Annotated in this window: 105 protein-coding genes, 2 tRNA genes and 2 pseudogenes (2 of these 109 only partly in view); 41 read left to right on the forward strand and 68 right to left on the reverse strand. The window is 71.4% G+C overall.

All coding sequences use genetic code 11. The features are described 5' to 3' along the window. Positions 1–85 carry the end of a 5'/3'-nucleotidase SurE gene (surE, locus tag FB453_RS20030; RefSeq protein WP_145792314.1) on the forward strand. It extends 743 nt beyond the left edge of the window, so 85 of the gene's 828 nt are visible here — the last part of the coding sequence; its start codon lies beyond the left edge, outside the window; it ends in the stop codon at positions 83–85. 18 nt (positions 86–103) lie between these two features. Here the strand turns inward: surE and FB453_RS20035 are convergent, their stop codons facing one another. Continuing rightward, complete coding sequence (locus tag FB453_RS20035) at positions 104–466, reverse strand: STAS domain-containing protein (protein ID WP_030330302.1); 363 nt, start codon at positions 464–466, stop codon at positions 104–106. A 386-nt stretch (positions 467–852) separates the two neighbouring features. Between FB453_RS20035 and FB453_RS34280 the strand changes: the two genes are divergently transcribed. Together FB453_RS34280 and FB453_RS20040 are read left to right on the forward strand one after the other, a co-directional pair. Beyond that, the gene (locus FB453_RS34280) at positions 853–993 is read left to right on the forward strand and encodes a hypothetical protein (protein ID WP_167457621.1); all 141 of its coding nucleotides are present in this window, start codon (positions 853–855) and stop codon (positions 991–993) included. Positions 994–1162: 169 nt separating this feature from the next. Further along, complete coding sequence (locus tag FB453_RS20040; RefSeq protein ID WP_091409235.1) at positions 1163–1561, forward strand: hypothetical protein; 399 nt, start codon at positions 1163–1165, stop codon at positions 1559–1561. Positions 1562–1714: 153 nt separating this feature from the next. Here the strand turns inward: FB453_RS20040 and FB453_RS20045 are convergent, their stop codons facing one another. Continuing rightward, entirely contained in the window at positions 1715–4438 is a 2724-nt protein-coding gene (locus FB453_RS20045; protein ID WP_145792316.1) for a cellulose binding domain-containing protein, read from the reverse strand. A gap of 358 nt (positions 4439–4796) precedes the next feature. Between FB453_RS20045 and FB453_RS20050 the strand changes: the two genes are divergently transcribed. From FB453_RS20050 to FB453_RS20060, 3 genes are all read left to right on the forward strand, one after another. Further along, complete coding sequence (locus FB453_RS20050) at positions 4797–5477, forward strand: BON domain-containing protein (RefSeq protein WP_145792318.1); 681 nt, start codon at positions 4797–4799, stop codon at positions 5475–5477. 96 nt (positions 5478–5573) lie between these two features. Continuing rightward, on the forward strand, positions 5574–6071 hold the full coding sequence (locus FB453_RS20055; protein WP_145792320.1) for a redoxin domain-containing protein: 498 nt from the start codon (positions 5574–5576) through the stop codon (positions 6069–6071). After that, a complete protein-coding gene (locus tag FB453_RS20060; protein WP_091409221.1) occupies positions 6068–6616 on the forward strand; it encodes a DsbA family protein in 549 nt (182 codons plus the stop codon). Before FB453_RS20055 ends, FB453_RS20060 begins: the two co-directional genes overlap by 4 nt. A 5-nt stretch (positions 6617–6621) precedes the next feature. Here the strand turns inward: FB453_RS20060 and FB453_RS20065 are convergent. Further along, positions 6622–9536, reverse strand: a pseudogene (locus FB453_RS20065) (winged helix-turn-helix domain-containing protein). 76 nt (positions 9537–9612) lie between these two features. On the opposite strand from FB453_RS20065, the gene FB453_RS20070 reads away from it, so the two are divergent. The 5 genes from FB453_RS20070 (at position 9613) to serS (ending at position 14937) form a co-directional block, all read left to right on the forward strand. Beyond that, on the forward strand, positions 9613–10053 hold the full coding sequence (locus FB453_RS20070) for a hypothetical protein (protein ID WP_486480346.1): 441 nt from the start codon (positions 9613–9615) through the stop codon (positions 10051–10053). Beyond that, a complete protein-coding gene (locus tag FB453_RS20075) occupies positions 10050–11198 on the forward strand; it encodes an alcohol dehydrogenase catalytic domain-containing protein (RefSeq protein ID WP_145792328.1) in 1149 nt (382 codons plus the stop codon). The genes FB453_RS20070 and FB453_RS20075 overlap by 4 nt, the downstream gene beginning before the upstream one ends. A gap of 50 nt (positions 11199–11248) precedes the next feature. After that, positions 11249–12445, forward strand: coding sequence for a saccharopine dehydrogenase NADP-binding domain-containing protein (locus FB453_RS20080; RefSeq protein ID WP_145792330.1), 1197 nt, complete (start codon positions 11249–11251; stop codon positions 12443–12445). A gap of 25 nt (positions 12446–12470) precedes the next feature. Continuing rightward, complete coding sequence (locus FB453_RS20085; RefSeq protein ID WP_145792332.1) at positions 12471–13553, forward strand: DNA polymerase III subunit beta family protein; 1083 nt, start codon at positions 12471–12473, stop codon at positions 13551–13553. A gap of 97 nt (positions 13554–13650) precedes the next feature. Beyond that, positions 13651–14937, forward strand: coding sequence for a serine--tRNA ligase (gene serS / locus FB453_RS20090; protein WP_145792334.1), 1287 nt, complete (start codon positions 13651–13653; stop codon positions 14935–14937). Positions 14938–15087: 150 nt separating this feature from the next. Here serS and FB453_RS20095 read toward each other — a convergent pair whose 3' ends face one another. From FB453_RS20095 to FB453_RS20115, 5 genes are all read right to left on the reverse strand, one after another. Then, positions 15088–18234: a discoidin domain-containing protein gene (locus FB453_RS20095; protein WP_145792337.1), complete on the reverse strand. Its 3147-nt coding sequence runs from the start codon at positions 18232–18234 to the stop codon at positions 15088–15090. Positions 18235–18380: 146 nt separating this feature from the next. After that, entirely contained in the window at positions 18381–19277 is an 897-nt protein-coding gene (locus FB453_RS20100) for a cytochrome c biogenesis CcdA family protein (RefSeq protein WP_486480347.1), read from the reverse strand. Then, positions 19274–19894, reverse strand: a complete 621-nt coding sequence (locus FB453_RS20105; protein ID WP_145792340.1) for a thioredoxin-like domain-containing protein — start codon at positions 19892–19894, stop codon at positions 19274–19276. The genes FB453_RS20100 and FB453_RS20105 overlap by 4 nt, the downstream gene beginning before the upstream one ends. A 51-nt stretch (positions 19895–19945) precedes the next feature. After that, positions 19946–21409 carry an NADH-quinone oxidoreductase subunit NuoF family protein gene (locus FB453_RS20110; protein WP_186718396.1) on the reverse strand — a complete coding sequence of 488 codons (1464 nt, stop codon included), beginning with the start codon at positions 21407–21409 and terminating at the stop codon, positions 19946–19948. Next, positions 21409–23058: a ferric reductase-like transmembrane domain-containing protein gene (locus FB453_RS20115; RefSeq protein WP_486480348.1), complete on the reverse strand. Its 1650-nt coding sequence runs from the start codon at positions 23056–23058 to the stop codon at positions 21409–21411. Before FB453_RS20115 ends, FB453_RS20110 begins: the two co-directional genes overlap by 1 nt. A 273-nt stretch (positions 23059–23331) precedes the next feature. On the opposite strand from FB453_RS20115, the gene FB453_RS20120 reads away from it, so the two are divergent. Together FB453_RS20120 and FB453_RS20125 are read left to right on the forward strand one after the other, a co-directional pair. After that, positions 23332–24777: an alpha amylase C-terminal domain-containing protein gene (locus tag FB453_RS20120; RefSeq protein ID WP_145792345.1), complete on the forward strand. Its 1446-nt coding sequence runs from the start codon at positions 23332–23334 to the stop codon at positions 24775–24777. 75 nt (positions 24778–24852) lie between these two features. Then, positions 24853–25764, forward strand: coding sequence for a L,D-transpeptidase (locus FB453_RS20125; RefSeq protein ID WP_145792347.1), 912 nt, complete (start codon positions 24853–24855; stop codon positions 25762–25764). A 16-nt stretch (positions 25765–25780) separates the two neighbouring features. Here FB453_RS20125 and FB453_RS20130 read toward each other — a convergent pair whose 3' ends face one another. The 4 genes from FB453_RS20130 to FB453_RS20145 are packed head-to-tail and all read right to left on the reverse strand — an operon-like array spanning position 25781 to position 29269. Next, positions 25781–26413: a response regulator transcription factor gene (locus FB453_RS20130; protein ID WP_181518438.1), complete on the reverse strand. Its 633-nt coding sequence runs from the start codon at positions 26411–26413 to the stop codon at positions 25781–25783. Next, the gene (locus FB453_RS20135; RefSeq protein ID WP_145792349.1) at positions 26410–27540 is read right to left on the reverse strand and encodes a histidine kinase; all 1131 of its coding nucleotides are present in this window, start codon (positions 27538–27540) and stop codon (positions 26410–26412) included. Before FB453_RS20135 ends, FB453_RS20130 begins: the two co-directional genes overlap by 4 nt. Before the next feature lie 27 nt (positions 27541–27567). Continuing rightward, positions 27568–28368, reverse strand: a complete 801-nt coding sequence (locus FB453_RS20140; protein WP_145792352.1) for an ABC transporter permease — start codon at positions 28366–28368, stop codon at positions 27568–27570. Between the two features lies 1 nt (position 28369). Then, positions 28370–29269, reverse strand: coding sequence for an ABC transporter ATP-binding protein (locus tag FB453_RS20145; RefSeq protein WP_091409175.1), 900 nt, complete (start codon positions 29267–29269; stop codon positions 28370–28372). A 139-nt stretch (positions 29270–29408) separates the two neighbouring features. Between FB453_RS20145 and FB453_RS20150 the strand changes: the two genes are divergently transcribed. Beyond that, complete coding sequence (locus FB453_RS20150) at positions 29409–30263, forward strand: alpha/beta hydrolase (protein ID WP_112724930.1); 855 nt, start codon at positions 29409–29411, stop codon at positions 30261–30263. A 241-nt stretch (positions 30264–30504) separates the two neighbouring features. After that, positions 30505–31644 carry a site-2 protease family protein gene (locus tag FB453_RS20155; protein ID WP_145792354.1) on the forward strand — a complete coding sequence of 380 codons (1140 nt, stop codon included), beginning with the start codon at positions 30505–30507 and terminating at the stop codon, positions 31642–31644. Positions 31645–31718: 74 nt separating this feature from the next. Here FB453_RS20155 and bdeA read toward each other — a convergent pair whose 3' ends face one another. The 3 genes from bdeA to FB453_RS20170 form a co-directional block, all read right to left on the reverse strand. After that, positions 31719–32627 carry a bis(hydroxyethyl) terephthalate hydrolase gene (bdeA, locus tag FB453_RS20160; RefSeq protein ID WP_145792356.1) on the reverse strand — a complete coding sequence of 303 codons (909 nt, stop codon included), beginning with the start codon at positions 32625–32627 and terminating at the stop codon, positions 31719–31721. Positions 32628–32770: 143 nt separating this feature from the next. Beyond that, complete coding sequence (locus FB453_RS20165; protein WP_145792359.1) at positions 32771–34042, reverse strand: FAD-binding protein; 1272 nt, start codon at positions 34040–34042, stop codon at positions 32771–32773. After that, positions 34039–34791, reverse strand: coding sequence for a hypothetical protein (locus tag FB453_RS20170; protein ID WP_145792362.1), 753 nt, complete (start codon positions 34789–34791; stop codon positions 34039–34041). The genes FB453_RS20165 and FB453_RS20170 overlap by 4 nt, the downstream gene beginning before the upstream one ends. Before the next feature lie 120 nt (positions 34792–34911). Here FB453_RS20170 and FB453_RS20175 point away from each other — a divergent pair, with 120 nt between their 5' ends. Next, positions 34912–35334 (forward strand): hypothetical protein, encoded by a 423-nt coding sequence (locus tag FB453_RS20175; RefSeq protein WP_145792364.1) that lies wholly within the window; start codon positions 34912–34914, stop codon positions 35332–35334. Positions 35335–35367: 33 nt separating this feature from the next. Here the strand turns inward: FB453_RS20175 and FB453_RS20180 are convergent, their stop codons facing one another. Next, positions 35368–36297: an LLM class F420-dependent oxidoreductase gene (locus FB453_RS20180; protein ID WP_145792366.1), complete on the reverse strand. Its 930-nt coding sequence runs from the start codon at positions 36295–36297 to the stop codon at positions 35368–35370. 98 nt (positions 36298–36395) lie between these two features. On the opposite strand from FB453_RS20180, the gene FB453_RS20185 reads away from it, so the two are divergent. Both FB453_RS20185 and FB453_RS20190 read left to right on the forward strand, forming a co-directional pair. After that, complete coding sequence (locus tag FB453_RS20185; RefSeq protein ID WP_145792368.1) at positions 36396–36707, forward strand: metalloregulator ArsR/SmtB family transcription factor; 312 nt, start codon at positions 36396–36398, stop codon at positions 36705–36707. After that, entirely contained in the window at positions 36708–37238 is a 531-nt protein-coding gene (locus FB453_RS20190) for an SRPBCC family protein (protein WP_145792371.1), read from the forward strand. Positions 37239–37285: 47 nt separating this feature from the next. Here FB453_RS20190 and FB453_RS20195 read toward each other — a convergent pair whose 3' ends face one another. The 4 genes from FB453_RS20195 to FB453_RS20210 form a co-directional block, all read right to left on the reverse strand. Beyond that, positions 37286–38323, reverse strand: coding sequence for a hypothetical protein (locus FB453_RS20195; protein WP_145792373.1), 1038 nt, complete (start codon positions 38321–38323; stop codon positions 37286–37288). Beyond that, positions 38323–38592: a hypothetical protein gene (locus FB453_RS20200; protein WP_112582546.1), complete on the reverse strand. Its 270-nt coding sequence runs from the start codon at positions 38590–38592 to the stop codon at positions 38323–38325. The genes FB453_RS20195 and FB453_RS20200 overlap by 1 nt, the downstream gene beginning before the upstream one ends. A gap of 442 nt (positions 38593–39034) precedes the next feature. Continuing rightward, positions 39035–39829: a class I SAM-dependent methyltransferase gene (locus FB453_RS20205; protein ID WP_145792375.1), complete on the reverse strand. Its 795-nt coding sequence runs from the start codon at positions 39827–39829 to the stop codon at positions 39035–39037. 55 nt (positions 39830–39884) lie between these two features. Beyond that, positions 39885–40904: an aldo/keto reductase gene (locus FB453_RS20210; RefSeq protein ID WP_145792377.1), complete on the reverse strand. Its 1020-nt coding sequence runs from the start codon at positions 40902–40904 to the stop codon at positions 39885–39887. 253 nt (positions 40905–41157) lie between these two features. Between FB453_RS20210 and FB453_RS20220 the strand changes: the two genes are divergently transcribed. The 3 genes from FB453_RS20220 to FB453_RS20230 all read left to right on the forward strand — a co-directional run bounded on the left by FB453_RS20220 (position 41158) and on the right by FB453_RS20230 (position 43416). After that, complete coding sequence (locus FB453_RS20220) at positions 41158–41631, forward strand: GNAT family N-acetyltransferase (protein ID WP_145792380.1); 474 nt, start codon at positions 41158–41160, stop codon at positions 41629–41631. Between the two features lie 9 nt (positions 41632–41640). Next, positions 41641–42120, forward strand: coding sequence for a hypothetical protein (locus tag FB453_RS20225; RefSeq protein ID WP_145792383.1), 480 nt, complete (start codon positions 41641–41643; stop codon positions 42118–42120). Positions 42121–42195: 75 nt separating this feature from the next. Next, positions 42196–43416 (forward strand): MFS transporter, encoded by a 1221-nt coding sequence (locus FB453_RS20230; protein ID WP_145792385.1) that lies wholly within the window; start codon positions 42196–42198, stop codon positions 43414–43416. A gap of 6 nt (positions 43417–43422) precedes the next feature. Here FB453_RS20230 and FB453_RS20235 read toward each other — a convergent pair whose 3' ends face one another. Further along, complete coding sequence (locus tag FB453_RS20235) at positions 43423–43593, reverse strand: hypothetical protein (RefSeq protein WP_486480349.1); 171 nt, start codon at positions 43591–43593, stop codon at positions 43423–43425. A gap of 18 nt (positions 43594–43611) precedes the next feature. Between FB453_RS20235 and FB453_RS20240 the strand changes: the two genes are divergently transcribed. The 3 genes from FB453_RS20240 (at position 43612) to FB453_RS20250 (ending at position 46617) form a co-directional block, all read left to right on the forward strand. Then, on the forward strand, positions 43612–44370 hold the full coding sequence (locus tag FB453_RS20240) for a hypothetical protein (RefSeq protein WP_486480350.1): 759 nt from the start codon (positions 43612–43614) through the stop codon (positions 44368–44370). Between the two features lie 32 nt (positions 44371–44402). Continuing rightward, complete coding sequence (locus tag FB453_RS20245; protein WP_145792387.1) at positions 44403–45347, forward strand: RNA polymerase sigma-70 factor; 945 nt, start codon at positions 44403–44405, stop codon at positions 45345–45347. An 82-nt stretch (positions 45348–45429) separates the two neighbouring features. After that, positions 45430–46617, forward strand: coding sequence for an FAD-dependent oxidoreductase (locus tag FB453_RS20250; protein WP_145792389.1), 1188 nt, complete (start codon positions 45430–45432; stop codon positions 46615–46617). Positions 46618–46689: 72 nt separating this feature from the next. Here the strand turns inward: FB453_RS20250 and FB453_RS20255 are convergent, their stop codons facing one another. After that, complete coding sequence (locus FB453_RS20255; RefSeq protein ID WP_145792391.1) at positions 46690–47184, reverse strand: hypothetical protein; 495 nt, start codon at positions 47182–47184, stop codon at positions 46690–46692. A 70-nt stretch (positions 47185–47254) separates the two neighbouring features. Between FB453_RS20255 and FB453_RS20260 the strand changes: the two genes are divergently transcribed. Next, positions 47255–47839 (forward strand): hypothetical protein, encoded by a 585-nt coding sequence (locus tag FB453_RS20260; RefSeq protein WP_145792393.1) that lies wholly within the window; start codon positions 47255–47257, stop codon positions 47837–47839. A gap of 97 nt (positions 47840–47936) precedes the next feature. On the opposite strand, the gene FB453_RS20265 is transcribed toward FB453_RS20260, so the two are convergent. The 9 genes from FB453_RS20265 to FB453_RS20305 all read right to left on the reverse strand — a co-directional run bounded on the left by FB453_RS20265 (position 47937) and on the right by FB453_RS20305 (position 57216). Continuing rightward, positions 47937–48194 carry a Txe/YoeB family addiction module toxin gene (locus FB453_RS20265; protein ID WP_145792395.1) on the reverse strand — a complete coding sequence of 86 codons (258 nt, stop codon included), beginning with the start codon at positions 48192–48194 and terminating at the stop codon, positions 47937–47939. Continuing rightward, on the reverse strand, positions 48191–48472 hold the full coding sequence (locus FB453_RS20270) for a type II toxin-antitoxin system prevent-host-death family antitoxin (RefSeq protein WP_145792396.1): 282 nt from the start codon (positions 48470–48472) through the stop codon (positions 48191–48193). The genes FB453_RS20265 and FB453_RS20270 overlap by 4 nt, the downstream gene beginning before the upstream one ends. Before the next feature lie 465 nt (positions 48473–48937). Continuing rightward, entirely contained in the window at positions 48938–50155 is a 1218-nt protein-coding gene (locus FB453_RS34285; RefSeq protein WP_186718398.1) for an Imm21 family immunity protein, read from the reverse strand. Positions 50156–50247: 92 nt separating this feature from the next. Continuing rightward, positions 50248–51678, reverse strand: a complete 1431-nt coding sequence (locus tag FB453_RS20280) for a hypothetical protein (RefSeq protein WP_145792398.1) — start codon at positions 51676–51678, stop codon at positions 50248–50250. Then, complete coding sequence (locus FB453_RS20285; protein ID WP_112623793.1) at positions 51675–52205, reverse strand: SigE family RNA polymerase sigma factor; 531 nt, start codon at positions 52203–52205, stop codon at positions 51675–51677. Before FB453_RS20285 ends, FB453_RS20280 begins: the two co-directional genes overlap by 4 nt. A gap of 98 nt (positions 52206–52303) precedes the next feature. Next, positions 52304–52612 (reverse strand): hypothetical protein, encoded by a 309-nt coding sequence (locus FB453_RS20290; RefSeq protein WP_145792400.1) that lies wholly within the window; start codon positions 52610–52612, stop codon positions 52304–52306. Between the two features lie 105 nt (positions 52613–52717). Beyond that, positions 52718–53587 carry a hypothetical protein gene (locus FB453_RS34290; protein ID WP_186718400.1) on the reverse strand — a complete coding sequence of 290 codons (870 nt, stop codon included), beginning with the start codon at positions 53585–53587 and terminating at the stop codon, positions 52718–52720. A gap of 43 nt (positions 53588–53630) precedes the next feature. Continuing rightward, the gene (locus tag FB453_RS20300) at positions 53631–54350 is read right to left on the reverse strand and encodes a hypothetical protein (protein WP_145792403.1); all 720 of its coding nucleotides are present in this window, start codon (positions 54348–54350) and stop codon (positions 53631–53633) included. A gap of 94 nt (positions 54351–54444) precedes the next feature. Next, complete coding sequence (locus FB453_RS20305) at positions 54445–57216, reverse strand: AfsR/SARP family transcriptional regulator (RefSeq protein WP_486480351.1); 2772 nt, start codon at positions 57214–57216, stop codon at positions 54445–54447. 131 nt (positions 57217–57347) lie between these two features. Here FB453_RS20305 and FB453_RS20310 point away from each other — a divergent pair, with 131 nt between their 5' ends. Genes FB453_RS20310 through FB453_RS20320 form a run of 3 tightly spaced genes read left to right on the forward strand, consistent with a single transcriptional unit; the run spans position 57348 to position 59365 of the window. Then, positions 57348–58199: a hypothetical protein gene (locus tag FB453_RS20310; RefSeq protein WP_186718402.1), complete on the forward strand. Its 852-nt coding sequence runs from the start codon at positions 57348–57350 to the stop codon at positions 58197–58199. A 38-nt stretch (positions 58200–58237) separates the two neighbouring features. Beyond that, complete coding sequence (locus tag FB453_RS20315) at positions 58238–58864, forward strand: dihydrofolate reductase family protein (RefSeq protein WP_222431372.1); 627 nt, start codon at positions 58238–58240, stop codon at positions 58862–58864. Between the two features lie 48 nt (positions 58865–58912). Next, positions 58913–59365 (forward strand): hypothetical protein, encoded by a 453-nt coding sequence (locus FB453_RS20320; protein WP_145792407.1) that lies wholly within the window; start codon positions 58913–58915, stop codon positions 59363–59365. A gap of 20 nt (positions 59366–59385) precedes the next feature. Here FB453_RS20320 and FB453_RS20325 read toward each other — a convergent pair whose 3' ends face one another. Beyond that, entirely contained in the window at positions 59386–59814 is a 429-nt protein-coding gene (locus FB453_RS20325) for a hypothetical protein (RefSeq protein ID WP_145792409.1), read from the reverse strand. Between the two features lie 630 nt (positions 59815–60444). Here FB453_RS20325 and FB453_RS20335 point away from each other — a divergent pair. Beyond that, complete coding sequence (locus tag FB453_RS20335; protein WP_145792413.1) at positions 60445–60861, forward strand: hypothetical protein; 417 nt, start codon at positions 60445–60447, stop codon at positions 60859–60861. Positions 60862–60867: 6 nt separating this feature from the next. Here FB453_RS20335 and FB453_RS20340 read toward each other — a convergent pair whose 3' ends face one another. Further along, positions 60868–61572, reverse strand: a complete 705-nt coding sequence (locus FB453_RS20340) for a cytidylate kinase family protein (RefSeq protein WP_145792415.1) — start codon at positions 61570–61572, stop codon at positions 60868–60870. Between the two features lie 87 nt (positions 61573–61659). On the opposite strand from FB453_RS20340, the gene FB453_RS20345 reads away from it, so the two are divergent. Further along, positions 61660–62301: a hypothetical protein gene (locus FB453_RS20345; RefSeq protein ID WP_145792417.1), complete on the forward strand. Its 642-nt coding sequence runs from the start codon at positions 61660–61662 to the stop codon at positions 62299–62301. Between the two features lie 36 nt (positions 62302–62337). Here FB453_RS20345 and FB453_RS20350 read toward each other — a convergent pair whose 3' ends face one another. Then, complete coding sequence (locus tag FB453_RS20350) at positions 62338–62697, reverse strand: hypothetical protein (RefSeq protein WP_145792420.1); 360 nt, start codon at positions 62695–62697, stop codon at positions 62338–62340. A 326-nt stretch (positions 62698–63023) separates the two neighbouring features. Between FB453_RS20350 and FB453_RS20355 the strand changes: the two genes are divergently transcribed. The 3 genes from FB453_RS20355 to FB453_RS34625 all read left to right on the forward strand — a co-directional run bounded on the left by FB453_RS20355 (position 63024) and on the right by FB453_RS34625 (position 65582). Beyond that, a complete protein-coding gene (locus FB453_RS20355; protein WP_145792422.1) occupies positions 63024–63368 on the forward strand; it encodes a hypothetical protein in 345 nt (114 codons plus the stop codon). Positions 63369–64568: 1200 nt separating this feature from the next. After that, complete coding sequence (locus tag FB453_RS34620; protein WP_222431373.1) at positions 64569–64826, forward strand: tyrosine-type recombinase/integrase; 258 nt, start codon at positions 64569–64571, stop codon at positions 64824–64826. 9 nt (positions 64827–64835) lie between these two features. After that, on the forward strand, positions 64836–65582 hold the full coding sequence (locus tag FB453_RS34625) for a site-specific integrase (RefSeq protein ID WP_486480352.1): 747 nt from the start codon (positions 64836–64838) through the stop codon (positions 65580–65582). A 14-nt stretch (positions 65583–65596) separates the two neighbouring features. On the opposite strand, the gene FB453_RS20365 is transcribed toward FB453_RS34625, so the two are convergent. From FB453_RS20365 to FB453_RS20380, 4 genes are all read right to left on the reverse strand, one after another. Next, positions 65597–65673: transfer RNA gene (locus FB453_RS20365), tRNA-Ile, on the reverse strand. A gap of 121 nt (positions 65674–65794) precedes the next feature. Beyond that, positions 65795–67033, reverse strand: coding sequence for an FAD-dependent oxidoreductase (locus FB453_RS20370; RefSeq protein WP_145792424.1), 1239 nt, complete (start codon positions 67031–67033; stop codon positions 65795–65797). Next, a complete protein-coding gene (locus tag FB453_RS20375; RefSeq protein WP_145792426.1) occupies positions 67023–69140 on the reverse strand; it encodes an MMPL family transporter in 2118 nt (705 codons plus the stop codon). The genes FB453_RS20370 and FB453_RS20375 overlap by 11 nt, the downstream gene beginning before the upstream one ends. 157 nt (positions 69141–69297) lie before the next feature. Next, a tRNA-Asn gene (locus FB453_RS20380) sits at positions 69298–69370 on the reverse strand. 261 nt (positions 69371–69631) lie between these two features. Here FB453_RS20380 and FB453_RS20385 point away from each other — a divergent pair. Further along, positions 69632–70036: a hypothetical protein gene (locus FB453_RS20385; RefSeq protein WP_145792428.1), complete on the forward strand. Its 405-nt coding sequence runs from the start codon at positions 69632–69634 to the stop codon at positions 70034–70036. A 64-nt stretch (positions 70037–70100) separates the two neighbouring features. Here the strand turns inward: FB453_RS20385 and FB453_RS20390 are convergent, their stop codons facing one another. From FB453_RS20390 to FB453_RS20485, 20 genes are all read right to left on the reverse strand, one after another. Then, positions 70101–71108 carry a sugar phosphate isomerase/epimerase family protein gene (locus FB453_RS20390; protein ID WP_030488695.1) on the reverse strand — a complete coding sequence of 336 codons (1008 nt, stop codon included), beginning with the start codon at positions 71106–71108 and terminating at the stop codon, positions 70101–70103. A 212-nt stretch (positions 71109–71320) separates the two neighbouring features. Then, the gene (locus tag FB453_RS20395) at positions 71321–71824 is read right to left on the reverse strand and encodes a sensor histidine kinase (protein WP_091409033.1); all 504 of its coding nucleotides are present in this window, start codon (positions 71822–71824) and stop codon (positions 71321–71323) included. Between the two features lie 282 nt (positions 71825–72106). Beyond that, positions 72107–74215 (reverse strand): ThuA domain-containing protein, encoded by a 2109-nt coding sequence (locus FB453_RS20400; RefSeq protein WP_112671807.1) that lies wholly within the window; start codon positions 74213–74215, stop codon positions 72107–72109. 75 nt (positions 74216–74290) lie between these two features. Further along, on the reverse strand, positions 74291–77146 hold the full coding sequence (locus tag FB453_RS20405; RefSeq protein WP_186718404.1) for a PQQ-dependent sugar dehydrogenase: 2856 nt from the start codon (positions 77144–77146) through the stop codon (positions 74291–74293). A gap of 219 nt (positions 77147–77365) precedes the next feature. Further along, the gene (locus FB453_RS20410) at positions 77366–78433 is read right to left on the reverse strand and encodes a polyprenyl synthetase family protein (protein ID WP_112623877.1); all 1068 of its coding nucleotides are present in this window, start codon (positions 78431–78433) and stop codon (positions 77366–77368) included. Beyond that, complete coding sequence (locus FB453_RS20415) at positions 78430–79845, reverse strand: alkaline phosphatase family protein (RefSeq protein ID WP_091409025.1); 1416 nt, start codon at positions 79843–79845, stop codon at positions 78430–78432. Before FB453_RS20415 ends, FB453_RS20410 begins: the two co-directional genes overlap by 4 nt. Beyond that, positions 79842–81041, reverse strand: coding sequence for a metabolite traffic protein EboE (eboE, locus tag FB453_RS20420; RefSeq protein WP_145792430.1), 1200 nt, complete (start codon positions 81039–81041; stop codon positions 79842–79844). The genes FB453_RS20415 and eboE overlap by 4 nt, the downstream gene beginning before the upstream one ends. Then, positions 81041–81898, reverse strand: a complete 858-nt coding sequence (locus FB453_RS20425; RefSeq protein WP_091409019.1) for a TatD family hydrolase — start codon at positions 81896–81898, stop codon at positions 81041–81043. Before FB453_RS20425 ends, eboE begins: the two co-directional genes overlap by 1 nt. Further along, positions 81899–82507: an EboA domain-containing protein gene (locus tag FB453_RS20430; RefSeq protein WP_145792433.1), complete on the reverse strand. Its 609-nt coding sequence runs from the start codon at positions 82505–82507 to the stop codon at positions 81899–81901. A gap of 20 nt (positions 82508–82527) precedes the next feature. Beyond that, a complete protein-coding gene (locus tag FB453_RS20435; RefSeq protein WP_145792435.1) occupies positions 82528–83454 on the reverse strand; it encodes a sugar phosphate isomerase/epimerase family protein in 927 nt (308 codons plus the stop codon). Continuing rightward, complete coding sequence (locus tag FB453_RS20440; protein ID WP_145792437.1) at positions 83451–84410, reverse strand: SCO3242 family prenyltransferase; 960 nt, start codon at positions 84408–84410, stop codon at positions 83451–83453. Before FB453_RS20440 ends, FB453_RS20435 begins: the two co-directional genes overlap by 4 nt. Further along, positions 84394–85560, reverse strand: coding sequence for an inositol-3-phosphate synthase (locus FB453_RS20445; protein ID WP_145792439.1), 1167 nt, complete (start codon positions 85558–85560; stop codon positions 84394–84396). Before FB453_RS20445 ends, FB453_RS20440 begins: the two co-directional genes overlap by 17 nt. A gap of 643 nt (positions 85561–86203) precedes the next feature. Next, positions 86204–87379, reverse strand: coding sequence for a Gfo/Idh/MocA family protein (locus FB453_RS20450; protein ID WP_396711118.1), 1176 nt, complete (start codon positions 87377–87379; stop codon positions 86204–86206). A 54-nt stretch (positions 87380–87433) separates the two neighbouring features. Continuing rightward, positions 87434–88486, reverse strand: coding sequence for a substrate-binding domain-containing protein (locus FB453_RS20455; protein WP_112590389.1), 1053 nt, complete (start codon positions 88484–88486; stop codon positions 87434–87436). Between the two features lie 97 nt (positions 88487–88583). Then, positions 88584–89711, reverse strand: a complete 1128-nt coding sequence (locus FB453_RS20460) for an ABC transporter permease (protein WP_112590387.1) — start codon at positions 89709–89711, stop codon at positions 88584–88586. Continuing rightward, on the reverse strand, positions 89708–91216 hold the full coding sequence (locus FB453_RS20465) for a sugar ABC transporter ATP-binding protein (RefSeq protein WP_186718410.1): 1509 nt from the start codon (positions 91214–91216) through the stop codon (positions 89708–89710). Before FB453_RS20465 ends, FB453_RS20460 begins: the two co-directional genes overlap by 4 nt. 133 nt (positions 91217–91349) lie before the next feature. Further along, on the reverse strand, positions 91350–92528 hold the full coding sequence (locus tag FB453_RS20470) for an ROK family protein (RefSeq protein ID WP_091408992.1): 1179 nt from the start codon (positions 92526–92528) through the stop codon (positions 91350–91352). Positions 92529–92789: 261 nt separating this feature from the next. Beyond that, positions 92790–93815 (reverse strand): YihY/virulence factor BrkB family protein, encoded by a 1026-nt coding sequence (locus tag FB453_RS20475; RefSeq protein WP_145792444.1) that lies wholly within the window; start codon positions 93813–93815, stop codon positions 92790–92792. Between the two features lie 64 nt (positions 93816–93879). Further along, entirely contained in the window at positions 93880–94689 is an 810-nt protein-coding gene (locus tag FB453_RS20480; RefSeq protein WP_145792446.1) for an ABC transporter permease, read from the reverse strand. 33 nt (positions 94690–94722) lie between these two features. Then, complete coding sequence (locus FB453_RS20485; RefSeq protein ID WP_112624921.1) at positions 94723–95511, reverse strand: ABC transporter permease; 789 nt, start codon at positions 95509–95511, stop codon at positions 94723–94725. A 293-nt stretch (positions 95512–95804) separates the two neighbouring features. On the opposite strand from FB453_RS20485, the gene FB453_RS20490 reads away from it, so the two are divergent. After that, the gene (locus FB453_RS20490; protein ID WP_222431374.1) at positions 95805–96071 is read left to right on the forward strand and encodes a hypothetical protein; all 267 of its coding nucleotides are present in this window, start codon (positions 95805–95807) and stop codon (positions 96069–96071) included. 7 nt (positions 96072–96078) lie between these two features. On the opposite strand, the gene FB453_RS20495 is transcribed toward FB453_RS20490, so the two are convergent. Together FB453_RS20495 and FB453_RS20500 are read right to left on the reverse strand one after the other, a co-directional pair. Then, positions 96079–96270: a DUF397 domain-containing protein gene (locus FB453_RS20495; protein WP_145792448.1), complete on the reverse strand. Its 192-nt coding sequence runs from the start codon at positions 96268–96270 to the stop codon at positions 96079–96081. Then, on the reverse strand, positions 96261–97049 hold the full coding sequence (locus FB453_RS20500; protein ID WP_145792450.1) for a helix-turn-helix domain-containing protein: 789 nt from the start codon (positions 97047–97049) through the stop codon (positions 96261–96263). Before FB453_RS20500 ends, FB453_RS20495 begins: the two co-directional genes overlap by 10 nt. A gap of 266 nt (positions 97050–97315) precedes the next feature. Here FB453_RS20500 and FB453_RS20505 point away from each other — a divergent pair, with 266 nt between their 5' ends. Beyond that, a complete protein-coding gene (locus tag FB453_RS20505) occupies positions 97316–97552 on the forward strand; it encodes a flavin reductase (protein WP_112590369.1) in 237 nt (78 codons plus the stop codon). Between the two features lie 159 nt (positions 97553–97711). Here the strand turns inward: FB453_RS20505 and FB453_RS20510 are convergent, their stop codons facing one another. Continuing rightward, positions 97712–98251, reverse strand: a complete 540-nt coding sequence (locus FB453_RS20510; protein WP_145792452.1) for a hypothetical protein — start codon at positions 98249–98251, stop codon at positions 97712–97714. 314 nt (positions 98252–98565) lie between these two features. Beyond that, positions 98566–99498, reverse strand: coding sequence for an ABC transporter ATP-binding protein (locus tag FB453_RS20515; RefSeq protein ID WP_145792454.1), 933 nt, complete (start codon positions 99496–99498; stop codon positions 98566–98568). A gap of 144 nt (positions 99499–99642) precedes the next feature. Here FB453_RS20515 and FB453_RS20520 point away from each other — a divergent pair, with 144 nt between their 5' ends. Next, positions 99643–101949, forward strand: a complete 2307-nt coding sequence (locus FB453_RS20520) for a TRAP transporter fused permease subunit (RefSeq protein ID WP_145792456.1) — start codon at positions 99643–99645, stop codon at positions 101947–101949. Further along, positions 101946–102965, forward strand: coding sequence for a TAXI family TRAP transporter solute-binding subunit (locus tag FB453_RS20525; protein WP_145792458.1), 1020 nt, complete (start codon positions 101946–101948; stop codon positions 102963–102965). Before FB453_RS20520 ends, FB453_RS20525 begins: the two co-directional genes overlap by 4 nt. A gap of 9 nt (positions 102966–102974) precedes the next feature. Here FB453_RS20525 and FB453_RS20530 read toward each other — a convergent pair whose 3' ends face one another. Both FB453_RS20530 and dnaG read right to left on the reverse strand, forming a co-directional pair. Further along, complete coding sequence (locus FB453_RS20530) at positions 102975–103511, reverse strand: hypothetical protein (protein ID WP_145792460.1); 537 nt, start codon at positions 103509–103511, stop codon at positions 102975–102977. Beyond that, positions 103512–105414 (reverse strand): annotated as a pseudogene (dnaG, locus tag FB453_RS20535) (DNA primase). Positions 105415–105526: 112 nt separating this feature from the next. On the opposite strand from dnaG, the gene FB453_RS20540 reads away from it, so the two are divergent. Then, the gene (locus FB453_RS20540; RefSeq protein WP_145792464.1) at positions 105527–106732 is read left to right on the forward strand and encodes a low temperature requirement protein A; all 1206 of its coding nucleotides are present in this window, start codon (positions 105527–105529) and stop codon (positions 106730–106732) included. Positions 106733–106739: 7 nt separating this feature from the next. Here the strand turns inward: FB453_RS20540 and FB453_RS20545 are convergent, their stop codons facing one another. From FB453_RS20545 to FB453_RS20555, 3 genes are read right to left on the reverse strand one after another with little or no spacing between them, the layout of a single operon-like run. Beyond that, positions 106740–107588: a siderophore-interacting protein gene (locus tag FB453_RS20545; RefSeq protein ID WP_145792466.1), complete on the reverse strand. Its 849-nt coding sequence runs from the start codon at positions 107586–107588 to the stop codon at positions 106740–106742. 15 nt (positions 107589–107603) lie between these two features. Beyond that, entirely contained in the window at positions 107604–108875 is a 1272-nt protein-coding gene (locus FB453_RS20550; protein WP_145792468.1) for a deoxyguanosinetriphosphate triphosphohydrolase, read from the reverse strand. 42 nt (positions 108876–108917) lie between these two features. Next, positions 108918–109271, reverse strand: a complete 354-nt coding sequence (locus FB453_RS20555) for a VOC family protein (RefSeq protein ID WP_112590341.1) — start codon at positions 109269–109271, stop codon at positions 108918–108920. 253 nt (positions 109272–109524) lie between these two features. On the opposite strand from FB453_RS20555, the gene FB453_RS20560 reads away from it, so the two are divergent. Beyond that, complete coding sequence (locus tag FB453_RS20560; protein WP_145792470.1) at positions 109525–110025, forward strand: roadblock/LC7 domain-containing protein; 501 nt, start codon at positions 109525–109527, stop codon at positions 110023–110025. Positions 110026–110067: 42 nt separating this feature from the next. Here the strand turns inward: FB453_RS20560 and ppdK are convergent, their stop codons facing one another. Beyond that, positions 110068–112776, reverse strand: coding sequence for a pyruvate, phosphate dikinase (gene ppdK, locus FB453_RS20565; RefSeq protein ID WP_145792472.1), 2709 nt, complete (start codon positions 112774–112776; stop codon positions 110068–110070). A 356-nt stretch (positions 112777–113132) separates the two neighbouring features. Here ppdK and FB453_RS20570 point away from each other — a divergent pair, with 356 nt between their 5' ends. Beyond that, on the forward strand, positions 113133–113566 hold the 5' portion of the coding sequence (locus FB453_RS20570; protein WP_486480356.1) for a beta-N-acetylhexosaminidase. Its footprint extends 1222 nt past the window's final position; the window shows 434 of its 1656 coding nt (coding positions 1–434); the start codon lies at positions 113133–113135; the stop codon falls past the right edge of the window.

The raw sequence follows: 113566 nt of genomic DNA on the forward strand, positions 1-113566 counted from the left end.
CGCCGGGTACGCGTCGGTGACGGCCATCCGAGCGGTCACCGAGGCGACCGACATCGACCTGACCGGCCTGGACGAGCAGCCCTGACGGGGACGCCCGGCGCGCTCAGGCGCCGGGCAGCACCTCGGGGGTGGCGGCACCGGCGAAGTAGGGCTCCGGGGCGCCGAAGAGGCCGAGCAGGCCGGTCACCCAGAGCTGCCGGTGCACGAACCGGCTCGGCTCAGTGACCACCAGCTTGACGTCGCTGACCTCGGCTGTCTGGAAGCCGGCGACCATGGCGCTGATGCCGACCGAGTCGATGAAGGTGACCAACCTCATGTTGAGTTCGATGCGCAGGGGGCGGCCCTTGGCCAGCACCTCTGCGATCGCTTCGCGCACCTCGTACGCTGTGTCGACGTCGATCTCACCCCTTGGGGCGATTTCCACGACACCACCGGACAGAACCGACTTCACGATCGACAGGCTCACGCGAGCACCTCCACCCGCCCGTCCCCCGGGCGCCTCATCAGTACGCGGGCCGCGACCGAGAGTATTCCTCCGACGGCCTCGGTCGCCACCCCTCGGGATGAGCAATTCGCGGATCCGGGCCCACAAAGCCACCCATATCCGCACTTTTCAGTATCTGATTACTCAAGACTTTTCGTTATCTGACCATCGACGATCGGTCGTGACCGACGCGCCGCCGAACCAGGGTAGCGGTCCGGACCCGGCGCGCCCGACAACCGGCCCATGACGTACGCCTGCCCCGTGTGCCGTCGGCGTGTCGCCCATCGCCGGCCGTCGCGATCCGCGTCCCCGGTTGCCGATGCGCCCTAGCATCGGCCGGGACACCACCGCGACGGAGAGGATCTTCGATGATCAAGCGACTTGCCGGGCTGGCCGGCGTCGGTGTTCTGCTCGCCCTCGTCTTGGCCTGCGGTTTCGGTGGCGGGGGCGACGATGACGACGATGACGACGACTTCGCCCGCGGGGTCGCCGTGTCAGCGGTGCGCTGAGTCGGTGGCGCGCCGGGTTCCGGCGCGCCGAGCTACCGGTGCTCCGCGGAGGTCGGGGTTTGCGTCCGGCTGACGCGGGGCACTGCGGGGTAGGCGACACCGTGACGCGCTGGAAAGACGCCGAAGTCCGAAGTGGCCGGCGGCTTCGGCACCCGAGGAGGTAACCACGATGTTCGGAACCAACCTGCTGGACCGCCGCAGCAAGCCGGAGCGGATCGCGGACCAGGCCTGGGAGCACCTGCTCTCGGCCGTCAGCTATGCCGGAGACAGTGTGCGGGACACCGCCCGTTCGGCCCGCCAGAACAGCAGCGACCTCGCCGACGGGGCGGGTGACCTGGTGGGATCCGCGGCCGAGGAGGCGCGACGCCGAGCCTCGCTGGCCTTCGACGCGCTCGCCGGGCGCCAGCCGGCACTGCCCTGGACGCTCCTGATCGGCGCCGCGCTCGTCGGCGCGGCTGTCGGCTGGGCCGTCGGCTCCGCCGCGCGGGCCGCCGGCAGCCGGGACGACCGTGCCGTCGACGACGTGGAGTTCGTCGACGTCGACCGCCCCAACTCCCCCGCCATCTGAACGACAGCACCACCACGGGCCCCGATCGACTCAGGTCGAGCGGGGCCCGTGGTGGTGCTGGGGTGGACCCGGTCCGCCGGGTGCCGGACCCCTCAGGCGGCCCGGCGGACCGGTGTCTGGTGGTGATCCGGGGTCCCGACCCGGATCACCGGCTCATCGACTCGTGCAGGTGATGGCGGCCGGGGACGTGTTGCGACCGGTCCACGAGCCGAGGAAACCGGCTGTGGTGCTGGCCCCGGCGGCGAGCGTGCCGTTCCAGCCCGTGTCCCGGACCGACACGGCGGCTCCGGTCTGGGTGTGGGTACCGCCCCAGAGCTGGTCGATCCGCTGGCCGTCGGCGAAGGTCCAGCCCAGCGTCCAGCCGGCGATGGGGGCGCTTCCGGCGTTGCGAACCACCAGCTCGGCCTGGAAACCGCCGGACCAGGAGCCGGTCACCCGGTACGTCGCCGTGCAGCCGGCGGACGGCGGCGGCGTGGTGGGCGGTGGCGTCGTCGGCGGTGGCGTCGTCGGCGGTGGTGTGGTCGGCGGTGGCGTCGTCGGCGGTGGTGTGGTCGGCGGTGGTGTGGTCGGGGGCTCGCCGCCCGTGCGGTCGGCGACCAGGATGCCGCGACCGTTGGTGCCGAGGTAGACCCGACCGTAGACGCGCGGATCGCCGGTCAGCGCCTCGGTCGGATTGCCGTACTGGTGGCGGTCGTCGTTGACGCGTACCCATGTCGCGCCGGTGTCGTCGGAGCGGTGCACGCCCGGTTGACCGTTCACAGTGCCGTAGAGGAACACGGCGGGGTTGGTCCGCCCGGGTGCCGCCTTGCCGAAACCGACGTTGCCGGAGGCGCTGACGCCGTCCAGCCTGGTGAAGCTGGCGCCGGCGTCGGTGGAGCGCCACAGACCACCCGGCCCCGCCAGCCACAGTTCGCCGGCTCGGCCCGGCAGCGCCTTGAACCGCACGTCGGCGGTGGGCAGCCCGGTCGCCGCGGTCGGGGTGAAGCTGGCCCCGCCGTCGGTGCTCAGGTAGAAACGCCCGCCGCTGAAGCCGTAGAACCGGGTGGGGTCGACCCGGTCGGACTCGACAGTGGCGTTCGCCGGAATGCCGGTTGACGCTGCCCAGGAGTTGCCGAAACCGACCGAGTGGACGACGCGTTGGCCCGCGTCACCGGGCGCCCAGACGAAGCGGCTGCCGTCGGCGGCGGCGGCCACCGTGCCGCCGAGGTTGACCCCGGACGGTTCGGTGCCCTGGAACCAGGTGGCGCCGCCGTCGGTGGAGAAGGCGACGTGACTGTCATTGGGTCGGTCGGCGTCGGTGAAGTTGCCGGCGCGCACCAGCACCGCAGGCTTGCTCTCGGCGTGGTCGAGGCTGGTGGTGGACGTGAACACCGGCTGGGTGAACAGCATCGACGGAATCGCGTCCAGGTCGGTGTGTCGGAAGCCGCCGACGTCGCCGAGCGCGCTGATCAGGGGTGCACCGCTGGGCGGGCTGATCAGGTCGAGGACGGCGGTCTCCTCCAGCCCCCGGACCATGGGCCGGAGGGTGAACTGACCGCCGGTGTCCCACTTGGTCAGGTCGGTGGTGCCGTAGATGGTGGCGCCGGTGCCGTACATCATGCGGTTGGAGTCGTGCGGGTCGATCTCCACCGACTCGTTCATCCAGCCGAGCTTGGGCGCGTCCTCCGGAGGCGCCGGGTTGAGGCCGAAGGTCAACCAGGGCACCGAGCTGATGTCCATGGTGTAGCGGCGGGACCTCTCCGGGTAGTTGCTGAACTCCCAGATCCGCGTCCAGCTCGCCCCGCCGTCGGTGCTGCGGAAGAAGATGGCGTCCGGCCACCAGGAGACCTGGGTGGCCACCAGCAGGGTGTTCGGGCGAAGCCGATCGATGGTCAGCCCGCTGTAGCCGAAGTAGGCGTCGGCGCTGGTGGAGGGCACCGGGCTGATCCGCGTCCAGGCCCCGGTCGACCGGGTGAACTTCCAGACGTCGCCCTTGCCGCCGTCGTACGGGCCGCCGGTGTCGCTGGTGGCGACGTAGAGGTGACCACCGACCGGGTCGACGACCCCCTTGTGGGCCAGGTAGCCGGTGGGCTGACCGGGGATGCGCGCCCAGGTGACGCCGCCGTCGGTGCTGCGGTAGACCGGGTTCTCCTTGTCCGCCACGCCGACGTAGATGGTCTGCGTGGTGGAGCCGGCGGTGCCGGTGTTCTTGTCGAAACTGACCCAGGTCAGGCCCTGGTTCTGCCCGTTGTAGCCGTTCGGGTCGCTGGGGTCCGCCCGGTAGTTGCCGACGTTGGGGAAGGCGGCGACGCGGGCCCAGGTCACGCCGTGGTCGGTGCTGCGCCACAGCCCGTTGCCGCCCTCGGCGCCGTAGTACACGATGCTGTTCCGGTTGGGGTCGACGGCGAGCCGCTCCCCCATGCCCCGGCCCGGCATGTTGCCGCCGTTCTTGAACGGCAGCTCGGTGGCCTGCCAGGTGGCGCCCTTGTCGGCCGAGCGCAGGATCGCGCCGTTGTTGGGGTCCCAGCCGTTTGTGTACATGCCGACCGCGGCGTACACCCGGTTGGTCTGCACCGGGTCGGTGGCGATGCTGACCACGCCGTTGTAGCCCCACCGGTCGGCGCCGACCCAGTCGAGCAGCGGCGTCCAGGACTGGCTGGCCTGTTCCCAGCGGTACGCCCCGCCGATGTCGGTGCGCGCGTAGATGAGGTTCTTCTCGGTGGGGTTGAACACGATGCCGGGTACGAAGCCGCCACCGCCCACGGGGACGTTCCGCCAGGTGTACGCCTCCGCTGCGGCCGGGGTGGGGGCCGACCCAGCGGCGGTGAACGGGACCACCACGACGGCTGTGGCGGCGGCCAACACGGACACGACCGTGCCGGCGAGACTTCTCCGCATCTGCGGTTCCTCTCGGGATGGAGCCCCGGGGGACGGGGTCGATCGCCTGGGTGACGCCGTGGCCCGGGGGACGAGCACGACGACGGGGACGGGCAGAGCTGCCCTGGCTCCACCACCCGACGCGACGGCTCCCGCGATCGAGGAACGCGATTACCGTAACCGAAAGCGGCTCGCTTTGGAAGCGCTCCCATCATCGATGTTCGTCTCCACTTCCCACCCGTGCCGCCCAGGTCGGGCCGCGCCGTCACCCGATCCGGGCGAGGGCGGCTCACCCGGGGCGGCGGCAGGATCGCAGCACGGCGGACCTCCGGCCGCGGCCAGCACCCGGTCCGCCATCGCAACAGCGGAGGAGGGACAGATGGCCATCGTCAACCGCACCGACCAGGACATCCAGTCCGCCGTGCTCGACGAGCTGACCTGGGAGCCGCGGGTGCAGCCGCACGAGATCGGCGTGACCGTCGCCGAGGGCGTCGTCACCCTGACCGGCCGCGTGGACAGCTACGCCAAGAAGTGGGCCGCCGAACGTGCCGCCCACCGGGTCGCCTCGGTCCGGGCGGTCGCCAACGACGTGGCCGTGCAGCTCACCAGCGGCACCGAGCGCGCCGACAGCGACCTGGCCGCGGCGGCCAGCCACGGGCTGGAGTGGGACGCGTTCGTGCCCATCGAGAAGCTCCAGGTCACTGTCTCGGGCGGCTGGGTGACGCTGCACGGCGACGTCGAGTGGGAGTACCAGCGCCGAGCCGCCGAACGCGCGGTGGCCCGGCTGACCGGCGTACGCGGGGTGAGCAACGGCATCACCGTCCGACCGGCCACCGCGCCGGACGGCCGCAACCTGGCCGACCGGATCGTCGACGCCCTCGCCCGGGCCGGAGCGACAGAGGCCGAACGGATCAGCGTCCGGGTGCACGGCGACACCGCGATACTCGCCGGGTTGGTGCACTCGATGCCCGAACGGGCCGAGGTTGAGCAGGTGGCCTGGTCCGCGCCGGGCATCCGGGAGGTGCAGAACCACATCGCGGTCGCCCCGGTGCTGCGCTGAGCGGGCGCGGGCGCCCGCCCAGCGGGCGCTGAACGGGCGCGGAACCACCCGGGGTGGGTGAGCCGACCTCACCCACCCCGGGAGCAGGCTGGTGGCATGAGTGATCCGAACGGGCTGATCCAACCGGGGCACACCGCGCCCGGCTTCACCCTGCCGGCCACCCCGGACGGGGCTCTGGTGGGGCCCGAGCAGTTCCGTGGCCGACCGGTCGTGCTCGCCTTCTACCCAGCCGACTGGAGCCCGGTCTGCGGTGACCAGATGTCGCTCTACCAGTCGGCGGCTCCCGTCTTCGCCCAGTACCAGGCGGTGGTGCTCGGCGTGTCGGTGGACAGCATCTGGTCACACCGGGCGTTCGCGGAGAGCCGGGGCATCGAGTTCCCCCTGCTGGCCGACTTCGAGCCCAAGGGCGAGGTGGCCCGCAGCTACGGCGCGTACATGGCGAACGGTGAGGCGGCCCGCGCGTTGGTGGTGCTGGACCCGGCGGGGAAGGTGACCTGGAGCTATCTGTCGCCGCCCGACGTCAACCCCGGCGCGGACGGCATCTTCGACGCGTTGGACCAACTCGCCGCCGATCGGAAGGTGATGGCCGGATGAGCACGCCACTGCAGGTCACCGCCCGACTTCGAGACCCGGTGACCACCGACGACCACATCCGGGGGCCGGCCGACGCGGCGGTGACCATCGTCGAGTACGGCGACTTCCAGTGCCAGTTCTGCGGTGCCGCGTACCCGAACCTGCACGAGTTGCTGCGGCAGCGGGCCGACACCGTACGGCTGGTCTACCGCTACTTCCCGATCGCCAACGTGCACCCGTACGCCGAACGGGCCGCCGAGACGGCCGAGGCCGCCGGGGTTCGGGGCCGGTTCTGGGAGATGCACGACTGGCTCTACGAGCATCAGGACCAGCTCGACCCGGTGCACCTCTCGCTCGGCGTCGAGCAGGTCGGGTTGCCGCCGGACGAGTTGAACGCCGAGGTGGAGAACCGCGCGCACGCGGACCGGGTGCGCCGGGACTTCGTGGGGGGCATCCGCAGCGGGGTGAACGGCACCCCGACCCTGTTCGTCAACGGCATCAGGCACGACGGCGGTTACGACCTGCCCGACCTGCTGACGGCCGCGGACGCCGCCGCCAACGCTTGACCCGCTCAGATCAGCCGCAACTCGCGCGCCCGCCGGACCGCCTCACGCCGGCGGGTCGCGTCGAGTTTGCGGTAGATGTTGCGGACGTGGGTCTTCACGGTGTTGACCGAGAGGGACAACTCGCTGGCGATCTCCACGTTGGACAGGATGCTCTGCAGGTAGCGCAGGATGGTCAGCTCCCGCTCGGTGAGCGGCTCGTCGAGCGCGCCCCTCGGCTTGGCGGCCGGCCCGGCGGCACCCTGTTCCGCGCCTCGCACCAGGTCACTGACCAGCGTGAAGTGCGCGGTGCCCGCATCCAGGTGTGCGGCCAGCAGGTCCCGCACGGGTGGTTCGGCGCGGGTGAAGACCCTGCGGCAGCCCTGCGGGCCGGCCAGGTCCAGCGTCTGCTCCAGGATCCGACCCGCCCGACGCCCGTCCCCGGCGCGCTGGGCCAGCACCGCGTCGAGCAGACCGGCGTCCAGGCGTACCGGTAGCGGCCAGGCCGTGGCGGCCGGCGCCTGCCAGTCAGGGAGGGTTCGCTCGGCGGTGGCGGCGTCGCCGGCCAGCAGCTGCACCTTCGCCAATGTCACCGCGAGCACCGGGTCGGCCAACTCGTCGGCGGCGTCGGCCAGCAGGTCGCGGGCGGAGTCCAGGTCGCCCCGCGTGGCCCGCAGTTCCGCCTCGGCGGCCCGCAGCAGACCGCTCAGCTCGTCAGCGGACGGCCGGCCAGCCAGCGCCTCCCGGGCCCGGACGAGCAGCCGCTGGCCGGTCGCCGGGTCGCCGGAGTCGCGGTGCAGCTGCGCCCGGCACAGGGCGGCCACCGTCACCGCCACCGGTTCGTCGAAGGCGGCGGTCAGCCAGTCGTCTCCCACCTCGGGGTCGCCGGCCCAGCTCCCGGTCACGTCGAGCGCCGGGAGGGCGAGGGCGAGATTCGCGCTGGCCTCCTCGGGCTGGTCGCGCAGCAGCGCCACCACGGCGAGAGCCAGATACGCGTGGCCGCAGTCGAGCCGACAGGACCAGCCCCGACAGGGCGGCATGCCGAGCGCGTCCCTGGCCGCCTGCTCGGCTGCCCGCAGCTCGCCGCGCACCGCGAGCAGCAGCGCGGCGCGGCTCGCGGCGACCAGCTCGGTACGCGGCCGACCGGCTTCCCGAGCCGCCGCCCGGGCCCGGACGAACCGGGCGGTGGGCAGCGCCGCGTCGGCCAACTCGACCAGCCCCAACGCGGCGCCGGTGAACGCCCGCAGGTCCAGGTCGTCGGCGGCGCCACCACCACCGGCCGTCGGGGCGGAACCGGCCACGCCGGTCGGCAGCCGGGTCGGCGTGGCTTCCGCCGGGCGGGTGCGCAGTAGGCGAGCGGCGGCGGCCCGGACCTCGGTGCGGTCGTCGGCGAGCCGGGCCACTGTCAACTCCAGCGCGGTCACCAACCGCAGGAACCGGTCCCGGCGCGGCACCGGCAGGCCAGCGGCGTGCCCGGCGGCGGTCCGCAAGTGACCGCTGGCGGCCGGCAGGTCACCGGCGTACGCGCGCTCGGCGGCGCAGGCCAACGCCACCTCCGGGTCGGCGCGGATCACCTCCGCTGGCGGCGGCGTGGGTGCCGGTGCGTGCATCGGGTCCCGGTCGTAGCGGGTCAACTCCGGCCAGTGGGCGACGAACAGGTCACCGGCCAGGTCCCAGCGGCCGGCGGCCAGGGCGTGCCGCAGAGCGTCGGCGGGCCGGCCGTCGCCCGCGTACCAGTCGGCGGCGCGAACGTGCAGCTCGCGTAGCTCGTCGGAGGGCAACCGGGCGAGGTCGGCGCGGAGCAGGTCGGCGAGCAGGGACTCGTACCGGTACCAGGGCGGCCGGGTGTCCTGCCGGTGCAGCAGACCACCGGCCCCGGCCAGGTCGGCCAGCACCTGCCCGGCGTCGGCGCGGCCGGTCAGCGCCTCGGCCAGGTCGGCGCAGACGGTGTCGACGACGGCGGTACGTCGCAGCAGATCCTCCTCGGCCGGGTCGAGCGTCGCCAGCACCTCCTCGTGCAGGTAGCCGGCGATCTCCGGTTGGTCTCCGCCGAACTGCCCCACCCAGCGCTCCGGGTCGGGCTGTCCGCGTACCGCCAGGGCGGCGATGCGCAGCGCGGCCGGCCAGCCGCCGGTGCGCTCCCGCAGCCGGTGCACGGCGGTCGCCGGCAGCGCGGCGCCATGGGCGGTGAGCAGGTCGGCCACCTCGTCGTCGGTGAACGCCAGCTCGTCCGGGCCGATCTCGGTCAGCTCGCCGGCGAGGCGGAGCCGGTGCAGTGGCAGGTGCAGTCCGGCCCGCGCGCCGATCACCAGGCGGAGCCGCCGCCCGGCATGCCGCAGCAGGAACTCCAGGCCGGTCAACGCCCCCGGGTCGGCGACCCGGTGCAGGTCGTCCAGGATCAGCAGCACCGGCCGATCGGCGGCGGCGAGCGTGGCGGCCAGCGCCTCCAACTGGTCGGGCCGCGGCGGCCGGTCGGGCACCGGGCCGCCCTCCGTCGCCCCGGTCGCCGAGCGCAGCGCCGCGGCGAGGTACGCCCAGAGCCGGTCGGAGTCGTCGCCGGACTCCACCGACATCCACGCCGACACCGGGCCGTCAGCCGACGAGACCGACAGGTCGCCCGAGTCGGGCACGATCGCGCCCGGCTCCACGTCGGGTGGCGCGCCGCCCAGCCGCATCCAGGAGGCGAGCAGGGTGGTCTTGCCCCAGCCGGCGGGGGCGGCCACCAGGGTGACCGGTCCCGTGCTGCCCTCGTCCAACCGGCGCAGCAGGCGGGGCCGGGCGACCACCGGTTCCGGCGGCACGGCCGGCGTCAGCCGGGACGCCAACAGCGGTGGCCCCGGTGCCGATTCGACGCGTACGTGATCCTGTTCCGGCACCCAGCCCCACCCCCACCACGCGCTCCGCCCCCGGTCGGCGAGCGGTTACCCGACACGGGCCGGTTCACCCCTTCCGGGCGAGCGCGCTTCACCCGGGTGCGACCGACGATCGGGGGACGTGAACCGGGAGGACGGGTGGTACCCATGGGACGGCTGGCGCGGGCGGGACCCGCTCTGGGCGGCGCGGCGCTGGCCGGGGCGGCGCGGCTGCTGCGCGTACCCCATCGGGGTGCCCGGCCCGGCGCGGACGGCGACGCTGCCGCGCCGGCCCGCTGGGAGGTGGTGACCGTCGACCGGCCGCCGGAGCAGGTGCTTCCGGAGGGCCACTGGCCGGAGCCGCTGCGCCGCCTGGACGGGGCGGTGGAGGTGCGGGTGCGCCCGGCGCCCGGTGACCGGGGCACCGAGCTGGCCGCCCGGCCGCTGGCCGGCGTCACCCCGCCCACCGGGCTGGCCGCACATCTGGTCGGCGACGACCCGGCTCTGCTGGTCCGCCGGACCCTGCGCCAGATCAAGCAACGGGTGGAGGCCGGTGAGGTGCTCCGCGCGGACCGGTCCGCGCTGGACCGCCCCGAGGTCCACGGGTGAGAGCGCTGTGTTGGGTGGCCGCCGACGAGCTGGCCGTACGCGAGGTCCCCGACCCGGAGCTGCGCAACGAGCGTGACGTCATCGTCCGGGTGCGGCGTAGCGCCACCTGCGGGGGCGACCTGCCGCTGCTGGCCGGCCGGCACCCGCTGCTGCGGCCCGGCGACGTGCTCGGCGCGGAGTTCCTGGGCGAGGTGGTGGAGGTCGGCCCCGGGGTCCGCCGACATCGCGCCGGCGACCGGGTGGTCGTCGGCGCGAGCGTGGCCTGCGGCGGTTGCTGGTACTGCCGGAAGGGCCTGCACTCCTGCTGCGACAACGCCCATGCCGACCTGGCCACCGCCGACCCCGACTGGGTTCGCTCCGACGCCGGCTGTTTCGGCCGGCCCCGGGCGGCGGGCGGTTTCGCGGGTGGCCACGCGGAGTACGTGCGGGTGCCGTACGCCGACGTGAGCGCCTTCCGGGTGCCGGACGCCGTCGACGACGACCGGGCGGTGTTCGCCGCGGACGTGGCGCCGACCGGGTGGCTCGCCGCCGAGTTGGGTGCGGTGCGCCCCGGCGACGTGGTGGCGGTCTGGGGTGCCGGGGCGGTTGGTCAGTTGACCGCCCGGGCGGCGGTGCTGCGCGGCGCCGCCCGGGTGCTGGTAGTGGACCGGCACGAGGAGCGGTTGCGGATGGCCGAGCGGCATTCCGACGCCGAGCCGCTCGACTACCGCTGCACCGACGTCGCGGCCGAACTGCGCGACCGTAGCGGTGGGCGTGGACCGGACGTGTGCGTGGTGGCGGTCGGCACGCCGCCGGCCCGGTCGAGGGCCGACCGGTTCGGTGGCCAGCACGCCGACCGACCGGACGCGCTGCGGGAGGCCGTGCACGCGTGTCGCAAGAGCGGCGTGGTGGTGGCGCTCGGCGGCACGGGCGGGTTCGTCGACGCGTTCCCGCTGGGTGCGCTGACCGAGCGGCGGCTCACGCTGCGCGGCGCCGGTCGACCTGATCTGCGGGACGTGCCGATGCTGCTGGACCGGATGGCCCGTGACGAGCTGCGGACCGAGCACCTGGCCACCCACCGGCTGCCGTTGGCGCAGGGCCCCGAGGGGTACGCGCTGTTCCGGGACCGGGCCGACGGCTGCGTACGCGCCGTGTTCACGCCGTGACCGCCTCCTCGTGATCGCTGATCGGCGACCACGAATGGCAGACTCTGAGGATGACTGGCGAGCGAACGTACGACGTGGTGCTGTTCGGGGCGACCGGGTTCACCGGCGGCCTGACCGCTGAGTACCTGGCCCGACACGCACCGGCCGAGCTGCGCTGGGCGCTGGCCGGGCGCAACCCGCAGCGCCTCGCCGCCGTACGGGACCGGCTCGCTGCGATCGCCCCGAGCCTGGCCGACCTGCCGCTGCTCACCGCCGACGTGACCGACGCCGACTCCCTGCGGGCGGTGGCGGAGAGCGCCCGGGTGGTGGCCAGCACTGTCGGCCCGTACATCCACCACGGGGAACCGCTGGTCACGGCCTGCGCGCAGGCCGGCACCGACTACCTGGACATCACCGGCGAGCCGGAGTTCGTCGACCTCATGTACGTGCGCCACCACGCCGAGGCGACACGCACCGGCGCACGGCTGGTGCACGCCTGCGGCTTCGACTCCGTCCCGCACGACCTGGGCGTCTGGTTCACAGTCAAGCAGCTGCCCGCCGACGTCCCGATCACCGTGGACGGGTACGTGCGTGCCGGCGGCCGGTTCTCCGCCGGCACCTACCACTCGGCGCTCACCGCGTTCTCCCGCACCGGGCAGGCCAGCCAGGCCGCCCGGGCCCGCCGGGCGGTCGAGCCGCGCCCCACCGACCGACGGGTCCGGGCGGTGCCCGGCCGGCTGGCCCGCTCGGCGGAGCTGGGCATCTGGACCGTGCCACTGCCGACCATCGACCCGCAGGTGGTCCGCCGCTCGGCCGCGGCCCGCCCGGAGTACGGCCCGGACTTCCGCTACCGGCACTTCGCCGCCGTGAAGCGGCTGCCCACAGTGCTGGCCGGCGCGGCCGGTCTCGGCGCGCTGATCGGGCTGGTGAAGCTGCCGCCCAGCCGTCGCTGGCTGCTCGGCCGGCTCGCGTCCGGGCAGGGGCCCACCGCCCAGCAGCGAGCGTCGTCCTGGTTCCGGGTCCGGTTCGTCGGCACCGGCGGCGGGCAGCGGGTGGTCACCGAGGTCGCCGGCGGTGACCCCGGCTACGACGAGACGGCGAAGATGCTGGCCGAGTCGGCGCTGTGCCTGGCGCTCGACGACCTGCCGCCGACCGCCGGCCAGCTCACCCCGGTCGCCGCGATGGGTGACGCGCTGCTCGACCGGCTCGTCCGGGCCGACCTCATCTTCCGGGTGCTCAAGCAGGAGACGCGGGAGCCGGCGGCTTGACCCTCAACCGGGTCGAGGGGGCAGGATGCCCAGCGTGAGCGACCTGCACAGCATCGGCGAGCTGGCCCGGGCCAGCGGCCTGACCGTCAGCGCACTGCGCTTCTACGACTCGGCGGGGGTGCTGGAGCCGACCCTGGTCGACCCGGTGACCGGCTACCGCTGGTACACGGAGGGGCAGATCGCCCCGGCCCGGCTGGTGGCCGGGCTGCGCCGGATCGGCATGCCGGTGCCGGAGATCGCCGCTGCGGTACGCGCCGAGCCGGCCGTGGTGCACCAACTGCTCGACGCACACCTGCGCCGGCTGGCCGACGGGCTCAGCGACGCCCGCCGCGAGGCCGACCGGCTCCGGGCCCTGGTCGACCCCGCCCCGTCGACCGCCACCACCCTGCTGGTCTCCCCCGCCGCCCTGGCCGCCGCGCTCGACGCGGTGCGCTTCGCCGTCGGCGTCGACCCGGAGCTGCCGATGCTCGCCGGCGTGCTGTTCGACGTGGAGTCCGACGGCGTCCGGCTCGTCGCCACCGACCGGTACCGGCTCGCGCTGGCTCGGGCCGCGGCCGACGTCGACGGACCGCCGGTGCGGGTGTTCGTGCCGGTGGCTCTCGTCGACCAGCTCCGGCCACTGCTCGACACCGCCGACGCCTGGCCGGTACGGCTGACAGTGGCGGGCGCGGACCTGCGGGTGCGGGTGACCGACCGCACGCTGACCGGTGCCGCCCTGCCGTACGACTTCCCGGACTACCACCGGCTGCTGCGCAAGTCCGTCGGTGAGCGGCCGACCGCGCGCCGGATCCCGGTGGACGTGGCCGCGCTGCGCGCCGCGCTGGCCGACCCGGCGGCCCCCACTGTCGCCCTCGACCACGACGGCACGACCCGGGCGGTCACAGTGCTCGGCGTCGACGACCGGGGCGGGCTGCGGCTGCTTCCCGCCGCCGACCTGGGCAGCGACGCGCTGCGGGTCGGGGTGGACGGTGGTTACCTGCTGGACGCGCTGAACGCGGCCGGCGCGCCGCAACTGGTGTTGGAGCTGGACGGGCCGATCGCCCCGCTGGCCGTACGCCGACCGGACGACGCGGACACCTACTCGGTGCTCATGCCGATCCGGCTCTGAGTCGGCGGCCAGCACTCCCCGTCCGGGGAGGAAAAGCCCGCGACGGTAGCATCTGGTGGTTCACCTGTGAACCCCGGACGGAGGCGTACGGAGCAGCATGCTCGACATGGAGTTGATCCGGAAGGATCGCGAGGCGGTGGCGACCGCGCTGGCGAAGCGCCTGGATCCCGCCGAGGTCACCCGTGCCCTGGACGAGATCCAGCGGCTCGACCAGGAACGCCGCGCCCTGATCACGGAGATCGACGCCGAGCGGCAGCGCCGCAAGGCCGAGGCCCGGGCGTACGCGCAGGCGAAGCGGGCCGGCGAGGAGCCGCAGGCCGCCGCGCCGGAGGCGGAGCGTAAGCAGCTCGCCGAGCTGGAGTCCCAGCTGGACGAGGTGCAGGCCCGGCTGCGCGACGCGATGAGTGAGCTGCCCAACCTGCCCAGCGACGACGTCGTGGCCGGCGGCAAGGAAGCCAACCGGGTGGTGAAGACCTTCGGCGAGCCACCGGTGATCGAGAAGGTCCGCGACCACGTGGAGCTGAGCCGCGCGTTGGGCCTGGTCGACTACGAGCGCGGGGTCAAGCTCGGCGGGTCCGGTTTCTGGATGTACACCGGGGTCGGCGCCCGGCTGGAGTGGGCGCTGCTCAACTACTTCGTCGACCAGCACATCAAGGCCGGTTACGAGTTCCTGCTCCCGCCGCACCTGCTGCTGGATTCGGCCGGCTTCGCCGCCGGGCAGTTCCCCAAGTTCTACGATGACGTCTACCACCTGGACTCGGCGTCCGCCCCGCGTGGCCAGTTCCTGCTGCCCACGTCGGAGACGGCGATCCTCGGCGCGTACCAGGACGAGATCCTGGAGACCCCGAAGCTGCCGCTGAAGGCGTTCGCCTACACCCCGTGCTACCGGCGGGAGTCGGCCGGCTCGCACTCGGACGAGCGCGGCACGGTGCGGGGGCACCAGTTCAACAAGGTGGAGATCTTCCAGTTCACCCTTCCGGAGCAGGCCGACGCGGCGCTGGAGGAGATGCTCACCCACGCCGAGAGCCTTGTCGAGGGGCTGGGTCTGCACTACCAGCGCACGCTGCTCTCGGCCGGTGACGCCAGCGCCTCGATGAAGAAGACCCTCGACATCGAGGTGTGGATGCCGAGCACCGGCAAGTACAAGGAGGTGTCGTCGGTCTCCTGGGCCGGCGACTACCAGGCTCGTCGGGCGGCCATCCGTTACCGCGAGCCGGGCGGCAAGCAGACGCGCTTCGTGCACACCCTCAACGGGTCGGCGCTGGCCACCAGCCGGCTCTTCCCGGCCATCCTGGAGCAGTACCAGCAGGCCGACGGCAGCGTCCTGGTCCCCAAGGTCCTCCAGGACCGCCTGGGCACCGACCGTCTGACCCCGCTGCGCTAGCTGGAGGACAACGCTCCCCGCATCTGGTCGACGGCGGCGGGACTGATGCCTTGGCACCAGTCCCGCCGCCGTCCACTCGGCCGAGTGTGACACCGTGGTCGATCCCGACGCTGAGCTGTTCCGGCTCCGGCGCGGACGTGCGGTGCCGGTTCAGGCAGCGAACACCTCCGCGTGGGTCAGTCGGGCGTCACCGGGCTGCCAGTCGGGGACCGCGATCGCCACGTACCGCCCGGAGGACCTGGTCGAGATGGTGGTCTCGGGTCGCGGCTTCGGGACCGAGGCGACCGCTACATAGCCGAGCCCGTCGGCAGAGGTGGCTACGGTGATCGGCCGCCGCCGACCGGGAGTCCAGGTCAGGCGGACCGATGCCAGATCCTGGAGCGATCCGAGGTCGATCACCATTCGGCCGGTCGGGCCGGGTTGCCAGGCGGTACCGGGGTCGCCGTCGACGGCGGCCGACGGGTCGGTCATGCCAGCCGGGAGCGGTGACGTCGGGTAGGTCGTCCGAGACCGGGCCAGGTCGCTGGTTGGCGTCACCGTCCCGCCCGCGAACGCGACGTCCCGGCTGCGTCCAGCGGGTACCGTCACCCGCCGTCGGTCACCGCCGGCCGCGGACTCCAGCTGCACCATCACGATGTGCTCGGCGGGTGCGGTGATTCGCAGGTGGTGCGAGTCGGTGACGTCGAACCGGGTACCGGCGGGAATCGACTTCGCCGGTCGTACCGCGGTCGCGGTGAACCGCGGCGGCTCAACGCGTGCGGTGGCGGCGGCAAGGTCGACCTGGTAGCTGGTGGTCCCGGATCCGGTGACCTGGCTTCCGTGGTACAGCCGCAGCGTGGCGTGCTGCGACAGGGTGACGGCCGCCGTCGTGATGTCGTCGTCGGACAGGTTGAACAGGCTCAGGTATCCGTCCGCGTCACTCGCCCGCAACGCCTCCGGACCGCCATCGGGCAGGGTTCGAGACGCCACGGCGGCCAGGGCCGACCTGCTCGCGCCCGTGTACCCCTCGATGATCAGCCGAGTGCTGCCGGTGGCCGGTCCGCTGGACAGGGTGACGGTGGTGGCGGTCACTGTGATCGGATTCTGGCCGTTGTGGACTACCAGACCCGCTCGTCCGTCGACGTCCAGCCAGGAGCCGGCGATGGTCGGGCTGTCCGGCACGACCGCCGCGTCGCTCCAGTTGGTGCCGTCCAGAGAGGTCTGGATGACGTACCTGGTGCCGTACGCGGCCTCCCAGTCCAGGCGTACGCCGCTGATGTCGATGGACTCGCCCAGGTCGACAGCGAGCCAACTGTCCGCGCGGCCGCGTTCCTCCCGGGCGACCGCCCAGCGGGTGCCGGAGTTGCCGTCGGTCGCGTTCGGTGCGGGGTAGGCGGGGTCGGCGGACGAGGCCGTGGTGGGCCGGCCGGTGGCGAGGTCGATCCCGCCGGCGTCGAGCACGGCGAAGGCGAACAGCGAGTAGCCGTACTGGTTGACGGGTGATCGGCCGAGCATCCGCACGTACCTGGCTGGACGAGGCGCAAAGCTGATCTGGTCGGTTCCGCCGTCGCCGAGGCCCTGTTGTCCAGCCAGGGTGACGGACCCCTGTTCGCCGGTGAAGGTGCGGGTGCCGGTGAGCCCGGGTACACCGGGCATGTCCAGGTTGAACAGGGTGAGCGCGCCCTCATCGGCACCGATGCCGGTGGTGGCGTACACGACCGTACCGGTGGGCAGCGTGACGTATCCCGCGGTGCCGCCGCCGACGCGTAGAACGGTGGCGGTGGCGTCGAGACCGTCCCGGGCCATGGTGTACGCAGCGGAGGTGCGGTCGAGGACCGGCGCCGACTGCCTCGGCAGCAGCGAGGCGGCCCGGGTGTCGAACAACCAATTGTCGTGGGCGGGGGCCCACAGGAACGAGACGTACCCGGTCTTGCTGACCGCCGCGGCGAAGGCGGTCGGGGTTTGCTGGGCGGTCAGCCCGGCCTGCTCCCCGAAGTCCCGGGTGCCCGCCGCCGCCGCGAAGAACGTGGTGCTGGCGACCGGCTCGACCACGCCGCCGTTGGCTGCCCGCCAGGAATGGAAGAGATAACTGATGGCGAGTTCGGCCCGGGCCTCGGGCTCGTACTTCGGCTCGCCGCTGAACTTGGTGAGCCGATACTCGGGCGGGTAGTTCAGGTAGGGCATGAGCCGGTCGGCGAGGTCCGCCTCGGCCCGGGCGGCGTGCCGGTCGCCCTGGACCTGCGCGAGGAAGGCGAGTGGCAGGACATCACGGCCGTACAGGTGGTAGCGGTCCGCGACCATCGGCATGAAGGGTTCGCCAGCATCGCTGGCCAGCAGCCGCATGGTCCGCCACAGTTGGGCGGCGCTGGGCTGCCGGGTGAGTGCCTCGGGGAGCGGTTGGCCGGCGGTCAGGAAGTGCGCACTGGTACGACCCGCAGTGCGCCACAGTTCTTCCTGGTAGTGCGGGCCGAAGGAGCCGTGATTCTCGACGAGGAACGTGTCGTGGATGTTGTGCGCGGTGTTCCAGTCCGCGACCGCCCGCTCGTCGACGACGGCGGGGTTGGCGCGGTCGGCTGCGGGTAGTCCGGTGGCGTTGAGCGTCCACGTCAGGAACCGCTCGCGCCACGCCGCGGCTGCGGGGTCGTCAGTCGCCCAGGCCAGGCCGGGCGCGATCGCCTGGGCGTAAACCCCCATCTCCTCGAGCTTGGTGTCACCGATCCAGCCACCGGTGAGGCCGTTCGGCGTCCAACTGCCACTCAGCGGGTCGTTACCGGTGCCGAGGGAATGGGCGTACGCGGCCTGCCCGCGGGCGATGCGGTCAACGTTGTTGCGGGTCACCTCGTCCAGTTCGGACCACAGCAGTCGGGCGGCCAGGACGAAGTACAGCTCGAAGGTGCTGTCCCAGAAGAGCTGTCGGCCCCACTCGGTGCCGCCGGCGAGCCGGTTGGTGGCCGCAAATCGGCGGATGGTGGCGACGGTACGGGCCTGGAGCGTGTCCCGGTCGACGCCTGCGGCCGCCGGGTCGTACCCGGGCGATATGAGCAGGACCGCGTTACCGAGGACGACCGCGAACCTGAAGTCCGCGAGGCGGTATGCGTTGATCGCCGGATCCCATTGCTCCTCGGCCCATCGGGTGTGGGCGAGCAGCAGCGCATGGTAGGTGTTGGCAACCGGGCCGGTGGCCGCGGCGTATGACGTGGTGGCGGCTGGCGCGGCTTGGGCGGTGGCGGTGGGTCGGGCGACGGCGAGTCCAGCGCCGACGGCGCTGCCAAGGATGAGGAGCCGCCGCCTGCTCAACTCGAATTCGGATATACGCATGGTGGTCCTTCGGTGTGACAACGTTGTCAGACAGACTCTGACGATCGTTTCCGGATGTCAAGACCAACGTCGTTGCCTCAGGGCTTCGGCCGGCGGGAGTTCCGGTACCGCAAGAAACCCCCGCCTTCCGGCCGTCGATCATGAAGTTATTGCCCGTCGCCTCGGCGTGTCGTGGCAATAACTTCATGATCAACGAGGCTGAGTGGGGTGCGGAGGCGGTGGCTGCGGGCCCGGGTCAGGGCTGCCAGGATCAGCAGGGCCGCCAGGGTGGCCAGGAGCAGGGCCGGGCCGATGGCGTCCAGGGCGTTGGACAGGGTTCGTTGTAACTGGGACGCCGCCTGGATGACCGGGTCGTGCAGGGCATCGCGGCGGCCGGCGGCCAGCCGTAGCTCGTACCAGCCGTACCAGGCGACGTAGCCGCCGGCGACCAGCAGCATCAGGCCACTGAGGCGGGGCACCAGCGCGCCCGCGACGCGCAGCCGGGCCACCAGACCGTCGCGAAGCAGCGCCACCCCGAGCGCGGCGACAGCTACCACCAAACCCATCCCGAGGGCGTACGCACCGAACAGCGCCAACCCCTGACCGGTCGAGCCGGCCTGGAGGCTGGTCACCACGATGGCCAGGAACGGCGCGATGGCGCAGCCGAGTGACGCCAGCGCGTACGCCGCGCCGAACAGCGCCATCGACGGCCAGGACCGGGTCAGCCGGGGTGCCCGGGCGGACCAGCCCGGGGCGGGCAGCCGCCGACCGGCGAGCAACCAGCAGCCGGCCACCACCAGCAGCACACCGAGCGCCACGGTCAGCCACGGCAGCCGGGGCCGCAACCAGCCGGCCAGCGGCGCGAGCGCCAGGCCGAACGCGCCGAACACCAGCACGTACCCCACTGTCAGCCCGGCCGCCGCGGTGAGCGCGCGGCCGACCGCGCCGCGGGTGTCCGACCCGGCGACCAACAGCGAGAGGTACGCGGGCAGCAACGCGAAGCCGCACGGGTTGACAGCGCCGAGCATGCCGGCGGTCAGCGCGAGCAGCAGGGCGGCGGTCACGCCCCGGCCAGTGCGGCGACCTTGGCGGTGAGCGCCTCACCGTCGAGGAAGCCGTGATGGACGACAGTGCCGTTCCGGTCGATGATCACGAAGATGCTCTGCTCGGTCACCTTGAACCGCTTCCAGAGCGCGCCCTTGGTGTCCTCGATCTGCCGAGTCGCGCCGAGGTCGAACTCGGTGACGAACTCCTTCATGGCCTTCCGCTCGCCCAACCCGGCGACGCCGACGATCGGCACGGTGTCCCGGTACCTGGGTTCGATCTCGGCCACCGTCCAGGCCTGGCTGGCGCAGGTGGCGCACCACGGCGCCCAGAACCACAGCACCACCGGTTTGCCGGCGAGCTGTGCCGCGTCGAACGCGGCCCCACCGAGCGTGGTCCCGGTGAAGCGCAGCACGTCCGGGACCTGCGCCGCGGGTGGTCCGCCGGTCGGGGTGGGCGGGGCGTCGCCGGGCGTGGGCGGAGCCCCGGTCGAGGCCGGGGCCGATCCGGCGGCGGCGGGCCCACCCGGCGCGGTGCCGGTGCAGGCGGCAACACCGAACAGGGCCACCGCGAGCGCCCCGGCGGTGGCGGCACGGCGAAGCTGCCCGGCCTCTCTCCACGCCCTGCTGATCCGCATCCGCTTCTCCGTTCCGGTCCGGAAGGGACCCATGCTGGGCCTGACGCTTCGCTATTCGGCCTTGGCGAGTCGGAGAGCCAGCTCCGGGCAGACCTTGACCGCCTTCAACGCGCCCTCGCGCAGCCAGGTCGGCACGGGAGTGGCCGGGAAGGCGGGATATCCGTTCGCGTCGAGCCGGATGAAGTCCGGTACGACGTGCGCGCACAGGCCGTGCCCGTCGCAGCGGGACCAGTCCAGCGTGAGCTTCTGCGGATTCGCGTCCGGTGCGCCCGGCAGCCCCATCACGCCCTTGACCCGTCGGCCACAGCCGTCGCCGGTGCTGTGCAGCCGCAGATCCTCGGCGAAGACCTCGATCGCGGAGAGCGCGAAGCGGGCGGTGCCGTCCGGGTGGCTGCACGCGCCCCGGCCCCTCACCTCGCCCGCGGCGGCGCGCACCACGTCCGCCGGTTGGCTGCCGGCGACGGCCAGGTCCACGGCGCGGGCCAGGTCCGGCAGGCCCATCTTGCACGGCCCGCACTGGCCGGCGGACTCGCCGGCCAGGTAGCGCACCACCTGGGCGGCCTCACCGAGCGGGCAGGTGTCGACACCGAGCGGGACGATGATGCCCGCGCCGAGGGTGCCGCCGACAGCGGCCAGGCCCTTGCGGGAGACCTCGGCCTTCTCCGCCGCCTCCGGGGTGATCCACTTGCCGTGGTAGCCGCCCATCAGGATGCCCTGGACGTCCGGCACCTCGCACAGGTCGAGGACGTCGCGCAGCGGCATGCCGGCTGTGCACTCCACCACCGCCGGTCGGCCCGCCGCGCCGGTCACGGTGAGCAGCACGGTGCCCGGCTCGTCGTCGGTGCCGAGCGCCGCGTACTCGTACGGGCCCAGTCGGGCGCCGACGGCGAGCTGGGCGTACGTCTCGGCGTTGGACAGCAGGGTGGGCAGGCCGCTGACCCCGGAGTCGCTGGAGCGCTTCTTGGTGCCGGGCGGGATGTGCGGCAGCCCGTTGATCCCGTTGACCAGTGCGCCGCCCTCGCCGGAGATGAACCTGTGCGGCACTGTGACGATCGTCGTCTGCACCGGCATCCGGCGCTCTTCGAGGGCATCCATCAGCGAGTCCCGGCCGACCCCGTCGTCCGCCACGCCGATCACGATCTCGTCGGCGTCCAGCGCGTACGCGGCCAGCGCCGCCCCGTCCAGGATCAGGTGCGGGGCGCGGGTCAGTAGGACCTTGTCCTTCCAGCTGGCCGGCTCCCCCTCGGTGGCGTTGACCACCACCACGGCGGCGAGGTCCTGCCGCTCGCAGGACTCCAGCACCGCGCGCAGTTTGCGGGCGAACGGGAAACCCGCTCCGCCCTTGCCCTTGAGCTGCATCCCCTCGGCGAGCTGGAGCAGCTGCGCCGGCTCCATCGGGCCGATCGGTCCGTGCACCTCCTCGTGCGCGAGCAGGTCGAGCCGGCCGTACTCGGCGAAGCCGGCGGTGAGCCGCGGTTCACCCACACAGGCGACCGGCGGCACGGCGGTCCGCATCACTTCGCCTCACCCCGCAGCCCGGCCCAGTACGCCCCGTCCACCGCGTCAGCGCTGGCCTTGCGGCGCTTGGACTTGCCCTCGCCGGCTGCCCGTCGAGCACGGCGGGACGCCAGGTCGACAAGGGTCGGGGTGTCGTCGACCGGCGGTGCCACCTCGTCCGGCACGTACCGGGCCGGCGGACGCCAGTAGTCGGGCTCCTCGGGCAGGTCGTCCTCGGCGCTGTGCCGGCCGCTGCCGCTGCGCGGCGCCGACGAGATCGGGCTGCTGGAGATCGGGCCGGCCGAGATCGGCTCGACGGAGATCGGGCCGGCGGAGATGGGCTCGTCGGCCTGCCACCGGCGTGGACTGTCCCACGGCTCCTCGGCGTCGTCGAGGGTCGACCGCGGCGGCGCTGAGTAGCGGCTGCCGTCGTCCTCGCTGCGGGACCGGCGGCGGGACCGCTCAGAGGTGGGCTCGTCGGCGCGTCGCCGGTCGTTCGGCACTGCCTCGTCGCGGGTGCGGGAGCCGCGCCGCCGGGTCACCGGCTGCTCCAGCTCCTCCTCGTCGCGTCGGAACGTGCCGGTGTCCTCCACGCTGCGGCGGGCCGATCGGCTGGCAGTGGTCTCCTCGGCCCGCCGGCTGCGCGAGGACCGTTCGGTGTCGCGGCGGGCCGCCGGCTCCTCCTCCCGCCGACGCCGGCTGGGCCGGGTCGGCTCGACGAGGGAACCGGGCTCGGGCACCACCGGGACGGTGAACCGTTCCGGGTCACGTCGCGCGGCCGGCGCGGCCCAGGTGGCGGTGGTGGTCTCCGCCCAGGCGGGACGCTTGTCCGCGGCCTTGCTGCGCCGACCCAATCCGGCCAGCAGCGATCGGGCGGTCTTCGCCTCCTCGGCCCGGCCTGCCATCACCGCGTTGCGCACCGCGGCCTGGTGCTGCTCGCGGCTGCGCCGACCGATGGTGACCGAGAACCGGACCAGCAGGGCAAGCACCACCAGCAAAATGCAGCCGAGGTAGCTGAACGCCACCCAGGGCGCTGCGGCCCGACCGGCGTTGAGGCCGTGAAAGACAGCGAACGGCCAGGCCAGGTACGCGGTGGAGTGCAGCGTGCGCCACAGCCACTTCGGACCGACGCCCGCGAAGCGGGCCCTGATGATGCCGGTCCAGATCACGCTGACCATCAGCAGCGCGGCCACCGTGCCGAGCCCGACGTAGAGCCCCCGGCCGCCGACGAACGGCACCAGCGCGTCGGTCGCCGCCGCCCGCCCGGTGGCGACCTTGGTGAGGACGTGGAAGCCGAGCCCGGCCACGCCCAGCACGCCGGTGGCCCGGTGCGCGGACTGCATCAGCACCCGGTGCGAGATGCGCAGCACCAGCCGGTCGGTGGCGAGCAGGCCGAGCATCACGGTGAGGCTCAACGCCACCAGGGAGACCACCCCGGCGAAGAACTCGGTGAAGAAGAAGCCGTACGCGTACGCCGTCTGACCGACACCGGTCAGCATGATCGCCGCCCAGAGCGCGGCGAGCACCGACGCGATCAGCAGGGCGCTCGCCGACCGCGACGGGGTCCGCACCCCCCGACTGCTGGCGCTGGTCCGGACCGTCGCCGCCTTCTTGTCCTGCTGTGCCCGGGCCATCTGCTCCTCGATCGTCTCGCGGCGGCGTACCACCGGCCGACCCCTGCTCCCCCATCCAGTACGGACCGGCGGGGCGCGCGGATCACCCGCCGACAGAAATTTCTGGGCCGGAATCGAACCGAGGGGTGCGGCCGTGCGTTGTACCCGCCCCACCCAGCGGTCCGGACAGTGACGAATGTCCATGCATTGACAGTCGCTGCAACACGCTTGTAACCTTTCAGCAAATTTCAGCCAGGCTTGCAAGATTCCGGCAACCCGGCACTCCCCCACCCCGCACCACCACCCCCGCTCCCGTCAGGAGTCCCCATGCACCGACGTCGACGCGGCTCGGCGCTCCTCGCCCTCGGCCTGATCGCCAGCCTGCTCGTCCCCACCGCCGTGACGGCACCCCCGGCCGTCGCCGCCCCGTCCGGCGGCAAGAAGGTCATCGTCCAGCTCTTCGAATGGAACTGGCCCTCGGTGGCCAGCGAGTGCCAGAGCACCCTCGGCCCGAAGGGCTACGGCTACGTGCAGGTCTCGCCCCCGCAGGAGCACGTGCGGGGCAACCAGTGGTGGCTGGCGTACCAGCCGGTCAGCTATCGGATCGAGTCCCGCAAGGGCACCCGCGCCCAGTTCCAGTCGATGGTGAACACCTGCCACGCGGCCGGGGTCAAGGTGATCGTCGACGCGGTGATCAACCACATGTCCGGTCAGGACAACGGCGGCACCGGCTGGGCCGGCTCGTCCTACTCGCACTACGACTACCCGGGCATCTACCAGACCCAGGACTTCCACCACTGCGGGCGCAACGGCGGCGACGACATCGCCAACTACAACGACCGGTACGAGGTGCAGAACTGCGAGCTGGTCAACCTCTCGGACCTGTTGACCGAGTCGGACTACGTCCGCACGAAGATCGCCTCGTACCTCAATGACCTGCTCTCGCTCGGCGTCGACGGCTTCCGGATGGACGCCAGCAAGCACATGCCGGCCGCCGACATCGCCGCGATCAAGGGCAAGCTGTCCCGCTCCGCGTACATCGTGCAGGAGGTCATCCACGGCACCGGCGAGCCGGTCCAGCCGACCGAGTACACCGGCAACGGTGACGTGCACGAGTTCCGCTACGGCAAGGACCTGGCCCGGGTGTTCCGCTCCGAGCGGTTGGCGTACCTGCGCAACTTCGGCGAGGGCTGGGGGCACCTGCCCACCGGCCCGGCCTCGGTGTTCGTGGACAACCACGACACCCAGCGCGACTCCGGTGGGGTGCTGACCTACCGCGACCGGGGCATCTACGCGCTGGCGAACGCGTTCATGCTGGCCTGGCCGTACGGCTCCCCGACCGTCATGTCCAGCTACACCTTCAGCAACCGGGACGCCGGCCCGCCGTCGGACGGCGCCAACAAGACGCTCAACACCACCTGCTACTCCGGCTGGGAGTGCGAACACCGCTGGCCGGTGATCGCCAACATGGTCGGCTTCCGCAACGCCACCGAGGGCGCCGGCGTGGCCAACTGGTACGACAACGGCAACAACCACATCGCGTTCAGCCGCAGCGGCAAGGGCTTCATCACAGTCAATGACGAGGACGCCGCTGTGAACGGCCGCTCCTACTACACGGGGCTGCCCGCCGGTCGATACTGCGACGTCATCCACGGCACCTACGCGGGCGGCACGTGCAGCGGACCGGTGATCACGGTGGACGGTGGCGGCTGGTTCGCGGCGAACGTGCCGGCGCACGACGCCGTGGCCATCCACATCGGCGCACGAATCTGATTCGACCGGGGCCTCCGGACGGCGGGTCTCGCCGAACCGGGGGCCCCGAGGCATCCGCCACCATAGAGTGGTTTCGTGCCGTTTGACCGAAAGACTCCGTACCGTCGTCGCGGCGTCTGGGTGGCCGCCGCGATCGGCGTACCCGCGCTGCTGGTGACCGCGCTGCTGGTCGGCCAGGCCCTCACCCCGAGCTCGACGGCCCCCGACGACAGCAACGTGGTGGTAGCCGACCCCACTCCGAGCAGTGTGGAGCAGAGCCCGGAGGAGTCGATCCCCCCGGCCGCGCCCGCCCCGGACGGGTTGCCGGTGGTCGACTACGACCCCGCACCCGGAGGGTTCCCCGCCGACCCGAACACCATGGACGTCACACCGCTGAGCGACGGCGTGCACCCGACCAGACGGATCGCCGCGTACGACGCGCCCGGCGGTCGGCCGCGCGCCTTCCTCGAACCGACGATCAGCGGTGTCGAGCTGACCATGCCGATCGCCCAGCGGCGCGCAGGCTGGACGGCCGTCCTGCTGCCCTCGGCCAACCGACGGCTCGCCTGGCTGCCGCCCGGCGGGTTCGAGACGGTGCCGCTGCGCGACCAGATCGTGGTGGAACGCAAGGTCCACCGGCTCACCTGGTACCGGGCCGGCAAGGCGGTGCGCTCCTGGAAGGTCAGCCTCGGCCAGTCGGGCCAGGAGACCCCACTGGGGCGGACCTTCATCCTGGGCCGCACCCCACCGCCGGAGGAGGTCTACGGCGGGGTGGACATCTACGCCCTCGGTTCGGTGCCCGACGACCCGGAGTCGGTGCCGTCCGGGCTGCGCGGCGCGCACATCGGGGTGCACACCTGGTACCACGACGGCGAGCTGGGCGAGAAGACCACGAACGGCTGCATCCGGCTGACCCGCAGCGGTCAGCGGGAACTGCTCGCCGAGGTCCGTCCCGGCAGCAGCGTCGTCGTGGTCGACCAACTGGCCGCCCCACCGCCGACCGCCTGAGCACCGGCCGGCACTGTCAGTCGCCGAGCAGCCAGCCGTTCTGCTCGGCGACCCGGATCGCGTCGGCCCGGTTGCGGGCACCGGTCTTGCCGATCGCCGCGGAGAGGTGGTTGCGTACCGTCCCCTCGGAGAGGTGCAACGCCCTGGCCAGGTCGGCGGCGCTGCCACCGCCCCGGGCGGTCCGCAGCACCTCGGTCTCCCGCTCGGTCAGCGGGCTGACCCCGGCGGCCAGCGTCTCCGCGGCCAGCGTCGGGTCGACCACCCGCAGGCCGGCGTGCACCCGGCGAACCGCGTCGGCGAGCTGCCGGGCCGGGGTGTCCTTGACCACGAAACCGCTCGCACCGGCCTCCATCGCCCGGCGCAGGTAGCCCGGTCGGCCGAAGGTGGTCACCACCAGCACCCGGCAGGTCGGCAGCGCGGCCCGCAGAGCCGCGGTGGCGGCGATCCCGTCCAGGCCGGGCATCTCCACGTCCAGCAGGGCGACGTCCGGAAAGCTGCGTCGGGCCTCGGGCACCACCTCGTCGCCCCGGCCGACCTCGGCGACCACTGTCAGGTCCTCCTCCAGCGAGAGCAGGGCGGCCAGCGCGCCCCGGACCAGCGCCTGGTCGTCGGCGAGCAGCAACCGGATCGGCGTGGAACCGCCGCTCACCGGGACTCCCCCGGCGTGTGCACCCGCAGCAGAAAGCCGTCGCCCGCCGGCCGACGGCCGACGGTCACCACCGCGTCCAGCCGCCGCGCCCGCTCCCGCAGGCCGACCAGCCCGTGTCCGCTCGGGTCGGGTGTGGACGGGCCACGACCGTCGTCACTGATATCGACCCGATCCGGGTACACCCGGATCACGCAGCACCGCGCCCCGCTGTGCCGGACCACGTTGGTCACCCCTTCCCGTACCGCCCAGCCGAACAATCGGTCCCACTCCTCCGGCAGCTCCGGCACCTCGGCCGACACGTCCGCCGCGATACCCGCCGCGGCCAGCGCGGAGCGGGCGCCGGCCAGCTCGGCGACCAGGCTGACCTCGCGGTACGCCCCGACCGTCTGTCGTACGTCGGCCAGCGCGGCCCGGGCCAGCGCCTCCACCTCGGCGATCTCGGTGGCGGCCCGCTCCCGGTCGACCTCGATCAGACGCCCGGCCAACTCGGCCTTGATCGCCACCACGGTCAGCGAGTGCCCGAGGATGTCATGCAGGTCGCGGGCGGCGCGGGACCGTTCCTCGGCGACCGCGAGCCGACCGATCTCCTGTTGGGCGGCGCGGAGTTCGCTGTTGCGCTGGGCCAACTGGGACACCCCGAACATGGCGAACGAGGCGAGCAGCACCGCGAAGACGATGCCGCTCTCCGCCTCCCACCCCGGCACCAGCCAGGAAGCCAGCACGGGGGTAACCGCGCAGAGCACCACGGCGGCCAGTGCCTCCCACAGCGGCAGCAGAAACACCGCCGCCGCGGCCACGTAGACCAGGGTGGCCAGCCAGTCCCCTTCGGTGCCCGGAAGGCTGGCCAGGCCCACCGCGAGCAGCAGCGCCAGCCCGGCCCGCGCCCGGCCCACCGGGATCGGCAGCAGGGACTGGCGCAGCTTGCGGGCCCACTGGAACAGCAGCACGTAACCGATACCGAAGACGACCAGGGCCACCACGCCGAGGACCCGCCGCCACGGCTCCGGCTGGTGCAGCGCGGTGGCGAGCGGCACGTTGAGGAAGAACAGCCAGACGGCGGCCAGCAGCCAGCCGGTGACCCGCCAGTGGCGGCTCACCGGCCAGGGCTGCCCGGTCGAGAGGTCCATCGGGTTCACGCTAGCGGTCGCGGCCGGTCAGACCCGCGCGGTGTCCCGGCGGAACAGCCGGGCCGCGCCGACGCCGAAGAGCAGCGCCCAGACGACGAGGTTCGCCACCGCCGCCAGGCTCACCCCGTCGCCGGTCAGTGGGGCGCGGGCCAGCACGCCCATGCCGTACACCGGGGTGAACTTCGCGACCTGCTGGAGCACGTCCGGCAGCACCTCCACCGGAACGAACAGCCCGCCGAACATGGCCAGCACCGCCAGGACGGGGCCGATGATCTGCATGACGTTCTCGGCCGGCGCCAGGTAGCCGATGAAGAGACCGAACGCGGCGAAGACCAGCGAGCCGACCCAGGCGGCGATCCCGGACAGCAGCCAGACGTACGCCGGGACGCGGACGCCGGCCACGGCACCCACAAGGAACTCGATGACGACCGCGAGCAGGCCGAGGCTCATCGCGGTGATCAGCTTGGTCGCCACGTACGCCGCCGGGCGCAGCGGGGTGAGCCGCAGTTGCCGGCTCCAGCCCAACGCCCGCTCGGTGGCCACCGCGCCACCGACGCTGGTGGTCGCCACCATGGCCGCGTAGACGGCCAGGCTGATCATGATGTACGCCGTCACCGGCCGACCGTTGTCCAGTGACTGCCCGCCCTGCGGCAGCCCGAAGATGAGGAAGAAGACGCCCGGCATGATCAGCGTGAAGGCGAGGGTGCGACGGTTGCGCAGCACCCGGCGCAGCTCGATGCCCAGGGCGCCGGGAGCGAACCCGCCCAGCGCGGGCAGCCGACGGTCCGGCTCGGTGACAGCGGCGCGGGTGGGGGTGGAGGTGGTCATCTCAGGCTCCGGTCTGCGCTGTGGTCAGGGCGAGGAAGGCATCCTCAAGGTTGCGGGAGGTGATCTCGACGTCCCGGGCGGCGGTCCGGGTCAGCAGGTGCCGGGCGATGGCGTCCGAGTCGCCGGTCCGCACCAGCACGCTGTCGCCGCGCACCTCCACGGCGTCCACGCCGGGCAGCGCGGCGAGCGCCGCCTGGTCGGCGCCGGGCAGGGTGGCCCGCACGGTACGGCCGGCGGCCAGGTTCTTGATCTCCGCGGTGGTGCCGTCGGCGACGATGCGCCCCTGCCGGACCAGCACGATCCGGTCGGCGTACGCGTCCGCCTCGTCGAGGTAGTGGGTGGCGAAGATGACGGTTCGTCCGCGCCGGGCGTCTCGGCGCAGGGCCTGCCAGAAGTCCCGCCGACCCTCGACGTCCATGCCGGTGGTCGGCTCGTCGAGCACCATCAGGTCCGGGTCGGGCAGCAGGGCCAGCGCGAAGCGCAGTCGTTGCTGCTGACCGCCCGAGCAGCGCCCGACCACCCGATCGGCGATGTCGGTGATACCGGCCCGCTCCAGCACCTCCGCCGCCGGGCGGGTGTGCCGGTAGAAGTGGGCGGTCATCCGTACCGTCTCGCCGACGGTGAGGTCCTTGAGCAGCCCGCCGGTCTGGAGTACGGCGGCGACCCGACCTCGGGCCACCGCGTCGTCCGGGGTGCCGCCGAGGACGCGGACGGTGCCCCTGTCCGGGCGGGACAACCCGAGCAGCATGTCGATTGTGGTGGTCTTGCCCGCGCCGTTCGGGCCGAGGAACGCCACCACCTCGCCGGGCTGCACCCGTAGGCTCAACCCGTCGACAGCGGTGACCGCGCCGAAGCTCTTGGTGAGGCCGTCCAACTCGACAGCCGGATGCGTACTGGTCATGCCACTGATGCTCCGGCGGGGCGTACCCCTTTGCCCGGAGCGGTCGTCACGCTCCGACCGTGACATTTGTCAGGCAGCCGGATTCCGGACGGACACAGCGGGTAACCGCCGGGCCGAGCCGCGACACCGGGAGGACGCGATGGGTGCCACGCCGCAGGGTCAGGTCGACACGGTTGTGCTGATCCACGGGCTCTGGATGACGCCGCGCAGCTGGGAGGGGTGGGCCCAGCGGTACACCGAGCGCGGCATGCACGTCATCGCCCCCGCCTGGCCCGGCATGGACCGCTCCGTGGAGGAGCTGCGCGACGACCCCGGCCCGATCGCCGAGCAGAGCATCGCCACGATCGTGGCGCACTACGACCGGATCATCCGGGGGCTGCCCCGACCGCCGATCATCATGGGGCACTCGTTCGGCGGCCTGATCACCCAGGTCCTCGTCGACCGGGGCCTCGGCGCCGCGGCGGTCGGAGTGCACTCCGCGCAGGTGAAGGGCGTGCTCAAGGTGCCGCTGAGTCAGCTGCGCTCGGGCTTCCCGATCCTGCGCAGCCCCGCCAACCGCAGCAAGGCCGTCCCGTTCACCCCGGACGACTTCGCCTACACCTTCGGCAACGCGATGAGCCGCGAGGACTCCGACCGGGCCTGGCGGCGCTACGCCGTCCCCGGCGCCGGGCGGGTCTACTTCGAGGGCGCGTTCGCCAACCTCGACCCGCGCTCGCCGGCCCGGGTCGATTTCGGGCGCAACGACCGGGCGCCGCTGCTGCTGATGGCCGGCGAGGTCGACCACGTGGTGCCGGCGTCAGTGGTCCGCGCCAACGCGGGGCTCTACCAGAAGTCCCGGGCCCTCACCGCGTACGAGCAGTTCGCCGGCCGATCCCACTTCACCGTCGGCCAGGACGGCTGGGAGCAGATCGCCGACTATGCGCTGGACTGGGCGCTGCGTGCGGCGGCCCTGCCCCGGGAGGCGACCATCGCCAGCGAAGCCCCCCGCCGCTGACCTGGGCTCGGTTTGGAGGTCGGCCGGCCCGTGGCCGGGGCCACCCACCACCTCAGCCGGCCACCTCACGACCACCTCGACTCCCCGGGTGCGGGGCCGAGCGGCCAGGTCGATCGAAGGCGATATACCGCAGAGGTATTTTTATGACTCAGAGGTATACCGCTCACCGGGACATCCGACGGCACGGACCCAGCTTGGCTCAGGTGGGCATGCCCACCCTCTGGCGGGGTATCTCGGTGGGATGAGGGCCAGTTTCCGGCTTGGCCGGGTCGCGGGAGTGCCGGTCGGCGTCAACTGGAGCGTGCTGGTCATCTTCGCGTTGATCGCGTGGGGGTTGGCCGCGAACCAGTTCCCCCGTTCGTACCCCGACCGCTCGCCAGTGGCGTACCTGATCGCCGGGCTGGCCGCGGCGGTGGTTTTCTTCGTCGGCCTGCTCGCCCACGAGGTGTCGCACGCGGTGGTGGCCAAGCGCAACGGGCTGGAGGTCGACGGCATCACGCTGTGGCTGTTCGGCGGTGTGGCCGAGTTGCGGGGCGAGCCGCGTGACCCGGGCGCGGAGTTGCGGATCGCGGGCGTCGGCCCGCTGGTCAGCCTGCTGATCGGGGCCTTCTTCGGTGCCATCGCGGCGCTGCTCGCACTGACCGGCCAGGGTGGGCTGCTGTTCGGGGCGGTAGCCTGGCTGGCGGGAATCAACGTGCTGCTGGCCGTCTTCAACGTGCTGCCGGCCGCGCCCCTGGACGGTGGTCGGTTGCTTCGTGCCGCGGTCTGGAAGGCCACCGGTGACCGGACCCGAGCGTCAGTGGTCGCTGCCCGGGCCGGCTGGGTGCTGGGTGTGCTGCTGATCGGACTGGGGTTGTGGCAGTTCCTGTCCGGGGTCGGTTTCGGTGGGCTCTGGTTGGCGCTGATCGGCTGGTTCCTGATCGGGGCGGCCGGAATGGAGGAGCGGCAGGCCCGCACCGGCAACGCGCTGCGCGGGATTCGGGTGGGCGATGTGATGACCCCGCAGCCGCAGACCGCCTCGGCGCAGATGACGGTCGCGGACTTCGTCGACCACTACCTGTTCGCGTACCGGCATTCGGCGCTGCCGCTGACCGAGGACGGCCGACCGACCGGCCTGGTCACCGTCGACCGGGTGCGGGGCGTGCCGCCGGAGCGGCGGGCGTCGACCACGCTGGCCGAGGTGGCCTGTCGAGCCGACGAACTGGTGCTGGCCCAGCCCGGTGAACAGCTCAACGACCTGCTCCCCCGGCTCTCCGAGTGCGCCGACGGCCGCGCCCTGGTGGTGACCGAAGACGGCCGTCTAACCGGCATAGTCTCCCCCAGCGACATCAGCCGCGCCGTCCAACGCAGCACCCTCCGCACCCCCACCCCATCCCGTTGATCATGAAGTTATTGCGCCGACACGCCGCGCCGGGTGGCAATAACTTCATGATCAACCGAGGCGGGGGCGGGGGGTCAGGAGTGGGGGCAGGTGTTGCGGTACTCCTGGATGGTTGCTGAGGCTGGGGGTGCGGGGCAGAGGAACTGGTCGTAGCGGGTGTCGTCGTCCACGAAGCGCTTCAGCCAGGAGATGCTGTACTTGGCGACCGTCACGTTCGTCGAGGTGGGCGCGGAGTGGCTGGCGTTGTTGAGTTCCAGGTACGCCTTGTCCAGCGTGGACGGCAGGCTGGTGTAGAAGGGCTCCGAGTGCGACGAGACCGGCGCCACCGAGTCGTTCTCCGCGCCGACCACCAGCGTCGGCACCCGTACGCCGGACCAGTTCTTGACGGTGTGCCAGCCGGTCAGCGGGATCGCGGCCTGCAACTGCGGTCGTGAGTTCGCCGCCGAGAGGCTGCCACCGCCGCCCATCGAGTGCCCCATCACGGCGAGCCGGTTGCGGTCGATCCGGGTACGAACGCCGCTGGCGTTGGTGAGGTAGTCCAGGGCTGCGAGCAGTTGCGTGCCCCGGCTGGCCGGCTGGTCGTAGCGGGACAACGTGTCGATCGTGATCGTCACGAAGCCCTGCGAGGCGAGGCGCGGCCCCAGCCAGGCCACGCTGGACTGGGTGGCGGTGTAGCCGGGTGAGATCGCCACCGCCCCGAAGGTGCCCTCGGCGGTGCTGGTCGGGTAGTAGATCGTTCCGCCCCGGAAACCACTGACGCTGGAGGCGGCGACGGTGCTCTGGGCGATGGCGAACGCGCCCCGGCTGGCCTCGATGCTGGCCACCGTGGGGGCCGGGCCGCGCTCGTACGGGCTGGCGGCGGCGTGGGCGGCCGGCGCTGCGCCCAGTCCGGCGCCGAGCACGGCCAGGGCGAGCGCCCAGCGCAGACCGCGGCGGGGGCGAGGGGCGACTGGTTCGGGGGTGATGGCGGGTACGGGCTGCATGTCTCGCTCCGAGGGGTGGAGCCGACGGTCCCGGGACGGGGACCGGACGATGAGACTCATCGACAGACATCAGTGTCTGTCCGGTGTCTTCCACCCCACCAATCCCAGCCGCCCCATGCCACAGCGCTATGGCACGCGCTCGGTCACCGGGGGAAGTAGCGGTCCAGGGCGTCGGTGCGGAACGTGCCCTTCGGGTCCAGGTCGGCCAGGAGGGCGGCGAAGTCGGCGTACCTCGGGTAGCGGGCGGACAGCTCGGTCGGATCGGTGACGAAGACCTTGCCCCAGTGTGGGCGGGGCGCGAAGGGCGCCAGCCGCTCCTCCACGGCGGCCACCACGGGCAGCACCGCCGCGGTGTCGTCGACCCAGGTGAAGTGCAGCACGAAGCTGTCCCGCCGGTAGTTCGGGCTGAGCCACAGCTCGTCGGCCGCCACCGTCCGCAACTCGGACACCAGCAGCACCGGGGCGATCAGATCCGCCAGGTCGTCCAGCGCGGCGAGCGCGTCCGCCGCCGCCGTCCGCGCCACGTGGTACTCGGACTGCAGTTCGTCGCCGCTGCTCGGGGTGAAGCCGAGCTTGAAGTGCGGCAGCCGCTCGTGCCACGGGCCCGGCTCGCCGAGCTGCGGCGTGCAGTTCTCCGCCGGCATCCCGAGCACCGGGTGCCGGGGCTGGTCGGCGGCGGTGGTGCCCAGCCAGTCCGCCGGGGGTGGCGACTGGTCGGCCACCTGCTTGCGCCACACCTCGCGCAGCCGGGGCTCACGGAAGTCGGTGAAGACACTCACGCTGTACGCCGAGCCGAGCGCCTCGTCCAACGCCGTCCGGTCCAGGTCGAGGCGTACGTACTGGCGCAGCGCGAAGGTCGGCACGACGTCCACTGTGACGCGGGTGACCAGGCCGAGCGCGCCGAGCCCGACCACCATGCCGGCGAACGTGTCGGTGTCACGGTCGACCCGGAGCAGATCGCCGTCGGCGGTGACCAGCTCCAGGCCGGCGACCGCGCTGGCCAGGTTGCCGTGGGTCTGGCCGGAGCCGTGGGTGGCGGTGGCCACCGCGCCGGCCACCGAGATGTGCGGCAACGAGGCGAGGTTCGCCAGCGCGTACCCCTGGGTGTGCAGCTGTCGGGCGACGTCGCCGTAGCGGAGCGCGCCGCTCACTGTGACCTGCCCCCGCTCGTGGTCCACCTCGACGACAGGGGGCAGCCCGGCGAGGCTGACCAGGTCACCATCGGTGTCGCCGATACGGTTGAAGGAGTGGCCGCTGCCCACCGCGCGGATCCGGCTGCTGCCGGCAACGAGCCGGCGCAGTTCGTCGACGGAGGTGGGGCGGTGGAACGCCTTCGCGGCGTACCGCACGTTGCCGGCCCAGTTGCGGCGCGGAACGTCAGTGGTCGACGCGGCGTGCGATCCCTGCGCGGTCATGTGGCGGTCTCCCGATCGGTGCTCTGGTGGTCGGCCAACGCGGTGACGAGGGCGTCCAGAACCGTATCCGTCTGGAACGTGCTGTAACCACGTTGGGCGATCGGCAGACCGGCAGTGGTGGCGCGTTCGATCTCCCCCCGGGCCGCCTGCCGGGCCGACGCGTCTCCCGACATCAGCGCGTCCTGGCCGCGTCGGATCAACCGGTCGACCCGGTCCATCTGGTAGCCACGCAAACCGACCGGGAGCTCCGGGGCCTTGAAGGCGGCGCGACGCAGCGCGAGCAGGTCGACGAAACGGCTGCCGGCGCATTGGGTGAGCGCGGCGGACACCTGCTCGGGCTGCTCGCGGACCTGGTCGAGGACGAGCAACTCGACGGCCGGGCGACCGTCGAGCGGATGGCGGGCGGTCAGCGGCTCAATCGTCACACCCGACACGGGCACCAACAGCAGTCGCGGTGGCTCCGGATGGCCGTCGCGCCGGGGCGGCTCGTCGAGGACCAGCGTGTCCACCTCGGCCCACCCGATCTCCCGACGCAGGCCGGGTCGCCGGATGCTGAGCCCTTCCGCATGGATCCCGAATCGGAACGGCCGCATCGCGCTGACCAGCGCCACCGCGCCGAGCGCGATCGCCCCCACCGCGATGATCGTCCGTAGCAGGGCACCGTCGGTGGGATAGACCAACAGGAGCACTCCACCGAGTACGCAGACCAGGGCGAGCGCACGGGCCCCCCGATTCCGGCGCAGTTCCACGCTCGGACCCCCGTTTCATGACCGTGGCGTCGGTTCCGACATCTTCCGCCAGACCGGGCACCAGGGACACCGGTCGATCGGGCACGGTTGTTCTCGTCGTCGTCGGGGAACCCTACGCCCATGAGCAGCTACCGCGATCCGGCCGCACGAGGTGACGTCTTCCCCTCCGAGGAGGAGCTGGACCCCATTGGCACCGAGGTCGAGCAGGCCAGCGCGCCGCCGGCCGGCGGGTTTCCGAGCCACCCGTCGCCCACTCCCGGTCCTCGGCCCACACCGGCGCCCGCGCCCGCGCCGACGCCGGTGCCGGCGCCCGGCCCGCCGCCGCGCGCCAGTGGCGCCCAGTCGATCGTGACCCGTCACCTGGACGGCTCGGTGGAGGTGGTCACCGACCTCGATGGTGACGGCGTCGCCGACGTCGTCCAGATCGACGTGGACGGTGACGGGATCCCGGACATCACCTACGTGGACAGTGACCGCGACGGGCGGCTGGACACCGTGCTGGGCGACCCGAACGCTGTCGGGACGGGCGTCCACCGGGCCTGACCGGCGGCGTCGTCCCACGGCCACCCGGCCGACTCAGAGCTTCGCCATCACCTCGCTGGCGACCAGCTCCAGGTGCTCCAGGTCGCTGAGGTCCAGCACCTGGAGGTAGAGCCGCTCGCTGCCGATCTCGGCGTATCGGCCGATGGTGTCCAGCACCTCGGCGGGTGTCCCGGCCAGACCGTTGGCCCGCAGCTCGTCCGGTTCGCGGCCGATGGCGGCGGCCCGGCGGGCCACCTCGGCGTCGTCGTGCCCGCAGCAGAGCACCAGGGCGTTGGACCAGACCATCCCGGCCGGGTCCCGGCCGATCTCGGCGCAGGCCGCGCGGACCCGGTCGAACTGCGCCGCAGTGTCCGGCACCGAGGCGAACGGCAGGTTGAACTCGTCGGCGTAGCGGGCGGCCAGCCGAGGGGTGCGCTTCGGGCCCGTCCCACCGAGCAGGATCGGAGGACGCGGCTGCTGCACGGGCTTGGGCAGGGCGGGCGAGTCACGGACCGGGTAGTACCTGCCGTCGTGGTCGAACCGCTCCCCCGGCGGCGTGGCCCAGAGCCCGGTGATCACGGCGAGCTGCTCCTCCAGCCGGTCGAACCGCTCGGCCAGCGGCGGGAACGGGATGCCGTACGCGCTGTGCTCCTCGGCGTACCAGCCGGTGCCGATGCCCAGCTCCACCCGGCCGCCGCTCATCTGGTCGACCTGCGCCACGGTGATCGCCAGCGGGCCGGGCAGCCGGAAGGTGGCGGCGGTCATCAGCGTGCCGAGCCGGATGCGGCTGGTCTCCCGGGCCAGGCCGGCGAGCGTCGTCCACGCGTCGGTGGGGCCGGGCTCGCCGCTCACGTCACCCATCATCAGGTAGTGGTCGGACCGGAAGAACGCGCCGTAGCCGGCGTCCTCTGCGCAGCGGGCGACGGCGAGCAACTGGTCGTAGGTGGCACCCTGCTGGGGCTCGGTGAAGATCCGAAGTTCCATGATCCGAGCATAGGGAGCCGATCGGCGGTGGCGCGTCGGGACGCCGACCGTCGTCGTATGCTTTGACAGTCATATGACGGAGGAGGCATACTGGGGAGGTGTCCACCGACGCCTTCACCGTCCTCGCCGAGCCCACCCGGCGCCGGATCCTCGATCAGCTCCGCGACGCCGAACGCAGCGTCGGCGAGCTGGTCGCCGGGCTCGGGGTCAGCCAGCCAGCCGTCTCCAAACACCTGCGGGTGCTTCGCGACGCCGGCTTCGTCACCTGCCGGACGGCCGCCCGACAGCGGATCTACCGCCTCGACCCCGGCCCGCTGCGGGACGTCGACGGCTGGCTCGAGCCGTACCGGCGGCTCTGGGCCCGACACCTGGACGCCCTGGAACGGCACCTCGACAGTCAGGAGCAGTGAATGGACCGCGACGCGTTCCGCCCGAGCCCACCCGCCGACGTGCGCGCCGAGCCCACCGACGCCGGCACCACCCTCGTCTTCGTCCGCGACCTGCGGCATCCGCCAGCCGCCGTCTGGGCGGCACTGACCGACCCGGCCCAGCTCGCGCAGTGGGCGCCGTTCCTCGCCGACCGCGATCTCGGCACCGCCGGTGCCGCCGTGCTCACCCTGGTCGACGGCGAGACCACCCAGGAGGACCCGGCGACGGTACGCCGGGCCGAGCCGCCGCACCTGCTCGAATACACCTGGGGCGACGACCTGCTGCGCTGGGAGCTGAGCCCGCTGGGCAGCGGCACCCGGCTCACTCTGCGACACACCGTCGCCGACCGGGGCATGCTGCCGATGGTCGCGGCCGGCTGGCACCTCTGCCTCGACGTGGCCGACCGGTTGCTCGACGGCGACCCGGTCGGCCCCATCCGCGGCGCGGAGGCCAAGGACTTCGGCTGGCCCGAGCTGCGCGACGCGTACGCCGAACGGCTCGGTGAGGGCTGACCGGTGCGGTCCCGGCGGCCCCGGAGCCCGGAGCCGCCGGAGCCCGGTCAGACGTACGGCCGTTTGGCGTACGCCTCGCGGAGCGCGGCCAACCCGGTGGCCTTCGGCGTCAGGGTGCCCCACCCGGAGTTGAAGTAGTTGGTCCGCACGATCCGTGGCCCACCCTCGGCGTTGAGCTGGGCGATCGCCGCCGGCACTGTGGCAATCCAGGCCGCCTGGTTCGGGATCTCGGCCACCCGCACCCCCCACTCCGCGATGATCACGGGCCGGGACAGCGCCACCGGGCCGAGATCCGCCACCGCCCAGTCCTTGGTGCGCCGAAAGCGGGCCAGCGCGGTGTGGCTGGCGTTGGTGCCGTATGCGTTCCACTGGAGATAGTCGAGGCGGGACATCAGCGACTCGGGGTGGGTGCGCTGGAAGCAGGCCCGGTCGAAGCCGCCCAGCCCCACCGAGAAGGTCGTCCCGGTCGGCAGCGTCCGCGCCTTGAACCACGTCAGGATGTAGTTCATCGCCTGCACCGCCCGAGCGTCCGACTCGGCCCAGGTGTACGCCTTGCCGTCCTCGGTGGTGCCGAACTCGTGATCGGTGTCCAGTTCCGAGGCGAGCTGGATGTTCACCCCGAAACCGAGCGTCCGGTACTGCGACAGGGCGCGGGCGAACAACCCGTCACACTGCCCCTTGAGCACCTGGCCGTACCCGTACGCCTTCGGCCAGGTCGTGCCGGGGCGCTGCTGGATGGTCATCGACGGCGCCGGCACCGTGTAGTTGGTGACGTCCACGGTGAAGGTCTGCGGCCCCTGGTTCGGAGCGCCGTAGTGCTTCAGCTCCAGGACCATGTTCATCTGCACCCCGGCCTTGCCCAGGCTGACCAGCCAGGGTCGGTTGTACCCGGGGAAGATGTAGCCGTCGGCGAAGCTGCGGTACTGGGTGAGGGACCGGAAGTTGCCGCCGGCCATGTCGGCGGTCGGGTCGGCGCCGCCGGAGAGGTAGTAGCCGCCGAGCACGGGTTGGCCCAGGCTGTAGTCGGCGGTGGCCGTCGCGGTGTTCCCGGCGGCGTCGCGGACCTGGACGGTTACCCGGGCCATCACGCCACCGACCGATACACGGCCACGGAGCCGTTGTCGGATACCCGGGTCCAGGTACGTCCGGAGTTGTCGGTGACGGTCACGGTGAGCGGGTCGATGACCGCCGTGACCTTGACCGGCGCGCTGCTGTTGCCCTGCGCGTCGGTGACCACGATGGTGACGGTCAGCGGTTTGGTGTCGGCGTCTGAGTAGGTGACTGTCAGCAGCATCTGGGCACCCGGCGCGAAGACGGATGCGTTCAAGGCTGCGGTTGCGGTGGGAGCGGCCATGTCGGGCCCTTTCTGGCTCGGTCGCCAGGGCTCCGGCGCGCGGTTCAGCGACGTCGGACCCGGCGGGGTCCACAGTGCGAAAGGCCGGCGGGGCACGGGGACGGCAGGCACGGCCGGTTGGCGGCGTCGCCTGACTACCGACGGTGCTGACGTCCTTGTCCCGGTGGGCGGAGGCACCGCTGCGGGCGCCCGCAGGGGTGTCGGTGACAGCCACGGCCTGTCGTACGCGCGATCGGCACGGCGGCTGTGCCGTGACCGCCACGGCTTCGAGGCCGGGCTGGGTGAGGGCGGCACCGGTGCGGACGATGTTGTCCCCACCGGGCCGGAGGATTGGGATGTGGCCCGCCACCCGTCTACCTCCACCTGCCCCAAGGGTGCTCTACCAGGGGCTTTACCGTCTTGTCCGGTTTGCGACAACCCCCGGTGCGGCTCGGCGCGACGGTTACTCGGGCGGCGTGCCCCGTACGGCCCAGGCCCGCGCGGTGAGCCGGATCGACAGGTCCGGCTCGACCGGCAGCCGGGTGGCCAGCGACTCCCGCAGCGCGGCCCGGTCGGATTCGGCCAACGTCGCGACGTACCCCGGCGCCGACCCCTGACCGCCGAGGAACGGTGTCCAGTAGTCGGCGAAGTCGGTGAAGGTCGTCGGTACGTCGACCGGCCAGACCGACACGTCCCGCAACCCGGCCCGCTCCCACAGCGTGCGGAGCGCGTCGGGCTGGCACACAGTGGTGCGGTTCCCCTCGTTCAGCTTCGCCGAGGCCGGGTCGAGCTGTGCGGCGGCGGCCCAGAAGTGCCGCATCATCGCCATCCCCTCGGCGTAGTCCCAGACGTAGGCGGCCACCACCCCGGCCGGCCGGACCACCCGGGCGAACTCCGCCACCGCCCGCGCGGGCTCCGGCACGAAGTTGAGCGTCAATCCGCTGACCACCACGTCCGCGACACGGTCGGGCAGCGGCAGGGCCCGGGCGTCACCGACCTGGAAGGCCGCCCGGGGGTCGGTGACCCGGGTACGCGCGACAGCGACGAAACCCTCCGACGGGTCGATGCCGGTTATCTCGACGGGGTCGTTGTGGCTGAGGATCGTCGAGGTCAGCGCTCCGGTGCCGCAGCCCACGTCGAGCCAGTGCCGCCCCGGCGCAACGGCCAACCCGCGCAGGAATTCCACAGCGACCAGACGGCTCCACCGACCCACGTACGCCTCGTACGCGTCACCGTTCGCCCACACCGGCTGCACCATCCCGGAACGATACGACAGGCCAACTGGTGACAAGGCTGACACGGCACCCGAAGGCTCAGCGACGCCGCCGCGCCGGGTCGAGCAGGGCCGGCGGGGTGTCGAACTTCTCGGCTGCGGCGAGGTCGACCCCGGGTGCGACGATCGCGTCGATCGCGTCGAGCACGTCGGCCGGGAGCACGGTGTCCGCGGCAGCGAGTTGGGCGTGCAGGTGGTCGATGGTGCGGGGGCCGATGATCGCGCTCGTCACGGCCGGGTGCGCGGTGACGAACCCGAGTGCGAGCTGGATCAGGGTGAGCCCCGCCTCGTCGGCGACGGTGACCAGCTGCTCGACGGCGTGGAGCCGGGCCTGGTTGGCCGGGACGCTGAGGTCGAAGCGGGCGGGCAGGAGCGCCGAGCGGCTGGTGGTGATCTCCCGGCCGGCGCGGATCGCACCGGAGAGCCAGCCCGAGGCGAGTGGGCTCCAGGCGAGCACGCCGAGCCCGTACTGCTCGGTCACGGGCAGGACGTGGGCCTCGATCCCCCGTTGCAGGATCGAGTAGCTGGGCTGCTCCGTCACGTACCGGCCCAGGTGGTGCTCCCGCGCGGCCCACTCGGCCTGCACGATGCGGTACGCGGGGAAGGTCGAGGAGCCGAAGTAGCGGATCTTGCCCGCCCGTTGCAGGTCGGTCAGCGCCGACAGGGTCTCCTCGTCGCTGGTGGTCGGGTCCCACCGGTGGATCTGGTAGAGGTCGACGTGGTCGACGCCGAGGCGGCGCAGGCTGTTGTCCAACTCGGTGACCAGCCAGCGGCGCGAGCTGCCCCGCTGATTGCGCTCGTCGCCCATCGGCATGCCGGCCTTCGTGGCCAGCACGATGTCGTCGCGGCGGCTGGCGATGGCCTTGCCGACCAGCTGCTCCGACTCGCCCTGGCTGTACATGTCGGCGGTGTCGATCAGGTTGATCCCGGCCTCCAACGCGGCGTCGACGATCGCCGTCGCCTCGTCCTGGGTGGTGTGCCCCAGTTTGCCGAAGTTCATTGCGCCGAGCACGAGGGTGCTGACCTGGACGCCGGTGCGCCCCAGGGTGCGGTACTGCATGGCTGTTCCTCCACGGAAGGGTGAGGTGACACTGGCCCACCCGCTCTGGCATCCTGAGCAAGTGGAACCACGTTCCGCTAAGAACAATACGGAACACTGTTCCGTTTGCCAAGTGACGGGGGTAACGACGCGGCGGCCGACATCGACAGCGAATCGGCGAGGTCAACCCCGCGGAAGCGGGCCGACGCCCGGCGCAACGAGGCGACACTGCTGGACGCCGCAGCATCGGCCGGCCCGCGATAGCTTATTGATCATGGCGGACTGGGAGCTTCGGCCAGCCTCGGCGGCGGACGTCGAGGCGATGGCCGAGTTGCGGGCGGTGGTGCTGCGGGCCGATCTGGAGCGGCTCGGGCGGTACGACGAACAGCGGGTGCGGCAGCGCCTGCGGGACGGTTTCGCACCGGCGTACACCTGGGTCGTCGAGGTGGACGGCGCGTTCGCCGGCTGCGTGGCGCTGCGGCCCGACGCGGACGCCCACTGGCTGGAGCACTTCTACCTGGCCCCGCGGCTACAGGGCAGTGGCATCGGCACGGCCGTGCTGCGCGAACTGATGGGCCGGTGCGACCGCCTCGGCACGCCGGTGCGGCTGAACGTGCTGCGGGGCAGCCCGGCCCGGAGGCTGTACGAGCGGCACGGATTCACGGTCGATACCGAGGATCCGGTGGACGTGTTCATGGTCCGCACACCCGGGACGATCACCGCCGAGACTCGGACCGCGTCAATGTAACGTTGACAGATGACGTCGGAGCTGGCCCGGTTGGCGGAGGTCCGCGCTACCCGCGCCCGCCTGGACGAGCACGAGCTGGAGATCATCGACCGCGCGCGCCACGACGGTGCGACGTGGGCCCAGATTGCGACGGCACTCGGCCTCGGCAGCCGGCAGGCCGCCGAGCAGCGTCGACAACGGCTGGTGGCGGCGCGATGGTCACGGCGGCAGCAGCTCGACCTCCGGATGCCTCCGCAGATCGCGGCGCTGCGGGCGGCGGTGGCCGACCTCGGCCGGTGGATCGGCGCCGATCAGCGGTGGGACAGCCGATTTCGTCGAGCGGCGCTCGTGCGGAGCACTGTGGACGCCGCGTTGGACGCCGCCCCAGGCTCGCTGCACGCGTTGGCAGTGCTCCTCGCCACCGATCTCGCCGAAGCGGGTGAGGGACTGCCCGCGCCCGCTCGGACCGCCGTCACGAAGATCGAAGCCGCCCTGTCAATGGACCGTTGACAGTAGGCAGCGGCATTGCCTGTGCCTTGCTCAAGCTTGAGGATATGAGTCACCTCGACTCAACTCGGAGTGCTCATGCATCGCAACGCGGGCCTGTTCGTGGCGATCTCCCTGCTGTCCGGCTTCGGCAGCAGCGCCATGTCCCTGGTCGCCGGCATCTGGATCCTGGACCTCACCGGCTCCACCAGTCTCGCCGCCCTCGCCGGGCTCTGCGTCTACGCCCCGGTGCTCGCCGGCCCGTGGCTGGGCGGTCTGCTCGACCGGGCACCCCGGCGGCCGCTGGTAATCGCCGTCAACCTCATGCTGGCGGCCGCCCTGCTGGCGCTCCTCGCGGTACGCGGGCCGGGGCAGACCTGGCTCATCTTCGCCGTCTCCTGCGCCTACGGCGTCAGCTACGTGCTGATCGACGCCGGCGAGACGGCGCTGCTGCCGTCGGCACTCGCCCCGACCGAACTCGGCGACGTCAACGGATGGCGCTCCAGCGCCCAGGAGGGCATGAAGCTCGTCGCTCCCCTGGCCGGGGCCGGCCTCTACGCGTGGAGGGGCAGCCACGCGGTCGTCGTCCTCAGTGCGGCCATGCCGGTCCTGGTCGCCACCCTGTACGCGCTACTTCGCCTGAACCGGACGCCCACCGAGCGGCCCACCGAACGCGGCGACGGTCCGCGTACCGGATTGGTGGTCCTGTTCGGACAGCGAGCGACACGTCTGCCGGTCGTGCTCGCCGCGGTGTCGATCGCCATGTCCGGCTTCACGACGGCGGGAATCTACGCGATCGTCGTCACCGAGCTGCGCCTGCCGACGACGTTCCTGGGTGTGCTGGCCAGCGCGCAGGGCGCCGGTTCCATTCTCGGTGGCCTGATCGTCGGCAGGCTCATCGCGGCAAGAGGTCCCGTTGCCGTCGGTGTCGCCGGAACGGCGCTGTTCGCGATCGGGTGCCTGGCGCGCTGCCTGCCGTGGTGGCCGGCCACCGTCGTCGGGGCGGTGGTGGCCGGCGTCGGGCTGCCCTGGACCCTCGTCGCGGCGGTGACCGCCGTGCAGACACACACGCCGTCGGCACTGCTGGGACGGGTCTCCGCGACGGCCAACACCGCGATGTTCGGGCCGCTCGTCGTGGCGATCCCGCTCGGCTCCGCGGCCGTCCACCTCGGCGCCCGCCCGCCGCTCATGGCCGCCACGGCGATCTGCCTGACAGCCGTGGTGGTGGCCACGTTCCGCCGCCGGTCGACGCCGTACGACGAGACGCCGACCGCGCTCTCGCCGCGCCGAACGGCGGGAACGGGTCCGGCGAGCCGCTGACCCTGTTCACCCGCGTACCGGATGGGTCGCCTGGAAGGCGAGTCGACGGTCCGCGTCGGCGGCGATCTGGTCGAGGATGTCGTCCAGGTCCAGGAAGACCGACCAGCGCTCGCGGCCGGTGGCATCGGCCAGCCGGTCCATCCAGAGCTGGTTCGGTCCGGCTACGCTCCCCCGCACCAGGGAAGGGGTCCATCGGTGAGAGGTCGCCTACGGCAGGTCGCGATGGTGCTGCTCGGCGCGGCGCTGTTCGGCACCGCCGGCCTGAGCCTCGGCTCCTGGTACGCCGGCCGCGGCACCGCGCCGGTCAACTTCGACCGGGTACAGAGCATGGCGGCGGAGTTGCTTCCCGGCACCGAATCAGTCGGCTCGAGCGTCGGCCTCAACCACGTCTACGGTGCCCTGGGCCCCGACGACTTCGGCTCGGCGTACGCGGAATACCTCTACGTCGACGCCACCGACTGCGCGCACTCCGAATTGGTACGGCGCAACGCCGCCGCACTGGGTTGGCAGGGCAACCATCGGGTCACGGGCACGCCATGCGATGGCTGGCGGGCCGAACGGGACGGGCTGACCGCCACGCTCACCCAGGTGGACCGCATGGCGGTCCTGAGGTTCGTGCCAGCCGCGCCCGACGGCTACGTCACCGTCATCCTTATTGCCACCGTCCTGGGTGGCGCGGCCGGGGCGGCGCTGTTCTGGCTGGCGGGACGGCGACGTCCACCCGTACCCCGACTGGTTGGCACGCTGGTGACGATCGTTCTCCTCCCGGGCGTCGTCCTCACCTGGCAGGGCCTGCTGGCGAATGGATTGGCGGAACCGACGTGGCCGGTCTGGCCAGCCCTCGCTCCCGTGCTGGTGCCGCTGGCGCTCGTGCTGCTGCTGGCCGGGCTGATCTTCTACGTGGGTCGACGGGAGCCGAGCCAGGTCTCCGGCCCAGGCACGAGCCAACCCTGAAGGTCCGCCATCCGCCTGGATACTGTCTAGTCATGCCGCTCAGTCCGGACGAGGTCGAGGTGTTCGAGCACTCCAGGGCCCGCCTGGAGGCGATCGCCTATCGCCTGCTGGGCTCGGCCAGCGACGCGGAGGACGCCGTCCAGGACACCTTCCTCCGCTGGCAGGGCGCCGACCGGGAGCACGTCGAGACGCCCGAGGCGTGGCTGACGAAGGTCCTCACCAACGTGTGCCTCAACCAGCTGACCTCGGCGCGGGCCAGGCGGGAGACCTATGTGGGCACGTGGCTGCCCGAACCGGTCCTCGCCGGGGACCGGATGCTCGGCCCGCTCGACACCGCCGAGCAGCGCGAGTCGGTCTCGATGGCGGTGCTCACCCTGCTGGAGCGGTTGTCGCCCAACGAGCGCGCGGTGTACGTGCTGCGGGAGGCCTTCGGCTACTCGCACGGTGAGATCGCCGAGATCCTCGGCATCACCGAGTCGAACTGCCAGCAGACCTACCGGCGTGCCAAGCAGCACGTCACCACCGAACGGGCCCGCGCGGAGGTCGACCGGGCCACCGCCCGGAAGATCGTCGCGGAGTTCCTCACGGCGGCCAACAACGGTGAGATCCAGCGGCTGGTGGAGTTGCTGACCGACAACGCGACGAGCACCGCCGACGGCGGCGGCAAGATCCCGGCCCGGGCCGCGCCGATCGTCGGCGCACTGGCCGTGGCGAAGTTCCTGCGTGGCCTGTTCAAGCCCGCCGACGTCAAACGGGACCTGGTCGGTGGCAGCCCGGCCATGTACGTCACCACCGCCAACGGCGCTCCGGCGGTGGTGGTCGTGATCGACGACCGGGTCATCGGCGTGATGTCGGTGGAGGTGACGCCCGAGGGTGTCACTGCCATCCACAACCAGGTCAACCCCGACAAGCTCGTCCGCGCCACCCGGCAGTGGTCCGCCTCCGAGCATGGGGAGCCCACTCTCCACGTCTGGTGATCCAGCTCATAGCCAACTCCTGTCAGGAATCGCGTCGCTGTCCGGTTCAGGAAGCGACCACCACCGAGACAGGAGTGACACCATGAAGCACCGCATCGTCGTCCTCGGAGCGGGTTACGCCGGAGCCATGGCCGCCGGGCGCCTCGCCAAGCGGCTGCACCCTGACGACACCGAGATCACCGTCATCAACGCCGACGCGGATTTCGTCGAGCGGGTCCGCATGCACCAACTGGCCACCGGGCAGGACCTCAAACGACGCCCACTGAGCGAGGTCTACGCCGGCACCGGCGTCAAGCCCCGGCTGGCCCGGGTCACCGCCGTCGACGCCGATCGCAGGACCATCGCGCTCGCCGACGACAACGGCACCGACGAGATCACCTACGACACGCTCGTCTACGCCCTCGGCAGCGTTACCGCCGACCATGGCGCCCCCGGGGTCGCCGAGCACGCGTACGACATCGCCGGTAGGCCCTCGGCGCTGCGGTTGCGCGACCGCCTCGCCCACCTCGCGCCCGGTGGGACCGTGCTCGTCGTCGGCGGCGGCCTCACCGGCCTCGAAGCGGTCACTGAGATCGCCGAGACCCGGCCGGACCTCGATGTCGCGCTCGCCGCCCGCGGCGGTCTCGGCGACTGGCTCAACGGCAAGGCGCAGCAGCACCTGCGCGGCGTCTGCGACCGGCTCGGCATCACAGTGCACGAGCACACCGACATCGCGCGGGTCGAGGCGGCCGGTGCGGTCACCCGCGACGGTCGGGAGATCCCGGCCCAGGTGACGGTGTGGACGACCGGCTTCGCCGTGCACCCCATCGCCGCCGCCACGACCCTGGCGGTCGCGGAGACCGGGCAAATCATCGTTGACGCCAGCATGCGGTCGGTCTCACACCCCGAGGTGTACGCGGTGGGCGACGCCGCGATCGCCGAAGGACCGGGTGGCAAGCCGCTGCGGATGTCCTGCGCCTCGGGCATCCCGATGGCCTGGCAGGCCGCCGACGCCATCGCCGCACGCCTGACCGGTCGGGCGAAGTTCCCCAAGGCCCCACTGCGCTACTTCAACCAGTGCATCAGCCTCGGCCGCCGCGACGGCATCATCCAGTACGTGACCGCCGACGACCGGGCCAGGCCGGCCCTCCTCACCGGGAAGCTGGCGGCCCGCTACAAGGAGTTCGTCTGCACGGGCGCCGCCTGGAGCATCGCGCATCCGGTCCTGTACCCGGTCCGCCGCCACCGCGTCGTCCCGACCCGATCGGAGGTCCGCACGGCCGCCTCCTGACAGGGCTGAGGCACAGCGCCCGGCTCCGGTGCTCCGAGAGCGAGCCAAACCAGGCAGGCGGCGTCAGTGTCCTCACGGGCTGACCGTGGGCGCGTTCCTCTGGAGATACCGCATCAACGACCGCCTGCCCAACTTCAACGCCGCGCTGGTGACCGCCTGATCACGTTGATGGGAGAGCTCGGCGAACCGGGCTCGCACATCGGTTAGCGGTTGGTGTGGCGCCCAGATGGTCCGGAAAGCCCTGGCCTGGTCGGCCAGGGACTGGTTGGCCGCAGCGGAGGTGAACGCCACTTCGCTGCGGTGGGCGGCCCCGGAACTGCTGGCTACCGAGGCGAGGCCGGCGGCCACCAGGGCCGCCAGCGCGGCTGCCGTGCCCAGCTCGGCGGAGGCCAGCCCGGCCGCTCCCGACGCGCCTGCGAGGACCGCCGACGAGACGGTGGTCAAGGTGTTCCAGTGTTGCCAGAACGCGGCTTGCCTCCGCTGAAGTGAAGCCCAGGAGTCGTGCCGCTGTTCGAGCAACTCGGCTTCAGCGATGAAGACGGCGCGCTCCCGCTGCTCCACATCCACGCATCACATTGTGTCAGAGGTCCACTAAGCCGCCTCCTGACCGGACATGTGCCAGCCCTAGGCTGTCGCAATGGCGGCGGAGCATGTGGTGATCGACCTCGACGAACACGGTCATGAGCCGGCCGAACGGAGCGGCAGCACCCACGGGAACGTCGCGAACGGGCGGAGTGCGCTCCTTCCACTCGTCGCCGCCTTCGCGATCGGTGTGGTGCTCGGCGGCATCGGTGTCGGTGAGTTGCGAGACTCTCGGGCAGAGCGCGAGCGGTCGACTGTGGTCTCCCTTGTGGCCCTACCCGAGTCGGGCTTCTCGGGAGGCTTCAACAGCAGGGGAACCGTCCTGCTGAACGGGCAGCTGACACTGATCAACACCGGCCCCGCGCCGATCACGATCCGCGCGGCTCAGGCCGAAAGGCCGGGCGTCCAGGTACGGAGTATGGGCCAGGCCCGGCAGGTCCGCCCGGGTGGCACCGGCCAGATCCCCGTCGATCTGCAACTGGAGTGCGCGACGGCGTTCGAGCTGGAGCCGTTGTCGGTGCGGTTCTCCGTCGAGACCGAGGACAAGCGGCTCAGAGAGGCGCGCTACCCGGTCGCTCTCGTCGGAAGCGCCTGGGAGGAGGACGCCCTCCGCCTGTGCGAGCCCCGGCTCGACTCATAGCTGGGGCGACCCACCTCCCAGCGGCTCATCGAGGTGCGAGGACCCGCCGCCAACCGGTCGGCGCTCCGAACGTGCTAGCTGTACTGCCCAGGGACAGCTAGCTGTCGCCGTAGTGATACCGGCAGGCGATGATTTCGACGTCATCCTTGGTGATCCGGTACACCAGCCGGTGTTCACGGTCGATCCGTCGGGACCAGAAGCCGGACAGCTCTCCCCGAAGAGGCTCCGGCTTTCCGATGCCTTCGTACCCGTTGCGCATGACGTCCGAGATGAGGTCATTGATGCGTTTGACCAACTTACGGTCCGTGTGACTGAGGTACTGGCTCCACGCAGTCGCGGTGAAGACCAATCTCATGCGACGTCTCGCACAGTTGCCGGGTCGATCAGGTCGCGCTCGACCACATCATCACCCTCCAGCTCCGCCATCGATCGACGCAGGGCGGCCGCGTTGCTCGGGCTGCGCAGGAGGTATTCGGTTTCCTTCATCGACTCGTACTCAGCGAGCGGCACGATCACCACCGGCTCGTGGCCTGACCGGGTCACCACCACTTCCTCCGCGTCGTTGATGACACTGTCGAGTTCGGCGGCCAGGTTCTGCCGAAGCTGGGTGAAGTTCACGGTTCGCACGATCACCTCCAGGTGGGTACAGAAAACTGTACCTCGACTCGAGGATGCGAGGCGACAGAAGCCCGGCCGTGCGAGGGTGTCGGGCGGGCCGGAGTCCCGCTGGGCGCCGGCCCGCCCGCATTCTCCCGAAGCCGATTACCAACCGTGACCCCAGCCGGCTTGAGCCGGCCCGGCCATCCAGGTGGCCGCAACGATGGCCCCGACAGCCGCTGCGTAAACAACACGACGAATTCGCATGACGCCTCCCTCTCCTGCTGTTGTGCCGCCTTTGAAAAGACGACAGCGCTGACCGAACATTGAAGGCCCTCACATGTCGGCGACATTCATCACCCATGTCGTTCGCCGACGTCCTGAGTGATTGGACGTCAGCGTATTGCCGACAGTTAGGCGTCCGCTACGGTCGATGCCTATTCCGAACGGAGGCGCCCTGTCCGGGCTGCTCACGGGTCTGTTCGGAGCTGTTCGGTCCGCTCAGAACGGCTGCGTCTGCTCGACCAGGTGGACCAGCATCAGCGCCGTCCTCTTGTCGGGTTGCACGAAAGCGGTGCGGATCAGGTACATGCCAGGAGCCACGTCCACGGTGAGGTGGGTGGTGTGCTCCAGCCCGTCGCCGGTATAGCCGGAGTCGAACAACTCGGCTGGCCCGCTGGTCGTCCACGTGCCCGCGTCCTCCCAGTCGGCGATCTCGACCGCCCGGGGAACGAGGCGGACGACCTCTGCCTCGGAGACGGCGTAGAGCCACCGCACGAAGATCCGCCGGTCCGGGAGGTACGTGGTGGAAGCCGGTTCGTCGGCCAGAACGAGCGCCTGAGCCGCACCGACATCAAGCACCCCCACGTAACCGTCGACTTCGCAGGCCCGGTCGTAGTCACCCCAGGAGTCATCGTCGTCGTCCGACGCGCCCTTCCAGTCGCCGCGCGCCGTCGTCGGCACGACGATGAGCGGCCCGCCGCCCGAATCGACCCACGGCAGTTGGCTGACCGGCCTGCGCGTACGAGCGAGGACGCCGGCCAGGTCGGTCATGTCGGTCACGATCGCGTCGGCGCCGGCGGCGACGAGGCGTTCGGCCTTGCCGGGTTTGTTGGCGTACCCGATAAAGGCGACACCGGCTGCTCGGGCGGCGGCGATGTCGGTGATCGAGTCACCGACCAGAACAGCGGCATCGGGTGCGACCTTCAGCGCTCGCAGGGCCTGCTCAACCGGCACCGGGTTGGGCTTGAGCAGATCGGGATGCTCACCCCGGCCGATGACGGCGGCGAAGTAGCGGGCCCGGTCGCGGCGCCCGAGATAGGCGCCGATGGCGGCGGCGGAGTTGTTGCTGACGATGGCGAGGGGACGCCCGGTCGCCAGGCACGCCGCGACCAGGTCGAAGGCTCCGATCGTGGTCTCCGCGGACGCCGCCGCCTCGACCTCCGCCGCCGCCAGGGCCGCACCGACGACGCCGACCAGCCCGGGCGCGACCACAGCGGTCGCGCGGAACAGCTCCAGCGGGTCGTCCCCGTCGCGCAGCTCAGCGGGCAGGACGACGCCCTGGTCGACGATCAGCTGACGCAGGTCGGCGGCGATACGCGGCGCGGCCCTGCTGCCGAACAGGCGGCAGATCGGACCGTCGAAGTCGACGAGGACGGCTTCGGCCCGCTCGGCGATGTCGCCGAGCCGGTCGGGTGGCCGTTCTGCCTCGCTTGTCACCATGCGCTCCCGCAGGCCGTCTTCGCCATCAAGGCTGTCGATCCTAGAGACCGACGCGGGCCGAGCCGTCCTCGGACGGCTCGGCCGCTGCGTCAGGGTGTCACCCGGGTGGCCGGGCTGTCGCCCGGCAGACCTCCCGCGTCGCTGACCGTTTCCACCGGCGGCAGCGGGGTGGTCCCGAGGATGCCGCCGTCGGCGGAGTACGCGGTGAGAGTGGCCGGCTGGTCCGGCGGTACCCGGGTGGTGCCGGCGTTCGACGCGTCGAGGACGACAGTGGCCGGGGGTGCGCCTCCGACCGTCACCGTGACGCGGGCCGCGTCCGGCGGGGCGATCACCCGCACCTGGCCGGTGGGGGGCCGGGCGGCGTCCTCGGTCCGGACCCGCCAGCCGATCGGTCGGTGATCGGCGCCCTCGGCCGGCAACAGCAGCCGCAGGTCGATCCACCATCCGGTCCGATCGTCGCCGTGCATGGCGTACACGATCACTCCACCGCCGGCCGGCTGCACGGTGAGCAGCCCGGCGGCCTGGCCGTGCTCGCGGCCCGACCACCGCACCCGTACCGTCGTGTCGACGGCCGGGAGGTGGCTGTTCTGGAGTGCCGTATGGACGAAGTTGCGGAGGTTGGTGTCGTCGAGCGGCGTGCCTCGGACGGGTCGGCGAGCGCCGGTCAGCAGGGCGTCCATCTCCGGCCCGGTCGGGTCGAGCCCGGCGTACGGGCCGCCGCCCAGACCGCCCTGGAAGAACACCCGGTCGCCGCGGCTGACCCGGACGACGGGTTCGTGCGGCAGGGGTTGGGGAGGCAGCACGGCGAACCCGACCCCGCCGCCGTCCGCCCTGGCGATGTCCTGGTACTCCACCGTCCCCCTCGACGTGTATCGAGGCTCGCCACTGATCGTCACTGTGGATTCGGGCGGACCGACGGCGACCGCGAACCCGGCCCGGTCGGGGTATACCTGCATCAGCGTCATCACCGGGTCGTCGTCGCCCTCGCTGTGGCCGCCGTACCGCATCTGCTGGGCATCGGCCCCGGCCGGACCCATGTACCAGACCAGTGCCTCCCTGGTCAGCAGGCCGAACCGCAGCGGCACCGCGACCAGCGCGACCCGGTGGCCAGGCTGGTCACTGCCATAGATCAGCCGGATCCGGTCACGATCGCCGATCTTCCAGGCACCCACCGGGGCGTCGATTCGCACCGGCGGATCGGCGCTGATCCGCGTCCGGAGCGCGTCCAGCCAGGCCCGATCCCCGGCCAGCGCGCCCCGCGGTGGCGCGTCGAGCAGCGCCGTCGGAGTGGCGGCAACCGCGATCCCCGGTGCCCATCCGGGCAGCGGAACCACGTTGGTCTGGACCCCGACGAGCGCCACCCCGACCGCGGCGGCCAACGCCGTGCGGATCAGCCGCGTCCGCTGGTGCCGTCGCTCCCGGCGGGCGAACCCGGGCCAGGGGTCCTCGGGTACGTCGACGCCGTGCGCGGCCTGCCGCAGTGCGGGACTGAGCGTCGAATTGGCGAAGCTTCCGGTCATGCCAGTTCCTCCTCGAGCCGTACCGGGGACGCAGCGGCGGGCGGGGCGAAGTCGCTGCGCAGCCGGGCCAACCCGCGCGACGCCTGGCTCTTCACCGCCCCGACGGAGCAGCCGAGGACCTTGGCGGTGTCCGCCTCGCTGAGATCCTCGAAGTAGCGCAGCACCAGCACCGCCTGCGTCCGGGGCGGTAATCGCCGCAACGCGGCGAGGAGTAGTTGCCGCTGCTCCACCTGCACGTACGCGTCATGCGCCGGCTGGCTGTCGGAGGTCAGCAGCGGCACCTCCAACGGCCGCCGCCGACGCCGCCAGGAGATCGCCGTGTTCACCATCGCCCGGCGTACGTAGACCTCGGGCGCGTCCCGGCGCAGAACCCTCCCCCAGCGCCGATGGGTCTTCTCCAACGCCGACTGCGTCAGGTCCTCGGCTGTCCCCCGGTCGCCGGTCAGCAGGTAGGCCGTTCGAAGCAGCGACCCCCACTGTCGTTGGACGAACAGCCGAAACTCTTCGTCGTCCTCGTGCCGACTCACGCCACCTCCAGGTCGCGTCCACCTCGCGTCTAAGTGCGGACGCAGAGTGAGACGCCACCGACAGCCTTCGGGGTTGAGTGGAGGATGGTGCGCCGGGCTCAATCCTCTGGTTGGTGACCCACGGACGGCCCATCGGACCCGGCCCGGCGCTCGGCCTGCCAGATGGCGTGGCCCTTGAGCAGGTATCCGATCCAGTAGATCGCGAAAAGGATCAGAAAGCAGGCGAAGAACACTCCCGAGACGATGCTCGCGAGAACGAGCCCTTCCCCGCCGTCGGCCATTCCGCGCGCCGCGAAGCCAACGAGGCCAAGGACAAAGAAGATGACCATGTAGAGCGGCAGGGTTGAACTGTCTGCCGGGTGGGACGCGCGAGTCGACCACGGGACGCGAGGATCATTGCCGATCACTCGCCGAGTATGAACCGGCTCGCTCAAGCGCGGGATCCCGCTCCGCTCGACCGGTGAGGTCGATGCGGAGCGGGACCATTGACGGTCCACCCGTCAGAACCCCCATCAAAGGGCCGAGCACTTCCAGGTCTTCCCGCCATCCTTCGAGTCGCACCACACGAGGACCTTGCCGAGGACCGGAAAGGTGAAAGTGAAGAGGTGGCCTTTGTTCTTCGAGTACACGACGCCGGACTTCTCGGCGATGTCGGCCAGCGCCCACCCGGGGTCGGGCCCGTCCACTGTCGCCACCCGGCGCATCGACTCGATGTCCTTGCCGTCGAGGAGCATCTTGATCTCGTCCGCCGAGGGCTCACGATCGCCGATCAGCGTGTCGACCGTGTCCGGGCCGTCGAAGGCGACGCCCTTGGCCTTCTCGAAGGCAGCCTTCGTCCCGCCCACAGTGGTGGCGCCGGCGAGGTCGAGGGTGAGGACCAGGTCGCCCGTTCGCCGCGACAGCAGGCACTGCCAGATGGTCTTGCCCGACGCGACGCACATGGTCAGGCACCACTCCCGGCCGTCGGGGGTGGAGGAGGAGAAGAGCAGCGACGTCGCTGTCCCGCTGTCGCCGCTGCCGTCGTACGCGCCGTCGGCGAGGTCGGCCATGGTCGTGCCGAGGACGTCCCGGCTGCCCGGAATCGTGCCGACGACAGTGACACCCTCGACCTCCTTGCCGGCGGCGAGCGCTGCGAGTTGGTCGCCCGTGAGGGTCCGCCCGCCGGTGTCGACGGCCAGCACCTTGTCCAGGTCGCCGACGGGCCTGCCGGTCAGGTCCTCGAACTGTTGAAGCATCGTGCCCGGGGCACCGGGGTGGTCGGTGATCGTCGTCCGGGCCTCCCCCTCGGCGGCCTGCGACGGTGCGTACGAAGCGGTCAGCCCGACGATCAGGGCGGTCGTGACGATGGTGGCGCGCCTGGTGATGGCCCGCAGAGTTGTCATCCTGTCCTCATCTCGGTGATCGGTGTCGGCGGGGTGGGACGGGCTACCAGCGACACGTGACGATGTCGCCGAAGTCGTTGGGGGACCCCAGGTCGCAGTGGTCGTCGATCCACTCACCGATCTCACCGATCGTGTCCACGATCCAGGCGATCGCCGCCTTGATCGCGCCCCAGATGCTGAAGTAGACGACTGTCGTCTCGGGGGTGCCGCCGGCCTCGTCGATGACGTCCTTCGTCGACATGGCGGCGTTGGGCTTCTCGATGATGTCCAGCACCCGTACCCCGGTGGTGTCCTTGCCGGCCAGCAGCGCCTCGACCTGCTCCGGGGTCCGCTCCTTGCCGTCGTCGACCGCCACGATCGCGCGGTCGATCAGCGCCTCACGGCTGCCGCTGACGGCCTGGGCGATGCCGGCCATCTCGCCCACCGTGAGGTCGTTGCCGAGCGCGGGCCCGGTGAACCGCCGCACCGAGACGGCACCCGCCGGGTCGATCCGGATCTCGTCGGCCGTGATCATGTCGTCCGCTCCGAACGGCGCCCAGGCGAACGTCCACTGCCCGGCGACGCAGCGGAACTGGCCGTACTCCCGGCCCTCGGACGCGGTCTCGGTACGGACGACTTCGCCGCGCTCGTCGACGTGCTGGACCACGCAGTCGGCGCCCTTCTGCGGCGGCTTCTCGGTCTGGGCCACGGCGGCGGAGGACATGGCCAGCAACGTCCCGCTGACCACCCCGATCACCCCGAGGCGGTGTGCCAAACGACTCATCGAACGCTCCATTCCTGGTACGGAAGAAACTGGTGTCCGAAGAGTGGCGGGGCACGCTGAAGCGGTTCGGAAACGGCGCAGAAAGTGGGGTACGTCAGTGCAGCCGCGTGGCGTCGAGCTGGTCGAGGTCGGCGCGGATCGAGTCGGCGTCGGCATCACCCAGCTCGTCGAGGATGGTCAGGGCTCGACGCCACGCGGCGCGGGTGGCGCCGAGGTCGCCGAGGGCCCGGTGGCTGCCGCCGAGATTGACGTACGTGCTGGCTTCGGCGTACCGGTCGTTGACCTGCGTGAAGAGTTCGAGGGCGTGCTCGTAGCAGGCGATAGCGCGCCGGTAGTCCCCGAGCTGGTGGTGGGCGTGGCCGAGGCTGTCCCAGGTGTCGGCCTGCCCCTGGACGTCGTCCACCTCCTGCAACATCCGCAGCGCCTCGCCACATGATTCGAGGGCGTGGTGGTAGTTGCCGAGCAGCGCTTCCTGCCAACCGACCGCGTTGAGGGTGTACCCCTGCCCGGCCCGGTTTCCGGTCCCCCGGAACAGGGCCAGCGCCCGCCGGGAATGGCGCAGCGCCTGCTGGTGCTGCCCCTGCCGCTCGGCCAGTTGACCAAGGTTCAGGCAGGTGTGCGCCCGTCCGGCGTCGTCGCCGACGTCGGTGAACAGGTCGAGTGCGCGCCGCAGGTGGTCGTCGGCCTCGTCGTACCGTCGGAGCCGGGAGCAGGCGAGACCGAGGCTGCGGTGCGCGTGGCCCTGCCCCGCCTGATCCCCGATGCGGGACGCGGCGGCCAGAGCGATCTGTTGCGTGCCGAGCCAGTCCTGCCAGTGCCCCTGCCGGTGCAGGAAGCCGGCCATGGTCCAGGCGAGCCGCCAGGCGTGTCCCTCGAACCCGGACCGCGCCGCGAGCGGGACCGCGGCGAGCAGGACAGAGGCCTCGGTGGTGAACCACGCCGCGGCGGCCGACCGGCTCCTGGGACGCTCCGGCGTCACACCCGCGCGGGGTGGCGGGAGGCTGATCGCGCTGAAGTGCGGGTGCAGTGCCAGGTCGGCGGCGTGGGCGGTGTGCAGGCAGTGGTCGAGCAGCCGGTGCACGGCGGCCCGATGCTCGGCCGGCGGCTCAGTCTCGTCGGCGAGGCTGGCGGCGTACGCGCGCAGCAGATCGTGGAACGCGTAGCGCCCGTACGTGTGCTCGGTGAAGAGATTCGCCCGGGTCAACTCGGTGAGCAGGGGGCCGGTCGCCTGACCGTCGACGCCGGCCAGGCTGGCCACGGCCGGGGCCGAGACGTCCGGGCCGGGATGCAGGCTCAGCAGTCGGAACAGCCGGGCCGCGGGTGGGCTGAGCGTCCGGCACGACCAGGAGAAGACCGCCCGTACGTCGGTGGCCTCGTCGCCTGCGCGGAAGGCGTCCAGGTCGCCCAGCTCGCCGGCGACGGCGGCCAACGAGAAGTGCCGGTTGGTGGCGGCTCTGGCGGCCACGATGGCCAGGGCGATGGGCAGCCGCGCGCACCGGTCGGCGATGGTGTCGGCCGCGGCGGGTTCGGCGGCGACCTGGCGTTCCCCGAGCCGGCGGACCAGCATGTCGCGGGCTTCGCCGGGGCTCAGCAGGTCGAGGGGCACCGGTTGGGCGCTTTCGGTGACGACCAGCGGAATGAGCTGGTCGCGGCTGGTGACGATGGCGAGGCAGTCCGGTGAGCCGGGCAGCAGCGGTCGGACCTGTTCCGCGTCGCGGGCGTTGTCCAGCACCACCAGCAGTCGCTTGCCAGCCACCGTCGTGCGGTACAGGCTCACCATCGCGTCCGGGTCGCGGGGCATCCGGGCCACCGGAACGCCGAGCGCCTCCAGGAAGCCGTGCAGCGCTCGCGCCGGCTCGGTCGGGGCGGCCGCCGGGTCGAAGCCGCGCAGGTTGACGTAGAGCTGCCCGTCGGGGAAGCGCTCGGCCGCGCGGTGCGCCCAGTGCACGGCGAGCGCGGTCTTGCCGACGCCGGCGGTCCCGGACACCACGACGGCGCCGCCCCGGTCGACCAGCGCGTCGAGGGCCGCCAGCTCCGCGTCGCGTCCGGTGAACGTGGGCACGGGAGGAGGCAGCTGCGCCGCGACCCGTGTCGGTGCCGCCGCGGCCGGTGCGGCGATAGCGGTGTCCTGGCGCAGGATGGCGCACTCCAGGTCGCGTAGCCGCGGACCGGGGTCGAGGCCGAGGTTCTCCCGCAGGTTGTCGCGCAGCCGCCGGTACGTGGCGACCGCCTCGCCCTGTCGGCCGTCGCGGTACAGGGCGAGCATCAGCTGCGCGTGCAGGTGCTCGTCGAAGGGGTGCTGTCGGACGAGCCGTTCCAACCCGGGGACCAGGCCGGCGTGCTCACCGACGGACAGCCGGGCCTCGGCGAGCGATCGTTCGGCTTCCAACCGTAGGCGTGCCAGGTGTTCGGCCTGCTCCTCAAGCCAGGCCGACCCGGCCACGTCGGCCAGCGGCGGGCCCCGCCACAGTGCCACAGCGGCCGTCAGGTGCCTCACCTGCTCATTGCGGTCCGTCGAGCGCCGGGCCAGCTCGATGAGGCGCTCGGCGGCCTGGACATCAGTGGAGTCCGGCCCGGTGTCGAGCAGATATCCGGGCTGGCGCGCGACGATCGACAGGGGCTCGCCGAGCACCCCGCGTAGGTAGGAGACGTGGCGTTGCAACGTGTTCGCCGCGGTGGCCGGTAGCTGGTCGCCCCAGACCACGTCGATGAGCCGGTCGATGCTGACGACACGGCCCGCGTGCAGCGCCAACGTGGCCAGAACCGCCTTGCGGCGCACTCCATTTACCGCCTGCGGACTGCCGGCGACGACCACCTCCACCGGCCCGAGCAGCCTGACCCGCACGCCCGTACCAACCATCGACATCACCGAATCAAACTAACGTCCCCAGCCCAGCAAACTCGATCTATTCGTCGCGTAATGGACACGATCCACGGGGCACCAGGAACGGACTTCGGGAGCTACCGTCTAGCGCACTACGGCAGGGAGGTGCGCCGGTGGGCCATCGGCTGCGGCGCGTCGCGCTGGTGCTGCTCGGTGCGGTGTTGCTGGGCACTGTCGGCCTGAGTCTCGGCACCTGGTACGGCGGTCGCGGCGTCACACCGCCCAGCGACGACCAGGCGCAGAGTGTGGCAGCGCAACTGCTTCCTGGTGCGGTGCCGGGCGATTCGGGCCAGATCGTGCATGGCTACCGGTGGGGCGTCCACCTCGCTGCCGACGACCTGGGCTCGGCCCAAGCGTCCTTCCAGTACGACGATGGTGACGACTGTAGGCTCTCCGAGCAGTTCCGGCGCAGCGCCGCGACGCAGGGGTGGCAGGGCCTTCGCCGCGTTCCTGGCTACCTGTGCGACGGCTGGCGGGCCGAGCGCGACGGAATGACTGTCGCGCTCGAATACTCCGCGAGCGGGACGGAGCTGACCATCGCACCGGCCGCGCCCGGCACGTTCCTACCCAGCACTGTCGCTGGCACTCTCGTCGGCGCCGCAGCCGGCGCGGCGCTGTTCGGGTGGGTGGCACGGCGACGTCGACCCGTACCCCTGCTGGTCTGCACCCTGGTGACCGCCGGCCTCCTCCCGGGCGTCGCCCTCACCTGGATGGTCCTGGGCCCGGGCATCGTCGTCGAGCCGGTCTGGCCCGTCTGGCCCGCTCTCGCTCCTCTGCTGGTGCCCCTGTGGCTCGTTCTCCTCCTGGTGGGCGTGTACGCCTTCCCGAAACGCGAGACCGAGACCGACCCCAGCTCTCGGGTCACGGTGGTGGTGAGTGTCGCGTGCGCCCTGGCCCCCGTGGTGCTGGCCGCCGCGCTGCTGTTCATGTTCGTTGGGGCGCAGCCCGTTCAGGGGTGGCCGTAGGCTGGCCACTCGCCCACGAGTCGCCAATGGAGAGCGCTGTGACCACACGTAACGGCAAGGTGATCGTCGACCAGACCATCTCCGCCGACGGGTACTCGGCCGGGCTCAACCAGAGCGAGGAACGCCCGTTCGGCGACGACGGCGGTGACGGCTGGGGCCGTGGGCTGCACGCCTGGATGTTCGACGCGGCTGAGGAGAACCAGGCCGAGCTCGACCAGACCACACTGGCCTCGGCGATCATCATGGGGCGCAACATGTTCGGCCCGGTGCGCGGCGAGTGGGATCGGCAGTGGAACGGCTGGTGGGGTGACAACCCGCCCTTCCACAAGCCGGTGTTCGTGCTCACCCACCACGCTCGGGAGCCGCAGCCGATGGAGGGCGGCACCACCTTCCACTTCGTCACCGACGGGATCGAGTCGGCGCTCGCGCAGGCCCGCGCGGCGGCCGGGGGCGGCGACATCTTGATCCACGGCGGTGCGACCACCATCAACCAGTACCTCGCCGCCGGTCTGGTCGACGAACTGCGGCTGCACATCGTGCCGGTCACCCTCGGCGCCGGCGTCCGGCTGTTCGACGGCGTCCCGCCGCTGAACCTCGAACAGGTGACGGCGCGTGCAGCGAGCACGGTCCTGCACGTCACCTACCGTGTCACTCCCCCTCAGTAGCCTGCCGCCGACGAGCCGGAGCGGCGGAGTCGTCCGAGGGAGAGCGTGTTGTCTGCTATCGCGTCACTGACCCTGGTCCCCAGGGACAGCATCACCGAACTGGCCCGCCTGGCCCGCACATCGCCGTCGTCGTTCCACACGTACCTGGCGGAACACGGGGGCAAGGCGCGGCAGGAGTACGACTGGTCCGGGTACTGCATGCTCTACGTCCTGACCTATCTGGAGGAACGCGGCATCGACCTGGAGCAGCCGGAGCTCAATGCCGAGTCGGAGGCCATCAACAGCGCCTACGGCCTGACCACGCTCATCGCTCCCGCCCGGCGGTTGGTGGAGCAGCTCGATCCCAGCGCGCACCGCGAGGACGAGTTGGTCGCCCACTTCGAGGAGATGGGGGTGGCCTTCGAGGAGAGCGGCTCGGCCGGTCTGGACACGCTGCGGCTGTTGCGCGACACCATCTCCGAACTCCGCGACGACCAGATCCTGCTGATCAACATCGGCTGAGACCGACTGGGCTCATGCCATCAGTCGAGGCAGCGGACATGGACGACGATGGGCTGTGGCTGACCGCCCGTGTCGCGGTGCAGGACCTCAAGCTCGACCCGGTGTCGGTCCGTTGAGACGGGATCGTCCTTCTCGCCGGCCAGGCAGGTCGGGTACGTACCGTCGTGGTGCAGTGTCCCGCCCACGTCCTGCCAGCTCTCGGCGATCACCGAGTAGGTCGTGTCGCCGTCGAGAGGGCGGCGAGCGGTCTCGCCTTCCTCGAAGGCGATGGACCTGGTCTGCTCGTTGGACCTGGTCTGCTCGTTGGACCTGGTCTGCTCGTTCGACCAGGTGACCACCCCGACGAGCAACTCCGGCCGGGCGGTGTGCGGGTCGTCGGCAAGCCTGGCCGCCCCGAAGCCGCCGACCAGCCCTACGGCGACCAGCGCCAGGGAAAGTGCGACCGTCACGGGGCGACGACGTGGCACGAGATCGCCCGTGCGTCGTAGCACGTCAGCGGGTGCTACTGGCATGCCTGCAAGGTACGCGATCGGCGCCCACCGGGCTGACCCGAAAGGTCAATGGGTTGGCAGGTCGTGGCGATGATGTGGCAGGGTGCTCGTCATGACTCAGCCCCGAAAGGTCCATGGCGCGTAGGTCGCCGGGTGCGCTGCGCGCACTGTTGAGGTCAGCCAGGCGGAATGCGGACAGGCTCCGCCCCATCGATGGTCTGTCGAAGGGTGCCAACGCGGCGATCGTCAGGCTCGAAAGCACCCATCCAGGCTTCGTTCCGGTAGCGACCGCGCTGGACGGCTACCGTAGCGACATTCGACGCTCGGGACGATGGCTGGAGCTAAGTCCGGATCACTCTTCCTGTTCGGGTTGCGATGTGCTGTTCCAGCGAGACGTCCTGGACGATGCGATGCGCCGACTGCCAGCGGCCGCCCGCCGCGAGTTGCGACGCGTCGTCGAGCCGTTGGACGAGGAGTTTCGCCGGAAGACACTGCCTGACCCCCGAGCTGCCGAGCTGAGTGCGTGGCACGCGCAGGCGTGGTGGCGGCAACGGATAAGGGAACGGTAATGGCAGTAGGGTGCGCGCCGTGGGATACACGGTGATGCCCTCAGGCCGTCTGAACCTCCCGGAGTCGGAGGACGCCGCGGCGGTCACCGCTGTCCAGGCCGCCCTGGCCGAACGCGGTGGTTGGTACAGGCCGGGTGAGTTTCCGTCGGATGGCACGCTGGTCGACCTGGCGGATCCGGCCAGGGCCACAATCGTTCGCGACGGAGACTGGATCGAGTTCGGGTACGACGACGAGGGCGACCCCAAGTGGTCGAACCAGACGACGGCGTTCTACGTCGCGATCGCGCCGTTCGTTCGCTCCGGAACTGTCCAGATCGAGGGCGAGGACGGCGCCCGCTGGTCGTACACCTACGCGAACGGGCAGATCACCCAACAGGGTTGGAACGGTTGGGATGGGTCCATCGAGCCGTTTGGCGAGTATGTGGACCACCCGTAAGCGCGGTCACTCGCCAGCCGCCAGGACTTCGGAGTCTCCTCCCCGGGCGGTCTCCCAGACCGGCCGCTGGGGCTCGTCGTTGTGCACGACGACGTCGGCGTGCTGGGTCGGGCGGGCCGTAGCGAAGTAGAGCTGCTGCGAGGGGATGTAGCGCTCGCGCCAGCGTCGTTCGATGTCGACCCGAGTCGACACCCGGTGCTCTCGGACCACGGCACGATCGACTGTCTTCTCCAGCGCCGTCGACACGAAGACGCGCAGATCCCACCGATCAATCAGTTCCGGGCGCAGGAGGAAGACGCCGTCGAAGAGGAGCACGGCGCCGGCTGGGGCGGCCGTGACCGGCGGGGACAGCACGGCATCCGCGGTGCGGTCGTAGACAGCCGATTGGAAGAGCCGATCTCCGCCCGGGCCGAGCGGATCGAGCAGAACCCGGTTCAGCGCGTCGTAGTCGTGGGTGTCGTAGTAGCAGCCTTCGGCCGAGTACTCGCCGCGCGGATAGCGCTGCGCCCGGGGAAAGAGGAAATCGTCGATCGTGGCTCGGATGACGTGACGGCCCTGTTCACGCAGGACGACGGCCAACTCGTCGGCGAGGGTGGTCTTGCCTGCGGCGGGCGGTCCGTCGACGGCAACCCGCGTCGGGTGGGCGCCTGCGATGGCCCCGACTGCCTCAGCCAGGCGGTCGATCAGCTCGTCGCGCGTGCCTTGAACCATGTCCTGCATCTCCTCACATGGACCGCGCGGCCGTCGAGCCGGATTTGAACCCCCATCGAAGTCGGTCAGATCACGTAGGGTCTTCCGATGGTCGCACGGATCCTGGCGTACCTCCGCCCGCCGCTTGTCGTCTGCGGACACCTGGTTGCCCTGGTGTTGCTCGTCCTGGACGCGCGCCGTGAATGGAGTGCGTACGAGCTTGTCGTGCTCATCCTGTTGCTTGGTGCGCTTGCCGTGATACCAGCGGCGTTGGTCGACTCGCCAGGGTTCCGACTGGTCAGCCTGGTCGCACAGACCGTCGGAGCCGGCGTCGTCGCGTTGGCTCTCCATGACTCGGCCGACAAGCGGGCTCTTTGGGTGTACACGCTGTCCGCCCTGGTGGCGGTGATGTCACCGGCCAGCCGGCCAGGGCTTGGCCGGACGACAGTTATCGGCGTGGGGACGGCAGTGGTGCTCACCATCGGCATGTCGGCTCCAGCACTGACCTGGGGTGGTCGTCAACCCGAGGCGATGGTTTGTGTGCGGCAGGGGCAGTCCGCTGAGGAGCTGGTGCGCGAGAGCCACCGCGTCGACCCGAATCACGTGGTTGCGGGCTTCGGGTCAGAAGGGCCGCAAGCGCCCTGCCTGGAGGTGCTGTTCGATCCCGGTGCCACCGCTGGCGACGCCGACGACGTCGTCCGCCGCTACTCCGTAGACCCGAGGGTTTCGTCCGTCAGCCGGACACGCTGACACTCAGCGCACAGGTACCCGGACCTCTTGCCGGCGCTACCCCTCCGCCGGCAAGTCGTGAAACCACCGGCGGGACGAGGCGGGTACCAGCAACAGGCCGACGATTACTGCCGCACCAACGATCTGCAGCAGCCCTAACGCACCAGCCTCGGTGATCGTGATGACGCCGTACCCCACGCTGACGGTCGAGAAAACAGTTGTCCAAAACCGGGCCCGCCCGCTACCACGCCAAAGGCCGTAAGCCAACGCCAGGAGAAGAAGTACGCCTATCAACCCGGTGGCAACGGATGGACCACTCGCAAACATCATCGACGCCGGGATGGCGGCGCCCACAAGCAGAATCACGGCGGCGACGGCGACCGGCACAGGAACGCGTCGCTGACTCTGCTCGATCATCGGCTCATGGTAGGCGTCGTTCACCCTGTCCACTAGGCACTGGCTGCCGGCTTCAATCAGGCGATGGTCACGTGCCGACAGAAGACCCGACCCGCCTCGGATCTGCCCTCCGGAGACGGCGGCAAGGGTGAGGTGCTCAGGGGCTGCGACGGGTAGGAGCCGACGGCCGTCCTGCTCGGTCAATGCTGTCAGCAGGTGCAGGTAGCGTGTCGTTCCCGGCGTACGCCCTCTGGAACTCGTGCGGACTGGATGCGGACCGTGCCGTTTGCGCGGGGGCCCGAAGCGTCGACTTGAGAACTGTCGATGTCCAGCTGTAGGTTCTGCCAGTGCGACGGCTAGTGGACCGGCACCGTGATCTCGCCGGGTGGTTGGTGACGCCGCTGTTCACCCTGCTAGCCGCTCCAGTGTTGGCCTGCCTCGTCGGGGTGTTGGGAAGCCTCGGAGACCACAACGGTCCACCGGCGCTGTGCAAGGAGGCCATGGCGGAGAACATGTGCGAGGAGACCAGCCTTGGGGTGGTCGGCGTACATGTGGTCATCTCAGGCGCCATGTGGCTGCTGCTCTGGGTCATCCCGTGGTGGCGAGGTCTTCGCACGGTGCGCGTTCTGCTGGCCGTCGCTGCGACCGTCGTTCTCGTAATTCTGCCAGTGCGGATGTTCAACTGGTCCTGACGCACCTGACAATCGCGCGTCGCCGCATGGCTGATCATCCGCGTGCCGGCCTCCGGTTGCGTCTCATGCCCCCTCGTGCCCGCTGCGCGCCACGGTTACTGGCCCACGGAAGGCCCATGCTGGCCTCCCGGTGAGAAGAACATCAGGGGTGGCTGGTCCGGCTGCACGCCTGGTCAGCCTGTCCGTCGTTGTCGGGATCAATCGGCGTCTGCGGATGGCCTTGCCTGTACGGGCGGCTCTACGGCCGGGCGACCTGCTGGTCTGAAGAGACCCTAGGCTGACGCCCATGTTGCGGAGCATGCAGTGATCGACCTGGACGAGCACAATCACCAGTCGGCGAAGTCGGGTGCCCCCGCTCATGATCGCCTCGTGGTCAGACGCAAAATGGCCCTGCGGCTCGTTGCCGCCTTCGTGGTCGGCGTTGTGCTTGGCGGCTTCGGTGTCAGCCAACTGCAAGACTCGCGTGATCAGCGGGAGCGGAACGCCGTGGTCGCATTCGCGGCCTTCCCTCAATCGGCCGACTCTGGAAGCGCGGGCTCCGAGGGATCCGTCCGACTGTCCGGGTATTTGGCGTTGGCCAACGCCGGCCCCGGGCCGATCACCGTTCGTGGGGTTCATGCAGAGAGGCCGGGTGTCGTGATACACAGCATCGGATCGCCCCGGCTTTTACCCCCTGGCAGCACCGGTCAGCTCGCGGTCGAGCTGTGGTTCGAGTGCTCGGTCGCACGCGTCCAGCGAGAGCCGCTGCCGCTAGGGTTATCAGTCGAGACCGATGACAGGCGGGGCCGAGAGGTCAGCTACCCCGTCGCTCTCGTAGGAAGCGACTGGGAGCGCGATGCTCTGAGCGAGTGCTCACGCCTAGGCACGGTGGGCTGACGCGTAACAGACCAAGGCCAAGCGTTGAAGCGGATCTCCTCGTCGGGCAGTCGCAGACCGTCCGGCCTCCCCTGACGGGGACAAGGTGGAGCGCCCTACCGGACGAACGACCTTGGCCCCGTCAGGGGAGGCCGGTAGCCCTTGTGGTGCCCGGCGAGGTGATCTGCGGCGGCATCTCTGAGGAGGGTCGGGGTTCGGGGCGGAGCCCCGAGGTGTTCCAGGTCTGGCAATCCCCAAGCGCGGCCGGCCGGCCCGGCCGATGCCGGCCGGAGGTCGCCAGCAGGCCGGGGCCGGGCCGGCGCGGCCCGCTTGCGGGCCGCCTTGATGAAGACGGCGCTCGCTCGCGGGGAGTGGGTCGATCCGGCTCTGTCGCGGGTCACCGTTGGCGACTGGGCTGCGCGGTGGTTCGCCAATCAGCTGCAGCTCAAGCCGTCAACTCGCCATCGGTACGGCAGCCTGCTGCGGAGGCAGGTGCTCCCGGTGTGGGAACGCGTCCCGCTTTCGGCAGTCACGCACGCCGACGTTGGCGAGTGGGTGCGCCGCATGACGCAGGCCGGTCTTGCGCCGTCCACCGTCCGGTAAGCCCACCGCGTGTTCTCGCTGTTGCTGGCTCTGGCCGTTCGTGATGGCCGGCTCACCCGGAACGTCTCGGCAGGTGTCCGGTTGCCACGGGTCGGACACTCCGAGAAGGTGTTCCTGACCCATGTCCAGGTGGGCGAGCTGGCGGCGGCAGAGCCGTACGGGCTGATCATCCGGGTGCTGGCCTACACCGGGCTGCGCTGGGGCGAACTGGCCGCGCTCCGCGTGCGACGGGTGGACCTGGTGAAGCGACGGCTGCTGGTCGCGGAGTCGGTGACGGAGGTCAACGGTCGGGCCGTGTTCGGTACGCCGAAGACGCACCAACGCCGGTCGGTGCCGCTCCCCCGGTTCCTGGTCGAGCCGATGGCCGCGCAGATCGCCGGCCGTGCGAATGACGAGCTGGTGTTCACGTCCCCGGCCGGCGAGGTGCTGCGCAACAACAACTTCCGTCGCCGTGTCTTCGATCGGGCTGCGGAGTCGATCGGGCTCGCCGGCCTGACCCCGCACGAGCTGCGGCACACGGCGGCCAGCGTGGCGGTGGCCGAGGGCGCCAACGTAAAGGCGGTGCAGCGGATGCTCGGGCACGCCTCGGCGGCCATGACGCTGGATGTGTACGCGGACCTGTTCGAGGATGACCTGGACCAGGTGGCGGACCGCCTCGACCGGGCGGCGGGTCGTGCTGCTGCGGACTCAGTGCGGACTGAGAGCGTTGGTCCCGACCTCGATGCGGTTCGCCTGGGTCGTCGGCAGCATGGCTGACCAGGGAAAACGGCTGGTGGGGCGGGCGGGACTCGAACCCGCGACCGAGGGATTATGAGTCCCCTGCTCTAACCGGCTGAGCTACCGCCCCGAACACCGCGCCGGATCTTATCCCGCTCGGCGGTCAGCAGCCAGCATCAAGCCGGCCGGCGCCCACGCCTGCACCAGCACGATGGGCAACAGGAATATAACAGCGTGCTCGGGTACGACTGTCAGCCGGCGCGCAGCTCGTCCAGTACTGCGCCGGCGGCGCGCCAGCCGCTGGTGAGCGCGCCCTGGATCGATGGGCTGTCCCGGTGGTCACCGGCCACGAACAGGCCCTCCCCCAGCGCCACCGGTTTGCGCAGCCGTCCCTGCGGCGGCGGTGCGGCGGGTAGCGCCTCGGGGATGGCCATTGTGGTGAGGTGGGTCCAGTCGGCGGTGGAGCGGCCGTACAGCCGGGTCAGCTCGGCCCGGATGGTCGGCTCGGGTGGGGCCGTCGGGCCGACCACCGAGGTGGCGATGAGGTGCCGTCCGGCGGGCGCGTACGTCGCGGCGGCGTTGCTGAGCACCACAGTGTTGGCGACGAGTTCGCGTCGGTCGCCGTCGACGAGCAGGATCGGCTCGGTGAGCGGCGGCTCGGGCGCGCTGTGGTAGTAGGTGGTGTAGCTGTGCATGCGTACCGTCGTCAGGGCTGGCAGCAGCGCGGCCGCGGCGGGCGGGTCGACGGCGACGACGACGGCCCGGCAGCGGATGTCGCCGGCCTGGGTGCGGACCCGGCCGGGGGTGACCTCCGCGACCGGGCTGTCCAGGTCGAGCAGGTCGGCGGGCAGCGGTGCGGCGACAGCCCGGGGCAGCGCGGCCATCCCTTCGGCGGGCAGGCCGATCCGGCCGCGGGCGAAGGAGCGCAGCACCATCGCCAGCACGTGACTGGAGGTGGAGAGTTCCCGCTCGATGAACACACCGGACAGGAACGGTCGCAGCAACTCCTCGATGATGGCGTCAGAGAGACCGGCGCGGCGCAGCGCCGTCTCGGTTGTGGCTTCCGGCGCGGCGAGCAGTCGGGACGCGGGGAGGGTGGCGCAGCCGGTGGCGAGGGCGGCGAAGCGCAGCCGGTCGAGCAGGGAGCCGACCCCGGCGAGCGCGGTGCCGGGGCCGCCGGTCGGCTCGCGCAGCGGGTTGACCAGGCGCAGCAGCTTGTCGCCCTTGCGGACCAGCACACCGGAGGTGAAGTAGCCGAGGTTGAGCTGGTCGGTGTCGAGCAGCGTGCCGAGCCGGGGGTAGGCGGTGTTGAGCACCTGGAAGCCCCGGTCGATGAGGTGACCGTCGACCACGTCGGTGGCGACCCGGCCGCCGAGCCGACCCTCGGCCTCCACCAGCCGCCAGGGCACGCCGGCGCGGTGCAGCCGGCGGGCGGCGGCGAGACCGGCCAGGCCGCCGCCGACGATGACCACATCGGTTTCAGCCAGCACCGCGCGCCTCCCGCTCACCGTTCGCCCGGGACAACCGGCCCGGCCACCAGATCTTCGGCCCGATGTCGTACGCGAGTGCGGGCACCAGCAGCGACCGGACGATGATGGTGTCGATCAGTACCCCGATCGCGACCGCCGTACCCAACTCGACGAGCACCACCAGGGGCAGGACGGCGAGGGCGGAGAACGTCGCGGCGAGCACGATGCCGGCGGAGGTGATCACACCGCCGGTGACGGCGAGGCCGGCGAGCACTCCGGCGCGGGTGCCGCGCTTGACCGACTCCTCGCGGACGCGGCTCATCAGGAAGATGTTGTAGTCGATGCCGAGCGCGACCAGGAAGACGAACGCGAACAGCGGGAACGACGCGTCCACGCCGGGGAAGTCGAAGACGTGGCGGAACAGCAGCGCGCAGAGGCCGAGGGTCGCCGCGAAGCTGAGCAGCACGGTGGCGATCAGCAGCAGCGGGGCGAGCAGCGCACGCAGCAGCAGGGCCAGGATGACAGCGATGACCACCAGCACCACCGGGATGATGACGTTCTGGTCGCGCTTGGCGGCGTCCGAGGTGTCCACGTTGATCGCGGTGAAGCCGCCGACCACCGGGTCCGCGCCGGGCACCTGGTGTACGGCCACGCGCAGCTCGCGGATCGTCCGTTCGGCGCCGTCGCTGTCGGGTGGGTCGGCCAGGGTCGCCTCCAGTTGCACCCGCCCGTCGACGACCTTCGGGGCGGCGTTCGGGTCGGGTGGGCCGGTCTGTGGGCCGGCGGTGAGGGGGCGAACGTCGGCGACCCCGGGTACGTCCTTAGCGACCTGGGCGACCTGCCGGGCGGTCTGCTCGGTGGTGAAGATGGTGGCCGGGCTGCCGGTGCCGGCCGGGTAGTGCCGGGAGATCACCTCCTGGCCGTCGACCGAGTCGGTGCGCTGGGTGAACAGGTCGGACTGGCCGAGGGTGGTGGCGCCGAGCTGGGTGAGGCCGAGCGTCAGCAGGGCCAGCACGACGGCGGTGCTCAGCCAGATCGGGCGGGCGTGCCGGGCCACGAAGCCGGCTACGCGGCTCCAGATGCCGTGTTCGGCCCGCGGGTCGGCCTGGTCGGCGCGGGGCCGACGGGGCCAGAACGCCCACCGTCCGCCGAGCACCAGCAGCGCGGGTAGGAACGTGAGCATCACCAGCAGGGTGGCGGCGATGCCGATGGCGGCGACCGGGCCGAGTGCCCGGTTGGAGTTGAGGCTGGACAGCAGCAGGCAGAGCAGGCTGACGATGACAGTGCCGCCGGAGGCGATGATGGCCGGCGCGGCGCCCTTCCAGGCGGTCTTCATGGCGTCCCACGGCCGGTCGTGCCGGTGCAGTTCCTCCCGGTAGCGGGCGATCAGCAGCAGCGCGTAGTCGGTGCCGGCGCCGAAGACCAGCACGGTGAGGATGCCCTGGGCCTGCCCGTTGAGCTTCACCACGTCCGCGTCGGCGAGCAGGTAGACGAAGACCGAGGCGAGGGCGTACGACATCCCGGCGGCGAGCAACGGGAAGATCCAGAGGACCGGGCTGCGGTAGACGATCAGCAGGATGACCAGCACCACGACCAGGGTGACCAGCAGCAGTGGTCCGTCGATGGCGGAGAAGACCTCGATCAGGTCGGCGAGTAGACCGGCCGGGCCGGAGACGTCAACGGTGAGTCCGTCCCGGTCACCGCCGGTGATGTCGCGCAGTCGCTCGACGACAGTGCCAATCTCCTCGCCCTCGGCGTCGTCCACCGGCACGACGACCTGGAGTGCCTGGCCGTCGGCGCTCGGGATGGGCGGGGGCAGTGGGGTGACCACGCCGGGGATCTGGGCGAACCGGGCGGCGTCGGCGCTCACCCGTTGCCGGTCCGCGTCGGTGATCCCGGATGGCCGCTCGTAGACGACCAGAGCCGGGATGGTCTGCCGGTCGACGAACTCGCCGGCGAGGTCCTGGGCGCGGGTCGCCTCGGCGTCGGTGGGCAGGAAGGCGGCGTTGTCGTTGGTGGCGACCTCGCTGAGACGCCCCGCGTACGGGCCGGACACGCCGCCGATCACCAACCAGGCCAGCACGACCGCCACCGCGATCAGCATGGCCTTGCCGCCTCGTCCGGACATCCGCACTCACCCCAAGGATCGACGCATCAATCGACGCAGCGGTAGCCTCAGTCGACATCGACCATCCTGCCGGGCAAGCAGGTCGAGAGTGGGTGAAACCGGGTCACACACACGAAAACGCCCGTCGGCCGGTGGCTGACGGGCGTACGTGGAAAAGCTCCCCCGATTGGACTCGAACCAATAACCTGCCGGTTAACAGCCGGCTGCTCTGCCAATTGAGCTACAGGGGATCGTGCTCCGCCCGACTTCGGATCTCCCCGACGCCGTGCGACGGGACAAGAGTACAGGACATCCCCCGGTGGTGGTCCAGTGGGTTGCCTCCCCGCCGTCGCATTGACAATAGGGGTAAATCGCCATCCCGGCACAAGCATGCTTGAGCGGGGAGCAGGATGGGTAGTTAGCTGCGGACAGAGGACGCAGGCGCGAACAGGTCGCCTTCCGACGGGGCAACTCGCCGGGGTGACGGCGCGTCAGGTACGGAAGGAGCCGCCATGCGCGGAAAGATCATGTTTCTTGGCGGGCTGGCTGCGGGATTCGTCCTGGGCGCCCGTGCCGGCCGGGAAAAGTACGAGGAGCTCGTGGTCAAGGGCCGCAAGGTGCTCGACCACCCGACCGTCCAGGAGGCGGCCGGGGTCGCGCAGGCCCAAGCCAACAAGCTCTACAGCGAGGGCAAGGACAAGCTCGGCCAGACCAAACTGGGCGAGAAGCTGGGCACCACCAACGGCAGCACCGGCAAGCAGGAGCTGACCGCCGCCGACGACGCGTTCGCCGGCACGCCCGCCACAGTGGGCGCCAAGGCGGGCACCAGCACGGTCGGCACGACCTCCGAGTCGCCGTCGTCCACGAACCCCCGCACCAAGCCGTCCGGCTCGGGCACGAACGCCAGCACGCTCTGACCAACCGCACGTCGACGGGCCGGTCGCCGCAGGGCGACCGGCCCGTGGTCCGTCCGACGTGCGGTCAGTCCTTGCTGCTGAACGCCGCGTCGAAGGCGGCGCTCGGTGCGTCGAAGGCGAGCCGGCGGACGAACTGCAACGCCTCCGGGGCGCCGACCAGCCGGTCCATTCCCGCGTCTTCCCACTCGACCGAGATCGGGCCGGTGTAGCCGATCGCGTTCAACGCGCGGAAGCAGTCCTCCCAGGGCACGTCGCCGTGGCCGGTGGAGACGAAGTCCCAACCGCGCCGCAGGTCGGCCCAGGGCAGGTGCGAGGCGAGCCGGCCACGCCGGCCATCGCCGGTACGCACCTTCGCGTCCTTGCAGTCCACGTGGTAGATCCGGTCGGCGAAGTCGAAGATGAAGTTCACCGGGTCCAGCTCCTGCCAGACGAAGTGCGACGGGTCCCAGTTCAGGCCGAACGCGGGCCGGTTGCCGATCGCCTCCAGCGTCCGCTTCGTCGTCCAGTAGTCGTACGCGATCTCACTGGGGTGCACCTCGTGCGCGAACCGCACTCCCACCTCGTCGAACACGTCGAGGATGGGGTTCCACCGGTCGGCGAAGTCCTGGTAGCCGCGCTCAATCATCGACGGCGGCACCGGCGGGAACATCGCGAGAGTGTGCCAGATCGACGACCCGGTGAAGCCGACGACCGTCTTCACCCCGAGCTTCGCCGCCGCCCGCGCGGTGTCCTTGATCTCCTCGGCGGCCCGCTGACGAACCCCCTCGGGCTCCCCGTCGCCCCAGATACGGCCAGGCAGGATGTCCTGGTGCCGCTCGTCGATCGGGTGGTCGCAGACCGCCTGACCAACCAGGTGGTTGGAGATCGTGAAGACCTCAAGGTTGTGCTTCGCGAGGGTCTCCCGCTTGCGCTCGACGTACGAGTCGTCGGCGAGCGCCTTGTCGACCTCGAAGTGGTCGCCCCAGCAGGCGATCTCCAGACCGTCGTAGCCCCACTCGGAGGCGAGCCGGCAGACCTCCTCGAACGGAAGATCGGCCCACTGGCCGGTGAAGAGCGTGATGGGTCGCGCCATTGTCCTTCTCCCCTGTTGTGATGGGGATTCCTTGTGCGGACCGGGGCGAGGGTGACCGGACGTGCGCGGCACCCGAGCGGTCACCGGTGGGTGCGGAGCACACCTGAGCCCGGCGGGTTGCGCCTCCCACCGGGTCACCGGCCACCAGCACGGTCGCCGACCCCCACCTTATTTCCGCAGTACCCCATCGGGGAAGCCCCGCGGTCGGCCGATCATCCGATCATTTCCTCGGGCGCGGGCAGCACAGCCCGTACGGTGAAGCCGCCACCGGCGCGCGGGCCGGCCGAGAACGTGCCGCCGAGCCGCTCGGCGCGCCTGCGTACCCCGAGCAGACCCCGACCGGCGCCCTGGGTGCCGCCGCCGGAGGCAGCGGGACCGGCGCCCTCGTCGCGGACCTCGATGGTGATGCCCGCGGCGTCGTAGCGCAGGCGGACCCCGACCGGCGCGCCCGGCGCGTGCCGGCACGCGTTGGTCAGCGCTTCCTCGATGATCCGGTACGCCACCACGTCGACCGGGCCGGGCAGCGGCCGGGGTTGCCCGGCCATGGTCCAGCGCACCGGTTGACCGGCGGTGAAGCCCTCCACCAGCGCGTCGAGACGGTTCAGGCTGGGCGCCGGCTCGGACGGGTCGTCGGGCTCGTCGGCCCGGCCCAGCGCACCGAGCAGCTGATGGCCTCGCGCCAGCACCGTCCCACGCCACTGCGCGAACAACCCCATGCAGGTCAAGGTACGGCAGCCAGCTGTGCGCCAACCCCCGGCGTCCCCCGCAACGCGCCCACCCGGTCGGCGCTCTCGACGGCACCGCGTCGACGGGCCGCGTGCCACGGGCGAGATCTGCGTCGGGGCACACACCGGTGCGAGCGGGTGACACCTCCCCGAGCCCCGCCGCTCCGCAGAGCCGACGAACCCGGCCGGTCGGGGCACGCCCGGCCGGGCATGGTCGGTGCCGGAGCGGGAGGGGCCGACGTCGTACGCGTCGACCCCTCCAGCCCTAGTCGGTCAGGGCAGGGTCCACTTCTGGTTGGCCGCGTTGAGGCAGGTCCAGAGGTGCACGACGGTGCTGTCGGCGGAGTTGTTGCCGGAGACGTCCAGGCACTTGCCCGACGACGGGTTGCGCAGGGTGCCGTCGGACGCGGCCGCCCAGTTCTGCGCGCCGCTGCCGTTGCAGGTCCAGAGCTGGATCTTGGTGCCGTCGGCGGTGCCGCTGCCGGAGACGTCCAGGCACTTGCCGAGCGCCTTGATCGTCGAGTTCGGCGTCACGGTCCAGGTCTGCGCCGTGCTGCTGTTGCAGGTGTAGATCTGGATCTGGGTGCCGTCGGCGGTGCCGGCGTTGCGCACGTCCAGGCACTTGCCGGCGAGACCCTTGATCGGGCCGACACCGGTGCCGCCCCCGCCGCCCTTGACCAGGGTGAAGTCGTCCAGGTCGAAGAGCCCCGTGCCACTACCGGTGAAGGTGAGGTAGAGGTTCTGGGTGCTGGACGGGACGTTGGACAGTGCCGTGGAGACGTTGGCGAAGGTCGTCCAACTGCCGGTGTTGGGTACCGCGACAGTGCCGAGCACCGGGCCGGTGGCCGAACCGGTGCGCACCTGGATGGCACCACCCGCGCCGCCGGAGACGACCCGGGCCGTGAACGAGGTGACCCCGGCCAGGTTGACGCCGTTGTACGCGGCCCAGTCGCCCGGGTCGATGTAGCCGACCGTCTGCCCACCGTTGGCGCCTGCCTTGGTGAACGCGGAGACACCGTTGGCCGAGCTGAACGCCTCGGCCTGGATCGTGCCGGTGGGCGGCGGCGTGGTGCCCAGCTCCTTGATCCGGATGTTGCGGAAGGAGGCGTCGTCACCGGTGCCGTGGTTCTGGATGCCGATGTGACCGGCCAACGAGCGGACCGGGTTGGTGTTGGTGAAGTCGTTGATCTTCACCCCGTTGAGGAAGATCTGTAGCCGCTCGCCCTCGACCAGCAGCTCGTACGTGTTCCACTCCCCCGCCGCGTTCAACGCCGCGTCGCGGGCGGCGATGTCGGCGGACTTGTAGGTGTAGACCGCGCCGGTGGTGCGGTCAGCCGCGTCGGTGGCGTCGATCTGGATCTCGTACCCGTTGTCGACCGCCGACCACGGGTCACTCGACGGTGGGAACCCGATGAAGATGCCGGAGTTGTCGTCACCGGCCAGCTTCCAGTCCAGCTTCAGCGAGTAGTTGGTGAACTGCTTGGCGTTGTACCAGTACAGCCCCATGCCGCCGACCGAGGTCAGGGTGGCGTCGGTGTTGGTGAAGCTGCCCGGGCCGGCCTGTGACCAGCCGGCCGTCGAGCCGTTGAACAGCGGGGTGTAGCCGGTCTCGGGCCGGCAGTCGGCCTTGCTCCGGCCGGAGGCGTACCGGATGCCGCCGAGCAGGTGGTTGCGGAACCCCGACTCCGCGTACGACGCCTGGGTATGCCCCGCCCCGGTGTAGAAGGACCGGCCGCCGCTGTAGCTCTTGCACCAGCTCAGCGGGTGGTCGGCGCCCATGCCGCCGCCGGAGTACGACGACTCGTCCAGGGTGGCCAGCACGTGGGCGCTCGACCGGGCGTTGGTGCGGTAGTTGTACCACTCGTCGGTGCGGGTCCAGGTCTGCGGCAGGTGAGCGGTGGCCGCGTGGCCCCGGTCCTCCACCTTCATGTTGGCCTGCTGGATCGCGGGGTGCGAGGCGAACCACGCGCCCACGAGGTTGCCGTAGAACGGCCAGTCGTACTCGGTGTCGGCTGCGGCGTGCACACCCACGTACCCGCGGCCGGAGCCGATGTACGACTCGAAGGCGGTCTGCTGGCTGGCGTTGAGCACGTCGCCGGTGGTGTTGAGGAAGACGACCGCCTCGTACTGGTTGAGGTTGCTCGTGGTGAACGCGGCGGCGTCCTCGGTCGCGGTGACCGTGAAGTTGTTCGCCGCACCCAGGTCGCGGATGGTCTGGATGCCGACCGGGATCGCGTCGTGCCGGAAACCAGCGGTCTTGGAGAAAACCAGCACGTCGTACGGGGCGTCGGCGGCGCTGGCCGGGGTGGCCGGGGTGGTGCAGGCGATGACGGCGAGTGCGGCCATGGCCGCACCGAGGACGGGTCGCAGGCGTCTGCGCATATCGCTCTCCTAATTGCGGTTAGGAGGGGCCCCTCGCATCACACTAGGCGTTGTCGAAGGGCCCCTCCCGCCAGCTCAGGGCAGGGTCCACTTTTGGTTGGCGGCGGCGGTGCAGGTCCAGAGGTGGACCACCGTGCTGTCAGCGGAGCTGTTGCCGGAGACATCGAGGCACTTGCCCGACGACGTGTTGCGGAGGGTGCCGTCGGCCTGGGCGGCCCAGTTCTGCGCGGCGGTCCCGTTGCAGGTCCAGAGCTGGATCTTGGTGCCGTCGGCGGTGGCACCGCCCGACACGTCCAGGCACTTGCCCAACGACTTGATCGTGGAGTTGGGGGTGACCGCCCAGGTCTGCGCGGCACTGCCGTTGCAGGTGTAGATCTGGATCTGCGTGCCGTCGGCCGTGGCGGCGTTGCGCACGTCCAGGCACTTGCCGCCGAGGCCCTTGATCGCCCCGGCCCCACCGGCCGGGGGCGTCCCGGTGACGAAGGTGAAGGCGTCCAGGTCGTAGAGCGCCCCGGTGCCCGACCCGGCGAAGGTCAGGTAGAGCGTGGTCGTGCCGGTCGGCGGGTTGCTGATCGTCCCGTTGACAGTGGTGAAGGTTTCCCAGCCGCCGGTCACCGGGACCGTGGCCGAGCCGAGCACGGTGCCGGTGGCCGAGCCAGCCCGGACCTGGAGGGTGCCACCGGCACCCGCCGAGGAGACCCGGGCGTTGAACGAGGTCACGTTGCCCAGCCGGTACGGCTGGAACGCGATCCAGTCGCCGTTGTTGATGTCGCCGACGGTCTTGCCACCCTCGGCCGGGGTCTTGCTGAACACGTTGATCCCCGACGAGGTGCCGAAGAACTCGGCCTGGCGGTGCCGCGGCGGCAGCGTGTGCTGGGTGTGCGTGGTCAGCCCACCGGCGTCGGTGTATTCGGCGTCGAAGATCGCGAAGATGTTCGCCGCGTCGTCGTGCTCACCGTCGACCGGGATGGTGATCGAGCCCGAGCAACCGGTCTTCGAGGTGATCTGGTGCCCGTGCTGGTCGTGCCCGAGCACGTAGGTCATCTTGACCTTCGTGCAGTCGATGGTGCCGTCCTCCGGGTCGGACACCGTGATGCTGTACGCCACCGTGTCCCCGAAGCCGAACAGCTGACCGTTGCCCGGGTTGTTGATCGTGACCGTGGGCGCGGTGTTGCCGACGCTGATCTGCACGCTGCTGCTGCCGGTGGCGCCCTGCGGGTCGCGCACCGTCAGCGTGGCGGTGTAGGTGCCGTTGGCGCTGTAGGTCTTCGTCGGGTTGGCGGCGGTCGAGGTGGTCCCGTCACCGAACGCCCACGCGTAGGTCAACGCGCCGCCCTCGGGGTCGGCCGAGCCGGCCGAGGAGAACGTCACAGCGAGCGGGGCCGCGCCAGAGGTGCGGTTGGCGCTGGCCTTCGCGGTGGGCGCCCGGTTGCCGCCGCCGACGTAGTCGAAGCGGTAGAGCGCCGAGTTGGCGTCCCCGTTGAAGTAACCGGTGCCGTAGTCGAGCACGTAGTACGCGCCGTCCGGGCCGAACGCCGAGTCCATCACCTGCTTGCCGACCCACGGGAAGGTGTCGATGGCGCCCCGGGAGCCGTCGGAGTTGACGTGGATCGGCTTGATCCAGCCCCGGCCGAACTCGGTGGCGAAGAACTGCCCGTCGAACGACTGCGGGAACTTGGTGGTGGAGGTCGACGAGGCGTTGTACCGGTAGACCGGGCCGCCCATCGGCGACTCGGAGCCGCCGCCGAACTCGGTCGGGGTGCCGGCGTCACCGGCGTACCGGATCCAGGCCGGCTGGGCCGGCGGCAGGGTGGTCAGGCCGGTGTTGCGGAACGAGTTGTTTGTCGGCCCGCCGGTGCAGTTGTACTTCGCGCCGCTGGCGCTGGTCGCGAAGTCGAACTCGTTGTACGTCTCGGTGCTGGTGTTGGTGCCGGTGCAGTACGGCCAGCCGTAGTTGCCCGGTGCCGCGACCCGGTTGAACTCCACCTGGCCGGACGGCCCGCGGGTGGAACTGGTGGAGCCGGCGTCCGGCCCGTAGTCACCGACGTAGACCACCCCGGTGGCCTTGTCCACGCTGATCCGGAACGGGTTGCGGAACCCCATCGCGTAGATCTCCGGCCGGGTCTTGGCCGTGCCGGGGGCGAACAGGTTGCCCGACGGGATGGAATACGTGCCGTTGGCGTTCACCTTGATCCGCAGGATCTTGCCGCGCAGGTCGTTGGTGTTGCCGGCGCTGCGCTGCGCGTCGTACGCGGGGTTGCGGTTGGTCCGCTCGTCCAGTGGTGAGTAGCCGGACGACTCGAACGGGTTGGTGTCGTCGCCGGTGGACAGGTAGAGGTTGCCGGCGGCGTCGAAGTCGATGTCCCCACCGACGTGGCAGCACACACCCCGGCTGGCCGGAACGTCGAGCACGTCGACCTTGCTGGCCTGGTTGAGCGTGAAGTCCGAGTTGAGGGTGAACCGGGAGAGCCGGTTGACGCCGTTCCAGGCCGAGAAGTCGGTGCCGGTGGCCGGCGCGTCACCGCCGGGGGTGGAGAGCGGCGGGGCGTAGTAGAGGTAGATGTAGCGGTTGCTGGCGAAGCCCGGGTCGATCCCGACGCCCTGCAACCCCTCCTCGTCGTGCGTGTAGACCGACAGGGTGCCGATCACGGAGGTGGTGCCGTTGGCGTCGGTGCGGCGCAGGGTGCCGTTGCGGGCGGTGTGCAGGACCGAGCGGTCCGGCAGCACCGCCAGCGACATCGGCTCACCCATGTCGGTCACGCCACGGGCCAGCTCGACCTGCTGGAAGTCGCTGGCGACGATCGTGTGTGCCTGGGCGGGGGCCGAGCCGGCGGCGAAGGTGACAGTGCCGGCGGCGACCGCCAGCAGCAGCGCGGATCCGGCGGAGAACCATCGTCGGGACCGTTGTCTCGGAGCGTCCTTCATGGACATCTGTGCTGTCCCTTCCTGACGTGTGACTGCCAGGCCGGGCGCGCGCCGTCGCGCCGGATGCCGTAGCGGTGGTGGGGGGGTCGATGGGTTACCGCGCCGCCGGTTCACCTCGACGAAACATTGTCGTGTTGGTCACGACACTAAGTCGCACGTGTCGATGTGTCCATACCTTCCGGCGGTTCAGCATCAACTTTTGTCGATTTGATCGAAAGTCGCCGGTCAGGCGCGTCGGTCGATCGCCTGCCCGGCCAGCGCAACCAGGGCCACGCGGGCCTCATCGGCCACCATGGCGTTCTGCAGGGCGGAGAGCGCGGCCTCGGTCCGGACCCGGATCATCTGCTCGATCCGCTCCCGCGCGCCGGTCGCCTCGATGATGTCGCGCAGCTCCGCCGCGCCCTCGGCGTCCAACGCCGGGTTGCCGAACAGCTCCCGCAGCCGGATGGTCTGCGGCCGGTCGGCGGCGCTGCGGGCCAGCGCCATCATGACGGTGGGCTTGCCCTCACGCAGGTCGTCCAGGACCGACTTCCCGGTGACCGCCGGGTCACCGAACACGCCCAGGACATCGTCGCGGAGCTGGAACGCGTCACCCAGCGGGTCACCGAACTCGCCCAACGCGGCGATCAGCTCCGGGCCAGCGCCGGCCAGTGCCGCACCGATCTGCAACGGCCGGGTGACCGTGTACCGGGCAGCCTTCATCCGGATCACGGTGAGCGCGCTGGCCACCGAGCCGTCACCCACGCCCGAGACCAGGTCCAGGTACTCCCCCGCGATCACCTCGGTACGCATCAGCGCGAACACGCCGTACCCCCGGTGCACCTGCTCGGTGCTCAGCCCGCACTCGTGGAACATCTGATCCGACCAGGCCGCGCAGAGGTCCCCGCAGAGCAGCGCGGTGTTACGGCCGTACGCCTCGGGGTCGCCGCGCCACGACGAGCGGGCGTGCAGGTCGGCGAAGAGCCGGTGCACCGACGGCTCACCCCGGCGGCGGTCGCTGCCGTCCAGGATGTCGTCATGGATCAGCGCGAACGCGTGGAACAGCTCCAGGGCCGCCGCGGCCACCACGATCGGGGTGCCGTCGGCCGCCCCCGCGCCGCGCCAGCCCCAGTAGCAGAAGAGCGGCCGTAACCGCTTGCCGCCGGCCAGCACGAACCGTTGCAGCGCGGTGAACACGCCCCGCGGCGCCCCGTCCGGCCAGTCCGGGCCCTGCCGGCTGAGAAACCCGGCCAGCTCCGTGTCGAAGCGCGCCCGCAGCCCGCTGGCGTCGGTGGGCGCGACGGTGACCGTCATGAGCCCTCCCCCGACCCGCCCGCACCGCCGGGGCTCAGCCCGGCCAGCTCCAGCAGCAGCGCCTTGACCTCGGTCGCCGCGATCTTGTCCCGGGCCGCGGTCGGGTCGGAGCAGAGCAGCACCGGGCCGTCCGCCGGGTCGTCGGGCAGCCGCCCGTGCGAGCCGCGCACCGCCCGCGCACCGGCATCGAGGCCGACAGCGCTCATCAGGTACCGCATGCCGAGCTTCTTGCGGGCCAGGGCGACCCCGGCCCGGGCCTTCGCGGCACCGGGGTTGGCCGGGTCGAAGAACAGCTCCGCCGGGTCGTAGCCCGGCTTCCGGTGAATTTCGACCAGCCGGGCGAAGTCCGGTGCCTGGGCGTCGTCCAGCCAGTAGTAGTAGGTGAACCAGGCGTCCGGCTCGGCCACCAGCACCAGCTCACCGGCGCGCGGATGGTCCAGACCGTGTGCGGCCTTGCCCTCGGCGTCGAGCACCTCGGCCACCCCGGGCAGGCCGGCGCAGAGCTTCGCCACCGCCGCCACGTCGGCCGGATCCTTGACGTAGACGTGCGCGATCTGGTGGTCGGCGACAGCGAACGCCTTCGACGTCCACGGGTCGAGGTACTCCATGCCCGCCTGGGTGTGCACCCGCAACAGGCCCTCGGCGCGCAGCAGCCGGTTGACGTCCACCGGCCGGGACACGTCGGTGATGCCGTACTCCGACAGCACCACCACTGTGGCGTCGCGGGCCCGGGCGGCGTCCAGGAGCGGGCCGAGCACCGCGTCCAGCTCGGCTGCCGCCGCGGCGGCCTGGGCCGACGAGGGACCGAAGCGTTGCAGGTCGTAGTCCAGGTGCGGAACGTAGACCAGGGTCAGGTCGGGTGACACGTCGGCGAGGATCTGCTCGGCCGCCTGGCAGATCCACCGCGACGACGGCAACCCGGCCGTCGGCCCCCAGTAGGTGAAGAGCGGGAAGGTGCCCAGCCGCCCGGTGAGCGCGTCGTGCAGCTCCGGCGGGTCGGTGTAGCAGTCCGGCTCCTTGCGCCCGTCGGCGTAGTAGACCGGGCGGGGCGTCACCGTCCAGTTGACGTCGGCGCCCATCGCGTACCACCAGCAGACGTTGGCCACTGTGTAGCCGGGTTCGGCCCGACGGGCGGCCTGCCAGAGCTTGTCCCCGCCGACCAGCGCGTTGTGCTGCCGCCACAGCAACACCTCGCCCAACTCCCGGAAATACCACCCGTTGCCGACGATCCCGTGCCCGCTGGGCTGCTCGCCGGTGAGGAAGGTGGACTGCACCGAGCAGGTCACGGCGGGCAGCACGGTGCCCAGCTCGGCCCGGAAGCCGCCGTCGGCGACCCCCCGCAGTCGAGGCATGTGCGCCAGTAGTCGGGGCGTCAACCCCACCACGTCGAGGACCACCAGTCGCCGGCTCATCGCGTCACTCCCATGCTCACGGTTCGTTCTGTGGTCAGGCCGAGACCGACCAGTTCGTCCCGGGCGAAGGCCAGCTCCGCGGCGATGCCGGCGGCCAGCTCCGCGTCGGTGCCGGGCCGTCGGGCGGCCGGCAGCACCCCCCAGGTGTACGTCTCGACGTCGAGGTGGTCGCAGCCGGCGGTCGGGCCGTCGAAGAGCGCTCTCAGGGCCGCGCGGAGCACCGGCAGAGTAGAGCCGAGCGGTTCCTCGGGTGGGGCGTGCAGCGGCACGTGGTAGTGCACCCGCCACGGCCCGGGCAGCGCCCGGTCCAGCGCCTCGTCCAGGTCGTCGGCCGCGTACGTCGGGTCGGCCGGATCGGCCAGACCGGCGCAACCAGCGCCCCGGGTCTGGTGCAGGAAGCGCGGCTCCACCCAGCGGCGCAACGCCTCGGCTCCGCCCTCCGGGTCGGCGGCCTCGACGGCGGCCGAGACCTGCACCTTCACCACCGGCAGCCCGGCCGCCCGCAGTCGGTTCAGTGCCTCGGCCGGCTCCTCCCAGGCGCAGGCCAGGTGGGCCAGGTCGACGCAGACACCCAGCCGATCCGTGTCCATCCCGGACAGCAGCGCGGCCGCCTGACCGGTGCTCTCCACCACACAGCCGGGCTCCGGCTCGAAGGCGACGCGCACCTCGCGGCCGGTGTCCCGCTGCACGTCGGCCAGGCCGGCGGCGAGCTGGTCCAGTCGACCTCGGGCCGCGTCGGCCCGGCCGGTGTCCCACGGTTGACGCCAGGCCAGCGGCAGCGTGGAGATCGAACCTCGGGCGGCGTCGTCGGGCAGCAGGTCCGCGAGCACCCGGGCCAGGTTCACTGTGTAGGTCAGGCGCTGCTCGGTGGTCCAGTCCGGGTGGTACACGTCCTGCTTGACCACCGGGGCCTGGAAGGCCGCGTACGGGAAGCCGTTGAGGGTGACCACCTCCAGGCCGCGCGCGTCCAGCTCGGTGCGCAACCGGCGGCGTAGCGTCGGGTCGGCGGCCAGCTCGGCGGCGACCGGGGCGGCCAGCCACAGGCCGAGCCCGAGCAGGTCGCTGCCGAGCGCCTCGCGGACCGGCACCGCGTAGGTGTCCAGTTGACCGAGGATGCCGGCGAGGTCCTCGGCGGGGTGCACGTTGGTGCAGTAGCCCAGGTGGACGGTCTCGCCGCCGGCATGTCGCAGCCGCATCAGCTGCCGCCACGCAGGATCGAGTTGCCGGTCTGCGGGTCCACAGCGGCGGCGGCGTCCAGGTCGCTGAGGTCGAGCCGCCCCGACTGCCCGTAGAACTCCACCGGGTTTCGCCACAGCACCTTGTCGACGTCGTCGTCGCTGAAGCCGGCCGCGAGCATCGCCTCGCCGGTGGCCCGGGTCAGCAGCGGGTCGGAGCGCCCCCAGTCGGCTGCCGAGTTGACCAGCATCCGTTCCGTGCCGTACTCCCGCAGCAACTCCACCATCCGCTGCGGGGTCATCTTGGTGTCCGGGTAGATGGAGAAACCCAGCCAGCAGCCGCTGTCACGGACCAGCTTCACTGTCACCTCGTTGAGGTGGTCGACGACCACCCGACCCGCGTCGATGCCCGACTCGGCGACCACGGCGAGGGTCCGCTCGCAGCCGCGCGCCTTGTCCCGGTGCGGGGTGTGCACCAGGGCCGGCAGGTCGTACGCCACAGCGAGGGCGAGCTGCGCCGCGAACGCCTCGTCCTCCTCGGGCGTCATCGAGTCGTACCCGATCTCGCCGACCGCCACCACCGCGTCCTTGTCCAGGTAGCGGGGCAGCAGGTCGAGGACCGGCCGGCAGCGCGGGTCGTTGGCCTCCTTGGGGTTCAGCGCGATGGTGGCGAAGTGGCGCACCCCGAACTGCCCGGCCCGGAACGGCTCCCAGCCGATCAGGGAGTCGAAGTAGTCGGTGAACGAGGCGGCGCTGGTGCGCGGCTGCCCCAGCCAGAACGCCGGCTCCACCACGGCGCGCACTCCGGCGGCGGCCATCCGTTCGTAGTCGTCGGTGGTGCGTGAGGTCATGTGGATGTGGGGGTCGAAGATGCGCATTCACGCCTCCCGGGGCAGTGCGGCGGTGAGCCGGTGGAGCAGGTCGTTGGCGTCGGCGGGCAACTCCCGGCCGGCGGCGTGCCGTTCGGCGGCCAGCGCGGCCAGCATCGCGGTCAGCTCGCCGTCGGCCCGGGTGTCCAGGTCGGCCACGTTGGCCAGGGGGACGCCGCTGAACACGCACTTGAGCACCGCCTGCCGCCAGGCGGCCTGGTCGAGGTGCCGGGCGTACGGGCCGAGCGCGGCGGCGACCAGCCGGGTGTCGTTGGTCCGGATCGCGTCGTGCAGCAACGGGACCCCGTCGGCGCCGATCGGCAGCAGCGGCAGGGCGCGCAGCACGGCTCGTCGCTCGGCCGCGTCACCGTGCTGGTAGAGGCGCTCGGCGTACCCCGCGTGCTCGCCGGGCAGGCTGGTGAGCAGCAGCACCCGGGCCGCGTCGTCGGCGGTCCAGCCGGGGGCGTCGGGCAGCGCGGCCCGCCCGCAGCGTCGGCCGACGGCGGGAAAGAGCCGGGTGATCGCGGTGGGCTCGGTGGTGACCCGGCGCAGCGCCGTGTCCAGCCAATCGGGATCGGGTACGCCTCCCAGCGCGGCCCGTAGTGAATCCGGTGTCATCCCGTCTCCTCCCCTTGTTGCTATGCAGGCACCCCAGGAATGTCTGCGGGCGGTTCGTCCTTCGCGCGGCCGGCCAGTGCGGCGGCGCGCAGGAACTCGATCGACCGGGCGGCCACGGCGGGTGCGGCGTGCGAGTCGCGGGGCAACTCCACAGCGACCAGCCCCTGGTAGCCGGCCGCCGCCAGGGCGGCCAGCACCGGCGGGAAGTCGATCTCGCCGACGCCGAACTCCAGGTGCTCGTGCACGCCTCGGCGCATGTCGTCGATCTGCACGTTGACCAGGTGGTCGGCCACCTCGGCGACGCACTGCGGCACCGGCCAGGGCTCCAGGCACCGGCAGTGGCCGATGTCGAGGGTGATGCCGAAACGGGCCGGGCTGTCCAGTGCGGCGTGCAGCCGACGCCAGTCCTCGATGTCCTGCACGAGCATGCCCGGCTCTGGTTCGAAGCCGACTGTGACGCCGGCGGTGTCGGCCGCGTCGACCACTGTGGCGCAGCCGGCCACCAGCCGGTCCCAGGCGCACTGCGGTGACACCGCCTCGGGTCGGACACCGGCCCAGAACGAGACCGCCTCCGCGCCCAGGTCGGCGCCGATCCGCACGGCCCGGCGCAGGAACTCGATCCGCCGGGTCGGGTCGTCGTGCAGCAACGTCGGTGCGTGCTTGTGCCACGGGTCGAGCAGGTAGCGGGCGCCGGTCTCGATGACCACCGCCAGGCCCAGCGACTCCAACCGTCGACTGACCGCGGCGACCCGGCGGGTGAGCCCGGGCGCGAACGGGTCCAGGTGGTCGTGGTCCAGGGTGAGCGCCACCCCGTCGTAGCCGAGGTCGGCGATGACGGCGAGCGCGTCGTCGAGGCGGTGGTTCGCGAAGCCGTTCGTGCCGTACCCGAGGCGCAGCGTGGTGGCGTCGGCGGCCGGCGCACCGGGCCGGGGCTCGGGGACGCTCATGTCGGGGAGACCTTCCGGGCCAGCCGTCGACCCAGCGGCGCGGCCGCCGCGACGGCCACCCCGAGCAGACCCGCTCCACCCCGGGCGGTGAGGGCCCCCTGGAGGGCCGGCAACCCGGTGATCCCGGCGCCGACGGCCGCGCGGACCCGCCCGGCCGACGGGTCCCGGACCACCTCGGCCTGGGCCGCGCCGTACCGGGCGGCATACCAGCCGGCCAGCACTGCGGGCAGCACCGCCGCGATCGTGGCCGACCGACTGCGACCCGCGCGCACGCCGGTCCCGTCGGCGGTCTCGGCCCGGTCGGTGGCCCCGGTCTGGTTCGTCGTTCCCAGGGCTGCGCGTCGGGCGCCCGGCACGGCGACGGCGGCACTGGCGGCGACCAGCGCGGTGCCGGCGAGGGTGCGCATCGGCAGGGTGGCGTCGGCGCCGGTGACCTCCCGGCGGGACAGCGCGGTGACCGTCCAGGTGTGCGCGGCGACGGTGGCCGCCGCCGGCAACGCTCGGGTGATCCGGCCGCCGGACGCGCCGAGCAGCACGTCCAGCCCCCGGCAGGCGGCCATCACGGCCGGGCCGGCCGCGGTGTTCTTGGCCAGCAGGTCGTACCCCCAGATGGTGGCGGCCAGCGGCACGGCGAGCGCGGCGGCGCGGCGACCGCCCACGGCGGCGGCCAGGCCGACGCCGGCGGCCGTGAGGCCCGCCGCGAGACCGACCGCGGCGGCCGGGGTGACCCGCCCGCTCGGAATCGGCCGCTCGGGCCGTTCCTCGGCGTCCAGGCTCCGGTCGGCCCAGTCGTTGGCGGCCATGCCGGCCCAGTAGAGCAGCACCGAGGCGCCGGCCAGGGCGGGGGTACGCGGGCTCAACGCGCCGGCCGCCGCGGCCCCGGCGATCACGTCACCGGGCACCGAGAGCGCGGCCGGAGCCCGGACCAGCTCGGCGAGGTCAGCCAACGTTGTCATGGTCACCGTCCCCGCCGTCGTGCAGGTGCCGGGTGAAGGCGGTCAGCCGGGCCCACTGCTCACCCAGCGAGTGGGTGGGCGCGCCCAGCGGGTCCTTGAAGAAGAAGCCCAGGTCTGCCAGCGGCCCCACCTGCCCGGCGGCGTGCGCGGCGGCGGTGAGTCGGGCCAGGTCGAGCACCAGTGGCGCGGCCAGCGCGGAGTCGCAGCCGTGCCAGGTGAACTCCATCCGCATGCCGGTGCCGAGGAATCCGCTGAAGGTGATCAGATCCCAGGCGGTCTTGAAGTCGCCCAGCTCCTCGACGTACTCGATGCGGGTGCCGCCCTGCGGGACGTAGCCCAGCGTCTCGCCGAGCACCCGCTGCTTGCTCTGCACCTTCGCCGCGTTCGCGGCCGGGTCGGCGAGGGTGGCGCCGTCGCCACCGCCGAGCAGGTTGACCCCGGACCAGGAGCCCACGGCCAGGTTGCGCATCGCGAACATCGGCGCGAGCACCGACTTGACCAGGGTCTCCCCGGTCTTGCCGTCGTGCCCGGCGTACGGCAGTCGGGCCTCCTCGGCCAGCGCGGCCAGCGCCGGCAGCCGCAGCCCGGTGGACGGGGTGAAGTCGACGTACGGGCAGCCGGCGAGCACTGCGGCGTACGCGTAGAGGGAGCTGACCGGCAGCACTTCGTCCGGACCGTCGAGGGCGGCGCGCAGCGCGACCGGGTCGGCGTGCGCGGGGTGCGGTCGAGGGGCCGGCTCGGTGGCGGAGACGTTGACCACCACCACCCGGTCCAGCTCGTGCCGTTCGCGGAAGCTGGTCAGGTCGCGGACCACGGCCTCGGCGCGGTCGGCCTGGGTGTCGCCGACCGGCGCGGGGCGCAGTTCCTGATCGACCACGCCCAGTTCGTCGCGGAGCGCGGCGACCAGTCGCCAGGGGATGACACCGGCGTCGGCGAGGGCCTCGGCGCGCTTGCACAGCGGAGTGGTGGCCAGGTCGTGTCCGCCGAAGACCAGGTCGGCGAAGGCCGGCAGGGCCGGGCCGCGCAGCTCGGGAAGCTCGGTGACGCAGCCGGTGGGCCCGGCCAGGCCGGCTCGCAGCGCGAGCCCCCCGACGATGCTGGTGGTCGCGACGGAACCGCGCGCTCCTACCAGCCAGACACCTGTTCGCATGGTGCTCCTTCCCCATTCACGAGGAACCGTCGGTACCGCTAAATATAGGAATATCAGAATATGTTTCGGAAAGATACGGCCCGGTTTCGGAAAGTTTCGGGTCGGGTGGATGGGCCCCGTCCGCTCGCCCCGCACCGGAACAGCACCGGCTTCCGACGTCGGCGTCGGCGGCGACGACGCCGGACCGGATCCCGGCAGGTGCGAGCAGACGGGGCTGGTAGGCAGGGTCGGGTCGGCGTCTCGACCCTGCCTCCCCCGCATCCGGCCGGTCGGGGCATTGGCATGCCCCGGCCGGGCGTCTCAGGCCGCCGCGCCCACCGGAACACCGACCGAACCACGCCCCGCCGGGAATCGGCGAGCGGATGCGGTACGGGTGGGGGCGGCGGCGGGCGGTGTCATCAGGTCCTCCGGAGGTCACCGGTGGTGGCGGTCCTCCGGTGCGGCCGGGGAATCCCGGTCCGGTCGCACCGGACGACCGTCCTGCTCGTGCGCCACCGGGCCGTAGGGCCCGGCTGCACGCTCTCCGAAGCCGACCTCTGTCCCGGCCACGGGGCGCAATCCGTGGCTGGTCCCTCGCCGGTCGGCTTCGGAAAGCCGGTCGGGCGATGGCGGTGCGAACACCGCCGTCGCGGATGGTCAATGGTCAGACGGCCGCCGCGGTCAGCGTCGGTTCCACCTCGGCCCAGGAGGAGCCGAGCTCCGCCGAGCGGGCCACCGCGTCCAGCACCAGCTGGACCTGCAACGCGTCGGCGAAGGAGGGAGTCGGGTCGACACCGGTGGCGACCGCCTCGATGAAATCGCGCATCTCGTGCGTGAACGAGTGCTCGTAGCCGATGATGTGGCCCGGGGGCCACCACGCCGACATGTACGGGTGCTCGCCCTCGGTGACCAGGATGCGGCTGAAGCCCTGTTCCACGGCCGGGCGGGTCGCGTCGTAGAACTCCAGCTCGTTGAGGCGCTCCAGGTCGAAGACCACACTGCCCAGCGAGCCGTTGATCTCGACGCGCAGCGCATTCTTACGGCCGGTCGCGAAGCGGCTCGCCTCGTACGTGGCCAGGGCGCCACCGTCGAGCCGGGCCACGAAGACAGCGGCGTCGTCGACGGTGACCGTCCCGGTGGGCGCCGTGTGGCCGTCCACCGAGGCCGCCAGACCGCTCGACTCGGCCGGCAGCGGCCGCTCCTTGACGAAGGTCTCGGTGACCGCGCTGACGCCGCTGATCCGCTGACCCGTGACGAACTGGGTCAGGTCGATGATGTGCGCACCGATGTCACCGAGCGCGCCGGAGCCCGCCCTGTCCTTCTGCAACCGCCAGACCAGCGGGAACTGCGGGTCCACGATCCAGTCCTGCAGGTACGTCGCACGGACGTGTCGAATCACCCCGAGCCGTCCGTCGGCGACCAACTGGCGCATCATCGTGACCGCGGGGACCCGGCGGTAGTTGAACCCGCACATCGACCGCACTCCGGCGGCCCGGGCGACGTCCGCCGCAGCGGTCATCGCCCGTGCCTCCTCCACCGAGTTGGCCAATGGCTTCTCGCACAGTACGTGCTTGCCTGCGGCCAACGCGGCGAGAGCGATCTCGGCGTGGCTGTCGCCCGGGGTGCAGATGTCGACAACGTCGATGTCGTCCCGGTTGATCAGGTCACGCCAGTCGGTGGTGTACGCGTCCCAGCCGAGTGTGTCGGCGGCGTCAGCCACCTTCGCTGTGTCTCGGCCGCAGATCAACGCCATCCGGGCCCGCGCCGGCAGGTCGAAGACGCGATTCACGGTGCGCCACGCCTGTGAGTGCGCGGCGCCCATGAACGCGTAGCCGACCATGCCGACCCGCAGTTCTTTGTCTGTCGTGGACAAGGTGGGTCTCCCCCCGGTATGTCAGAACCCGAGCTTGTCGTAGCTGCTCGCGTTCTCCTTGGTGATCGTCTCCGAGGCCAGGGTCACTTCCTTGGGCACCTGCAGCTCCGTCAGGTCGCCCAGGCCCCGACCCTGCGCGATGAGCCGCGCGAGCGAGACCGCCGAGGAGGCCATCGACGGGTTGTAGGTGACAGTGGCCTTCAGCACGGTGTTGTCGGCCTTGATGGCGTCGATCGCGAGCTTGGAGCCCGCGCCGCCGACCATGAAGAACTCCGACCGGTTGGCCTGCTTGATGGCCGCGAGCACACCGATGCCCTGGTCGTCGTCGTGGTTCCAAATGGCGTCGATCTTCGGCAGCGCCTGGAGCAGCTGGGACGCCTCGCGCTGACCGCTGTCCGAGGTGAACTCGGCCGAACGGCGGTTCTTCACAGTGAACCCGTAGGTCGCCAGGGCGGCCTTGAAGCCCTCGCTGCGCTCGACGGTCAGCGGGATCTCCAGACCGGCGATCTCACCGATGACCGGGTTGGCGACGCCCTTGTCCTTGAGCATCTTGCCGATGTAGTGCCCGGCCGAGACGCCCATGCCGTAGTTGTCGCCCTTGATGACCAGCCGCGAGGCCAGCGCGTCGGGGAACGCCCGGTCGAGGTTCACGATCGGGATGCCCGCCTGCATCGCCTGGAGGGCAACGGCGTTGACCTCCTTGCCGTCGTGCGGCAGCACGACGATGATGTCCGGCTTCTGGGCGATCAGGGTGCCGAGCGTGGAGCGCTGGGCCTCGGAGTTCGACCCGCCGTCGACCTCCTTGAACTCCACGTCCGAGTAGGCAGCGGCCTGCGCCTTGGCGTTGGCGTGGATCGCGCCCATCCAGCCGTGGTCGGCGGCCGGAGCGGAGAAGCCGATGACGACCTTCTTGCCCGGGGCGTTGTTGCCTTCGCTGTTTCCGGCGGCCTTGGTCTGGGTGCTGGCGGCCGGGGTCTCGTTGCTGGTGCAGGCGGTGAGGAGGGTGGCAGCGCCCACTGCGGCTCCACCGAAGAGCAACCGGCGGCGCGACAGGTCGCGACTGTGCTGGGTCATGAATGACCTCCTGGGAGCGGGATTTGACTTATTGAGGGTGTGCGAGGCCCGGCCACCGTCGAATGTCTCGACGTCGCCAGGACAACGGTGCGGTGCGTCAGGTTGCGGTGGTGACCCTGTTCCGCGCGAGGAGCCGAGTGACTGACTTGAACTGGAACTGCTGGACCAGGACGGCGGCGACGATGATGCCGCCCTTGACCATGTTCTGCGCCTCGATGGAGAGGCCGTTGATGGCGAAGAGGTTCGTGATGGTGGCGAAGATGATGACGCCGAGCAGCGAGCCGACGATCGTGCCCCGGCCGCCGCTGAGCAGCGTCCCGCCGATGATCGCCGCGGCGATCGCGTCCAACTCGTACAGGTTGGCCATCGCCGCCTGCGCCGAGGTCGCCTGCGAGGTGAGCATGATGGCGGCGATACCGCAGCAGAGACCGGAGAGCGCGTAGAGCAGCATGGTGTGCCGCCGGACGTTGATGCCGGCCAGCCGGGCCGCCTCCGGGTTGCCGCCGACGGCGATCGTCCGCCGGCCGAAGGTCGTGCGGTTGAGCACTACCCAACCGGCCAGCACCACCGCGCCGAGGATGTAGACCAGGATCGGGATCCCGATCACCTTGCGCGCCGCGATGTCGTTGATGAACGTGCTGCTCGACACCTGGGTCTGCTTGTTGGAGATCGACGCAGCGAGCCCTCGCGCGGCCACCAGCATCGCGAGCGTCGCGATGAAGGGGACCAGCCGCCCGTACGAGATGAGCACACCGTTGACGAGGCCGACGCAGATGCCTACCGCGAGGGCGGCGAAGATCATGCCGCCGGCGCCGTAGCTCTGGGTGGCCACAGTGGTGCACCAGACCCCGGCCAGCGCGACGATCGCGCCGACCGACAGGTCGATGCCACCACCGATGATCACGAAGGTCATCCCGACAGTGACCACGCCGACGACCGAGGCCAACTGGAGAATGGCCAGGACGTTGTTCCAGACCCAGTTCGGGTCGCCGTACAGGTCGGGCTTGGTGATCGCGCCGACCACGATGAGCGCGGCCAGGACCCCGATCAGACCGAGGTTGCGCTTGGCGCCGTCGCCACCGTCACCCCGCCACCAGGAGAGCTTGCCCCCGGATCCTGCCTTGTTGCCGGCCACCGCCGTCTCCGCCGGGTCCACCGGCGGCGACTGCGCCGGAAGCTGCGGGCGCTCCGGTGTCGCGGTGGGAGTGGGAGTCGCGTCGCTCATGCCGGTGCGCCTTCCATCAAGGACCCCGCCATCACGAGGTCAAGCACAGTGTTCTCGTCGAGTTCGCCGGCCGCGGCTTCGCGGACGACCCGCCCTTCCCGCATCACCAGCACCCGGTCGGCCAGACCCAGCACCTCGGGCACCTCGCTGGAGACCAGCAGCACCCCCACGCCCTGAGCGGCCAATGCCCGGATGACCTGGTAGAGCTCAGCCCGGGCGCCCACGTCCACGCCCCGGGTCGGCTCGTCGAGAAGCAGCAACTTGGTGCCGCCGAGCAGCCAACGCCCGACCACCACCTTCTGCTGGTTGCCGCCGGACAGCGTGCGTACCGGCCGGTCGACGTCCCGGGGCCGCAGCTCCAGGGTCTCCGCGATCCGGTCCGCCTCGGCGCGTTCCTTGGCGGCGTTGGTGAAGCCGAGCCGCGCGTACCGGCCGAAGGTGGCCAGCGTGACGTTGCGGTAGATCGGCTCGCCGAGCAGCAGCGCCTGGCTCTTGCGTTCCTCCGGGGCCATTCCCATGCCGGCGCGAACCGCCGCGCCGACGCCGGGCCGTAGGACCTTTCCGTCCATCTGCACCGTGCCGGCCTCCGGGAGGCGCGCACCGTAGATCGTCTCCAGCAGCTCGGAACGACCGGAGCCGACCAGCCCTGCGATGCCCACGATCTCCCCGGCACGCACGTTCAGCGACACGTCGGCGAACTCGCCAGTGCGGGTCAACCCCTCCACCTGGAGCAGGTCCGCACCCGCGGAGTCGTCGGTCGGCCGGTCCGGGAAGACGTACTCGATGGTGCGGCCGGTCATCCGGCTCACCAGGTCGCGGGTCGGGGTGTCGCGCGCCGGCAGGTTCGCCGCCGTGGTCCGGCCGTCCTTGAGTACGGTGACCCGGTCGCCGATCTCGCGGATCTCCTCCAGGCGGTGGGAGATGTAGATGACGGCGATGCCCTGAGCGGTCAGCTCTCGGATGATCCGGAACAGGTTGCCGACCTCGTCGTGGGCCAGCACCGCGCTCGGCTCGTCCATGATGATCAGTCGGGCCTCGTGCGACAGCGCCCGCGCCATGCTGACGATCTGTTTGCCGGCCGCCGGCAGCGACCGGACCATCCGCCCCGGCGGGATCTCACCGTGGCCGAGCCGGCTGAGGATCTGCCGGGTGTGCCGGGCCATCCGGCCGCGCCGGACGAAACCGAAGTTGCGGTACTCGTGTCCGAGGAACGCGTTCTCCGCCACCGACAGATCCTCGACGAGGTCGAGCTCCTGGTAGATCGTGGCGATGCCCGCCTTCATGGCGGCCTGCGGGTTGGCGAACGTCGCGGGCTCACCGCGCCACTCCACCTGCCCGGAATCCGGTTGGTGCACCCCGGCGAGCACCTTGATGAGGGTGGACTTGCCGGCGCCGTTCTGCCCGAGCAGACAGTGCACCTCGCCGGCACGCACCTCCAGCTGCACGCCGTCGAGCGCGCGTACGCCGGGGAAGGTCTTCACCAGGTCGGTGAGGCGCAGGACCACCTCGCCCGCGACGGTGTCGGCGGGAGCCTCGACCAGCGGCGCCTCGGCGACGGCCTCGGCCGACGCGGTGGCGGGGTCATCCTCGGGCAGAGCCACAGTCTCCTCCTCGCTCACGACGGAATCTCGAACAGCTTCATGCGGCTTCCCCGAAGGCGACGTCGCTCGCGAGCACCGCCGCGCCGGCGACGCCGGCACGGCCGCCCAGCTCGGACAGGACGACGGGAAGGTTGCCGGTGGCCAGCGGCAGTGACCGGCGGTAGACCACACTGCGGATCTCGGCGAGCAGGATGTGGCCCAGCTGGGCCAGCCCGCCACCGATCACGATCATGGACGGGTTGGTGAAGCTGACCAGGCCGGCGAGCACTCCACCGACCCGCCGCCCGCCGTCGCGGATCAACTGGATGCAGGTCACGTCGCCCTCGACGGCGCCCTCGGCGACGTCCAGCGCGGTGACGACACCCCGCAGCGCCAGCCGCTCGGCCAGCGCCGGCGACGTGCCACTGCGGGCGGCGGCTGCGGCGTCCTTGGCCAGCGCGGCGCCGCTGAACAGCGCCTCCAGGCAGCCGACGTTGCCGCAGGAACACATCGGACCGTGCGAGTCGACCTGGATGTGCCCTATGTCGCCGGCACATCCGTCGGTGCCCCGGTAGACCTCGCCGGTGAGGTAGATGCCGCACCCGATGCCGGTGCCGATCTTCACGAAGAGGAAGTCGTCCACCGAGTGGGCGACCCCACCGTGCCGCTCGCCGATCGCCATGATGTTGACGTCGTTGTCGACCACCGCCGGGCAGCCGTGCTCACGGCTGAGCAGCTCACGCACCGGGAACCGGTCCCAACCCGGCATGATCGGTGGTGAGACCGGAACGCCGTCGCGGAAGCTGACTGGGCCGGGTACGCCGATGCCGACCGCGTCCAGTCGCTCGTACGCGCCGTCGACCCGGGCCTTGTGCAGCAGTTCGTTGACCCGTTGCAGGGTCACCTTCGGGCCGTTGCGGATGTCGGCTGCCTCGGCGTAGTGGGCCACCGGCTCGAGGCGGCCGTTGACCACCTCGACGTCCATCGAACTGGCACCGAGGTCGACGGCGGCGAAGCGCAGCTTCGGGTTCAGCTCGACAAGCGTCGAGCGACGCCCACCTCGGGAAGCGGCGAGCCCGGCCTCGGCCACATAACCCAGCGTCACCAGGCGATCCAGCTCGGCCAGCATGCGCGGACGTGGCATCTGGAGCCGGTCGCCCAGCTCGGCCCGGGACACGGCGCCCTCGTCGCGGAGCAGCCGCAACAGGCGCACGTGTAGGGGGTCGACGGTGCGCACCCGGGGGCCCCCTCTTCTTTGGCAGCGTTCACATCGAGGCAATGTCGATGTGTTGTGTCCGACACAGTAAGAGCGTTCCACGCCGCCTGTCCAGAGCTTCAGCCGTTCCGAGACCAACTTTTGTCCGAAAGAACAAAAGCTACTAGTCGATCAAGGAAAGGATCACGGAACGCCCGCGTCCCCTCGCCAGCAGTTCCATCGATGGACACGCAAACGCCCCGCCAACCGATCCTCGGTGGCGGGGCGATTGGCGCGGGGCCGTCAGCGACGGCCGGCAGAATTTCGCTTCTTGCGGAGCTTGCGGTCGTCGCGCAGCTCGACGTACGGCTCGTCGTCCACCGCGTGGCCGGCCGAGATCGCGCGACCGCGCTCCAACTCCGCGTCGAACTCCGCCCCCAGCAGGATCGCGATGTTGCTCAGCCAGAGCCACACCAGAAAGATGATCACCCCGGCGAGCGTCCCGTACGTCTTGTCGTACGAACCGAAGTTGCTCACGTAGAAGGCGAACAGGCCGGAGATCACCAGCCAGATCACCACGGCCAGCACCCCGCCCGGGCTGACCCAGCGGAAGCCGCCGTGCCGGGCGTTCGGTGAGGCCCAGTAGAGGATCGCGAACATCAGGCTGACCAGGATCAGCAGCACCGGCCACTTCGCGATGTCCCACACCGCGACCGCCGTCGAGCCGAGCCCGATCACATCACCGACCGCTTCGGCGAGGCGGCCGGTGAAGACCACGATCACCGCGCTGGCCAGCAGCAGCACCCCGATCACCGCGGTCACGCCGAGTCGGATCGGCAGGGTCTTCCAGATCGGCCGCCCCTCCGGCACGTCGTAGATGGTGTTGGAGGCGCGCATGAATGCGCCGACGTAGCCGGAGGCCGACCAGAACGCGGCCACCAGACCGATGATCGCGGCGATGCTGGCGAGGCCACCGTTGCGGCCTGCGGTCTCGATCGCTTCGGTGATGATCTGCCGGATGCTGCCCTCCGGCACCGCCTGGTTGACGGTGTCCTTGACGCCCTCGGTGGCGCTCTTGTCGAGCAGGCCGAGCAGGGAGATCAGCACCAGCACGCCGGGGAAGATGGACAGCACCCCGTAGTAGGTCAGTGCCGCGGCCCAGTCGGTCAGGCTGTCGTCCTGGAATTCGGTGATCGTCCGGCGCATCGCCGCCTTCCAGCCGCTGCCGGGCAGGTCGGTGGGGCTGTCCGGGCCCGCGTCGGGCCCGACCGGCGTGGTGGCGGGAGCGGGATCACGCTCACGCTGGGCGGAAGACTCGTCCGAGGCCATCGCCCCTCCTCCTGGTCGGCGGTGTCACCTCCGGACATGCCCCGTCGACGGGCGCGGATAACCCCTACTTGTAGAGCAACCTCGCCATTCGGCGAGAAGCCACCAGCAGGCCGACCGCCACCATCGCCAGCAGGTAGAGCACGTCGAGCAGCCAGAGCCAACCACCGCTGCCCAGCGCGACCCCCCGGATCAGGTGCACCGACCGGTACAGCGGGGTGATCTCGACGAGCCAGTGCAGCACTGTCGGGTAGGCCTGCGCCGGCACGAAGGTGCCGGAGAAGAGGAAGAGCGTGAACTGCGCGGAGCCCATCAGGTCGAAATCCTGCCAGCTACGCATGAAGGTGGAGATCGCCATGCCGAGCGCCCCGAACGCGAACCCGACCAGCACCGCGGCCGGAAGAGCGGTCAGCGCGCGGGTGACGCTTGTCAACTCCAGCGCGACCATCACCCCGAGGAACGCCGCCGAGTAGGCGCTGCCCCGCAGCATCGCCCAACCCAACTCGCCCACGGCGATCTCGAACGGCCGTACCGGGGTGGCGATCATCCCGTCGTACAGCTTCATGTACTTCATCTTGCCGAAGAAGTTGAAGGTGGTCTCCGCGAGCGCCCCGGTCATCGCCGAGGAGGCCAGCATCGCCGGGGCCACGAACTCGGCGTACGAGACCAGCCGCCCGTCGGGCAGCGGCAGGTCGCCGACCAGCGCGCCGACGCCCACCCCGATGGAGAGCAGGTAGAGCAGCGGCTCCACGAAGCCGGAGAGCAGCAGCAGCCAGTAGACCGACCTCAGCGCCGCGACGTTGCGCCCGACCACCGACGCCGACCGCCGGGACGCGGCGGAGACGTCGACCAGCCGGGGCAGGATCAGCGTGACCACGACACCCTCTCTGCTTGTTCTTCGGGTTGCTGTTCAGACGACGAGCTTGCGACGGAACGCGCGCACCGCCAGCAACCAGCCGGCGACCGCCCAGGCGGCCAGGTAGAGCAGGTGCCCGACGATCGACCACTGTGGGGCGACGCCGAGCGTGGCCGCGCGGCACAGGTCCACGGCGTGCCACAACGGTGTCGCGTACGCCAGCCAGCGCAGCGCCTCGGGCAACGACTCGACCGGAAAGAACACCCCGGCGAAGAGCGTCATCGGGATGACCGCGAACCGGAACAGCATCGCCAGCCAACTGTCGCTCGACACCGACGCGGCGTACGCGAAGGTCGGCGCGGCGACGGCCAGCCCGAGCAACGCCACCACCGGCAGGGTGGCCACCGCCCACGGCGACCGCAACGCCCCGAACAGCCCGGTGACCAGCAGGAACGCCACAATCGTGGTGAGCACCCGGAACAGCACGAAGGCCAGGTGCCCGGCCACGATGTCACCCACCCGCAGCGGCGACGCGCCCTGCGCGAAGTAGGTCTTGACCCACTGGAAGTTGCTGAACACCGGCCAGGTCGAGTCGCCGACGGTCACCTGGAGCGCGGTCGAGGCGATCAGCCCCGGGACCAGCCAGTCGAGATAGCGCACCCCGCCGACGCCCTGGTCGATGTAGGCGCCGACGCCCACCCCGAACCCGAGGACGGTCAGCACAGGGAGCAGGAACGAGGAGAACACCCCGGCCCGCCAGGTGCGCCGCAGACCCACCAGGTAGTGCTCGAACACCGCGTACGCCGGCACCCATGGGAACCGCGCCGATCCCGCCACACTCACCCGATCACCCCGCCCGCCGCGCCGGCCACCACGACCTGTCTACCCCCGGGGTACGACAGACCGCCGGTCACCCTACGACGACCCCGCCGACGTGTCGCCCGGGTTTCCCCACGTCGCCCGTGGGCGGGGTCGTGCTTGATCGACTCGGTTTTCAGGAAGTCGCGGTGTCAGAGCCGCCCTGATGCCCCGATTTCCGGAAAGCCGAGTGGATCTAGACCGCGTGGCCGCCGGTGCGGTGACCGGAGACGTGGACAGGATTGGCAACCCGCGCAGGAGTCGCCACGCTGTTCCTCGTGGGCCAACGTGATGACAGGAATTCTGAAGTCCAACGAATCCTCGAAGAGCTGTGCATCAAGCTGGGCTTCTGCCTGCCCCCTGAAGAGAACCCTCGGCTCCGCGAGTCCCCTCCCAGCGACGCGGACAGCTTTACCGATGCGGTCTTCGCAGCCGAGGGGATGGGCGATATGAGCGACACGGACCTCCGTCGCCGGGTACGAGAGGTCGTCGATCAGCACCTGACTCGATGGGTGGAAACGGCCGATCAAGCAGCCGGAGACTGAGCGCCAGCTACCGGCGGACGGCGTCGGACCCGACGAACGCGCGCCACGCGTCAGGCGGGAAGAGCAGCACGGGCCCGGTCGGGTCCTTGGAGTCGCGCACGGCCACCAGCCCAGGCAGATCGCCGGCAACCTCCACGCACGCGCCGCCGCTGCCATTGCTGCGAGTGCTCTTGCGCCATCGGGCGCCGGTCAGCTCCATGTCTCCGCCACTTCCGCGATCAGGTCGAGGGACTGCTGTTGCGATAGTGCCTCACCCCGGATCGACTCCCACACCTCGACCATCTGCCGGACGTACTCGGACCGGTCGATCACCTGCCCGTGGCGCTGCCCGTCCAGGTAGACGACGTCCTCACCGGTGGCGGCGGTAGCGATCACGAAGGGACCATCGAGCCCAGCGTACGCACCGGCCGACAGCGGCACGACCTGGATTCGGACCCGGGGCAGGGCCGAGCCGAGCTTCACCAGGTGACGCAACTGCTCGCGCATCACCTCCGGCCCGCCGATGTGGCGGCGCAGCACGTACTCGTCGACGACCACGCTGAGCAGCGGCGGCCGGTTCCGGGTGAGCACGCCCTGCCGGTCGAGCCGGGCGGTCACCTGCTGCTCCACCTCGTCCGCCGCGAAGAGCCCGGCACCGGCCAGGATGGCGCGGGCGTACCCCTCGGTCTGCACCAGGCCCGGCACGTAGAGCGGCTCGAACCACCGCAGCGCGGTGGTCTCCTGCTCGACGCCGGCCCAGTCGCGGAACCACGGCACCACGGCCTCCCGGCTGATCCGCCGCTGGATGCGTTCGAACCGACCGTCGGCTGAGAACACGGCGTCACACCGGCGGGCGAAGTCCAGACTCGGCCGGCGCTCGGATGTCTCCACCTTGGCGACCAGCGCCCCGGAATAGCTCAACGCCTCGGCCAGCGCCGTCTGCGACATGCCACTGGCGGCCCGGGCCAGCCGCAACTCCTCGGCGAAGTGCTCCAGCATGGACGAACTCTCCACGGACAACCCCCGTACATTCCCGTACCGAGCCGGGCCGATTGCCGTACGCGCTGGTCGTCGGCGTGCGGAACCTCCCACGGTAGTCGGGTCCTCACCAGACTGTCACGCAGCGGAACCGCTCACGGGATCAGACGGCGGGCGGAACCAGGCCGGGAGCGCCCCGTGACCCCCGATCCGGGGCGCTCCCACCCACCCGATGGAGGTTCCCTCGTGCGACTGACCTGGTCGGCCCATAACGGCGGCGGGCACTGATGCCGCGGTACCGCCCACACGTAGCGGCACGCCCGTCCTGGCGCTGCCGGGTCTGCGGCGCGGCGTGGCCCTGCTCGCCGGCCCGCCTGGCGCTGCTCGGCGAGTACCGCGAGGACCGGATCGGCCTGCTCATCTACCTCGCCACGTTGCTGTACGAGGCGGCCGGGGACCTCGCCGGCCAGGCCGGTCACGACCGGCTGACCGACCGATTCATCACCTGGGCCAGGGCGCGTTGATCGTGATCGTTGGCAGCTCAGCAGCTCGACACGCCGGAACGGCTGCTGCTGAGCCGCCAACGATCGAACGGTTGAACCGTCGATGATCGGACCGGGTGCCCGGTGGCCGGGTCGAGGTGTCGACGGGCGGGCGGCCCCGACCTCGGCGGGCTGCGCCGGTCAGGCCGGTCGGTACGCGCGGATCAGCGCCTGCACGGCGTAGGCGAGCAGCAGCACTCCCGCGCCGATGCCGACCACCAGACCGGCGGAGACCGCCGAGGCGAGGCCGGCGACGAGGCCCACCGCCGCCACCAGGCACAGCGCGGCACCGAGTGGGCGAAGCAACGGATCCCGCAGGAGCGGGGCGAGCGGGAAGAAGTGCAGACCGACCACCAGGCAGACCAGCACCGGCACGTACTCGGACCAGTTGGCCGCGACCAACACGGCGGCACCCAGCCCGGCGGCGGCGAACTCGGCCACGACGATGAGCAGGTACGGGCGGTCGGCGGCCCGGTCCCGGGGGCTGCCGGCACCCCGCAGTCGGGAGGACAGCACACCGCCCAGCACGGCGGTGAGCAGCGCGACGATGCTGCCCACCACGAGCAGGGCACGCAGCGGCTGCTCCGCCGCCGGCACACTGAACCAGACCATCGCGAAGATGCCCAGGTAGAGGGCGGTGAGCCCGGCCTGACGTCGGTTGGCGGTCACCAGATCAGACATGAAACTCCCCCGGGTTACGACAGACCGCCGGTCACCCTACGACGTTCCCGTCGACTTGTCGCCCGCGTTCGACCCGGTCGTCGGGGCCCCGTCCGAGGCCCGGCCTCCTGAATCCGCCGTTGATCGACTCGGGTTTCAGGAAATCGGGCCGTCCGCCCCGCCGTATCACCCCGACTTCCAGGAAGCCGAGTCGATCAAGCGGAGGTCCGGGGCGATACGCCGGAAATGTCGCGGGGCTGGGCCGTCAATGATCCTCTTTGGCCGCTCGCGCCCCAGGCCGCCAACGCCAAGGTCGACGAGCAGGCCAACGCCCGTCAGTCGACCAGGGTGCGGCCGGTGAGGTGCAGGAAGACGTCCTCCAGGCCGCTGCGCCGGACCAGCACGTTCGCCGGCTGGAGCCCCAACGCGCTGACCTCGGCGACCGCTGCGTCGCCGTCGGGCACGTAGAGCAGGACCCGGTCGGGCAGCACCTCGACCCGCTCCCCCAGCCCGTCAAGCTTGCCGGCGAACGGCTCCTGCGACTCGGCGGCGAAGCGCAGCTCGACCACCTCACGGGTCGAGTGCTGCTCGATCAACGCGCGGGGCGAGCCCTCCGCGACGATCCGGCCGCCGTCCATCACCACCAGGCGGTCGCAGAGCTGCTCGGCCTCGTCCATGTAGTGCGTGGTGAGCACCAACGTGACGCCCTGCTGCTTGAGCCGGAACAGCCGCTCCCACACCAGATGCCGGGCCTGCGGGTCCAGCCCGGTGGTCGGCTCGTCGAGCAGCACGATCTCCGGATCGTTCACCAACGCGCGGGCGATGGTCAACCGACGCTTCATGCCACCGGACAGCGGCTCGACCTTGCTGTCGGCCCGCTCGGTGAGCTGGACGAAGTCGAGCAGCTCGGCGGCGCGCTCCCGGGCCGCCCGGCGGGAGATGCCGAAGTAGCGGGCGTAGACGGTCAGGTTTTCCCGGACGGTCAGCTCCGGATCGAGATTGTCCAGCTGGGGGCACACTCCGAGACGCGCCCGGATCGCCGGCCCGTCAGCCACCGGATCCATGTCCAGGATGCGCAGCTCGCCCGCACTGGGTGGGGAGATGCAGCCGACCATCCGCATGGTGGACGACTTGCCCGCGCCGTTGGGCCCGAGGAAGCCGAAAGCCTCACCCGGGCGAACCTCGACGTCGATGCCGTCCACAGCGGTGAAATCACCGAACCGCTTCACCAGCCCGCGAGCCTGAATCAGTGGTCGCCCCGAAGTCACCGCCCGACCCTAACCGCCGGGTCCGACAGCCCTCCACGCAAATATCCGCCGACGACCGGGCGATCACCCCGGTGTCCGTACCACCGGAGGCGAAACACCGATCGATGCCCCACCCGTCAGCCAATCGACGTGTATCGTCCCTTCGTGTCGCCCATCAGCTCGCCCGATGGTTCGCCGTCACCTGCCCGACCAGCCAACTCTCCCGTTGATGGGTCCGCAGCGAGCCCCGGCGGCGGGCCACCCCGACCACGACCGGAAACCGAGCCGACGGAGCCCGGCCCGGGCGAGCCCGGCCCGGGCGAGCCCGACGCAAGCGAGCCCGACCCGAGCGTCGCCGAGCGGGCGACTCGGGACCTGGCCGCCCAGTTCGAGGACGAGAAGCCGGGACGGGTGCTCTCCGGGCCGGCGGGTCTGCTCCTCACCATGGCGGCGCTGGCGGTCGGCGCTCTGGCCCTGTGGCAGGTGTTCCGCCCTCTGTCGCAGGGCAGCAAGTACTACCTGATCATCTTCCTGGCCGGGGTACTCCCGCTGGTCTTCCTCGCCTACCCGGCCGACCTGCGGCTGCCGGCCCGCCTACGCGCCCGGCGACGACGCGCCAACCGCGCCGAGGCCACCGAGAGCGACAGCGACAGGCGCACCCCGGCACTCGCGTCGTCGGGGCCCACAGTGGCCGACTGGGTTCTGGTCGCCCTGGCCGTCGCGGCCTGTCTGTATCCCGTCCTGCCGATCCGGATCGGCAGCGGTGGCGGCGGCTACAACGCGTTCCTCGACCGGCAGGGCCTGCTGGCGCCGACGGATCTGGTGCTGGGCACCGTCCTGCTGCTCCTGCTGCTCGAAGCGTGTCGACGCACCACCGGTTGGATCCTGCCGGCGGTCTGCCTGCTGTTCCTCGGCTACGGCTACTACGGCGGGTTGTTGCCGCAGTCCTGGCCGGTCGCGCACGCCGGGCTCGACTTCAGTCAACTGGTCGACGCGTTCTACAACTCCGACAGCGGCTTCTACGGCACGCCACTCGACGTGGCCGCCTCGTACATCGTGCTGTTCACCATCTACGGCGCGGTGCTGGAACTCTCCGGGGCCGGGCGGTTCTTCGTCGAATTGTCGGCGGCGGCGTTCCGCCGTTCCCGTACCGCCGCCGGCCGGACGGCGGTGGCCTCGGGTTTCCTGCTCGGCACGGTCTCTGGCTCCGGCGCGGCGACGACGGTGAGCATCGGCGCGGTCACCTGGCCGCTGCTGCGCCGCGCCGGCTACCCGCCGGAGCGGGCCGGCGGCATGCTGGCCGCGGCCGGGGTGGGCGCCATCCTCTCCCCGCCCACACTGGGTGCGGCGGCGTTCATCATCGCCGAGTACCTTGGCGTCTCGTACCTCCAGGTGCTGGGCTGGGCAACGGTACCGACGGTGCTCTACTACCTCGGCATCCTGCTCGCCGTGGAGATCGACGCTCGCCGGTCCGGCGTACGCACCGTGGTGATCGACGTCGGCTCGCCGTGGCGGCTGCTGGCTCGGTTCGGCTACCACTTCGCCTCGCTGATCGCCATCATCGTGTTCCTCGCGGTCGGTGTGTCCGCGACCAGGGCTGTCGTCTTCGCCATAGTGCTCACCGTCGCGTTGTCGTTCCTGGCCCCCAGGAACGAGGACCGCGCGCACCGACTCACCCCGAGCCGGCTGGTGACCGCGCTCGTCACCGGCGTACGCGGCGTCCTCGCCGTCACCGCGGTCTGCGCCGCCGCCGGCATCATCACAGCGACCACCACGAAGACCGGCCTCGGGCCGCAGGCGGCGGCGCTGCTGATCGGCGGGGCGCAGGCGGCCACCTCGGACCCGACGCTGGTGCTGGTGCTCACCGCGCTGCTCGCCGCCGTCGCGCTCACCCTGCTGGGCCTGGCCGTGCCGGTCACCGCGTCGTTCGTGATCGGTTGGGTGATCGTCGGTCCGGCCCTGCTCGACCTGGGTGTCACCGCGCCGGCGGCGGCGATGTTCGTCTTCTACTTCGCGGTGCTGTCCGAGGTGTCCCCACCGACGGCGCTCGCCGCGGTGGCCGCCGCCGCGGTCACCGGCGGCCGGCTGGTGCCGACCATGTGGCAGACCCTGCGGTACGCGCTGCCGGCGTACCTCATCCCGATCGCGTTCGTCATCACGCCGGCCGGGCTCGGTCTGCTCGGCATCGGCGGCGTCCAGCGGATCGCCTTCGCCGCCGGAGTCACCGCGCTCAGCGTGGCGGTGCTGGCCGTCGCCGCCGGTGGCTGGCTGCCCGGCGTGGGTCCTGCCGGCGCCCCGGAACGGGTGCTGGGCGCCCTCGCCGGCGTCACCCTGCTCTGGCTCGAACCCGTGCCGGTCACTGTCGGCGTGGCGCTGGCCGTCGTCGCAGCGGCAGGCGTGTTCGTCCGACGCGGCTCCGCCGACCGGTCATCGTCCGGATCACCAGCCAATCCTGTGGAGGAACAACTGTGAGACGAATCGACGTACGGCTCGCGGCGGGCCTGAGCGTGCTCGCCCTCGTCACGGTCGGTGCCGCGGGTTGTGGAGGTCAGCAGGGCGGCGCGGCCACTGACGACACGGCCAGCGAGGTCACCTGCGAGGTGACCAAGGAAACCCGCGTCGGCATCGCCACCGGCAACGCGACGGGCGTCTACTACGTGGTCGGCAACGCCCTGGCCGGGCAGTTGTCCGGGTCGACCGGCGGCAAGCTCACCGGCACCGCCGCCGAGACCGGCGCCTCGGTGCAGAACATCGAGCAACTGGTCGGTGGCCAGTACGACGTGGCGTTCTCCCTGTTCGACACGGCGGTCAACGCGGTCGAGGGCAAGGGCAGTTTCACCGCGCCGCAGCCGGTGGAGGCGCTGGCCCGCATCTACGACAACTACACGCAGGTGGTGGTCCGCGACGACTCGGGGATCACCTCGGTGGCCGACATGCGCGGCAAGCGGATCTCCACCGGTTCACCGAAGTCCGGTACGGAGGTGATCGCCAACCGCTTGCTGGAGGCGGCCGGCCTCGACCCGGCGAAGGACATCCGGGCGCAGCGACTGGACCTGACCAAGACGGTCGAGGGGGTCAAGGACGGCAGCGTCGACGGCTTCTTCTGGTCCGGCGGTCTGCCCACCGGGGGTCTCACCGACCTGTTCACCACGGCCGGCGACTCGGTGAAGTTCGTCGACATCTCGCCGTTGCTGCCGAAGATGGCCGCGCTGAGCCCCGGCTACCAGGCAGGCACGATCGGCCGGGACGCGTACAAGACGGCGGCCGACACCCCGACGATCGTCGTACCCAACGTGTTGTTGGTCCGTAAGGACCTGGACGCCAACGTGGCCTGCGCGATCACCCGGACGGTGTTCGACAAGCGCGACGCGCTGGCCCAGGCGAACCCGGCGGCCAAAGGGATCTCGCTGGAAAAGGCCCGCAGGACCCTGCCGGTGCCGCTGCACCGCGGAGCCGAGAAGGCGTTGAAGGACTTGGGCGCGAACTGACCCTGCCGGTCAGGTGTCGGCCGGCGCGGTGGCGGCGCGGGCCACACCGACCAGCCGGTCGGTCTCGGCGAGCAGGGCTTCGTCGTCCGCGGGGGTGCCGGGGTCGAGTCGGACCGTCCAGGTCAGACCGTCGGCCCCGGCCACGCGGCGGGCCGCGACCCGCGCCGCGCCGCCGGGCACCGGCTGGTGCTCGGTGTACGCGACCGAGCGGGTCACCCGGGCCCGTACCTGGTGCGGCAGCTCGCGCGGGTCGAGGAGGAAGTACGTCTCGGCCGGGCCGTCGGCGACCACCGTGTAGCCGTCGCGTTCGACGACGGTCTCGGCGGGGGTGACGGTCAGCTCCCGGCCGGACCAGACCGCCTTGAGGATGACGTGCCAACCGAGTCGGTGCCCTCGACCGGGCAGCCACAGCCCGAGGTTGGTGGCGACCACCACCCCGTCGCCCTCCCCGTTGCCGGCGGCCGCCCAGGCCAGCACCCGCTCGTCGGCGGTCAGCGGCGGCCGGTCGGCCGGCGGCAGCTTCGGCTTGCGGCTGAACAGTCCCATCTAGAGGCCTCCCGCAGCCTGCTCGCGCAACGCCCGGGCGTGCTGCTCCAGGGACAGCAGCTCACCGAAGGCGGCGAAGTACTCGTCCTTGTTGTTGACCGGGTTGATCCGCTGGATGCGGGACTTGAGGTCCCGGACCCGGGCGGTCACCGACCCGAACTGCACCCGCGCCATAGTGATCGACACGTAGCGCGGGTCCGGTTCGCCGTCGATCCGCAGTGGTTCGACGGCCAACTCACCGACCAGCGCCGCGGCAGCCAGGTCGTCGCAGGCGTCGCGGACCGACTCGATCCAGACCGCGCCGCCGGTCGCCGACGCGGCACCACCGGCCGCCGCGATGGCCGTACGCACCGCGACGTGCACCGGGTGGCGGTATTCGGTGGCCTCGACCGCGTCGAACATCGGCCCGGCCAGGACCGGTTGCTGGAGGGCGAGTTTGAGCGCCTCCCGCTCGACCATCGACTGCGGGCTGTCCACCGCCGGCTCCGGGCGGGCCGAGGTCGGCCGGGCGGCAGGGGCGGCCTCGCGGGTGCCGGACGGCGCGGTGTTGCCGGCGGCGAGCACCGCCCGCTGCACCGGCTCGATCTCCATGCCGAGGTCCATGGCGAGCTTGCGGACGTACTCCGGACGCTTCTCCCGGTCCTTCAGGCGCGCGACCAGCGGCGCGGCGTGCCGCATCGCCTCGACCCGGCCGTCGACGGTGTCCAGGTCGAAGCGGCTGATCACGTGCCGCAGCGCGAAGTCGACGAGCGGCTCGCGGCGGGCGACCAGATCACGCACCGCCAGGTCGCCCTTGGCCAGCCGCAGGTCGCACGGGTCCATGTTGTCGGGGCTGACCGCGATGAACGTGCGGCCGACGAAACGCTGGTCGTCTTCGAAGGCGCGCAGCGCGGCCTTCTGCCCGGCGGCGTCACCGTCGAAGGTGAAGATGATCTCGCCGGCCACTTCGTCGCTGTCGAACAGGAGCCGACGCAGGACGGAGATGTGGTCCGCGGCGAAGGCGGTGCCGCAGGTCGCCACCGCCGTGGTCACCCCGGCCAGGTGACAGGCCATCACGTCGGTGTAACCCTCGACGATCACCGCCCGACCCTGCTTGGCGATCTCCCGCTTGGCCTGGTCGATGCCGTAGAGCACGTGCGACTTCTTGTAGATCGGCGTCTCGGGGGTGTTGAGGTACTTCGGGCCGTCGTCGTCGTCGAAGAGCTTGCGCGCGCCGAAGCCGATCACGTCGCCGGCGAGGTCGCGGATCGGCCAGAGCAGCCGGCGGCGGAACCGGTCGATCAGGCTGCCGGAGCGGGCCTCCCGGGACAGCCCGGCGGTGACCAGCTCCTGGTGGGTGAAGCCCTGCTGGCGCAGGTGCTTGGTGAGCAGGTCCCAACCGTCCGGCGCGAAGCCACAGCCGTAACGCTCGGCGGCGGCCCGGTCGAACCCTCGCTGGGCCAGGAACTCACGCGCCGGCCGGGCGCCCGCGGTGCTGAGCTGCGCCCGGTAGAACTCGACGGCGGCGGCGTGCGCGGCGACCAGGCGCTGGCGCTGGCCCTGCTGCGGGCGGGGGCGCGGGGCGCTCCTGTCGTCCTCGATGTAGCGCAGTTGGATGCCGGCGCGGCCGGCCAGCCGCTCGACGGACTCCACGAAGCTGAGGTGGTCGGCGTCCATCAGGAACTTGATCGCGTCCCCGCCGGCCCCGCAGCCGAAGCAGTACCAGACGTTGCGGGCCGGGGACACGTTGAACGACGGGCTCTTCTCGTCGTGGAACGGGCACAGGCCCTTGAGGTTGCCGCCGCCGGCGGACTTCAGGGTGACCGTCTCGGAGATCACATCCCCGATCGAGGTGCGTTCCCGGACCAGTGCGATGTCCTCGTCCCGGATCCGCCCAGCCATGCGCCACCCCCTCGGCGTACATCCTGCCCTGCCGGACTGACGCCACGCCGGCCGGGGGACGCCGGTGTGGCGGCGGCCGCTGCCGGCTGGGCGGTTCCGGCCCGCCGCCGGGTCCGCACGGGGACCATGACCAGATGCGCCGGGTACGGACCAAAGCCCCCCGCCTGCCGAGATGGCTGGTCGATCGGATGGGGCTACCGGGGCAGACCCCGCAGACGGACGAGGCCGGCCACCGGCACGCCACCTGGCTGGAGCTCTTCCTCGACCTCATCTTCGTATACGCGCTGGCCGCGGTGGTGGCCCGGCTGGGCAACGAACCGTCCCCGTCGCCGAAGGCCGTGCTGGCCGTGATCGGGCTCTTCGTCGTGATCCAGTGGGCCTGGATGGGGCAGGTGTACTACGACACCCGGTTCGATCCGGACGACGCGTTGCACCGACTGCTGGTGCTTGTCGCGTTGGTCGGCGCGGGAGCGATGACTCTCGGGGTCGACGAGGTCCCGGAGAGCGTGCTCCTGCCGGTCGGGTACCTGATCGTGCGGGGTGTGCTGCTCCTGCTGTACCTGCGTGCCTGGCCGACCAGCCCGAGCGCCCGGATGGTGACGACTGTCTATCTGATCGGCTTCGGGTCGGGCTGGTTGATCTGGCTGGTGTCGCTGACCGTGCCCACCGAGCTGCGCCCGGTCCTGTGGATCGTCGCGATGGTCATCGAACTGGCCACGCCCTGGGTCGGGGTGCGCTGGCTCAACCGTTGGCCGGTGGACAACCGGCACCTGCCGGAACGGATCGGCCAGTTCACCATCATCGTGCTGGGTAGCGCGCTGGCCAGCCTGCTCTTCGCCGTGCCGGACCACCCCCCGCCGCACATGATCCTCACCGCCGCGATGGCCTTCCTGATCCCGGCGGCGGTCTGGTGGGTCTACACCACCTTCGTCACCACCCGGTTGACCCAGAGCCGGCTACGCGGCGGGCAGGCGTACAGCTACCTGCACATACCGCTCGGCGGTGCGCTGCTGCTGCTCGGCTGGGCGCTCGGGCAGGTGGTCCGGTTGGTCGACGACAACGCGAGCCACCTGCCGCTGGAGCTGCGGCTGCTGCTGGGCGCGTCGATGGTGGTGTGGACGGCCTGCGGGCTCGCCCTGTACTGGCTGTGGACCCGGCCGAGCGCCGCCCGGTTGGCGATCGCCGCCTACGGGGTGGTCTCGGTCAGCCTGATCACCGCGACCGTGCACCAGCCGAGGCTGATGCTGTCGCTGCTCTCCCTGGCCGTCGTCGGGTACGCCGTACTGCTCAGCCGGCGCCTCGTCCGGGCCGGCAGGGAGATGAACACCCCTGAGGGGTGAGCGGCGCTCAGGCCGCCGCGGCCGGCTCCGGAACGGTTGTCTCCTCGGCCGCCACCTGCTGGTTCCAGTCGGCCTTGGTGGAGCGCCAGCCCTCGTCGTCCATGCCGCGCCGCCAGTAGCCGGAGATGGAGAGCCGGTCGAGGGGTACGCCCCGCTCGCCGCGCAGCAGCCGGCGCAACTCCCGGACGAAGGCGGCCTCGCCGTGCACGAACGCGTGCACCTGGCCGGCCGGGAACTCCAACGCCCGCACCGCCGCGACCAGCGCCTCGCCCACCGGGCGTTCGCCGCGATGCAGCCAGGTCAGCTCGACCGCGCCGGGGCTGAGCAGCTTCTGCTCCTCCGCCGGGTCGGCGATCTCCACGAAGACGTGGGCCGGGGCACCCAGCGGGAGGCGCTCCAAGGCGGCGGCGATCGCCGGCAGGGCGCTCTCGTCACCGACCAGCAGATGCCAGTCCGCGTCCGGGTTCGGGGCGTACGCGCCACCGGGGCCGACGAAGTGCACCGGGTCGCCGGGACGCAGCGCGGCGGCCCACGGGCCGGCCAACCCCTCGTCGCCGTGGTGCACCACGTCGACGGCCAACTCCCCGGACAGCGGATCCCAGCGCCGCACCGTGTACGCGCGCAGCCGGGGCCACTGCTCCCGGGGCAGGTCCCGCCGGATCGCGGCGAGGTCCAACGGCTGCGGGTACGCGACCCCCGCCTGCGGGAACACCACCTTGATGTAGTGGTCGGTGAACTCGCCCACCGGCAGGCCGACCAGTTCGTCCCCACCGAGGACGAGCCGGATCAGGTGCGGGGTGGGCCGCTCGGTGCGCAGCACCCGGGCCGAGGTGACGTTCCTGGGGCGTTCCGTCATGTCAGTTAGGTTAGCCTAAGTTGACTCGTGGTCAATCGGGGGTGTCCCGTTGCCGACCAGACTGGTGTGCCAGGTCACCGCCGCCGGGTCGGTGAGCGAGGCGACCTGGTCGATCACCACCCGCAGTCTGGCCCGGTCGTCCGGGGCGGCCCGCCACAGCGGGGCGAAGATCGGATCGAGCCCATCCGGGGCACGCCGGACCAGCGCGGCAACCAACTCCGCCAGCATCGTCCGCTGCCGCTCGTAGCGGCCCCGGAAGCCACTGCGACGCATCACGTACCGCAACGCGATGCCCTTGAGCAGCGCACACTGCGCCCGCACCAGGCGGGGCACCACCAGGTCGGCGGCGTAGCGGCGGTGCGGGCCCGGACCGAAGCGCTCCTCCGTCGCCGCCACCGCCGCGGACACGAACAGCCCGGTCACTCCGCTGGTGGTGGCCTTCAACGCGACCTGCGCGCGATGGCTGCCGTCGTACCCGGTGAACGGGGCGAGCAGCGGACCGGCCAGCAGATCGACGAGCACCTCGGCCAGGTCCGCCGCCGACTCCCCGGAGTAGGCGGCGGCCACGTCGGCGCAGAGCGCGGCCCGCTCGTCGGCATCGGTGAGCAGCGGATGCAACGTGACATAGCCACCGTGGATGCCGTCCTCCACGTCGTGCACCGAGTACGCGACGTCGTCGGCCCAGTCCATCACCTGGGCCTCCAGGCAGCGCCGGTCGCCGGGCGCCCCGGCGCGGATCCAGTCGAAGACGGCCGCGTCGTCGGCGTACACCCCGAACTTGCGCTCCCCCGGCCGGCGTGGCCAGGGGTACTTGCCGATCGCGTCCAGCGACGCCCGGGTCAGGTTCAGCCCGGCGGACGAGCCGTCCGGGGCGAGCACCTTCGCCTCCAGGCGGGTCAACACCCGCAGGGTCTGCGCGTTGCCCTCGAAGCCGCCGCACGGCGTGGCGAGCAGGTCCAGCGCAGCCTCGCCGTTGTGCCCGAACGGCGGGTGCCCGAGATCGTGCGCGAGCCCCGCGACGTCCACCACGTCCGGGTCGCAGCCCAGCCGCGCACCCATCTCCCGGGCGATCTGGGCCACCTCCAACGAGTGGGTCAGCCGCGTACGCAGGAAGTCGTCAGTGCCGGCGGTGTGCACCTGGGTCTTGGTGGCCAGCCGGCGGAACGCCGCCGAGTGCAGCACCCGGGCCCGGTCGCGCTCGTACGGCGACCGGCGATGCCCGGTGTCCTTGGGCGGCTCCTCGACCAAACGCGCCTCCGCCGCCCCCGGCTCAGTCCTCGCGCTCACAAGGCTTCTGTTGTTCGCGACTGCGGGGCTCGCAAGACCGGCTCACTCCTCGCGCTCACGCAGCACGCAGAACTCGTTGCCCTCGGGGTCGGACAGCACCGTCCACTCGACGTCGCCCTGACCGATGTCGACGTGCCGGGCGCCCATGTCGACCAGGCGCTCGACCTCAGCCTCCTGGTTGGCGGGGCGCAGGTCGAGGTGCAGCCGGTTCTTGCGCTCCTTGCCCTCGGCCACCGGGCCGAAGAACAGGGCGGGCAACTGGTCCGGGGACTGGCGGATCTCCACGCCACTCGGAGTCTCGGTGACGACCTGATAGCCGAGCGCCTCGGCCCACCAACGGGCCAGTCGGGCCGGATCGCGGGCGTCGACAGTCAGGCTCTCCCAGACACTGGTCATGCAGTCACCTCTTCCCGTTCGACGCGGCGCCCAATCGGCCGTGTGCGAGCGAGCCAAGATTACGCCCGCCACCACTGCCCGACCCGCTCACGACGCATCGACGAAGGGCACACAACCACCGATTGGCCCGCAGTTGCCGACCGATCGCCGAGGGTTACGGGCTCGCGGCCGGAAGTCGCCACCGGTAGCGTTCCCAGCGCGGAACGTAACCAGCCGACTGACACGCAGAGCCGACCGGTGAGGGGTAACGCTCGTGGACGCAGACACGGTGATGGGAACGGAGCTACGCGGCCTGCGCCAGCGACGACCCGACATCGCCGGCACGGTGCTCGCGGGCACCGACGGCCTGCTCATCTCCAGCGACCTACCCAGCACCGACGCCACCCATCTCGCCGCACTCGCCGCCGCGAGTTTCGGGCTCGGGCACCGGGTGGCCGACACCGTCCGCCACGGTGAGTTCCGGGAGTCGGTCGTGTGCACCACCGCCGGCTGCGTGGTCACCTACCCGGCCGGGCGCAGCGCCCTGCTGACCCTCGTCACCGCGTCCGCGGCGGGGGACCTGGAGGCGCTGCACGAAGAGGCCCGGGCGGTCGCCCGTCGGGCGGGGTCGTTCCTGGACGTTCGCGGCGGAGGCATCGGCGCGACCCCCGTACCGGACGCGCACGCCCCGCTGGCCACGCGTACCCCGATGGCGACCCTGCCGGCGCAGTTACGCCGCTCGTCCCGACCCACCTGGCGTCGCCCGCCGATCTGAGCGCCGGCGGCGGCCGGGTGACCAGGCCGCCGCCGACGTGCGTCAGCGGCTGTCCGACCCGCCGCTCTCCACGACCGCCCGACCGGCCTCCAACCGGGCCACCGGCACCCGGAACGGCGAGCAGGACACGTAGTCCAGGCCGACCTCATGGAAGAAGTGCACCGAGTCCGGGTCGCCACCGTGCTCACCGCAGATGCCGAGCTTCAGTCCGGGCCGGGCGGCCCGACCCTCCTCGGCGGCGATCCGCACCAGCCGACCGACCCCGTCGCGGTCGATCGACTCGAACGGCGAGATGCCGAAGATGCCCAACTCCAGGTAGCGCCAGAAGAACGCGCCCTCGACGTCGTCGCGGGAGAAGCCCCAGCCCATCTGGGTCAGGTCGTTGGTGCCGAAGGAGAAGAACTCGGCCGCCTCGGCGATCTGCCCGGCGGTCAGCGCCGCCCGGGGCACCTCGATCATGGTGCCGATCAGCACCTCGACGCCGCTGTCCCCGACCACCTCGGCGATGATCTTCTCGGCCTCGGCTCGAACCGTCTCCAACTCCTGCACGGCCCCGACCAGCGGCACCATGATCTCCGGTTTCGCCACCCCGCCGCCGCGGGCACAGCCGACGGCCGCCTCGGCGATGGCCCGGACCTGCATCGCGAACAGGCCGGGGATGACCAGGCCGAGGCGTACGCCCCGCAGCCCGAGCATCGGGTTCTCCTCGTGCATCCGCCGGACGGCGGCGAGCAGCGCCTCCTCCTTGGCCACGTCCTCGCCGCGTTCCTGGGCAACCGCCACGTTGACGGCGAGCTGCTCCAGCGGCGGCAGAAACTCGTGCAACGGCGGGTCGATGAGCCGGACGGTGACCGGCAGGCCGTCCATCTCGCGGAAGATCTCCTCGAAGTCGGCCCGCTGCAACGGCAGCAGCGCCGCCAGCGCCGCCTCCCGCTCGCCCGGGGCCCGGGCCAGGATCAGCCGCTCGACCAGCTCCCGCCGGTCACCGAGGAACATGTGCTCGGTGCGGCACAGCCCGATGCCCTCGGCGCCGAAGCGCCGGGCCCGGGCAGCGTCCGCGCCGGTGTCGGCGTTCGTGCGGACCGCCAGCCGCCGCTTCCCGTCGGCGTGCGTCATGATCCGGTGTACGGCCCGGACCAGCGCATTGTCGATGTGCTCGGGGTCGAGGCTGCCCTCGAAGTACTGCACGACCTCGGAGGGCATGACCGGCACCTCGCCGAGGTAGACCTTGCCGGTGGTGCCGTCGATGGAGACGACGTCGCCCTCGTTGACGGTCTGCCCGGCCACGGTGAACCGCTTGGCCGGCACGTTCACCTCGATCTCGTCGGCACCGGAGACGCAGGTCTTGCCCATGCCCCGGGCCACCACCGCGGCGTGGCTGGTCTTGCCGCCGCGCGAGGTGAGGATGCCCTTCGCGGCGATCATGCCGTTCAGGTCGTCCGGGTTGGTCTCCCGGCGCACCAGGATCACCGACTCACCCTCGGCGGCCAGCTCGACGGCCCGGGCGGAGGTGAAGACCACTGTGCCGGACGCCGCGCCGGGCGACGCGCCGATGCCCTTGGCGACCGGCTGGAACTCGTGGTCGAGCTGGAAGCGCGGGAACATCAGCTGGGCCAGTTGCGCGCCGTTGACCCGGTGCAGCGCCTCGTCCAGGTCGATCAGGCCCTCGTCGACGAGTTGCCCGGCGATGACGAACGCGGCGGCGGCGGTGCGCTTGCCGACCCGGGTCTGCAACATCCACAGCTTGCCGCGCTCGATGGTGAACTCGATGTCGCAGAGGTCCTTGTAGTGCTCCTCCAGCCGGGCCATGATGCCGAGCAGCTCGTCGTAGGAGGCCTTGTCGAGCTGCTCCAACTCCTGCAACGGCACTGTGTTGCGGATGCCGGCGACCACGTCCTCACCCTGGGCGTTGGCCAGGTAGTCGCCGTAGATGCCCTGCGCGCCGCTGGCCGGGTCACGGGTGAACGCAACCCCGGTGCCGGAATCCGGGCCGAGGTTGCCGAAGACCATTGTCACCACGTTGACCGCGGTGCCCAGGTCGGCCGGGATGCGCTCCTGGCGGCGGTAGAGCACCGCGCGCTCGGCGTTCCACGACTCGAAGACCGCCCGGATGGCCAGGTCGAGCTGTTCGCGTGGCTGCTGCGGGAACTCCCGACCGGTGTGCTTCAGGAAGATCTTCTTGTACGCGTCGACCAGCCCCCGCAGGTCGTCGGCGTCCAGATCCAGGTCGTTGTGGGTGCCCTTGGCGTGCTTGGCCTCGTCGAGCGCGTGCTCGAACTCCTCGCCCGGCACCTCGCAGACGGTCTTGCCGAACATCTGGATGAGTCGCCGGTAGGAGTCCCAGGCGAACCTGTCGTTGCCCCCCGCCTGCGCGGAGAGCCCGACCACGCTCTGGTCGTTGAGACCGACGTTGAGGACGGTCTCCATCATGCCGGGCATGGAGAACTTGGCACCGGAGCGGACGGAGACCAGCAGTGGGTCCTGCGGGTCACCGAGGCGCTTGCCCATCGCGCGCTCCAGCGATTCCAGGTGTGCCTCGATCTGACCGGCGAGCCCGTCCGGCTCCCGTCCCGTCGCGAGGTACGCCTGGCACGCCTCGGTGGTGATGGTGAAGCCGGGCGGGACGGGCAGACCCAGGTTGGTCATCTCGGCGAGGTTTGCCCCCTTGCCGCCGAGCAACTCCTTGAGCTCCTTGTTGCCTTCGGAGAAGTCGTAGACGTACTTGTGATCGACGGTCTCTTGCGCTGCCACCAGAGCCTCCACAACACACGCGCCGGATTGACACTTAACGAAGGTTCAGTTTTCTTCTTCCCCGGGACGGACCGCCGGTAATCCCGGGGTCAACGTCGATCGGTGGGCGAAGGTTAAGCGAACATCGAGTGACCTGGGACCGTTCGGTGACAATTGGCACAGCCATCACGACTATCCGTGTTCGTACCGGTTTTTGGGAACGCTTCCATGCGCACCATCACGCATCCCGGCCGAGCGTCGTACGCTTGACGCCACGCCAGCCGGTGAACCTCACTTTTGCCATAACCGACGCGAATACACCCCCCGGAGTCGCCGCCGTGTCGACCACCCCCTCCCCCGGCCCCACCGCCGTCCCCGTGCCGCTCTCGGCGGGGGAACCGGACGCGGCCACGCTGGCCCGCGCGGCCGAGCAGACCGCTGGCACATTGCTCGCCCCGGCGGCCCCGCACCGGCTGACCGAGGTCGTGCCCGCCCCACAGCACGTCCACCCGGACCCGACCGCCGACTGGGTCCTCCCGGCCGAAGCGGTCATCGTGACCAGCGCCAACCCCACCGCGCTGGCGGTCGCCGAGCAGCTCGCCCAGCTCCTGCGTCCGGCCACCGGCTACCCGCTGCCGGTCACCGACGCCACCACGCCGGAGCCCGCCGGTGGCATCGCGCTGGTGCTCGACGACAGCGCCGACCTCGGCGCGGAGGACTACAGCGCCGACCTCGGCGCGGAGGGCTACCGCCTCGACATCGCCACCGACGGGGTACGCGTCACTGCCGCCACCGCCGCCGGCCTCTTCTA

The organism is Micromonospora sp. CNZ322 (assembly GCF_007827755.1).

What these genes read in the sequence shown, in the direction of transcription:
- FB453_RS20190 (WP_145792371.1), top strand. Translation starts at nt 36,708, where the DNA reads ATGGACCGCGACGCGTTCCGCCCGAGCCCACCCGCCGACGTGCGCGCC.
- FB453_RS20085 (WP_145792332.1), top strand. Translation starts at nt 12,471, where the DNA reads ATGCCCAGCGTGAGCGACCTGCACAGCATCGGCGAGCTGGCCCGGGCC.
- FB453_RS20415 (WP_091409025.1), bottom strand. Translation starts at nt 79,845, where the DNA reads ATGAGCCGGCGACTGGTGGTCCTCGACGTGGTGGGGTTGACGCCCCGA.
- FB453_RS20410 (WP_112623877.1), bottom strand. Translation starts at nt 78,433, where the DNA reads ATGACGGTCACCGTCGCGCCCACCGACGCCAGCGGGCTGCGGGCGCGC.
- FB453_RS20110 (WP_186718396.1), bottom strand. Translation starts at nt 21,409, where the DNA reads ATGCGGACCGCCGTGCCGCCGGTCGCCTGTGTGGGTGAACCGCGGCTC.
- FB453_RS34620 (WP_222431373.1), top strand. Translation starts at nt 64,569, where the DNA reads ATGAAGACGGCGCTCGCTCGCGGGGAGTGGGTCGATCCGGCTCTGTCG.
- FB453_RS20060 (WP_091409221.1), top strand. Translation starts at nt 6,068, where the DNA reads ATGAGCACGCCACTGCAGGTCACCGCCCGACTTCGAGACCCGGTGACC.
- FB453_RS20070 (WP_486480346.1), top strand. Translation starts at nt 9,613, where the DNA reads ATGGGACGGCTGGCGCGGGCGGGACCCGCTCTGGGCGGCGCGGCGCTG.
- FB453_RS20040 (WP_091409235.1), top strand. Translation starts at nt 1,163, where the DNA reads ATGTTCGGAACCAACCTGCTGGACCGCCGCAGCAAGCCGGAGCGGATC.
- FB453_RS20150 (WP_112724930.1), top strand. Translation starts at nt 29,409, where the DNA reads ATGGGTGCCACGCCGCAGGGTCAGGTCGACACGGTTGTGCTGATCCAC.
- FB453_RS34290 (WP_186718400.1), bottom strand. Translation starts at nt 53,587, where the DNA reads ATGACAACTCTGCGGGCCATCACCAGGCGCGCCACCATCGTCACGACC.
- FB453_RS20400 (WP_112671807.1), bottom strand. Translation starts at nt 74,215, where the DNA reads ATGCGCAGACGCCTGCGACCCGTCCTCGGTGCGGCCATGGCCGCACTC.
- FB453_RS20455 (WP_112590389.1), bottom strand. Translation starts at nt 88,486, where the DNA reads ATGACCCAGCACAGTCGCGACCTGTCGCGCCGCCGGTTGCTCTTCGGT.
- FB453_RS20425 (WP_091409019.1), bottom strand. Translation starts at nt 81,898, where the DNA reads ATGCGCATCTTCGACCCCCACATCCACATGACCTCACGCACCACCGAC.
- eboE (WP_145792430.1), bottom strand. Translation starts at nt 81,041, where the DNA reads ATGCGGCTGCGACATGCCGGCGGCGAGACCGTCCACCTGGGCTACTGC.
- FB453_RS20505 (WP_112590369.1), top strand. Translation starts at nt 97,316, where the DNA reads ATGCCGCGGTACCGCCCACACGTAGCGGCACGCCCGTCCTGGCGCTGC.
- FB453_RS20440 (WP_145792437.1), bottom strand. Translation starts at nt 84,410, where the DNA reads ATGACAACGTTGGCTGACCTCGCCGAGCTGGTCCGGGCTCCGGCCGCG.
- FB453_RS20245 (WP_145792387.1), top strand. Translation starts at nt 44,403, where the DNA reads ATGCCGCTCAGTCCGGACGAGGTCGAGGTGTTCGAGCACTCCAGGGCC.
- FB453_RS20345 (WP_145792417.1), top strand. Translation starts at nt 61,660, where the DNA reads ATGGTCGCACGGATCCTGGCGTACCTCCGCCCGCCGCTTGTCGTCTGC.
- FB453_RS20460 (WP_112590387.1), bottom strand. Translation starts at nt 89,711, where the DNA reads ATGAGCGACGCGACTCCCACTCCCACCGCGACACCGGAGCGCCCGCAG.
- FB453_RS20350 (WP_145792420.1), bottom strand. Translation starts at nt 62,697, where the DNA reads ATGATCGAGCAGAGTCAGCGACGCGTTCCTGTGCCGGTCGCCGTCGCC.
- FB453_RS20155 (WP_145792354.1), top strand. Translation starts at nt 30,505, where the DNA reads ATGAGGGCCAGTTTCCGGCTTGGCCGGGTCGCGGGAGTGCCGGTCGGC.
- FB453_RS20540 (WP_145792464.1), top strand. Translation starts at nt 105,527, where the DNA reads ATGCGCCGGGTACGGACCAAAGCCCCCCGCCTGCCGAGATGGCTGGTC.
- FB453_RS20500 (WP_145792450.1), bottom strand. Translation starts at nt 97,049, where the DNA reads ATGCTGGAGCACTTCGCCGAGGAGTTGCGGCTGGCCCGGGCCGCCAGT.
- FB453_RS20145 (WP_091409175.1), bottom strand. Translation starts at nt 29,269, where the DNA reads ATGACCAGTACGCATCCGGCTGTCGAGTTGGACGGCCTCACCAAGAGC.
- FB453_RS20405 (WP_186718404.1), bottom strand. Translation starts at nt 77,146, where the DNA reads ATGTCCATGAAGGACGCTCCGAGACAACGGTCCCGACGATGGTTCTCC.
- serS (WP_145792334.1), top strand. Translation starts at nt 13,651, where the DNA reads ATGCTCGACATGGAGTTGATCCGGAAGGATCGCGAGGCGGTGGCGACC.
- FB453_RS20445 (WP_145792439.1), bottom strand. Translation starts at nt 85,560, where the DNA reads ATGCGAACAGGTGTCTGGCTGGTAGGAGCGCGCGGTTCCGTCGCGACC.
- FB453_RS20375 (WP_145792426.1), bottom strand. Translation starts at nt 69,140, where the DNA reads ATGTCCGGACGAGGCGGCAAGGCCATGCTGATCGCGGTGGCGGTCGTG.
- FB453_RS20210 (WP_145792377.1), bottom strand. Translation starts at nt 40,904, where the DNA reads ATGCAGTACCGCACCCTGGGGCGCACCGGCGTCCAGGTCAGCACCCTC.
- FB453_RS20225 (WP_145792383.1), top strand. Translation starts at nt 41,641, where the DNA reads ATGACGTCGGAGCTGGCCCGGTTGGCGGAGGTCCGCGCTACCCGCGCC.
- FB453_RS20050 (WP_145792318.1), top strand. Translation starts at nt 4,797, where the DNA reads ATGGCCATCGTCAACCGCACCGACCAGGACATCCAGTCCGCCGTGCTC.
- FB453_RS20430 (WP_145792433.1), bottom strand. Translation starts at nt 82,507, where the DNA reads ATGACACCGGATTCACTACGGGCCGCGCTGGGAGGCGTACCCGATCCC.
- FB453_RS20450 (WP_396711118.1), bottom strand. Translation starts at nt 87,379, where the DNA reads ATGGTCGGCTACGCGTTCATGGGCGCCGCGCACTCACAGGCGTGGCGC.
- FB453_RS20230 (WP_145792385.1), top strand. Translation starts at nt 42,196, where the DNA reads ATGCATCGCAACGCGGGCCTGTTCGTGGCGATCTCCCTGCTGTCCGGC.
- FB453_RS20105 (WP_145792340.1), bottom strand. Translation starts at nt 19,894, where the DNA reads ATGCGGATCAGCAGGGCGTGGAGAGAGGCCGGGCAGCTTCGCCGTGCC.
- FB453_RS20495 (WP_145792448.1), bottom strand. Translation starts at nt 96,270, where the DNA reads ATGGAGCTGACCGGCGCCCGATGGCGCAAGAGCACTCGCAGCAATGGC.
- FB453_RS20200 (WP_112582546.1), bottom strand. Translation starts at nt 38,592, where the DNA reads ATGGCCGCTCCCACCGCAACCGCAGCCTTGAACGCATCCGTCTTCGCG.
- FB453_RS20475 (WP_145792444.1), bottom strand. Translation starts at nt 93,815, where the DNA reads ATGGCCTCGGACGAGTCTTCCGCCCAGCGTGAGCGTGATCCCGCTCCC.
- FB453_RS20195 (WP_145792373.1), bottom strand. Translation starts at nt 38,323, where the DNA reads ATGGCCCGGGTAACCGTCCAGGTCCGCGACGCCGCCGGGAACACCGCG.
- FB453_RS20390 (WP_030488695.1), bottom strand. Translation starts at nt 71,108, where the DNA reads ATGGCGCGACCCATCACGCTCTTCACCGGCCAGTGGGCCGATCTTCCG.
- FB453_RS20045 (WP_145792316.1), bottom strand. Translation starts at nt 4,438, where the DNA reads ATGCGGAGAAGTCTCGCCGGCACGGTCGTGTCCGTGTTGGCCGCCGCC.
- FB453_RS20080 (WP_145792330.1), top strand. Translation starts at nt 11,249, where the DNA reads ATGACTGGCGAGCGAACGTACGACGTGGTGCTGTTCGGGGCGACCGGG.
- FB453_RS20120 (WP_145792345.1), top strand. Translation starts at nt 23,332, where the DNA reads ATGCACCGACGTCGACGCGGCTCGGCGCTCCTCGCCCTCGGCCTGATC.
- FB453_RS20555 (WP_112590341.1), bottom strand. Translation starts at nt 109,271, where the DNA reads ATGACCAGTGTCTGGGAGAGCCTGACTGTCGACGCCCGCGATCCGGCC.
- FB453_RS20165 (WP_145792359.1), bottom strand. Translation starts at nt 34,042, where the DNA reads ATGACCGCGCAGGGATCGCACGCCGCGTCGACCACTGACGTTCCGCGC.
- FB453_RS20395 (WP_091409033.1), bottom strand. Translation starts at nt 71,824, where the DNA reads ATGGGGTTGTTCGCGCAGTGGCGTGGGACGGTGCTGGCGCGAGGCCAT.
- FB453_RS20055 (WP_145792320.1), top strand. Translation starts at nt 5,574, where the DNA reads ATGAGTGATCCGAACGGGCTGATCCAACCGGGGCACACCGCGCCCGGC.
- FB453_RS20280 (WP_145792398.1), bottom strand. Translation starts at nt 51,678, where the DNA reads ATGACCGGAAGCTTCGCCAATTCGACGCTCAGTCCCGCACTGCGGCAG.
- FB453_RS20300 (WP_145792403.1), bottom strand. Translation starts at nt 54,350, where the DNA reads ATGAGTCGTTTGGCACACCGCCTCGGGGTGATCGGGGTGGTCAGCGGG.
- FB453_RS20180 (WP_145792366.1), bottom strand. Translation starts at nt 36,297, where the DNA reads ATGGAACTTCGGATCTTCACCGAGCCCCAGCAGGGTGCCACCTACGAC.
- FB453_RS20385 (WP_145792428.1), top strand. Translation starts at nt 69,632, where the DNA reads ATGCGCGGAAAGATCATGTTTCTTGGCGGGCTGGCTGCGGGATTCGTC.
- FB453_RS20220 (WP_145792380.1), top strand. Translation starts at nt 41,158, where the DNA reads ATGGCGGACTGGGAGCTTCGGCCAGCCTCGGCGGCGGACGTCGAGGCG.
- bdeA (WP_145792356.1), bottom strand. Translation starts at nt 32,627, where the DNA reads ATGCAGCCCGTACCCGCCATCACCCCCGAACCAGTCGCCCCTCGCCCC.
- FB453_RS20265 (WP_145792395.1), bottom strand. Translation starts at nt 48,194, where the DNA reads ATGAGATTGGTCTTCACCGCGACTGCGTGGAGCCAGTACCTCAGTCAC.
- FB453_RS20340 (WP_145792415.1), bottom strand. Translation starts at nt 61,572, where the DNA reads ATGGTTCAAGGCACGCGCGACGAGCTGATCGACCGCCTGGCTGAGGCA.
- FB453_RS20250 (WP_145792389.1), top strand. Translation starts at nt 45,430, where the DNA reads ATGAAGCACCGCATCGTCGTCCTCGGAGCGGGTTACGCCGGAGCCATG.
- FB453_RS20545 (WP_145792466.1), bottom strand. Translation starts at nt 107,588, where the DNA reads ATGACGGAACGCCCCAGGAACGTCACCTCGGCCCGGGTGCTGCGCACC.
- FB453_RS20175 (WP_145792364.1), top strand. Translation starts at nt 34,912, where the DNA reads ATGAGCAGCTACCGCGATCCGGCCGCACGAGGTGACGTCTTCCCCTCC.
- FB453_RS20260 (WP_145792393.1), top strand. Translation starts at nt 47,255, where the DNA reads ATGGCGGCGGAGCATGTGGTGATCGACCTCGACGAACACGGTCATGAG.
- FB453_RS20305 (WP_486480351.1), bottom strand. Translation starts at nt 57,216, where the DNA reads ATGTCGATGGTTGGTACGGGCGTGCGGGTCAGGCTGCTCGGGCCGGTG.
- FB453_RS20510 (WP_145792452.1), bottom strand. Translation starts at nt 98,251, where the DNA reads ATGTCTGATCTGGTGACCGCCAACCGACGTCAGGCCGGGCTCACCGCC.
- FB453_RS34280 (WP_167457621.1), top strand. Translation starts at nt 853, where the DNA reads ATGATCAAGCGACTTGCCGGGCTGGCCGGCGTCGGTGTTCTGCTCGCC.
- FB453_RS20135 (WP_145792349.1), bottom strand. Translation starts at nt 27,540, where the DNA reads ATGGACCTCTCGACCGGGCAGCCCTGGCCGGTGAGCCGCCACTGGCGG.
- FB453_RS20140 (WP_145792352.1), bottom strand. Translation starts at nt 28,368, where the DNA reads ATGACCACCTCCACCCCCACCCGCGCCGCTGTCACCGAGCCGGACCGT.
- FB453_RS20435 (WP_145792435.1), bottom strand. Translation starts at nt 83,454, where the DNA reads ATGAGCGTCCCCGAGCCCCGGCCCGGTGCGCCGGCCGCCGACGCCACC.
- FB453_RS20095 (WP_145792337.1), bottom strand. Translation starts at nt 18,234, where the DNA reads ATGCGTATATCCGAATTCGAGTTGAGCAGGCGGCGGCTCCTCATCCTT.
- FB453_RS20530 (WP_145792460.1), bottom strand. Translation starts at nt 103,511, where the DNA reads ATGGGACTGTTCAGCCGCAAGCCGAAGCTGCCGCCGGCCGACCGGCCG.
- FB453_RS20205 (WP_145792375.1), bottom strand. Translation starts at nt 39,829, where the DNA reads ATGGTGCAGCCGGTGTGGGCGAACGGTGACGCGTACGAGGCGTACGTG.